At 42.5% G+C, this 112,768-nt stretch carries 134 protein-coding genes, 1 tRNA gene, 1 pseudogene and 1 riboswitch (2 of these 137 running past the window's edge); of the genes and pseudogenes, 107 read left to right on the top strand and 29 right to left on the bottom strand.

Annotated elements, in window-relative coordinates:
• On the top strand, positions 1–841 hold the 3' portion of the coding sequence (locus tag ACF3OH_RS12280; RefSeq protein ID WP_392454878.1) for a BCCT family transporter. Its footprint begins 638 nt before the window's first position; the window shows 841 of its 1,479 coding nt (coding positions 639–1,479); its start codon lies off the left edge, out of view; its stop codon occupies positions 839–841.
• A gap of 479 nt (positions 842–1,320) precedes the next feature.
• On the opposite strand, the gene ACF3OH_RS12275 is transcribed toward ACF3OH_RS12280, so the two are convergent.
• A complete protein-coding gene (locus tag ACF3OH_RS12275) occupies positions 1,321–1,764 on the bottom strand; it encodes a GNAT family N-acetyltransferase (protein ID WP_204589478.1) in 444 nt (147 codons plus the stop codon).
• Positions 1,765–1,962: 198 nt separating this feature from the next.
• Here ACF3OH_RS12275 and ACF3OH_RS12270 point away from each other — a divergent pair, with 198 nt between their 5' ends.
• Complete coding sequence (locus ACF3OH_RS12270; RefSeq protein ID WP_392454876.1) at positions 1,963–2,610, top strand: EAL and HDOD domain-containing protein; 648 nt, start codon at positions 1,963–1,965, stop codon at positions 2,608–2,610.
• A gap of 131 nt (positions 2,611–2,741) precedes the next feature.
• Here the strand turns inward: ACF3OH_RS12270 and ACF3OH_RS12265 are convergent, their stop codons facing one another.
• Positions 2,742–3,404 (bottom strand): type 1 glutamine amidotransferase domain-containing protein, encoded by a 663-nt coding sequence (locus ACF3OH_RS12265; RefSeq protein ID WP_204589480.1) that lies wholly within the window; start codon positions 3,402–3,404, stop codon positions 2,742–2,744.
• A 54-nt stretch (positions 3,405–3,458) separates the two neighbouring features.
• Positions 3,459–4,376: a cysteine synthase A gene (gene cysK, locus ACF3OH_RS12260; RefSeq protein WP_392454874.1), complete on the bottom strand. Its 918-nt coding sequence runs from the start codon at positions 4,374–4,376 to the stop codon at positions 3,459–3,461.
• 165 nt (positions 4,377–4,541) lie between these two features.
• On the opposite strand from cysK, the pseudogene ACF3OH_RS12255 reads away from it, so the two are divergent.
• Positions 4,542–5,367: pseudogene (locus ACF3OH_RS12255) on the top strand (patatin family protein).
• Positions 5,368–5,377: 10 nt separating this feature from the next.
• On the opposite strand, the gene ACF3OH_RS12250 reads toward ACF3OH_RS12255, so the two are convergent.
• The gene (locus tag ACF3OH_RS12250) at positions 5,378–5,929 is read right to left on the bottom strand and encodes an NADPH-dependent FMN reductase (RefSeq protein ID WP_204589483.1); all 552 of its coding nucleotides are present in this window, start codon (positions 5,927–5,929) and stop codon (positions 5,378–5,380) included.
• 12 nt (positions 5,930–5,941) lie between these two features.
• Positions 5,942–6,310, bottom strand: coding sequence for a DUF2188 domain-containing protein (locus tag ACF3OH_RS12245; RefSeq protein WP_392454873.1), 369 nt, complete (start codon positions 6,308–6,310; stop codon positions 5,942–5,944).
• A 102-nt stretch (positions 6,311–6,412) separates the two neighbouring features.
• Between ACF3OH_RS12245 and ACF3OH_RS12240 the strand changes: the two genes are divergently transcribed.
• From ACF3OH_RS12240 to ACF3OH_RS12225, 4 genes are all read left to right on the top strand, one after another.
• A complete protein-coding gene (locus ACF3OH_RS12240; protein WP_204589485.1) occupies positions 6,413–6,610 on the top strand; it encodes a hypothetical protein in 198 nt (65 codons plus the stop codon).
• A gap of 56 nt (positions 6,611–6,666) precedes the next feature.
• Positions 6,667–6,768: riboswitch (SAM riboswitch) on the top strand.
• 76 nt (positions 6,769–6,844) lie between these two features.
• Positions 6,845–7,126 (top strand): hypothetical protein, encoded by a 282-nt coding sequence (locus ACF3OH_RS12235; protein WP_204589486.1) that lies wholly within the window; start codon positions 6,845–6,847, stop codon positions 7,124–7,126.
• Between the two features lie 11 nt (positions 7,127–7,137).
• The gene (locus tag ACF3OH_RS12230; RefSeq protein ID WP_392454871.1) at positions 7,138–8,274 is read left to right on the top strand and encodes a glycerate kinase; all 1,137 of its coding nucleotides are present in this window, start codon (positions 7,138–7,140) and stop codon (positions 8,272–8,274) included.
• Positions 8,275–8,342: 68 nt separating this feature from the next.
• A complete protein-coding gene (locus tag ACF3OH_RS12225) occupies positions 8,343–9,464 on the top strand; it encodes a glycerate kinase (protein ID WP_392454869.1) in 1,122 nt (373 codons plus the stop codon).
• Between the two features lie 57 nt (positions 9,465–9,521).
• On the opposite strand, the gene ACF3OH_RS12220 is transcribed toward ACF3OH_RS12225, so the two are convergent.
• Both ACF3OH_RS12220 and ACF3OH_RS12215 read right to left on the bottom strand, forming a co-directional pair.
• Positions 9,522–10,748, bottom strand: a complete 1,227-nt coding sequence (locus tag ACF3OH_RS12220; protein ID WP_392454868.1) for an MFS transporter — start codon at positions 10,746–10,748, stop codon at positions 9,522–9,524.
• A gap of 106 nt (positions 10,749–10,854) precedes the next feature.
• The gene (locus ACF3OH_RS12215; RefSeq protein WP_392454867.1) at positions 10,855–12,015 is read right to left on the bottom strand and encodes a YbfB/YjiJ family MFS transporter; all 1,161 of its coding nucleotides are present in this window, start codon (positions 12,013–12,015) and stop codon (positions 10,855–10,857) included.
• Positions 12,016–12,107: 92 nt separating this feature from the next.
• On the opposite strand from ACF3OH_RS12215, the gene ACF3OH_RS12210 reads away from it, so the two are divergent.
• From ACF3OH_RS12210 to ACF3OH_RS12195, 4 genes are read left to right on the top strand one after another with little or no spacing between them, the layout of a single operon-like run.
• On the top strand, positions 12,108–12,527 hold the full coding sequence (locus ACF3OH_RS12210) for a DUF1801 domain-containing protein (RefSeq protein WP_392456775.1): 420 nt from the start codon (positions 12,108–12,110) through the stop codon (positions 12,525–12,527).
• A complete protein-coding gene (locus ACF3OH_RS12205) occupies positions 12,524–12,994 on the top strand; it encodes an SRPBCC family protein (protein WP_204589490.1) in 471 nt (156 codons plus the stop codon). The genes ACF3OH_RS12210 and ACF3OH_RS12205 overlap by 4 nt, the downstream gene beginning before the upstream one ends.
• 29 nt (positions 12,995–13,023) lie before the next feature.
• On the top strand, positions 13,024–13,218 hold the full coding sequence (locus ACF3OH_RS12200) for a hypothetical protein (protein ID WP_392454866.1): 195 nt from the start codon (positions 13,024–13,026) through the stop codon (positions 13,216–13,218).
• Positions 13,219–13,239: 21 nt separating this feature from the next.
• Complete coding sequence (locus ACF3OH_RS12195) at positions 13,240–13,905, top strand: RNase H family protein (protein WP_392454865.1); 666 nt, start codon at positions 13,240–13,242, stop codon at positions 13,903–13,905.
• A 46-nt stretch (positions 13,906–13,951) separates the two neighbouring features.
• Here ACF3OH_RS12195 and ACF3OH_RS12190 read toward each other — a convergent pair whose 3' ends face one another.
• Positions 13,952–14,353: a hypothetical protein gene (locus tag ACF3OH_RS12190; RefSeq protein ID WP_204589492.1), complete on the bottom strand. Its 402-nt coding sequence runs from the start codon at positions 14,351–14,353 to the stop codon at positions 13,952–13,954.
• A gap of 170 nt (positions 14,354–14,523) precedes the next feature.
• Here ACF3OH_RS12190 and ACF3OH_RS12185 point away from each other — a divergent pair, with 170 nt between their 5' ends.
• The 4 genes from ACF3OH_RS12185 (at position 14,524) to ACF3OH_RS12170 (ending at position 18,661) form a co-directional block, all read left to right on the top strand.
• Positions 14,524–16,533, top strand: coding sequence for a penicillin-binding transpeptidase domain-containing protein (locus ACF3OH_RS12185; RefSeq protein WP_392454864.1), 2,010 nt, complete (start codon positions 14,524–14,526; stop codon positions 16,531–16,533).
• 48 nt (positions 16,534–16,581) lie between these two features.
• Entirely contained in the window at positions 16,582–17,502 is a 921-nt protein-coding gene (locus ACF3OH_RS12180; RefSeq protein ID WP_392454863.1) for a 1,4-dihydroxy-2-naphthoate polyprenyltransferase, read from the top strand.
• Positions 17,503–17,601: 99 nt separating this feature from the next.
• Positions 17,602–17,823, top strand: coding sequence for a transcriptional regulator (locus tag ACF3OH_RS12175; RefSeq protein WP_392454862.1), 222 nt, complete (start codon positions 17,602–17,604; stop codon positions 17,821–17,823).
• Between the two features lie 112 nt (positions 17,824–17,935).
• A complete protein-coding gene (locus ACF3OH_RS12170) occupies positions 17,936–18,661 on the top strand; it encodes a hypothetical protein (RefSeq protein WP_392454861.1) in 726 nt (241 codons plus the stop codon).
• A gap of 262 nt (positions 18,662–18,923) precedes the next feature.
• On the opposite strand, the gene ACF3OH_RS12165 is transcribed toward ACF3OH_RS12170, so the two are convergent.
• From ACF3OH_RS12165 to ACF3OH_RS12150, 4 genes are all read right to left on the bottom strand, one after another.
• Positions 18,924–20,063 (bottom strand): tyrosine-type recombinase/integrase, encoded by a 1,140-nt coding sequence (locus ACF3OH_RS12165; protein WP_392454860.1) that lies wholly within the window; start codon positions 20,061–20,063, stop codon positions 18,924–18,926.
• Positions 20,064–20,424: 361 nt separating this feature from the next.
• The gene (locus ACF3OH_RS12160; RefSeq protein WP_392454859.1) at positions 20,425–20,919 is read right to left on the bottom strand and encodes an ImmA/IrrE family metallo-endopeptidase; all 495 of its coding nucleotides are present in this window, start codon (positions 20,917–20,919) and stop codon (positions 20,425–20,427) included.
• A gap of 91 nt (positions 20,920–21,010) precedes the next feature.
• A complete protein-coding gene (locus tag ACF3OH_RS12155; RefSeq protein WP_392454858.1) occupies positions 21,011–22,426 on the bottom strand; it encodes a DUF4041 domain-containing protein in 1,416 nt (471 codons plus the stop codon).
• Between the two features lie 13 nt (positions 22,427–22,439).
• Positions 22,440–22,811, bottom strand: a complete 372-nt coding sequence (locus ACF3OH_RS12150) for a helix-turn-helix domain-containing protein (RefSeq protein ID WP_392454857.1) — start codon at positions 22,809–22,811, stop codon at positions 22,440–22,442.
• Positions 22,812–22,974: 163 nt separating this feature from the next.
• Here ACF3OH_RS12150 and ACF3OH_RS12145 point away from each other — a divergent pair, with 163 nt between their 5' ends.
• The 34 genes from ACF3OH_RS12145 (at position 22,975) to ACF3OH_RS11980 (ending at position 38,944) form a co-directional block, all read left to right on the top strand.
• Positions 22,975–23,196: a helix-turn-helix transcriptional regulator gene (locus tag ACF3OH_RS12145; RefSeq protein ID WP_392454856.1), complete on the top strand. Its 222-nt coding sequence runs from the start codon at positions 22,975–22,977 to the stop codon at positions 23,194–23,196.
• Between the two features lie 10 nt (positions 23,197–23,206).
• Positions 23,207–23,422, top strand: coding sequence for a hypothetical protein (locus ACF3OH_RS12140; RefSeq protein WP_392454855.1), 216 nt, complete (start codon positions 23,207–23,209; stop codon positions 23,420–23,422).
• On the top strand, positions 23,407–24,087 hold the full coding sequence (locus ACF3OH_RS12135) for an ORF6N domain-containing protein (RefSeq protein WP_392454854.1): 681 nt from the start codon (positions 23,407–23,409) through the stop codon (positions 24,085–24,087). The genes ACF3OH_RS12140 and ACF3OH_RS12135 overlap by 16 nt, the downstream gene beginning before the upstream one ends.
• A gap of 41 nt (positions 24,088–24,128) precedes the next feature.
• Positions 24,129–24,398: a group-specific protein gene (locus ACF3OH_RS12130; protein ID WP_392454853.1), complete on the top strand. Its 270-nt coding sequence runs from the start codon at positions 24,129–24,131 to the stop codon at positions 24,396–24,398.
• A gap of 82 nt (positions 24,399–24,480) precedes the next feature.
• The gene (locus tag ACF3OH_RS12125; protein WP_392454852.1) at positions 24,481–25,011 is read left to right on the top strand and encodes an XRE family transcriptional regulator; all 531 of its coding nucleotides are present in this window, start codon (positions 24,481–24,483) and stop codon (positions 25,009–25,011) included.
• Positions 25,008–25,289 carry a hypothetical protein gene (locus tag ACF3OH_RS12120; RefSeq protein ID WP_392454850.1) on the top strand — a complete coding sequence of 94 codons (282 nt, stop codon included), beginning with the start codon at positions 25,008–25,010 and terminating at the stop codon, positions 25,287–25,289. Before ACF3OH_RS12125 ends, ACF3OH_RS12120 begins: the two co-directional genes overlap by 4 nt.
• A 246-nt stretch (positions 25,290–25,535) precedes the next feature.
• On the top strand, positions 25,536–25,745 hold the full coding sequence (locus ACF3OH_RS12115; protein WP_392454848.1) for a hypothetical protein: 210 nt from the start codon (positions 25,536–25,538) through the stop codon (positions 25,743–25,745).
• Complete coding sequence (locus ACF3OH_RS12110; RefSeq protein ID WP_392454847.1) at positions 25,742–25,933, top strand: hypothetical protein; 192 nt, start codon at positions 25,742–25,744, stop codon at positions 25,931–25,933. Before ACF3OH_RS12115 ends, ACF3OH_RS12110 begins: the two co-directional genes overlap by 4 nt.
• A 74-nt stretch (positions 25,934–26,007) precedes the next feature.
• On the top strand, positions 26,008–26,946 hold the full coding sequence (locus ACF3OH_RS12105; RefSeq protein ID WP_392454846.1) for a YqaJ viral recombinase family protein: 939 nt from the start codon (positions 26,008–26,010) through the stop codon (positions 26,944–26,946).
• A gap of 14 nt (positions 26,947–26,960) precedes the next feature.
• The gene (locus ACF3OH_RS12100; protein WP_392454845.1) at positions 26,961–27,815 is read left to right on the top strand and encodes a recombinase RecT; all 855 of its coding nucleotides are present in this window, start codon (positions 26,961–26,963) and stop codon (positions 27,813–27,815) included.
• 49 nt (positions 27,816–27,864) lie between these two features.
• On the top strand, positions 27,865–28,545 hold the full coding sequence (locus ACF3OH_RS12095; RefSeq protein WP_392454844.1) for a DnaD domain-containing protein: 681 nt from the start codon (positions 27,865–27,867) through the stop codon (positions 28,543–28,545).
• A complete protein-coding gene (locus tag ACF3OH_RS12090) occupies positions 28,487–29,308 on the top strand; it encodes an ATP-binding protein (RefSeq protein WP_392454843.1) in 822 nt (273 codons plus the stop codon). The genes ACF3OH_RS12095 and ACF3OH_RS12090 overlap by 59 nt, the downstream gene beginning before the upstream one ends.
• Positions 29,309–29,317: 9 nt before the next feature.
• Positions 29,318–29,533 (top strand): hypothetical protein, encoded by a 216-nt coding sequence (locus ACF3OH_RS12085; protein WP_392454842.1) that lies wholly within the window; start codon positions 29,318–29,320, stop codon positions 29,531–29,533.
• A gap of 27 nt (positions 29,534–29,560) precedes the next feature.
• The gene (locus ACF3OH_RS12080; protein WP_392454841.1) at positions 29,561–29,698 is read left to right on the top strand and encodes a hypothetical protein; all 138 of its coding nucleotides are present in this window, start codon (positions 29,561–29,563) and stop codon (positions 29,696–29,698) included.
• A 25-nt stretch (positions 29,699–29,723) separates the two neighbouring features.
• Positions 29,724–29,909 (top strand): hypothetical protein, encoded by a 186-nt coding sequence (locus tag ACF3OH_RS12075; protein WP_392454840.1) that lies wholly within the window; start codon positions 29,724–29,726, stop codon positions 29,907–29,909.
• 28 nt (positions 29,910–29,937) lie between these two features.
• Entirely contained in the window at positions 29,938–30,102 is a 165-nt protein-coding gene (locus tag ACF3OH_RS12070) for a hypothetical protein (RefSeq protein ID WP_392454839.1), read from the top strand.
• Between the two features lie 22 nt (positions 30,103–30,124).
• Positions 30,125–31,054 carry a hypothetical protein gene (locus ACF3OH_RS12065; protein WP_392454838.1) on the top strand — a complete coding sequence of 310 codons (930 nt, stop codon included), beginning with the start codon at positions 30,125–30,127 and terminating at the stop codon, positions 31,052–31,054.
• Positions 31,032–31,589 carry a dUTP diphosphatase gene (locus ACF3OH_RS12060; protein ID WP_392454837.1) on the top strand — a complete coding sequence of 186 codons (558 nt, stop codon included), beginning with the start codon at positions 31,032–31,034 and terminating at the stop codon, positions 31,587–31,589. The genes ACF3OH_RS12065 and ACF3OH_RS12060 overlap by 23 nt, the downstream gene beginning before the upstream one ends.
• Before the next feature lie 338 nt (positions 31,590–31,927).
• On the top strand, positions 31,928–32,398 hold the full coding sequence (locus ACF3OH_RS12055; protein ID WP_392454836.1) for a DUF1064 domain-containing protein: 471 nt from the start codon (positions 31,928–31,930) through the stop codon (positions 32,396–32,398).
• Between the two features lie 404 nt (positions 32,399–32,802).
• Entirely contained in the window at positions 32,803–33,189 is a 387-nt protein-coding gene (locus tag ACF3OH_RS12050) for a YopX family protein (protein WP_392454835.1), read from the top strand.
• Positions 33,186–33,398 carry a hypothetical protein gene (locus ACF3OH_RS12045; protein WP_392454834.1) on the top strand — a complete coding sequence of 71 codons (213 nt, stop codon included), beginning with the start codon at positions 33,186–33,188 and terminating at the stop codon, positions 33,396–33,398. The genes ACF3OH_RS12050 and ACF3OH_RS12045 overlap by 4 nt, the downstream gene beginning before the upstream one ends.
• Entirely contained in the window at positions 33,395–33,565 is a 171-nt protein-coding gene (locus tag ACF3OH_RS12040) for a hypothetical protein (protein ID WP_392454833.1), read from the top strand. Before ACF3OH_RS12045 ends, ACF3OH_RS12040 begins: the two co-directional genes overlap by 4 nt.
• Before the next feature lie 32 nt (positions 33,566–33,597).
• Positions 33,598–33,981: a hypothetical protein gene (locus ACF3OH_RS12035; protein WP_392454832.1), complete on the top strand. Its 384-nt coding sequence runs from the start codon at positions 33,598–33,600 to the stop codon at positions 33,979–33,981.
• A 50-nt stretch (positions 33,982–34,031) separates the two neighbouring features.
• Positions 34,032–34,439, top strand: a complete 408-nt coding sequence (locus ACF3OH_RS12030) for a hypothetical protein (RefSeq protein WP_392454831.1) — start codon at positions 34,032–34,034, stop codon at positions 34,437–34,439.
• A complete protein-coding gene (locus tag ACF3OH_RS12025; RefSeq protein ID WP_392454830.1) occupies positions 34,439–34,852 on the top strand; it encodes a hypothetical protein in 414 nt (137 codons plus the stop codon). The genes ACF3OH_RS12030 and ACF3OH_RS12025 overlap by 1 nt, the downstream gene beginning before the upstream one ends.
• Before the next feature lie 19 nt (positions 34,853–34,871).
• A complete protein-coding gene (locus tag ACF3OH_RS12020) occupies positions 34,872–35,036 on the top strand; it encodes a hypothetical protein (protein WP_392454829.1) in 165 nt (54 codons plus the stop codon).
• On the top strand, positions 35,036–35,266 hold the full coding sequence (locus ACF3OH_RS12015) for a hypothetical protein (RefSeq protein WP_392454828.1): 231 nt from the start codon (positions 35,036–35,038) through the stop codon (positions 35,264–35,266). Before ACF3OH_RS12020 ends, ACF3OH_RS12015 begins: the two co-directional genes overlap by 1 nt.
• Before the next feature lie 45 nt (positions 35,267–35,311).
• Positions 35,312–35,476: an XtrA/YqaO family protein gene (locus ACF3OH_RS12010; protein WP_392456772.1), complete on the top strand. Its 165-nt coding sequence runs from the start codon at positions 35,312–35,314 to the stop codon at positions 35,474–35,476.
• On the top strand, positions 35,473–36,291 hold the full coding sequence (locus tag ACF3OH_RS12005; protein ID WP_392454827.1) for a DUF5677 domain-containing protein: 819 nt from the start codon (positions 35,473–35,475) through the stop codon (positions 36,289–36,291). Before ACF3OH_RS12010 ends, ACF3OH_RS12005 begins: the two co-directional genes overlap by 4 nt.
• An 84-nt stretch (positions 36,292–36,375) precedes the next feature.
• Complete coding sequence (locus ACF3OH_RS12000) at positions 36,376–37,272, top strand: hypothetical protein (protein WP_392454826.1); 897 nt, start codon at positions 36,376–36,378, stop codon at positions 37,270–37,272.
• A gap of 93 nt (positions 37,273–37,365) precedes the next feature.
• Positions 37,366–37,548, top strand: coding sequence for a hypothetical protein (locus ACF3OH_RS11995; RefSeq protein ID WP_392454825.1), 183 nt, complete (start codon positions 37,366–37,368; stop codon positions 37,546–37,548).
• Positions 37,549–37,559: 11 nt separating this feature from the next.
• Positions 37,560–38,051: a sigma-70 family RNA polymerase sigma factor gene (locus ACF3OH_RS11990; RefSeq protein ID WP_392454824.1), complete on the top strand. Its 492-nt coding sequence runs from the start codon at positions 37,560–37,562 to the stop codon at positions 38,049–38,051.
• A gap of 145 nt (positions 38,052–38,196) precedes the next feature.
• Positions 38,197–38,631 carry a HEAT repeat domain-containing protein gene (locus ACF3OH_RS11985; RefSeq protein ID WP_392454823.1) on the top strand — a complete coding sequence of 145 codons (435 nt, stop codon included), beginning with the start codon at positions 38,197–38,199 and terminating at the stop codon, positions 38,629–38,631.
• A 55-nt stretch (positions 38,632–38,686) separates the two neighbouring features.
• Positions 38,687–38,944: an ImmA/IrrE family metallo-endopeptidase gene (locus ACF3OH_RS11980; RefSeq protein ID WP_392454822.1), complete on the top strand. Its 258-nt coding sequence runs from the start codon at positions 38,687–38,689 to the stop codon at positions 38,942–38,944.
• A gap of 64 nt (positions 38,945–39,008) precedes the next feature.
• Here the strand turns inward: ACF3OH_RS11980 and ACF3OH_RS11975 are convergent, their stop codons facing one another.
• Positions 39,009–39,236, bottom strand: coding sequence for a hypothetical protein (locus tag ACF3OH_RS11975; RefSeq protein WP_392454821.1), 228 nt, complete (start codon positions 39,234–39,236; stop codon positions 39,009–39,011).
• A gap of 100 nt (positions 39,237–39,336) precedes the next feature.
• Here ACF3OH_RS11975 and terS point away from each other — a divergent pair, with 100 nt between their 5' ends.
• From terS to ACF3OH_RS11885, 18 genes are all read left to right on the top strand, one after another.
• Positions 39,337–40,119: a phage terminase small subunit gene (gene terS / locus ACF3OH_RS11970; protein WP_392454820.1), complete on the top strand. Its 783-nt coding sequence runs from the start codon at positions 39,337–39,339 to the stop codon at positions 40,117–40,119.
• Entirely contained in the window at positions 40,109–41,527 is a 1,419-nt protein-coding gene (locus ACF3OH_RS11965; RefSeq protein ID WP_392454819.1) for a DEAD/DEAH box helicase family protein, read from the top strand. Before terS ends, ACF3OH_RS11965 begins: the two co-directional genes overlap by 11 nt.
• A 27-nt stretch (positions 41,528–41,554) precedes the next feature.
• Positions 41,555–43,066, top strand: a complete 1,512-nt coding sequence (locus tag ACF3OH_RS11960) for a hypothetical protein (RefSeq protein ID WP_392454818.1) — start codon at positions 41,555–41,557, stop codon at positions 43,064–43,066.
• A gap of 2 nt (positions 43,067–43,068) precedes the next feature.
• Positions 43,069–44,097, top strand: a complete 1,029-nt coding sequence (locus ACF3OH_RS11955) for a phage minor capsid protein (protein WP_392454817.1) — start codon at positions 43,069–43,071, stop codon at positions 44,095–44,097.
• Positions 44,098–44,295: 198 nt separating this feature from the next.
• Positions 44,296–45,030 (top strand): scaffolding protein, encoded by a 735-nt coding sequence (locus ACF3OH_RS11950; protein ID WP_392454816.1) that lies wholly within the window; start codon positions 44,296–44,298, stop codon positions 45,028–45,030.
• A 13-nt stretch (positions 45,031–45,043) separates the two neighbouring features.
• Entirely contained in the window at positions 45,044–45,412 is a 369-nt protein-coding gene (locus tag ACF3OH_RS11945) for a head decoration protein (RefSeq protein ID WP_392454815.1), read from the top strand.
• A 33-nt stretch (positions 45,413–45,445) separates the two neighbouring features.
• Positions 45,446–46,504 carry a major capsid protein gene (locus ACF3OH_RS11940; protein ID WP_392454814.1) on the top strand — a complete coding sequence of 353 codons (1,059 nt, stop codon included), beginning with the start codon at positions 45,446–45,448 and terminating at the stop codon, positions 46,502–46,504.
• Positions 46,505–46,567: 63 nt separating this feature from the next.
• Entirely contained in the window at positions 46,568–46,834 is a 267-nt protein-coding gene (locus ACF3OH_RS11935) for a hypothetical protein (protein ID WP_392454813.1), read from the top strand.
• Between the two features lie 17 nt (positions 46,835–46,851).
• Positions 46,852–47,223 carry a hypothetical protein gene (locus tag ACF3OH_RS11930; RefSeq protein ID WP_392454812.1) on the top strand — a complete coding sequence of 124 codons (372 nt, stop codon included), beginning with the start codon at positions 46,852–46,854 and terminating at the stop codon, positions 47,221–47,223.
• A complete protein-coding gene (locus tag ACF3OH_RS11925) occupies positions 47,220–47,537 on the top strand; it encodes a hypothetical protein (protein ID WP_392454811.1) in 318 nt (105 codons plus the stop codon). The genes ACF3OH_RS11930 and ACF3OH_RS11925 overlap by 4 nt, the downstream gene beginning before the upstream one ends.
• Entirely contained in the window at positions 47,530–47,979 is a 450-nt protein-coding gene (locus ACF3OH_RS11920) for a hypothetical protein (protein WP_392454810.1), read from the top strand. Before ACF3OH_RS11925 ends, ACF3OH_RS11920 begins: the two co-directional genes overlap by 8 nt.
• 2 nt (positions 47,980–47,981) lie before the next feature.
• On the top strand, positions 47,982–48,401 hold the full coding sequence (locus ACF3OH_RS11915) for a minor capsid protein (protein WP_392454809.1): 420 nt from the start codon (positions 47,982–47,984) through the stop codon (positions 48,399–48,401).
• Positions 48,402–48,403: 2 nt separating this feature from the next.
• A complete protein-coding gene (locus ACF3OH_RS11910) occupies positions 48,404–48,952 on the top strand; it encodes a hypothetical protein (protein WP_392454808.1) in 549 nt (182 codons plus the stop codon).
• A gap of 56 nt (positions 48,953–49,008) precedes the next feature.
• Positions 49,009–49,377, top strand: coding sequence for a hypothetical protein (locus ACF3OH_RS11905; protein ID WP_392454807.1), 369 nt, complete (start codon positions 49,009–49,011; stop codon positions 49,375–49,377).
• 92 nt (positions 49,378–49,469) lie between these two features.
• A complete protein-coding gene (locus ACF3OH_RS11900) occupies positions 49,470–49,685 on the top strand; it encodes a hypothetical protein (protein ID WP_392454806.1) in 216 nt (71 codons plus the stop codon).
• Between the two features lie 4 nt (positions 49,686–49,689).
• The gene (locus ACF3OH_RS11895) at positions 49,690–52,461 is read left to right on the top strand and encodes a phage tail tape measure protein (protein ID WP_392454805.1); all 2,772 of its coding nucleotides are present in this window, start codon (positions 49,690–49,692) and stop codon (positions 52,459–52,461) included.
• Complete coding sequence (locus tag ACF3OH_RS11890) at positions 52,461–53,282, top strand: phage tail domain-containing protein (RefSeq protein WP_392454804.1); 822 nt, start codon at positions 52,461–52,463, stop codon at positions 53,280–53,282. Before ACF3OH_RS11895 ends, ACF3OH_RS11890 begins: the two co-directional genes overlap by 1 nt.
• Before the next feature lie 12 nt (positions 53,283–53,294).
• Positions 53,295–55,598 carry an SGNH/GDSL hydrolase family protein gene (locus ACF3OH_RS11885; RefSeq protein WP_392454803.1) on the top strand — a complete coding sequence of 768 codons (2,304 nt, stop codon included), beginning with the start codon at positions 53,295–53,297 and terminating at the stop codon, positions 55,596–55,598.
• 97 nt (positions 55,599–55,695) lie between these two features.
• Here ACF3OH_RS11885 and ACF3OH_RS11880 read toward each other — a convergent pair whose 3' ends face one another.
• The gene (locus tag ACF3OH_RS11880) at positions 55,696–55,854 is read right to left on the bottom strand and encodes a hypothetical protein (protein ID WP_392454802.1); all 159 of its coding nucleotides are present in this window, start codon (positions 55,852–55,854) and stop codon (positions 55,696–55,698) included.
• 116 nt (positions 55,855–55,970) lie between these two features.
• Between ACF3OH_RS11880 and xerA the strand changes: the two genes are divergently transcribed.
• From xerA to ACF3OH_RS11835, 9 genes are all read left to right on the top strand, one after another.
• Complete coding sequence (xerA, locus tag ACF3OH_RS11875; protein ID WP_392454801.1) at positions 55,971–56,960, top strand: site-specific tyrosine recombinase/integron integrase; 990 nt, start codon at positions 55,971–55,973, stop codon at positions 56,958–56,960.
• 51 nt (positions 56,961–57,011) lie between these two features.
• Positions 57,012–58,919 (top strand): phage tail spike protein, encoded by a 1,908-nt coding sequence (locus tag ACF3OH_RS11870; protein ID WP_392454800.1) that lies wholly within the window; start codon positions 57,012–57,014, stop codon positions 58,917–58,919.
• A 59-nt stretch (positions 58,920–58,978) separates the two neighbouring features.
• The gene (locus tag ACF3OH_RS11865) at positions 58,979–59,506 is read left to right on the top strand and encodes a hypothetical protein (RefSeq protein ID WP_392454799.1); all 528 of its coding nucleotides are present in this window, start codon (positions 58,979–58,981) and stop codon (positions 59,504–59,506) included.
• A 74-nt stretch (positions 59,507–59,580) separates the two neighbouring features.
• Entirely contained in the window at positions 59,581–59,811 is a 231-nt protein-coding gene (locus ACF3OH_RS11860) for a hypothetical protein (protein WP_392454798.1), read from the top strand.
• Positions 59,812–59,813: 2 nt separating this feature from the next.
• Complete coding sequence (locus ACF3OH_RS11855; protein ID WP_392454797.1) at positions 59,814–60,368, top strand: DUF2441 domain-containing protein; 555 nt, start codon at positions 59,814–59,816, stop codon at positions 60,366–60,368.
• Between the two features lie 59 nt (positions 60,369–60,427).
• Positions 60,428–60,742, top strand: coding sequence for a hypothetical protein (locus ACF3OH_RS11850; RefSeq protein WP_392454796.1), 315 nt, complete (start codon positions 60,428–60,430; stop codon positions 60,740–60,742).
• 13 nt (positions 60,743–60,755) lie between these two features.
• Positions 60,756–61,049 carry a phage holin gene (locus tag ACF3OH_RS11845; protein ID WP_392454795.1) on the top strand — a complete coding sequence of 98 codons (294 nt, stop codon included), beginning with the start codon at positions 60,756–60,758 and terminating at the stop codon, positions 61,047–61,049.
• Between the two features lies 1 nt (position 61,050).
• Positions 61,051–62,058, top strand: coding sequence for an N-acetylmuramoyl-L-alanine amidase (locus tag ACF3OH_RS11840; RefSeq protein WP_392454794.1), 1,008 nt, complete (start codon positions 61,051–61,053; stop codon positions 62,056–62,058).
• A gap of 819 nt (positions 62,059–62,877) precedes the next feature.
• Positions 62,878–63,132 carry a hypothetical protein gene (locus ACF3OH_RS11835; protein WP_392454793.1) on the top strand — a complete coding sequence of 85 codons (255 nt, stop codon included), beginning with the start codon at positions 62,878–62,880 and terminating at the stop codon, positions 63,130–63,132.
• A 136-nt stretch (positions 63,133–63,268) separates the two neighbouring features.
• On the opposite strand, the gene ACF3OH_RS11830 is transcribed toward ACF3OH_RS11835, so the two are convergent.
• Positions 63,269–63,341, bottom strand: a tRNA-Val gene (locus ACF3OH_RS11830).
• Between the two features lie 141 nt (positions 63,342–63,482).
• On the opposite strand from ACF3OH_RS11830, the gene glsA reads away from it, so the two are divergent.
• The 4 genes from glsA (at position 63,483) to ACF3OH_RS11810 (ending at position 67,563) form a co-directional block, all read left to right on the top strand.
• Entirely contained in the window at positions 63,483–64,415 is a 933-nt protein-coding gene (gene glsA, locus ACF3OH_RS11825) for a glutaminase A (RefSeq protein WP_392454792.1), read from the top strand.
• A gap of 167 nt (positions 64,416–64,582) precedes the next feature.
• A complete protein-coding gene (locus tag ACF3OH_RS11820) occupies positions 64,583–66,319 on the top strand; it encodes a carbon starvation protein A (protein WP_392454791.1) in 1,737 nt (578 codons plus the stop codon).
• Between the two features lie 48 nt (positions 66,320–66,367).
• A complete protein-coding gene (locus tag ACF3OH_RS11815) occupies positions 66,368–66,631 on the top strand; it encodes a cory-CC-star protein (RefSeq protein WP_392454790.1) in 264 nt (87 codons plus the stop codon).
• Between the two features lie 11 nt (positions 66,632–66,642).
• Entirely contained in the window at positions 66,643–67,563 is a 921-nt protein-coding gene (locus ACF3OH_RS11810) for an ArsA family ATPase (RefSeq protein ID WP_392454789.1), read from the top strand.
• A gap of 49 nt (positions 67,564–67,612) precedes the next feature.
• Here the strand turns inward: ACF3OH_RS11810 and ACF3OH_RS11805 are convergent, their stop codons facing one another.
• Positions 67,613–68,407, bottom strand: coding sequence for an alpha/beta fold hydrolase (locus ACF3OH_RS11805; protein ID WP_204589502.1), 795 nt, complete (start codon positions 68,405–68,407; stop codon positions 67,613–67,615).
• 113 nt (positions 68,408–68,520) lie between these two features.
• Between ACF3OH_RS11805 and ACF3OH_RS11800 the strand changes: the two genes are divergently transcribed.
• The 5 genes from ACF3OH_RS11800 to ACF3OH_RS11780 all read left to right on the top strand — a co-directional run bounded on the left by ACF3OH_RS11800 (position 68,521) and on the right by ACF3OH_RS11780 (position 73,166).
• Entirely contained in the window at positions 68,521–69,387 is an 867-nt protein-coding gene (locus ACF3OH_RS11800) for an SDR family oxidoreductase (protein ID WP_392454788.1), read from the top strand.
• A gap of 87 nt (positions 69,388–69,474) precedes the next feature.
• Complete coding sequence (gene yfkAB / locus ACF3OH_RS11795) at positions 69,475–70,593, top strand: radical SAM/CxCxxxxC motif protein YfkAB (RefSeq protein ID WP_392454787.1); 1,119 nt, start codon at positions 69,475–69,477, stop codon at positions 70,591–70,593.
• 240 nt (positions 70,594–70,833) lie between these two features.
• Positions 70,834–71,634 (top strand): DUF4397 domain-containing protein, encoded by an 801-nt coding sequence (locus ACF3OH_RS11790; RefSeq protein ID WP_392454786.1) that lies wholly within the window; start codon positions 70,834–70,836, stop codon positions 71,632–71,634.
• 58 nt (positions 71,635–71,692) lie between these two features.
• Positions 71,693–72,247 carry a class F sortase gene (locus ACF3OH_RS11785; RefSeq protein WP_392454785.1) on the top strand — a complete coding sequence of 185 codons (555 nt, stop codon included), beginning with the start codon at positions 71,693–71,695 and terminating at the stop codon, positions 72,245–72,247.
• A gap of 109 nt (positions 72,248–72,356) precedes the next feature.
• Positions 72,357–73,166 (top strand): DUF368 domain-containing protein, encoded by an 810-nt coding sequence (locus ACF3OH_RS11780; RefSeq protein WP_392454784.1) that lies wholly within the window; start codon positions 72,357–72,359, stop codon positions 73,164–73,166.
• A gap of 58 nt (positions 73,167–73,224) precedes the next feature.
• On the opposite strand, the gene ACF3OH_RS11775 is transcribed toward ACF3OH_RS11780, so the two are convergent.
• Together ACF3OH_RS11775 and ACF3OH_RS11770 are read right to left on the bottom strand one after the other, a co-directional pair.
• Positions 73,225–74,970: a helix-turn-helix domain-containing protein gene (locus ACF3OH_RS11775; protein ID WP_392454783.1), complete on the bottom strand. Its 1,746-nt coding sequence runs from the start codon at positions 74,968–74,970 to the stop codon at positions 73,225–73,227.
• A gap of 4 nt (positions 74,971–74,974) precedes the next feature.
• A complete protein-coding gene (locus tag ACF3OH_RS11770; RefSeq protein WP_392454782.1) occupies positions 74,975–76,156 on the bottom strand; it encodes a M20 family metallopeptidase in 1,182 nt (393 codons plus the stop codon).
• Positions 76,157–76,360: 204 nt separating this feature from the next.
• Here ACF3OH_RS11770 and ACF3OH_RS11765 point away from each other — a divergent pair, with 204 nt between their 5' ends.
• The 6 genes from ACF3OH_RS11765 to ptsP all read left to right on the top strand — a co-directional run bounded on the left by ACF3OH_RS11765 (position 76,361) and on the right by ptsP (position 82,866).
• Positions 76,361–77,887 carry an AbgT family transporter gene (locus ACF3OH_RS11765; protein ID WP_392454781.1) on the top strand — a complete coding sequence of 509 codons (1,527 nt, stop codon included), beginning with the start codon at positions 76,361–76,363 and terminating at the stop codon, positions 77,885–77,887.
• A complete protein-coding gene (locus tag ACF3OH_RS11760; RefSeq protein WP_392454780.1) occupies positions 77,887–79,173 on the top strand; it encodes a Zn-dependent hydrolase in 1,287 nt (428 codons plus the stop codon). Before ACF3OH_RS11765 ends, ACF3OH_RS11760 begins: the two co-directional genes overlap by 1 nt.
• Before the next feature lie 171 nt (positions 79,174–79,344).
• Positions 79,345–79,812, top strand: coding sequence for an IS200/IS605 family transposase (tnpA, locus tag ACF3OH_RS11755; RefSeq protein ID WP_378142905.1), 468 nt, complete (start codon positions 79,345–79,347; stop codon positions 79,810–79,812).
• Between the two features lie 260 nt (positions 79,813–80,072).
• On the top strand, positions 80,073–80,540 hold the full coding sequence (tnpA, locus tag ACF3OH_RS11750) for an IS200/IS605 family transposase (RefSeq protein WP_378142905.1): 468 nt from the start codon (positions 80,073–80,075) through the stop codon (positions 80,538–80,540).
• A 341-nt stretch (positions 80,541–80,881) separates the two neighbouring features.
• Entirely contained in the window at positions 80,882–81,151 is a 270-nt protein-coding gene (locus ACF3OH_RS11745; protein WP_204589512.1) for an HPr family phosphocarrier protein, read from the top strand.
• Positions 81,148–82,866 carry a phosphoenolpyruvate--protein phosphotransferase gene (gene ptsP, locus ACF3OH_RS11740; RefSeq protein WP_392454779.1) on the top strand — a complete coding sequence of 573 codons (1,719 nt, stop codon included), beginning with the start codon at positions 81,148–81,150 and terminating at the stop codon, positions 82,864–82,866. The genes ACF3OH_RS11745 and ptsP overlap by 4 nt, the downstream gene beginning before the upstream one ends.
• Before the next feature lie 85 nt (positions 82,867–82,951).
• Here the strand turns inward: ptsP and ACF3OH_RS11735 are convergent, their stop codons facing one another.
• The 5 genes from ACF3OH_RS11735 to ACF3OH_RS11715 all read right to left on the bottom strand — a co-directional run bounded on the left by ACF3OH_RS11735 (position 82,952) and on the right by ACF3OH_RS11715 (position 89,131).
• Positions 82,952–84,571, bottom strand: a complete 1,620-nt coding sequence (locus tag ACF3OH_RS11735; protein ID WP_392456771.1) for a glycerol-3-phosphate dehydrogenase/oxidase — start codon at positions 84,569–84,571, stop codon at positions 82,952–82,954.
• A gap of 218 nt (positions 84,572–84,789) precedes the next feature.
• Positions 84,790–86,280 carry a glycerol kinase GlpK gene (gene glpK, locus ACF3OH_RS11730; RefSeq protein ID WP_392454778.1) on the bottom strand — a complete coding sequence of 497 codons (1,491 nt, stop codon included), beginning with the start codon at positions 86,278–86,280 and terminating at the stop codon, positions 84,790–84,792.
• 13 nt (positions 86,281–86,293) lie between these two features.
• A complete protein-coding gene (locus ACF3OH_RS11725) occupies positions 86,294–87,118 on the bottom strand; it encodes an MIP/aquaporin family protein (RefSeq protein WP_392454777.1) in 825 nt (274 codons plus the stop codon).
• Between the two features lie 187 nt (positions 87,119–87,305).
• Positions 87,306–87,860, bottom strand: coding sequence for a glycerol-3-phosphate responsive antiterminator (locus tag ACF3OH_RS11720; protein WP_204589516.1), 555 nt, complete (start codon positions 87,858–87,860; stop codon positions 87,306–87,308).
• 89 nt (positions 87,861–87,949) lie between these two features.
• A complete protein-coding gene (locus ACF3OH_RS11715) occupies positions 87,950–89,131 on the bottom strand; it encodes an MFS transporter (RefSeq protein WP_204589517.1) in 1,182 nt (393 codons plus the stop codon).
• 147 nt (positions 89,132–89,278) lie between these two features.
• Between ACF3OH_RS11715 and ACF3OH_RS11710 the strand changes: the two genes are divergently transcribed.
• From ACF3OH_RS11710 to ACF3OH_RS11675, 8 genes are all read left to right on the top strand, one after another.
• Positions 89,279–90,208 carry an AEC family transporter gene (locus tag ACF3OH_RS11710; protein WP_392454776.1) on the top strand — a complete coding sequence of 310 codons (930 nt, stop codon included), beginning with the start codon at positions 89,279–89,281 and terminating at the stop codon, positions 90,206–90,208.
• 12 nt (positions 90,209–90,220) lie between these two features.
• The gene (locus tag ACF3OH_RS11705) at positions 90,221–91,114 is read left to right on the top strand and encodes a DMT family transporter (protein WP_239584817.1); all 894 of its coding nucleotides are present in this window, start codon (positions 90,221–90,223) and stop codon (positions 91,112–91,114) included.
• Between the two features lie 104 nt (positions 91,115–91,218).
• Positions 91,219–92,229, top strand: a complete 1,011-nt coding sequence (locus tag ACF3OH_RS11700; RefSeq protein WP_392454775.1) for a LacI family DNA-binding transcriptional regulator — start codon at positions 91,219–91,221, stop codon at positions 92,227–92,229.
• 155 nt (positions 92,230–92,384) lie between these two features.
• Positions 92,385–93,194 carry an N-acyl homoserine lactonase family protein gene (locus tag ACF3OH_RS11695; protein ID WP_392456769.1) on the top strand — a complete coding sequence of 270 codons (810 nt, stop codon included), beginning with the start codon at positions 92,385–92,387 and terminating at the stop codon, positions 93,192–93,194.
• Between the two features lie 11 nt (positions 93,195–93,205).
• Positions 93,206–94,387, top strand: coding sequence for an iron-containing alcohol dehydrogenase (locus ACF3OH_RS11690; RefSeq protein WP_392454774.1), 1,182 nt, complete (start codon positions 93,206–93,208; stop codon positions 94,385–94,387).
• A 15-nt stretch (positions 94,388–94,402) separates the two neighbouring features.
• A complete protein-coding gene (locus ACF3OH_RS11685; protein WP_392454773.1) occupies positions 94,403–95,824 on the top strand; it encodes an NAD-dependent succinate-semialdehyde dehydrogenase in 1,422 nt (473 codons plus the stop codon).
• A gap of 62 nt (positions 95,825–95,886) precedes the next feature.
• The gene (locus ACF3OH_RS11680) at positions 95,887–96,066 is read left to right on the top strand and encodes a hypothetical protein (RefSeq protein ID WP_392454772.1); all 180 of its coding nucleotides are present in this window, start codon (positions 95,887–95,889) and stop codon (positions 96,064–96,066) included.
• A 318-nt stretch (positions 96,067–96,384) separates the two neighbouring features.
• Positions 96,385–96,831: a DUF4385 domain-containing protein gene (locus ACF3OH_RS11675; protein ID WP_392454771.1), complete on the top strand. Its 447-nt coding sequence runs from the start codon at positions 96,385–96,387 to the stop codon at positions 96,829–96,831.
• Between the two features lie 766 nt (positions 96,832–97,597).
• On the opposite strand, the gene ACF3OH_RS11670 is transcribed toward ACF3OH_RS11675, so the two are convergent.
• Entirely contained in the window at positions 97,598–98,638 is a 1,041-nt protein-coding gene (locus ACF3OH_RS11670) for an NAD(P)/FAD-dependent oxidoreductase (RefSeq protein ID WP_392454770.1), read from the bottom strand.
• Between the two features lie 119 nt (positions 98,639–98,757).
• Here ACF3OH_RS11670 and ACF3OH_RS11665 point away from each other — a divergent pair, with 119 nt between their 5' ends.
• The 5 genes from ACF3OH_RS11665 to ACF3OH_RS11645 all read left to right on the top strand — a co-directional run bounded on the left by ACF3OH_RS11665 (position 98,758) and on the right by ACF3OH_RS11645 (position 103,921).
• On the top strand, positions 98,758–99,552 hold the full coding sequence (locus ACF3OH_RS11665) for an ABC transporter ATP-binding protein (RefSeq protein WP_204589527.1): 795 nt from the start codon (positions 98,758–98,760) through the stop codon (positions 99,550–99,552).
• Position 99,553: 1 nt separating this feature from the next.
• Positions 99,554–100,474 (top strand): ABC transporter substrate-binding protein, encoded by a 921-nt coding sequence (locus ACF3OH_RS11660; RefSeq protein WP_392454769.1) that lies wholly within the window; start codon positions 99,554–99,556, stop codon positions 100,472–100,474.
• 1 nt (position 100,475) lies between these two features.
• Complete coding sequence (locus tag ACF3OH_RS11655) at positions 100,476–101,486, top strand: iron ABC transporter permease (RefSeq protein ID WP_204589529.1); 1,011 nt, start codon at positions 100,476–100,478, stop codon at positions 101,484–101,486.
• Positions 101,483–102,493 carry an iron ABC transporter permease gene (locus ACF3OH_RS11650; protein ID WP_204589530.1) on the top strand — a complete coding sequence of 337 codons (1,011 nt, stop codon included), beginning with the start codon at positions 101,483–101,485 and terminating at the stop codon, positions 102,491–102,493. The genes ACF3OH_RS11655 and ACF3OH_RS11650 overlap by 4 nt, the downstream gene beginning before the upstream one ends.
• A 180-nt stretch (positions 102,494–102,673) precedes the next feature.
• Complete coding sequence (locus ACF3OH_RS11645) at positions 102,674–103,921, top strand: NupC/NupG family nucleoside CNT transporter (protein ID WP_392456767.1); 1,248 nt, start codon at positions 102,674–102,676, stop codon at positions 103,919–103,921.
• A gap of 899 nt (positions 103,922–104,820) precedes the next feature.
• Here ACF3OH_RS11645 and ACF3OH_RS11640 read toward each other — a convergent pair.
• Genes ACF3OH_RS11640 through ACF3OH_RS11630 form a run of 3 tightly spaced genes read right to left on the bottom strand, consistent with a single transcriptional unit; the run spans position 104,821 to position 107,370 of the window.
• Complete coding sequence (locus tag ACF3OH_RS11640) at positions 104,821–105,741, bottom strand: glycine betaine ABC transporter substrate-binding protein (protein WP_392454768.1); 921 nt, start codon at positions 105,739–105,741, stop codon at positions 104,821–104,823.
• A 16-nt stretch (positions 105,742–105,757) separates the two neighbouring features.
• Positions 105,758–106,405 (bottom strand): ABC transporter permease, encoded by a 648-nt coding sequence (locus ACF3OH_RS11635; protein ID WP_204589532.1) that lies wholly within the window; start codon positions 106,403–106,405, stop codon positions 105,758–105,760.
• Positions 106,402–107,370: an ABC transporter ATP-binding protein gene (locus tag ACF3OH_RS11630; protein ID WP_204589533.1), complete on the bottom strand. Its 969-nt coding sequence runs from the start codon at positions 107,368–107,370 to the stop codon at positions 106,402–106,404. The genes ACF3OH_RS11635 and ACF3OH_RS11630 overlap by 4 nt, the downstream gene beginning before the upstream one ends.
• 88 nt (positions 107,371–107,458) lie before the next feature.
• Here ACF3OH_RS11630 and ACF3OH_RS11625 point away from each other — a divergent pair, with 88 nt between their 5' ends.
• The gene (locus tag ACF3OH_RS11625; RefSeq protein ID WP_392454767.1) at positions 107,459–108,016 is read left to right on the top strand and encodes a hypothetical protein; all 558 of its coding nucleotides are present in this window, start codon (positions 107,459–107,461) and stop codon (positions 108,014–108,016) included.
• Between the two features lie 26 nt (positions 108,017–108,042).
• On the top strand, positions 108,043–108,942 hold the full coding sequence (locus ACF3OH_RS11620; RefSeq protein ID WP_392454766.1) for an acetamidase/formamidase family protein: 900 nt from the start codon (positions 108,043–108,045) through the stop codon (positions 108,940–108,942).
• Positions 108,943–109,256: 314 nt separating this feature from the next.
• Here ACF3OH_RS11620 and ACF3OH_RS11615 read toward each other — a convergent pair whose 3' ends face one another.
• Together ACF3OH_RS11615 and pepF are read right to left on the bottom strand one after the other, a co-directional pair.
• Entirely contained in the window at positions 109,257–110,231 is a 975-nt protein-coding gene (locus ACF3OH_RS11615; RefSeq protein ID WP_204589536.1) for a class I SAM-dependent methyltransferase, read from the bottom strand.
• Positions 110,232–110,306: 75 nt separating this feature from the next.
• The gene (gene pepF / locus ACF3OH_RS11610; protein ID WP_204589537.1) at positions 110,307–112,115 is read right to left on the bottom strand and encodes an oligoendopeptidase F; all 1,809 of its coding nucleotides are present in this window, start codon (positions 112,113–112,115) and stop codon (positions 110,307–110,309) included.
• Positions 112,116–112,251: 136 nt separating this feature from the next.
• Here pepF and ACF3OH_RS11605 point away from each other — a divergent pair, with 136 nt between their 5' ends.
• Positions 112,252–112,768, top strand: partial view of an NAD(P)/FAD-dependent oxidoreductase gene (locus tag ACF3OH_RS11605; RefSeq protein WP_204589538.1) — the beginning only. Its footprint extends 965 nt past the window's final position; only the first 517 of its 1,482 coding nucleotides appear in the window; it begins with the start codon at positions 112,252–112,254; its stop codon lies beyond the right edge, outside the window.

Here is a 112,768-nt window from a genome sequence, read left to right as displayed (position 1 = left end):
ATACCTCTTAGGAATTGAAGTTTCTTATCCGCTGCAGGTTATTATTATCGCAGTAGTTACCGTTCTGTTCATTGCATCGGCATGGACTGGGCTAAGTAAAGGGATTAAATATTTATCGAATACGAACATGGTATTAGCGATTGCATTATTAATTGGTGTTGTCGTTCTTGGACCGACATTATTGATTTTCAATATGTTTACAGACAGCCTAGGGGCGTATTTGCAGAACATCGTTCGAATGTCGTTCCGCGCTGCACCGCTCGACGGAGAAAGTCGCGACTGGATCAATGGTTGGACGATCTTCTACTGGGCTTGGTGGATTTCATGGGCACCATTTGTTGGGATCTTCATTGCTCGTGTTTCCAAAGGACGTACGATTCGTGAATTCTTAACAGGTGTATTGTTACTGCCATCCTTAGTGAGCTTCTTCTGGTTCTCAGCGTTTGGTTCTACGGCAATCAACGTACAGAAGTCTGGAATCAACTTGTCAGGGCTTGCGACAGAGGAAGTTTTGTTTGCAACATTTAACGAACTTCCATTCGCAACTATTCTGTCAATCATTGCGATCGTTCTCATCAGCACGTTCTTTATCACAAGTGCCGATTCGGCGACGTTTGTTCTAGGTATGCAAACAACGGGTGGATCGATGAATCCAGACAACTCTGTCAAGATCATCTGGGGAGTAGCACAGTCATTGATTGCGGTTATTCTACTGGCAGCTAACGGGCTAACAGCTTTGCAAAATGCCTTGATCATAGCCGCGCTTCCGTTCTCGTTCATCATGGTGTTGATGATGATTTCTACAGTCAAAGCGTTACAGTTAGAGCGTAAACGACTATAACTTTAGATGTGGAGAACGCCACTCTAGAAACTCCGAGGAAATCAGACGTGCCCATGAAGGCTTACTTCAGCTTTTGTGGGTGTGGCTGATTCCGGAGCGTGTTTCTGGCGTTCGGAACTCGATTCCAGTTAGATGTGAAGCCGACTGTTCAGAAATTGTGCGAGAAGACAGCGTGGACTGTGAAGCGCTTTTTGCTTCATAGGCCGCGATGGCTTCTTGCGGGATTTCTAGGAGGCGGAACTCGATTTCGTTCGAAGTCGAAACCCTTTTGATACGTTGAGCTCCGATACGGGGTTGCTTTCCGAGGGCGCTGCGTGAGCTTCCTCGTCGCAGGCTCCTGCGGGATCTCACGGCAGACTGGAATCCCACTGGAGTCAACCCCTCCACTGCACTCAACTTAAATCTTAGACTTGTAATACGTCATTTTAAAGCAAATAAAAGACTCTTTTCGCGAGGTGCGAAAAGAGTCTTTTGTCTGTTTAGAAGGTGATTCTGTGAGTTGTATCAGGTGAATGATGAACAGGGACGAAACCATTTTGACGATAGAAGGCATCTGCTTTCGCAGAATCTGTGCGACACGTGACACTTTTGAATGTTTCTTTTGCTTTTTCAAGACAAGCATCTAGCAACATTGTCCCAACACCGTTTCGACGTTCGTCAGCTGTCACATAAAATCTGCGAAGTCGTCCAGTAGCAGGGTCATCTGCATAGGAGTTTTGTAAAATGCCTCCGATTCCTACAAGATGTCCGTCTCTCCATACCCCATATAAAGCTTCTCCTGGCTTTTTAAATAGTTCCGATCCATCTGCATATTGTTTAACCAGTCTTGTCAAAAATCGATACCCTTCATTTTCGCTTTCTTCAACAAGGTGTTGTACTGAAACTTCATTTAAATCGGTTATTTGTTTCACTTCGTATGACATGATGTGGCCTCCCCTTTTCTTTTCTATTCGACATATCCGTTTTCAATCCCTCTCTATCCATAGGTTTATTTAAAATGATTTGAAACCGAGACTATTTTACTTTTAATTTTACAAACAAAAGTCATTTATTGTTTGATTATTCAGAAAATAAAAGGTAGAATAGTACTAATCAAATTAAATAATATGGAGGTGAAAAGGTTGAATCACTACCTTGCAAGGCAACCTATAGTGGATCGAAACGGACATGTCATTGCTTATGAATTATTGTATAGGAATAGTGAAGAAAACGTCTACACTGCGCAAGACCCAAATAACGCTACACGACAAGTACTCGAAACTGCCTATCATGTTATGGGATTAGATGTAGTTAGTCAAAATCTCCCCGTCTTTGTAAACTTTACTCGTGATTTGCTTATTCAACATCAACAATGGAACATCGCACCTGGCCAGTTGATTATTGAAGTGGTAGAGACGATTGAGTTTGATCAAGAACTGTTAAAAGCGTTGAAACACTTGAAAAAGGCGGGTTATCAAATTGGATTGGATGATTTTAATTGCAATCTTTCTGTTGCAGGTATTCCTGAAATCATTCGCGTGGCAGATTTCATTAAAATTGACTTTCAAGCACCATTTGATCGACAAAAATGTACAGAACAATTAGCAAAACGATCTGGAAAGCGGATGATTGCTGAAAAAATTGAAACACTTGAGGAGTATAAGCGAGCTTTAGACTCAGGGTACGCTTATTTTCAAGGGTATTTTTTTGGAAAGCCAGAAGTATTATCCGCTAGTTCCACCCCCATGCTAATTGACGATCAAATCCTCGTGCATGTTCCTCGATCTTAAAGCATAGTCACTGCATTCTTCTTTATGAGAGTTTTCCGGTGAGAAAAGGGGATACTTGTATCAGTTTAATCAGATTCGCCAAGCACTGGATTTAAAAGGGCGCTGGACATAAGAAAAGAGTAGGCAATCGCCTACTCTTTTAATGTGTCGATAAATGCATGGGCAACAGCTTCCGTTGACTGTGGATTTTGTCCAGTAACTAAGAAACCGTCACGTACTACCTTTTCGCTCCAGTTATCTGCAGCTTCGTGGTGTGCGCCCAATTCTTCAAGCTTTGAAGCTAGTAAGAATGGCATGTCATCTTGAAGGCCTGTATCTTTCTCTTCAGCATCTGTGAACGCACTTACTTTTTTTCCTTTGACGAGTGGATCGCCGTTTGAAAGTGTGACACCGACTAAACCAGCTGGACCATGACATACAGCAGCGACAGGTTTATCAGCTTCATAGATAGAGCGAATCAGCTCTTGTAGTTTTGTATTATCCGGAAGGTCAAACATCGTGCCATGACCTCCTGGTAAAAAGATGCCGTCGAACTGGCTAGCATCTTGATGATCTAGGTGTTCGGTGTTTTCAATAAATTGTTTAGTAGCGAGCATTTCATCGGATACTTCGCCTTCCAAACTCGTAGGGTCAATCGGAATCTCGCCGCCTTTCGGACTCGCGACTGTTACATCATATCCTTCTTTTTGAAAGGCGAGGTAAGCTTCTCCAAATTCAGATAGCCAGACACCAGTTTTTTTTCCGTTCGGTAGTTCGGAGTGATTGGTTAATACCATTAGAATACGTTTTGACATACTTTTGGTCTCCTTTCAATATGAACATACCTCTTTTATATACCCGCTTTTTCTTTATTCAATCAGTCCCATTGATAAGTAGCGTTCACCTGTATCCGGAGCAATGCAAAGAACCTTTTTTCCAGGACCTAAGCGTTTTGCAATTTCAATGGCTGCATAAACAGCGGCCCCGGCAGAAGGCCCAACAAATATACCTTCCTCACGCGCAAGGCGACGGAAGAGGTCAATGGCTTGGTCATCTTCAATTTGGAAAATTTCATCGTAAATTGATGTATTCAAAATTGGCGGAATAAATCCAGGGCTCGTTCCGACAAGCTTGTGGCGACCAGGCTTTCCTCCAGATAATACAGGTGAGCCTTTTGGTTCTACAACGCCGATATACAGATTTGGAAGGTGAGCTTTTAGGGTCTCGCCAGTTCCTGTGATCGTACCACCCGTTCCAGCAGTCGCTACAAACGCATCCAACTCACCATCCATTTGTTCTAGGATTTCAAGAGCCGTAGTGCCACGATGTGCATCAGCATTTGCGGAGTTTTCAAATTGCTGTGGAATGAATGCATTGGGAATCGATTCTTTCAATTCCAGTGCTTTTCCGATCGCCCCCGGCATTTTTTCGTCTTGCGGTGTGAGAACCACTTCAGCACCAAAGGCTTTCAAGAGATTGATTCGTTCCTGTGTACTATTATCAGGAAGAACTAAAATTGCACGGTACCCACGTGCTGCTGCAACCATGGCAAGACCTATACCTGTATTCCCACTTGTTGGTTCAATAATTGTGTCACCTGGACGAATCAGACCTTGTTCTTCCGCTGCTTTGATCATATTATTCGCTGCGCGGTCTTTCACGCTTTTTGAAGGATTGTACATTTCAAGTTTCACATAAACATCCGCTGCACCTTCTGGGACAACGCGGTTTAATTTGACGGCAGGAGTATCGCCTATCAATTCAGTTATACTTTGGTAAATCGTCATTTTTTTCCCTACTTTCATGTTGTTTCTTGTTCAAACAGTATACCAAGTCAGGTATTTAAATTCCAATTCAAAGTGCTTTGATAGGATTTAATTTCGAGATTCCAGTTGCTTCCTGATTGCTTTTGCGAAATACTAGAATGAGAGAAGTAAAAAGGAGAGGTCGCGATGAACGGAGCTGGATTAATTTTAGAAGGCGGAGGCATGCGAGGCGTTTTTACTGGAGGTATTTTAGAATCATTTATGGAGCAGGACTATTATTTTCCATATGTCATAGGGGTTTCGGCAGGGGCATGTCACGGGTCTTCCTATGCAGCTAGACAACGAGATAGAAATCGGAAAGTATCCATTGACTATGTGACGCATCCGGATTATATTTCTTTAAAAAATTTAGTGACAAAACGAGAATTGTTTGGGATGGACTTGCTCTTTGATAAGTTGCCGAATGAACTTGTCCCATTCGATTACGAAACGTTTTCTGCATCTCCGGAACGTTTTGTCATTGGAACGACTGATTGCTATAGTGGAAAACCAATCTATTTTGAAAAAGGAGCACCTCGGGATGAGATTTTGAAGGTGGTTCGGGCCTCTAGTTCTTTACCCTTTATGGCTGCACCAGTTGAGTATAAGGGGCTAAAGTTAATGGACGGTGGCATTGCCGATCCAATCCCATTAAAGAAAGCACTTGAGGATGGAGTAGAGCGCCCCGTTGTCGTTTTGACACGTCCAAAGGGGTATCGCAAAGCAGCTTCCCGGTTTTCAGGCGTCAGTAAGTTCATGTATCAACAATACCCTGGATTGGCTGGATGAATTAGAAACGCAAGGCGATGCATTTGTTATTCATCCACAAGAAACGTTTAAAATCAGTCGAGCAGAACGCAATCCACAGCGGTTGTCTGCGTTATATGAATTCGGCTTAAAAAGTGGGCGAGATGGGTTTGACGAATTAATGGACTGGCTAGGGGAACCATATTCCATCATGCCAAAAGCCTGAGGAAGTCTCCTCAGGCTTTGTTTGTACGTAGTGGTTTCAATGCCCCGCCCCATGCGAGTACTTGGTCAAACATGTCGTTGACGTTTTTGTCGTGAAGGTCACGAGGTGTAAATGTTTGTCCTTTTTCAAAATCTAAGAATAAGGATAAGACAGGATGTACACGTACATCTGCAATCATAAGCTCAGCGCATACTTGTCGAACATGCTCAGCTGCACGTGTACCTCCTGCAGATCCGTAACTGACAATTCCAGCTGCTTTGTTGTGCCAAGACTCTTTCGCACTATCAAATGCGTTTTTTAAAGCTCCCGTCATGCTGTGATTGTATTCTGCGACAACAAATACAAAGGCATCGAGGGAGTCGAGCTTTTCATTCCATCGTTTTACACCTTCTGATTCAGCTGTCCCAAGCAGTGGAAGGTCAAAATCCTTGATATCTACCAGTTCATAATTGGCGTCTTCACGACCTTTCGCTTTTTCGACGAGCCATTCTCCAACTTGTGGACTGACCCGACCATCACGCGTACTCCCTAAAATAATGCCTACCTTTAATTTTTCGCTCATCACCATTCCTCCTCATTCATAATAGGTATCTTCAACGGATCCATCTTGTTTAAACACTTTTAAAATGCCATCTTTATCATTGACATATGTTTTTGCTTCTTCAAGAAGCGATTCTTTTGTAGTAGCCGTCTTAATGGCCCTTTCTCCGTCCTGTTTCATAAGTATCCAGTCGTCTTCATGTGCTTTCACTACATAATGAGGGCGTGAAGAATTGTCACTCCCGCTAACATAGTCACGTGCTTTCGCCGTTGCAATAGAAATGGCGCGGCCTTCTTCCATACCGTCATCCACCATCGCATTTGCCATCTCAATCGCTTTATTCCGTACACTAGCGTCTAAATTTTTCATGGAATCGGGATAGTCCGTTTTTGTCCATGGCATTTCAAATCGCCTCCTTGAATTCCTATTTCCCTGCTCGAGTCGTTTTAAACAGGTGGTTGGAGGGAATACTTTACTAATTCAGAATAAGTGGAGGGATGCACAATGTTTGAAAAAGACAAAGATAAAGAGAAAGTAAATAGTGGGAAGATTCCAATGCCAAGCGATGAAAAATCATTGACTGAAGAAGAAAAAATCGATAGTGATCCGTTCTTTTATCGGGAAGACCCTGCGGATAAAGATGGCGAGAACGAACTGTATAACCATAAAAATGCTGATGAAGATGATATCCGATCGAAATGAGGCTGGGAAATTCCCCCTCTTTCTGCTATACTTGACCTAACTGAACATGAACTCTTTTCTTATCAAGAGAGATGGAGGGAATTGGCCCTACGAAGTCTCAGCAACCTGCCCGCGCGGTAAGGTGCTCCATCCAACAGGGGATACCTGAACGATGAGGAGAAATTGTGCACTTGCAACTCTTCTCTCTCGTGGGGAAGAGTTTTTTGTTTGGCACAATTTTAGGAGGCGATTCACATGGGAAAAGAAGCACTTGAAAAGCAGTTGTATGAATTAAAGACGAAAGAAGTCAAAAGCTATGCGGGGGCTATGCAGCGTCATCAACAGGTCAAAGCACTAGAAGCGCAGTTGCACTACTTGGAGCTTGGGGAAGAGATATCTCGCCAGCGAGTCGATGAGGCGATCGAAGAAATTACAGCACTTGAGCAGGAGATTGCGCGACTATCACGAAGTATAGAAGAAAAGAAACAGGATTTACATTTCTACTTATTCGGTCCATCCGTCAAACGACTATTTTAGGGGGAACAGCCATGAAATTCATCATCAGCTCAGATGCTTGGAAAACAACGTTAACATCTAAACAAGCAACCCGTGCTATTGCACAAGGCTTGCAGTCTGTCGATCCAACGCTTGAAATTGTAGAGTTCCCGATTGCAGATGGAGGGGAAGGAACTTTGGATGCGCTTATGAATGCAACGAGAGGAACATACAAAACGGCCACTGTTCATGACCCGCTTGGCCGTCCGGTTGAGGCGAAGTATGGTGTCACAGGGCTTTCGCGTCATACATGTGTGATTGAGATGGCGCAAGCTTCCGGTTTCTCCTATGTCAAAAAGCATGAACAGAACCCACGACTCGCGTCTACGTTTGGCACCGGTGAACTGATTCGTGCAGCACTTGATGAAGGGCATCGCAATTTTGTTTTGGCAATTGGGAGCAGTGCAACAAATGACGGAGGAGCAGGTATGTTACGGGCTCTTGGATTGAAGTTTTTAGACAAAGAGGGTCAGGAAATGTCAGGAGATTTGGTACAACTTAAACATCTTGATCGGTTAGATGATGCAGAGTTTGATAAACGTCTTCAAGAATGTACATTCGCAGTAGTGAGTGATGTACAGATTCCATATATAGGGCCTCAAGGTGCAACGCGTCTATATGGGGAGACGAAAGGCCTGCAAGCAGAAGAGTCGGAAGAAGTGGAAGCAGCACTCCAACAGCTAGCAGATGTCATCGAGGCACATACCGGGGTTCGTCTGCATGACCGAGCAGGAGCGGGTTCTGGAGGAGGCTTAGGCGGAGCCGTCCAAGCATTTTTCCCGACCAAGTGGTATCACGGAATCGATTTTGTGCTGAAGCGATCAGGATGGGAAAATGCATTGTCTGGTGTTACACACGTAATTACTGGAGAAGGACGCCTTGATGCGCATACGTTCTTAGAAGGAAAAGGACCGCATGGCGTGGCGAAGTTTGCAGGGGACAAAGGCTTGCCGGTGACATTGTTTGCTGGAAGTGGCGATATCGATGTGGCTGAAGAAGCTAACGATGTTTTCAATGAAGTCGTGGTACTTGCCACTTCAGAGAAAGAAGTAGAGCAAGCGCTTGAAAAGCCTGAAGAGGTGTTACGACAAGCGGCAGCGCGCTGGTACGCTTCAAAGCGCGGAGAATAAACGAAAGCCTAGCGGGTGAGAGTACCTGCTAGGCTTTTTGTAAGCGTTTATGAAATGGGGTGAGGAACATGAACATCATCATCAGTCCAGATTCGTTTAAAGGAACTCTTAGCGCGAAAGAAGCAGGAATGGCTATTCGAGAAGGGATTCAATCTGTTCGTCCAGACATCAATTGTACGGTTGTTCCGATTGCCGACGGAGGAGAAGGTACACTTGAAGCTTTAGTGGATGCCACAGCTGGTCGGCTGATTGATGTACCTGTCTTAGATCCTTTAGGTCGAGAAATCGTAGCTCACTATGGCATTCTTGGAGACGGCGTAACAGCTGTCATTGAAATGGCAGAAGCCTCTGGGATTACGCACATAGCTCCAACTGACCGCAATCCGCTTCGGGCATCGACATTCGGTACGGGTCAACTCATTCGGCATGCACTGGATGAGGGATGCCGCAAGTTCATCGTGGCAATTGGGGGAAGTGCGACAAATGATGGTGGGATTGGGGCACTCCGAGCACTGGGGATACGTTTTTATGATACTTCTGGAATGGAACTCAGAACGCACTTGCCGGACTATCTACAGTTAGGAGAAATTGACCTTTCAGATTTTGATTCACGTATCGCTTCTTGTGATTTTTCAATCGCTTGCGATGTGGACAATCCACTACTAGGCGAACGTGGAGCGACGGCTGTTTTCGGGCCACAAAAGGGTGTCACCCCTGAACTTGCGTCTATTCTTGAAAATGTGCTCCAGAGGTATGCAGACGTTGTGTACAAATTGACGGGACAAGCGCATCACTTGAGAGCAGGGGCAGGAGCAGCAGGTGGTTTAGGGATGGCCTTGCTTGCCTTCTTTCCGGCGCATCTCGAACGAGGAATTGATTCAGTTTTGGATGCTATCGAGTATGACCAGTATTTGCGAGAAGCGGACTTGGTGATTACGGGAGAAGGGAAGTCGGATGTTCAGACTCTATCCGGTAAAGCACCTCTTGGGGTGGCAGAACGTGCGCGACGAGTTGGGGTAAAAGTCGCGTTGTTGTCTGGTATGATTCCGTCTCAGGAGAAGAGTTTGCTCGTTCCTCATTTTTCGTACGTAGAAGCCATTGTGTCAAGGGAATGTACGGTGGAACAAGCATTGTCCAAGCCGTATGAGGCGCTTGCTCAAGCAGCGGCGCGATTGGGGAGAAAACTATAATCTCTAAAGAAAAAGGTAGAGATTCGCGTTTATACGAATCTCCACCTTTTTTGATCGTTATACTGCAACTTCAGGCCGCTTTTTATGACGCGAATAGAACCAAAACATGGCGAAGAACACAAGACTGCTTGAAAGTCGTAAGAACGCATTGATGTGCATAGCTTCAACAATGCCAAACAGTTCAAGAAACAAAATCCCGATCTGCGGTGCAATAAATGCCATGAGAGAAAGTAAGACGTTATATGTCGTGATACAATACGTACGTTTATCCGCTGGACTATGTTCGAGTAGCATATTGAAGAGGACTAAGATAACCCCGGACAGGAAGAAACCAGAAGTCGTTTGAACTAAGAACAGTAAAAAGAAGTTTGTCGTCAATACGGTAAAGAATGGCGCGGAAGCCATCCCGATTGCTAAGACAATAAACACGAGCGTGTTGGAATACTTCTCGGACCACTTTTTCCACAGGGGATAGGTAAAGAACTGCATCAACATGTTTCCTGCAGAGAACATACTAAACCAAAAAATTGTCGCTTCGGCAATTCGCACGTGATAGATGTTAAAAAGTCCCCAAGCCATTTGCCACGTAAAATTGAAGAAGAGGGCGGCCACTAAGAACCATCTATAGCCCTGGTCTTTGAAGATGGACCAGTCCATTAATTTTGGTTTCGTATCTGTCACGACGGGATCGTTTTCCTTATGGCGAAATACTAAAAACCCTTCAAGTAAACCAAAACAAAGTGCGACTGCGAATAAAATCTGATACGACATCACACTCTCCGTCGCGTCTCGCAATACGATTCCAACGAAGAGAGTCGTGAATAAACCGACGACTGTTACCATTCGGTTCCGGTCACTGAAAAACTGTGCACGACGATGTTCATCCACTAACCCACTGATAAGCGTCTGCCAGCCGATTGTTGCCAGAGCAGTTGGGACATGCATCATTCCGATGATGACAAGAAATGCCCAGGCCTGCCACTCCAACGGGAGATAGACGACAAAGACGATGGCAAGAAAAAACAGCCTCGCTGTGATAATGGCTGTACCGACGATTCGTTTATGCGTACTACTTTTGTTCAACAAGATAGCTGCTGGAATGGTCATGAGTAAAGCAATCAAAGGAGGGAGCGAGCTCAATAGTCCTACTTGGTAGTTGCTCGCACCTAAAATCGTAATCATAAAGAGCGGGAAAAAGGTGTTGGTAATATTAACGGCCATAGTAGAGGCCATTCCGTTATAAATACTAATGCGTTCATTATAGGGGCGATCCATTTTTAGCATAGTTGTTCTCCATCCATCATTCGTTACCTGAATTATACTCCGGAAACCGAAATTTACAAGAGACTTCCGGAATATTTTTCGATTGACGAAGAAAAAGACATCCGATTCAGGATGTCTTTTGTCGTTCTAGATAGATAATAGGGAGCGTACACAATGCGCCGAGGGCAATGACAGCGGCTGCTCCTACAAGAGCCAGTGAATACGAACCGGTCTGATCCGCAAGAGCTGAAGCCAAAATAGGACCCATCATCTGACCAAGTGCATAGGTAACTGTTAAAACAGACAAAATCCGAGCGCTCGCATGTGGGAACTTTTCCCGTGCATACGAAGCGACGAGGACCGTCACGCCCATAAACGTAGCGCCAAACAAAATTGCACTTAAATAAAAACTGACGGGACTCTGCGATATAGCTGGCAATACAACGCCTGTTGCTTGAATAGTCAGGAGTGCAGCGAACGATTTCATCCAGCCGAATCGATTTCCGACGAATGCCCAAATCATCGTGGAAGGTACTGCTGCCAGACCGACAATCGCCCAGACATTCGTCCCGCTCCCGGCAAATACACTGGACTGCTCGGCAATCGCTACGATGAATGTGCCCGTGATGATGTAGCCAAGCCCTTCCAACCCGTATGCAACTAACAACCAAATCAGCCAAGGTTCAAATCGGCGTTTGGATGAGGGGGGTGCTTGAGAGGGAGGTGAACTCTCGGGTTCTTTCACGACAGCCACTACATACATAGCTAGAAGAAGTGCAATAAAACCAAGACCGATCCAAGCGCCGTCACTAGAATAGCGTTCGACAAGTGGAGCAACTACTAGACCCGACACGAAAATGCCAAGACCTACCCCAGCATACATCACACCGGATAAGCCAATCCTTCCAATAGCTGCGAGGCGGTCCAAAATAATACTTGATGTCAACACGAAAACAAATGCACTCGTCACTCCGGACACAAAACGGAACAAAATCCATACGGTAGGTGATTCTACAAGTCCCATCGCGAATGTCAATGAGATACTAATGGCTAAACTTAGGAGCAACAGTTTCCGACGATAAGTTTGAATGGGTAATATACTTCCGGCTATCGCTCCGGCCAAGTACCCTGCATAATTGGCGGATGCAAGGGTGCCTGCAAAAACAGTTGAAAATCCCTTTTCTAGCTGCATAAATGGTAAGATAGGAGTATACGCAAAACGTCCGATACTCATTGCGATAAACAGTGCAAATACGCCACCCATCACTAGGTAGAGTGGGTGCTTCATAGTTTTCACCTCAGTTAATTCAATTCACTTCATTCAGTATACGTGAAAAATTCGCTTTGCGAAATAGTTAGAGAAGGGACTGGGAAACGATGGTGTATGAACAAAAAACAAAGCCGACAGATGCTAGTGTCAATGAATTTATCGAACAAATCGAGAAACCTTCCAAAAAACAGGACGCGTATCGTTTACTGGACATATTCTATGAAGAAACAGGGTATGAGCCTGTACTCTGGGGCCCGAGCATTATTGGATACGGCGCGTATCATTATAAATACGCAACAGGTCACGAGGGGGACGCAGCGATTACAGGTTTCTCGCCTCGTAAGACCGCTCACGCTCTTTACTTAGATCCAGGAGACGATCGCAGAGAAGAATTGCTTTCAAAACTTGGGAAACACAAATCTGGAAAGAGTTGTGTATACATCAATAAAATCGCTGATATCGATGAAGCCGTTTTACGTGAAATGATTCGTCGGACCGTCACAGCAGTTAAAGAGAGGTATCCAGAATGAAGTGGGATCAACGAATTGAGATAGAAGCCCCGATTGAAACAGTATGGGCGCTTTTTGATGAAGCAAATCCGCAGCGTATTATGCCGAAAGTAGAGAGCAATGAATGGATTGTGCAAAACGACCCGTTACCAGGCTCATCGTACAAACAAACCTACCGAGAAGGCACGCGTACAGAGAGTTATCATGTTACGATTACAGAGTTTGTGGATGAACCAGCGTTTAAGAAGAAAGCTATACAATTTATTTTAGCTAAGTTATTTGAGACGACTTTAACATTCGAACTACACAAACTTGCAGAAGACCGAACAGAATTCCGATATATCGGTTCAAATATAGGCATCAATTTTGTAGCTAAGACGATGCTGAAGTTAGGCAAGAAGCAGGAGAATGGTGGTCCGGTCGTCGAAGAATTCGTTAAGCGTGTGAAGCGTGAAGCAGAACAAGATGCGAACCTATCCGAGAACTAGTTCTATAGAAAAGAAAGGAGACAGATGAGATGAAGTATTTACAAGCACAAATGAGTCAATTAGTGAAATCAGACCGTGAGTTGCAGAAAAAGTTAAAAGGTCTAATGAAAGAACATGATTTAGGGAAATCGCATGCTTTAAAGGCGCTGTATCATTCTGAAGTCGCGGATAGCGGCAAATATATGAATGCCTACAAGGAACTGGACGGGCATCACTCGAATTAATCCTTGTCTTAGGGGGTCTTGATGATGAATGTATCGATTCGTTGGCTTTATAAAACACCTAGAAATCAAGAAGCATGCTTTGAATCGGGGGAAATGCCACTCGAAAGAGCCCTATTGTTTATTGAGGATATGGAGCGTACAGGACGTGTGAAACAAGTCGATTTGATCGACAGCCGTGGTACGTTATGGACAGTCAAAGAAGCAAAGCGCTATATGAAAGAAGTGGAAGTGGAACCACACACTATCCGTGTCTATTTTGATGGCGGCTATAAACGCGAGACTGCGGAAGCAGGCCTTGGTTGCGTCATTTATTATGAACAAAATGGAAAGTCCTACAGACTGCGTCAAAATGCATTTGTCGAAGGCTTTACATCAAATAATGAAGCGGAATTCGCAGCACTTCATTTGGCTCTTCAGGAGCTAGAGTTTTTGGGAGCGAAAGGTGTGCCGGTTGAGATTCGCGGAGATTCCCAAGTGGTGTTGCAGCATATGATTGAAGACTGGGAGATTATGGACCCGACCCTTGCTTCTTGGGGGCGGCGTGTTGATCAAAAGCTTGATAAGATGAAGTTACAGCCAGAGTATCATCAGATACCACGTCATAAAAATAACGAAGCCAATCGTTTGGCAACTCAGGCCTTAAAAGGAATTCCTGTAGCTGCGGAGATTGAACTTGTATCAAAATAAAATCAGCACCTTCTCTTAGATGAAAGCTAGAGAAGGTGCTGATTTTTTATTTACGTGAAGTAGATGGGACTGTGAAGAACGTAATGACAGCAAACAAGAAGAACGCAATCAATAAAATCGTCCCGCCGACAATAAAGAACACCAGGATAAATGTCTCGTTCAAGTTAAACGGATTTAAATTGTACATCCACATACCTGCAGTCAATCCGATAGCGCCAATAATTGCTGTGATGCCATGGATTGTGACCAATTTTTTATACTTGATTTCGAACAGCTGATAAAAAATTCCCCATGCAAATACGGATAACCAACCAACTAACAAGATGTGTGCGTGTACAGGGCTCAGTGCGTAATCCATAGCACCTGCCATATGTGAGCCTAAATACGTGCCGATAAAGCCAAAAATTGCTGAGATTTGTATTAAACGAATACTCCATTTCTTTTCCATAAGAACCTCCTAGTTTCCTGTGCAGAAGTGGTCTGTCATCTTCCACTGCGAATATACCAATTCCGAGAGCTGTAGTAAAGGGAAGTGGTAACATTTTGAATGATACAACCTGTATATAAACGCTTTATAAACTGATATGGTACGATTAGGAAAAGATAGGAGTGGGCGAGATGAAAAAGTGGGGATTTGGCGTTGTGGCGATGAGCGGTCTGGTACTCGTCGGCTGTACGGATGAAGTGACGCCACAAGAACGGTTAGAAGCGTATATAGCCGCGTGGGACGAAGGAGATTATGAAACACTTTATAAAGAATTTTTATCCGATGAAACGAAACAGCAGTTTGATGAAGCAGCATTTATTGAACGTCAAGTGGCTTTAGACGAAGCGCTGGAGATTACAGAAAGAGACATCACATTTACAGCTCCACCGGAAGATACAGAGTGGGAGTCGACTGAACCAGCAACTTTCCCGGTGCAAATTCAAGTCGAGACGAGTGCAGGTCCGATTGAGTGGGAACAAGAGATGACGTGGCAGCCTGTTGAAGAAGAGGAACTGACATGGATGGCGGAATGGGATACGGGATTTATTTTGCCAGGGCTAGAGCCAGAGGACCAAGTACGTGTGACGACGCAGAATTTTGCACGTGGAGAAATTTATGACCGGAACGGAAATGCATTAGCCATCAATGGGACCGGTTTTGAAGTAGGACTTGTACCTGGTAAGTTTACAGATGACACCTTAAAGCCCCGTCTTGCAGAACTACTTGGAATTTCTGTCGATTACATCGATCAACAACTAGGACAGAGCTGGGTAACAGATGATGTCTTTGTCCCACTTGATAAAATTTCACAAGTGGATGATAGCCGTGCAGCTCTACTTGAAATTCCAGGTGTGTTGCTCCAAGAGACGGGAATGCGCGAGTATCCATACGGAGCCGCGACTTCTCATCTAGTGGGTTATATTGGACCTATCACAGCGGAACAATTGGCAGAGCGTGAAGAAGACGGTTACACAGAGTTTGATCAGATTGGGCGTCAAGGACTTGAGCGTTTCTTAGAAGAGCGGTTGCGTGGGGAAAGTGGCAAACGTATTTTTATCGATAAAGCAGCGGAGGGTGCGGAAGATGTGACACTCGCGGAAATTGCGCCAGTGGACGGGGAGCGTATCGATTTGACCCTCGACGCAGAATTACAACGCGTAACGTACGACGCAATGGACGGGGAGCCTGGAACTGCCGCAACAGTTGACCCGAAAACAGGAGAAGTGTTAACACTTCTTAGTTCTCCAGGATTTGAGCCATCTGAGTTCATGCTCGGTATGACGCAGAGTCGTTATCAAGAGTTGAGTGAAGACCCGCTCCAACCTCTGTTTAACCGGTTTGCTGCATCCTACGCTCCAGGTTCAACATTGAAGCCGATTACAGCGGCGATTGGTATGGAAGCAGGCACTTTAAATCCAAACGAAGGCATTGTGATTGAGGGGGCGACTTGGCAAAAAGATGCGTCGTGGGGAGACTATCGTGTGACGCGCCTTCACCCGGAAGCGCCGAACCCAATCGACCTAGAAAAGTCACTGGTCTACTCAGACAATATCTACTACGCGCAGCAAGCACTTGCAATGGGGCGCGAGACGTTCATCACAGGACTTGAGGCATTCGGATTTGGTAAAGACATTCCATTCTTTTTAAATTTGCAATCGTCTCAAGTATCAAATGACGGTACGATTTCATCTGAAGGGCAACTGGCGGATACATCGTTTGGACAAGGACAAATGCTCGCAAATATTTTACACCTCGCAACAACGTACCAACCGTTTTTGACGGGCGGTACGATGTGGCAACCGACCCTTCTTTTAGAAGAGGAAGATCAAGTGGTATGGAAAGAAGGACTCGCATCTCCTGAAACGATTACGGAGTTACAAGCGGGTATGCGCAGTATGGTCGTCGATGGATTCGCGCAAGCTGTCAACCTTCCAGGGATACCGGTAGCTGGCAAGACGGGGACAGCTGAACTGAAGGTAAGTCTAGATGCTGAAGGACAAGAAAACGGCTTCTTTGTCAGCTATCCTGTAGAGACAGAAGCATTTATCATAGCCATGATGATTGAAGATGTTGAAGATAATGGAGGGAGTGGGTATGTCGCGGAGAAAGTGGCGACTGTCTACAAACTTTTGTATGAATAATGCTATAATAAAGTGCTATGTAGTTTAGGAATAAAGGAGATTTTCATCATGACAGCACTTGATTCGACTGCGCCGATTTCGCGCGGTAAATTGATGTGGCAGATGACGCGCCCGCATACATTGACGGCAACGTTTGTACCGGTCATTTTAGGGACCGTGATGGCGCTTTTTGAAACATCGATTCACTGGGGACTGTTCCTTGCGATGATGGCAGCGGGACTTTGTTTACAGATTGCTACAAATTTATTTAATGAATACTATGATTTTAAAAAAGGTCTTGATACGGCAGAGTCTGTTGGGATCGGTGGCGGAATTGTTCGTCACGGCTTACAGCCAAGCATGGTTCTTTCGGTCGCTCTGATTTTATACGTAATCGCTGGGTTTATTGGGATTTATATCGCGGCGTCAACAAGCTTCTGGTTGATTGCGATTGGCGTTGTGGGAATGGCTGTGGGCTATTTCTATACAGGAGGACCTCTTCCGATTGCCTACACACCATTTGGTGAATTATTCGCTGGCGTGTTCATGGGGATTGGATTTATCTTGATTGCGTATTACCTTCAAACGCTCGAAGTGACGATGTGGGCATTTTTGTTGTCCTTCCCATTTGGGATCTTAGTTGGGGCAATCAATATGTCGAACAACATTCGGGATATCCAAGAAGATACGATTGGTGGGCGTAAGACATTGCCGATTTTACTAGGACGCGAACGAGCAATTACTGGTCTTGCTATCGCATTTATCGTGTCGTATGTGTGGATTGTTGCGCTAGTCGTTTTACAGATTGTTACGCCATGGGCACTACTAGTTTTACTCGCAGTGCCAAAATCCATCACAGCGATTAAGAGCTTCCGTTTGGGAAAAACGAAGCCGATGATGATGGGACCCGCGATGAAATCAACGGCTCTTACGAATACGTTTGTTGGAATTTTACTGACGATCGGTCTGTTTATTGAGTGGCTTTTATAAAGAGTTTTCTCGGCATTTCGAAACTAGGGATGCCGAGTCTTTTTTGTTGTAAAAAGAACAAGTGTTCGTTTATAATGAGAACAAAGGAGGTCGGAAAAGATGCGTGAGCAGTTTGTAAAAGCAATGAAATACAATCAGTTGATGGATGTAGTCTACATGGACAAAGCTGGGAAATTAACGAAAAGAAGAATCAAAGTGTTGAAGTTGAACGGTGAAAAAATGTGGATCTGGGATACTGCGAAACAAGCGAAACGAACTTTTTTAGTCCATCATGTGCTCGCATGTCAGCCCGTCCTCCATAAAGAGCGTGCTATTTTATAAAAAGCATTTTCAATTTTAGCGCGACGGGCATACTGCAGTATGCTCGTTTTTTGTTTGGGAAGCGGTTCAAATCAAATAGGAAAAGGGAATAGTAGGACAGGAGGTGAAAACTATGGGCTTTGTTGCGAGTGTACTTTGTATGATTGGTTTTGTACTTATCCATTTATTCGCGCGTCATTTAAAGTTTTTACGAAAACGACCACGCAGTCATTTTTTATCGATAGCAGGAGGAATCTCTGTTGCTTACGTATTTCTTCATTTACTTCCTGAATTAGCAGACTTCCAAGAGAGCTTGAAGGGTGAGGGGATCTTAGGGTTTATTGAACATCATATTTATTTACTTGCTCTACTGGGGCTCGTGCTTTTTTATGGCTTAGAGAAATATGTAAAGTCTTCGCATAAAGGACGGCGTGAGGATTCTTCCCTTACACACAATCCAGGTGTATTCTGGGTACATATTGGAATTTTCACTTTGTATAACTTCAGTATTGGTTATTTACTTGTTCGCGAGGAATTTACCGAGTCCTTAGGTCCACTTGCGTTCTTTGTGGCACTTGGTGTTCATTTCATTACGATTGATATCAGTTTAGATGAACAACATGACCGTGATTATGCACGCTACGGAAGATGGCTTCTTGCTACTGCAATTGCCGTAGGGTGGGCAGCCGCCACATTTACAGATTTGCATCCATTTATTCTGTCTTATTTAGTCGCTTTATTGGCAGGTGGAATTATTTTGAATGTTATGAAGGAAGAATTGCCAGAAGAAAGTGAAAGTAGTTTTCGTGCGTTCTTTTTAGGGGCAGTAGTGTACAGTTTGATTTTTATTTTTATATAAAAAAAGAGCCCCTAGACATACGGTCTACTAGGACTCTTTCATGTGAAAGCCGTGTTCCGACAGCTTCCACGTGGGTTTGGCACCCAATGATCCCGACTGGGTTCGAACCAGCGACCTCCACCCTGTCAAGCTTTACCCACCCCATAATAGAGAAAAATAGAGCAAAGCAAAACCTTGGTAATACTGAGTGCGAATGGTTTATCAACATCTTTTCCACAAGTAGTTTGAAATGCATTGGGAACATTTCGGGAACATGTTCCCTCTATGAGGACCAGATGCCATCAAACATCTGCGCCACCAACTTGTCATCATTATCTTCTTCGTGTACATAGAGGTTCATTGTGGTCTTGATGTTCTTGTGTCTTAATCGATTTTGTAATGATTTACTTCGTACACCTTTTCTGTTCAATATGGATGCAGACGAGTGTCGTAAATCATGAAAAGAAATAGGGCGTAGACTTTTACGTTCTATAAAGCGTCCCCAGAATCGTGTTACGGCATTTGGTTGATGTGGCACCCCGAACTCATCTGCAAACAGCAACAGTACGTCAATGCCTTCTCTATCTCTAAAGCCTAACCAATTAGTAGAGTTCTTAATTCGATTCTTTTTGGCCACCAATAGCTGTTTCTTCAATTCATCCATCAACTGTTGGCTGACATGTAGATAGGTCTCATCCTCAGTCTTAGTACACTTCAAGTAAAGTCCATTCTCTTTTGTATAGCCCAAACTCCGTCTGATCAGTATTCGATTGTTCTCGAAGTCCAGTACATCCTCAGCTATCCCCAGCACTTCTCCACGTCTCAATGCACACTCGACTGTAATTTTAATCAATCGTTGATGATAAGGAGAGAGGTCAGCCATGTGCCTAGAAAGCTCTTGAACTTCTTCCCATGTATACGGTTGTTTCTTCTTCGGCTTCGTCTTTGGTTTTTTAACTCCCTGCATAGGATTGCTCTCAATCACTCCCCAATCAAACGCCTTAGAGAAAAGCGATAGCAGCACATTGTATTTCTTTTCAAGTGACCGACGCTCATTTTCTTTTTCAGATGTGAAATAGTTTACGATATCTATAGTCTTTATCTGGTCCATATCCATTTCATTAAAAAATGGCGTGATAAATTTTAGAAGCCCATTATACGTCTGCTGTGTGGATAACTCTAATTCAGTTTGCATATAATTCTTTTTCCACATAGTAACGAACTCTTCAAAAGAAATTCTTCGTGTATCGTCCTCTTTATGATTCTCCACCTCGTTCTCAAACTGTCTAAGCAAATATTTCAACTCTCGAACACCTGAAGCATGGACAATCTTCGTCTTCCTCTTTCTTTTGCCTTTTCGGTCTTTTCCGTTGTCTACAAAGAGCCTATATCTACCTTCACCCAATTCTTGATAATGTCCCATACGGCGCACCTCCTTCAATCAATTAGAAGCCTTATTTACGTAGCAGTGCAATAGAAGATAGCTACAAAAGCAATAAAAACAATTGAAAAAACGTAAATCATTAAAGAAAACCATGTCGATTTAAAATAGGCTGTATCAATTTATACGTCGTTGCTCGTTCCTTTTGGATTTCTTTATTTCCCTCTCGTATATAGAAGCAATGTAGTCATAGATATCATCTGGGAGGACAGTGTCTGGATACAATAAGAAGTCTTCAATGTCAAAGTATTGAACGTCATTCAAAACAGTGGTGTGCTTAACTACCGGTAGGTATTGTTTACCGGGATAAGCTAGTTGTATAGCCCGGTTGACATCCTCGATTTCAACTTTGATTAATCGTTTTTTCTTCATACTGAACGAGCTCCTTTATACGCTTCTTATAGTTCCGGTACCTTCTTTTTGAAAAATCCTCTTTCACTTTAAAAGTTTCTTGGATCAGACGTACATTTTCTGAATCGTATTTGTTGAGTGGAATCTTTTGCAGCATGAATGTAGGAATGCAGAGATGTTGAGCAAATAGGTCAGCGCGCCATTCTTGATATTGCCGAAAGGGGAGAGGGAGTCGCAGCTGGTTTCCGGTGTGCCAGAGGGCATGACATAGCTCATGGCCGAACTCTTGCCACTGTTCGGTATCTGTCAATCGCTCGTCAATGATAATAGTGCTCTCTACCGTCCCTGAAGGTACTTGCGCATAGGTGATACTAAGTCCTAACCTACTAGCGATTGTCTCACTGTCTAATTGCCGTGGGTGATAGATATCGATGGATTCATAAAGAGCTTGAACATAGTCTTCAATGTGTGTGTACGTATATTTCACAAGAACAACCCCTTTAACCAAACATATGTTCTTTTTATTGTATAGGAATACCCTCCCATATGGAAGGGTATTATGAATTAAGTAATTTAAATTATGTAGTTACCAATTGTTTTTTTCTTAATGACTCACTTTCTCTATAATGCTCTGCCAGTGCAGTCATCTGGAATTCAACAGTTTTATCATGATTCTTTTCAACAATTTCTTTAATTTCTTCTATTGTTACATTGAAGAATTCTTTTCTTTCATTTACTAAATTTAGTCGTTTATGAGCGAAAGTCTGGTGTAATACATTCTCTAATTTTGGTGCGTCTTCACTAAAAATTAACGCATGCACATCAAATAAAAATGGAACAGATGCATCTCCCAATTCCCTTACACGATCCATAGGCTCCAATCTTCGTGTCATTCCAATCTTATAGATATCCTCTCCAAACGAACCAATATTTGAAATGATATATACGTATCCTGCTCTTGTATTTCTTTCTCGATTTAAAACATCTTCTTTTACTTTTTCTACTTCAAGAAGCTTTTCTTGTAACTCTTTGATCTTTAATTCAAGTTCAATCAGCTGCTGATCAGTTGCATCTTTCTTTTGGAACTCTAATTTAGATAATGCATTCAAGAAGTGTGTTTCCTCTTTCATTACTTTGTCTTTCAGTCGTTCTATTTCTCTACGAACTTTCTCTTCTTCACGCATTTGTTCTCTGATTTGACGTTGTTCTTCTTTTTCCTCTTCGACTTTCTGTGCGTACTCCAAAGCTAAATAAAGTTCTGCGAGTTTCAACTTTAGATATTCTTGATGTATTCCAATTCCTGTAGTGGCAAACAATTTACAAATTGACTCATAGGATTTGATTATACGTTTTTCGCTACTAGAAATATTTGCAACCGTTACCTTAGATATTATAACTTCAGACTCGTTATTAAAAGCCCTCAGAGCTAATTTAACGCTGTCTTTATTCATTTTTCGACCTTTAGCTTTACTACCATCCACAGTCCAATTTGGGTTGAAGTAGGCGGCCTTTTCATTCTTAATCATAGATTTTTGAATATCTCTTATTTCTTCAAGTCGAATTTTGTATTTCTCTGAATTTATCAAATCATATTTTGGTTCATACAAACCAAAATCCTGCATCATTACCAACTCATCTAGTTCAATGTATTGCTCTTTTAAAGATTTAATCTTTACATCTAGATCTGCTATTTCCTTGTTAGCTGTTATTTTTTTTGCGTTTAATTCTTGTTCTGATAGAGTAATCTCACTGTTTAATTTCTCTAATGCAGTTTTTTGTTTCTCTATAATCGTAGCAGTTTCATCATTTTCACTTAGGCCATTATCAAGAAGTGTTTGATACTTGGAAGCCAGTAAAATGATTTTCTTTTCTTTTAAGAAGTGAAATATAGATAAAGTGATAGGGATTACAATTACATAAGGAGCAAAAATCGAAATTATCGAAAACATGAGAATAAAATAGATGTTTAGATACCACGGCATTTTCACCTTCATAAATCATATCCCCTTACTTATTTTTATTTTGTTGTTGTTTCTTCCAAATCTCATAATAGATTTCAAATTGCTCAAGAGCGTCCATGATATCTCCTGGGTGATCATGAAAGAATAAATCTTCTCGTGAATTAAAGAAATCTATTACTTCTTTCTGATATGGAGTGAGAGAGTCAGTATTTTTGGAACCACTAACATCATGATCAAGTAAGTAGTCTGTAGAAACTTCAAAGTAGTCGGCTATTTTTGTTAATGTTTCAAAGTCAGGTTGTCGCAAATCTAATTCATATTTTGACAATGCTGCATAAGTAATTCCGATTTTTTTAGCAAACTCATCTCGGGAGAGATTCTCACGTTCTCTTAACTTTTTTAGTTTTGCGCCAAACATAGTCTCACCACCTTAATAACGTGTTTTATTATTCACTTTATACTATTTGTCCATATATAAAATAAAATTGGACAAAACGGAAAATTATTAGTTGACTTTGGACAAAATGTCTATTAATATTGGTTTATAGACAAAATGTCTAAATGGAAGGGAGGTTAATCTTATGCGTGAAAAACTTAAAGAAATTCGTTTAAGCAGAAATCTTTCCGTTCAAGAAGTGGCCGATAGATTAGGAATATCAGCATCTCACTACTATAAAATTGAGGCTGGAATAAGAAGTCCAAATTTTAAATTAGCAGGGGAGTTTGCTAAATTTTTCGACTCTAAAGTAGATGAGCTTTTTTTTGAAAACGAATTAGACGATTCGTCTAAAAATGTTGGATAGGAGAGACATAATGGCAAAAATAACATTCACTCCACTTCGGTATACCGAGAATGGGAGGATTCAAGTCCACATCCAGCGCTCTACTACTGAGCAGACCAAGACTTTAACTCCTGACGAACTGGAAAAGGAGATGCAAGAGTCGCGCCTCTATTGTCGGTTCAAGGGATATCAATTCGCATTTGATAACACGAAATGGGAGGTAGATGAAACATGCAACTATCAGTAATCGAGCAGAACGGCATCCGTGTTCTGACTACTAATCAATTGGCAGAGGCATACGGTACTGACACGAAGATGATCAATCGCAACTTTCAACGAAACTCAGAACGCTACGAGCAAGGAAAGCATTTTTTCGCACTATCTGGTGAAGAACTTCGTGAGTTTAAAGGGTCACGTCAAATTGACCCCAACCTAAAATTCGCATCAATCCTTTATCTCTGGACTGAGAAGGGAGCATGGTTGCATGCCAAATCATTGAGTACGGATAAGGCATGGGATGCCTACGAGATGCTCGTTGATGATTACTACCGTTTGCAACAGCAGATCAAGCCTCTATCTGAAAAAGAGCAGTTGATGGCTGCTATGAAATTGACGCTTGATGCCAATAAAGAGATTGGTGAAATCAAATCGGAGATTGTAGAGCTTCGAGATAAAGTGGAGAACCAGATCACACTGGACCACGGACAACAGAGACGCATCCAGCGCTTGATTGGTTCGAAAGTGTATGAGGTCGCGAGTAACGAAGAACACAAACGCTTGTTGTTTGCGGAACTACATCGTGAAATCAAAGACCGGTTCGGAGTTGCGAGTTATAAAGACTTGAAACGCCAAGAGATGTTGAAGGCCATTGCCTATATCGAATCATGGGTGCCACGGAAAGCGGTTGGATGAATGAGGAGGGCGCCTAGACGCCCAGATGGGAGGTTGGACATATGATCTCAGTAAATGTTGAGACGGACGCTGTAGATGAAATCATCCGAACTGAGATAGCGAGGAAGTTGAACGAGCTGACACATCGTCACACGTTCTGGGATTTGAAAGAGCTTTGCAGACAGACGAACATGAGCGAGCCGTTTATTAAAGAACATTTCTTCTATCATCCAAAATTTCCGAAATACAAGGTCGGGAAGAAGTGGTTGATGCCTGCTAGAGAGACAGAAGAATTTCTAGTCCAGTGGTTAAAAGAACAAAAGCGACATTAGTCTCAACGACTTAACTTCATTATAAGACAGGTGCCTGTAGCAGTGTGGGTGTCGAATATCCAAAAAAGAGGAGTGGATCATCATGGAAATCAAGAAGTCGGCGAAAGTCGGCCAAGCAATCGAACGGCTCATGAAGAGTGAGGAATTGAACGGTAGTCAACTGGCAATGGACTTGAATGTCAGTCGTCAACATGGAAGCCATATGAAGACCGGACGCAGGAACATGCCACAAGACATCGCACAAGAAAGCATTAGAACGTACGACAATCCAGAGTACATCACAGACATCATGTTCGAGTTTTCAAGTGGCTATACTCCGCCAGTATTTCGCGGGAAAAACTTAGAACGCCATCGACTGGCAATTGAACAGATGACCATTTGTGAGATGGAGGAAGCGATTCGGACGATGCGAGCTGTGTGTCTGGTCAAACCACCGCAACAACTGGATAAGACCGAGCGTGAGAACGTCGGCAATCTGATAGACGAGATTTTGGATGCTCGGACGTTCATCGACAATCTGTTGATCCAATTACAGAGCGAATACAAAATCTCAATTAAAAAACGCATTGCTGCATGTATACCACGTTGGAAGGCGAGAGGATGGCTTGGATGAAAACAAATGATTATCTGATGCAACATTACCCAACAGCAGTAAAGGAACATCATTGCATCGTCGATTGCGCATACGAGGCTTTGGTTCAAATTAGAGACGGTGAGTTAGATGCAGCAGAGTCACTTCTACGAGATGCACAGAAATCAATCGCAACTCTTCGTAAGCTCAAGAAAGAAAAGCAGACTAGCGACGCAATGAAAGAACTCGTTAGCAATCTCCAAACACTTGGTTTTGACGCTGAAATCATGACTCGAAAGTTCGGAGGGATGGACACATGACAGACCTAGGACAAATTTGGACGCTCGTGATCATGGGTATCATCATCACGCTCTTGGCAAGTGCTATATGGAGAGATGTGGGCAATAAAAAAAGCTGAACGACTGGGCAAAGTCATTCAGCAGGTGTTACCGTATGTACCTTTTATTATGACGGAGCTACTGGCTCTCGTCAAGGAGCCTATAAATTCACCCCTGGGTTTGTAGGTTCCTTGATGGGATTCACCCACAGAGAGGATGTGAACAGATATGGAGGTTGAAAACACAATGGTCACTGGTTATGGACTACCTAGCGATCACTTTATCCAGTCGACAGAGTGCGGAAACCCAAAATGTTGTTTGGAAATTGCAAGGGGCGCTTATGCAGTGGTGTTCGAAGACGAGGTGTATTGCTCACCTGGATGTCTAGCAGACCATTTGATACTCCAAGGCATTGCAATCGAAGAAGAAAGTTGGTGACCAACTTGTTAGTTCTACCAATCATCATCAAGAATGACAAACTACAAAGAATCATTGATGCACGTAAACCATTAGGTCGTTTTATCAGCTACCAGAAAGATATCTGGATAGCAGTAGACAATCGGAGAGGCTATGTACACAAAAAACAGTTTGAAACTTTGCATGAAGCACTGACATGGCTCAAATAAAAAACGACTGCAGCAACAGTCGCTTAGAAAAAATATCTTTGACAACAGTATATCACGAAAGCGAGGAAATCACTATGACAGCAGCACAGGTACTTCTAGCCACAAAAGACCTCTCACGAGAGGAATGGCTACGAGCACGAATGGCAGGCATCGGTGGAAGTGACGTCTCAGCAATCGCCGGGCTAAACAAATACAAGTCGCCGATGGGTGTCTACTTAGACAAGATTGGAGAATCTCCTATTGAAGACATCACAAGTGAGGCGGCCTACTTCGGCACACTCTTAGAGGATGTCGTTGCACAAGAGTTCACGAAACGCACTGGCATGAAGGTCCGTAACCGCTTTGCAATCCTGCAGCACCCGAAACACCCTTACATGCTAGCAAACGTGGACCGAATGATCGTCGGGAAGAAAGAAGGTCTTGAATGTAAGACGGCAAGCGAATATCTGAAAGGTGAGTGGGAGGGAGACGAGGTCCCTACACCGTATCTTCTCCAGATTCAACATTACATGGCCGTAACCGGCTATGACGCATGGTGGATTGCAGTTCTCCTGGGAGGGAACAAGTTCATCTTCAAACGCATCGAGCGTGACGAGGAGATCATCGAATACCTCATCAAACTAGAAGGTGATTTCTGGGCAAACCATGTTATCAAGAAAAACCCACCCGAGTTTGACGGTTCAGAGGCTTCTACTAGACTACTGCAAGCCTTATATCCGCAGGCAGAGCCAAAGAGTGAGATTCAGTTAGACAAGACAGTCGAGACGCTCATTGAAGCACGTGACGCCTATATCGAGGACATCACAGCGCTTGAGACCAAGAAGAAAGAGATTGAGAACCAGATCAAGGCGCAGATGGGCGAGAACGAAATAGGGCACGTCGGTAGCCGTACAGTCAAATGGTCGAATGTCACCAGCAACCGTATCGATACGAAGACATTGAAAGCTGAGAAACCGGAAATCTACCAACAATACACGAAGCCGTCAGTATCACGACGATTCGCTATCCAATAAGGAGGAAAACACTAATGGCAACAAACGAAAAGGTAAAACAACAACTTGCACAACAATCTAATGGGGTCGCAAAGAAACAACCGACACCGGAACAGACATTGAACGCCATGTTGAAACGCATGGGCCCAGAGATCCAACGTGCACTACCGAAACATATGGACGCTGACCGAATCGCACGTATCGCACTTACAGCCGTCCGTACTACCCCAAAACTTCTAGAATGCGACCAAATGTCGTTCATGGCAGCAGTCATGCAATCCGCACAACTAGGAGTCGAGCCGAACACTGGACTTGGACAGGCGTATCTCATCCCTTATGGGAAACAGGTACAGTTCCAGCTCTCGTATAAAGGACTCATCGACCTAGCGACTCGTAGCGGTCAATACAAAGCTATTTACGCCCACGAGGTCTACGCAAACGACGAGTTCCGTTTTAGCTATGGACTCAATAAAGACCTAGTTCACGTTCCATCTCAAGAGCCGAACGGAGAACCAATCGGCTACTATGCAGTCTATCACCTGAAAAATGGCGGTTATGACTTTGTCTACTGGACAAAGGAACGTGTTGACCAACATGCCCAAAAGTTCTCACAAGCGGTGCAGAAAGGCTGGACGAGCCCATGGAAGACGAACTACGACGCCATGGCCAAGAAGACAGTATTGAAAGAGGTCCTCAAATACGCTCCAAAATCAATCGAACTACAAAAGACTGTCGAAGCTGACAGCACGATCAAGACGGAAATCAACGAAGACATGAGCCAGGTCATCGACGTGACAGACTTCAGTGTCGTTGACGACCCGCAGAATGAACCACAACAAGAAACCAAAGCACCAGAACGACCAGAAGAACCGCAAGGCAAGTTGTTATAGATTAGGGGCGCTCTAGCCCCTTTATTTTTGAAAGTTTGGTGGTGAACATATGAATTACCTGAAAGAGCTGAACGCTTTTCATGAATGGCTGGACACGAATCCTTTAGACAGTGGGGCAATTGTTCTCTGGTACACATTGATGGCCGTTAACAATAAAACTAACTGGAAAGATGAGTTTACAGTCGCTAATTTAGCGCTTCAAGCCAAAACAGGTTTATCCAGACAGCAGTTGGATCGTGCAAGGAGCAACTTGATAAACTCCGAAAGAATTCTTTATAAGAAATCGGGTCGAGTGAATAAAGCAGGAAGTTACTCGATGGTTAGTTTTGATACACAAGACGGTCACAGAACGATACACGAACCGGACACGAACCGGGCACAAAGCGGTCACGCAGTAACCACATTAGTTAAACATAAACATAAACAAAACGAAACTAAAGAAGATGATAAAGCGCGCGAATCAAATCCATTTCAGTTTTTCGAGGAAGAAGGATTCGGCACATTATCCGCAACAATCGGTGAAAAGCTAGGTAAACTCATTGACGAGTTTGGAGAGACCAGAGTGATTGCTGCCATGAAAGAGGCTGTCATCTATGGAGGTCGTAACCTTGCCTACGTCACTAGGATTCTAACTAACCCAAATAGCACGAAACCGAAAGGAGCGAGTACGCATGGAAAGTCTGGGGGAACTCCTCAAAAGTCGAATGACGATTCTGGAGTCGACTGGTAAGACCTGCACAAAGCACGGAAAGAAAGTGGTCCAGTTCATCATGGTGCAAGGTGAAGAAGTATGCCCACTATGCGAACGAGACGCTCAGAATGAACTACTGGCTAAAGAGCAGCTTGAACAATACGAGAGAGCCATGAGCAGACGTGATTACCGGACGCTTGCTACTAAGAGCATCTTGAAAGACACGAAGTTATTTGACGCAAAATTCGGCAATTACGAGACAGCTGATCCCGAAGAGACCGCCAACAAGCAAAAGGCCATCAATGTCTTCCAGAAATACCGCAAAGGTGAAGTGTTCAACACATGGTTCACTGGAATGCCAGGAGTCGGGAAAAGCCATCTGGCCATGAGTATCTTGCAGAACCTGAACGAATGGGGAGAGCAGGACAAGAGCTGTCTGTTTGTTAGTGTGGACGAGATGTTGCTACTCATCCGAAATAGTTTTGACAACAAAGAAAGTCAGTATTCGGAATACTATTTTGTGGACTTGCTATCAAAGGTCGACTATCTGGTACTGGACGATCTAGGAGCTGAGACAGGTGGAACCGGTACACAAAAGACCGCATCTGATTTTACTCTCAGAATCCTATACGCCATCTCCAATGCAAGACAGGGGAAATCGACCATTGTTACTACAAATCTCAGCAAAAGAGAGCTCACGAAGATGTATGACGCCAAGCTCGTCAGTCGCTTGCAAGGCTCTATCGCTCTAATCAATTTCAAGGAAACATCGGATAAACGCATTAAACAAATCGAGGTATAGGAGGCCGCTATGAAAAACATTGAACCCATCATGAAACGACTCATGCTGATTGCCAACGACCACAAGAATACAGGGAACATTGACGCTGACACGAAACGCCATTTTTATATGGCTATGGGCGAGCTCATGGCGAAGACCGGCTGCAACTATCAGCAGGCTGAGGACATGATCGTCTGCTGGATTGAGGACCCGGAGAAAGTACACCTGCTGCAAGAGGTAGGGTGAGTAAACGGACAAAGGAGGAAAAATAGAATGGATAGAAACATAAGTGCCCGAATTATTGATGAATTAAACGAACGTTTAGAACATGCAATTGATAACGAAGAATCAGAAAAATATGAGGCATTAAACAGTTTTTATGATTGGTTTGTAGAAAATTATATTTTGTAAAGTGTGGAGAATAGGAGTGGAATTCATGGAATGTCCATATTGCGAAAAAGAATTACATTGTCATGACTATTACGGATTAGGCAATCCAATGCGTGAAGGGTTTGAGAAGTTGGGTGACATATACAAATGCGACAACGAAGAGTGTGCAATGTATCAAGAAAACTTTTACACGGATAAGCAAGATGAGTTACATGAGGGCTATCCGTGTTAATTTCATGGGACAAAAAGGAGAAAAGCGAATGGGCGAACTTAGACCAGGTACACCAGTTGAGCAATCAAAGTCCAAAAATACGAAGTCAGTGGTCTTGAAGAACAACGGAAGAGTGTTGCACTCTGGATCACTCGAATCCTGCCAATTCTTCGTAGACATGTTGGAGCTTAAAGAACAAGTAGATATCAAATAATCAAGCCAGAGGAGGCGCTCGAATGATCTTATTATCTCAAGGGGACAGAGTTCGAATTGTGGAGCCAGAAAACATTAAAGCATGTGAGGCATATAAAGGTTTTGAAACCGTAGTAACAAAGATATTTAGTCTTGGTGTATATGTAACAGACTATGACGGAGATGAATTATTTATCAAAAACGAGGAACTAAAGTACCTCGAGAAAATAGAACCAAAGAAGACAAAAAACCAACGCATCAGCGCACTCGAAAAAGAAGTGGCGGAGCTGAAGAAGGTTGTGGAAGTGCTTAGTCAACCAGTAAAGAATATGACAATTGAAGTAGATGTGAAGAAGTTGACTGAATCGATTGCTAAAGCAACACCAAAACATTCCAATCTTCCACAATCAAACAACCAGAAACGCGCCGCGATCATCGAGAAGGCGAAACTATTTGTGGAGGCACGGCAAGCGGTACGAAAAGGTGATGAACATAATCAAGATAGAGTGCATGGCAACTCAACAGCAAAACATCATTGGTACGAAACTGAATTTGCTATTAAGAACGAAAAAGTAACAGCGGTCATCTATTGGCTCGAATTTGGGAAAAAGAGAGCGAAAAAACCTACTCACATCGGGCGCGCCAAATGCCATCCACACGATGTATTCAACGAGCATATCGGAAAAGCTATCGCACTTGGTCGAGCATTAGGCTTGGATGTATCGGAGTTCGAACAAGCGGTACAACCGGATGATGTAGTGGTGGGGATGATTGTAGCAGGTTCATATGAAAGTAAACGAGCATGTTACTCGACCAATAAACGTTTCACAATAAAAGAAAAATCCCATAATCATTACTACTACCAAGAAAAAAGTGATGATTGGTTAACAACTTCGGATATCGGACGAATCACCAACGACACTAACGCCCAATACGAGGAGGCAAAAGTGCATGAATCTAACAAAGCTTTTTGAAGCACAGCGTGTACTGGACGAACGGATTGAGCAAGAGCATCCACGTACAGAAGGTGAGAACCGATTGCCACAAAAGATATTGGCGCTACAAGTTGAGTTAGGTGAGATGGCAAACGAATGGAGAGGCTTTAAGTTTTGGAGTCAAAATAGAAATCCTGTCACGAAATCAATAAGACCTATTTTCGGTACAAATGTAGACGGTACTCAGTTTCAGGATTTCAAAGAATGCAACCCACTACTTGAAGAAACTGTTGATGTGCTGCATTTTATTCTATCGATTGGGAATGAAACGGGCTTTACCGATTTAAGTCAGATGGAGGAAATATGGACGGATGGCGATACCCTTCGACGATTCAGTGACTTATATTACCGAATCGCACTTTTTGAATCAAATGAGTTAGAAGATTATTATCGCGAAATGTTTAGGCACTTCTTGCTACTAACACATTCTCTAGGTTTTTCTTGGGAAGAAATCGAAACCGCTTATTACGAAAAGAACAAGATCAACCACGAACGACAGGACGGTGGTTATTAAATGACCGACAACGAGCGACTACAGAAAGAAATCAAATCACTCATAAAGCGTGTAGCGCACCTAGTACGCGTCACTAAACGCCAAAGACGGCAGATTGAAGCGCTTCGCAGGCAATTGAATCCAGACCAACAGTATTACATCAACGTGCAACGAGGGAAGGCAAGCAACAGACGAAACCGGAGAGGATGAATTAATTTGGCTTTTAAACGTCGGAAAATTCTAACGTCACCAACTGTATGTGTCGAATGCAAGAATCCACGGAGGCCGTTGCGCAATCAAGGGAGCAACATCTGTCAAGAATGCTTCCAGAGACTCCTTGCACTGAAGATGGATGCCTAATGACTACAAGACGGCAGGTAAAGCGAAAAGGTAGACCGAGCATCGTATCGAAAAAAGCGAAGTTCAAGGGTATCACGTTCGACAGTGGCACAGAGGCACGCTATTACAAAGTGTTGCTGGGCGACCCGAATGTAAAACATATCGAACTGCAACCAGTCTACCGAATCATCGAACCATTTGAAGTGGAATGCAAGCGTTGTAGAGGAGCTGGAAAGGTCGTCAACGAGGCTACTGGACGATTGAACAAATGTAGCCTCTGCAACGGAAACGGCAAGAGAATGAAACAGGGAGCCATCTACACGGCTGATTTCAAAGTGACCTATCAAGACGACTATCAAGAGGTCATTGACGTGAAGGGCTATGCAGATGCGAAGTTCCCGATACGCAAGAAACTGTTTGAATCCACTACTGGCATCGAGCTAATAGTCGTGGAATTTGATGCAAAGAATCGACAATGGGTGCGCAAATGACTCTAAGGTGAGGGATGTGTATGCAGGTCCATTATTTCTACCGGTTTGAAGGCAAAGAAAAGCTCATGCGTTGTGGTCATTTCACGAAAGACGAGATGCTACAACTCTATCTAGAGGGTTATAAGGAGTCGAAGCCACGGAGAACAACCGCTGCGAGTGACAGCAACAAGAATGGGATCCCCGTACAGCAGGGCAAGCGGAGAAAAGGGAGCTGAGTGTATGGAGAAGCAAAAGCGAGTGGACCTAGTATTTTTCTGTGAGCACTGCTATTTTCCAAACGTTTTGAGTGTTGAAGTTGAATCAATCTTGCCTAACCTTGCTTTCTACCAATGCCACAAGTGCAAACACCACCATTACGAGCTACAGGATCTAATCAATTATTCAAAAGGGACGAGGGGATATTATTGAGGGAGATTAAGTTCAGAGCTTGGGATGAAGTTCATAAACAAATGCTTTATATCGGCCTAAAGTTAGATACTCACATTGGCGGACCGCAAGAAGATTTAATGCAGTATATAGGATTGAAGGATAAGAACGGAAAAGAGATTTATGAGGGAGACATTGTCAGAGGTACCTATGAAGAGTTTTCAGACTACGACCACGAAGAGTACACAATCGAGTTCGTTAGCCAAGTTACATTTGAAAATGGAGCATTTTGTATCAAAAGGGACTATGTAAATTTTGAAGGACGAATGAGAGGCCCATCCCTTAATAAACACTGGGATTCTGAGAAAGTTGCTGTTATCGGAAATGCACTTGAAAATCCTGAGTTATTGGAGGACGCCAAATGACATACAAATCAGTTGTCGACATCAAAATCACATCGATTCATAGCGAAGAACAAAAGCTCACGATGAATGAAATTGTAAAAAGTGAAGTCTTGAGCACTCAGTTAAAAGACTATGCCAAACATCGTTATTTAGAGGCCTTGAAAGAATTGCTTCAAGAGGAAAGTGTTCATATAGACGTACAAGTAAATTTCGTGGAGGACACCCGATGATGTGGACGATCGCATTAGTAATAGCTGCCTATTTCATCGGCTGGATAGCCAACAGCCTCTACTCTGAGAAATCCTATTACCACGGTTATAACAAGGGCTATAGTGATTGCACGCTTGATTTAGCGGAGGAATTGCGGAAGAACGAGGACGAGTTACCGGACAAATGACACATTATGTTGAATAAAAAGGAGAATGAATAATGAAAACACTAGACTTTATTATTGAAAACCATAAATCAGATTGCATTGATGGTCGAGATATACACCGATTAGTTCAATTTGTTGAAGAGCAAGACTTAGAGAAAATTGGTATCACTTTGAAACCTGAATATGTAGGTAAACACGAAGCAATTCCTTTCACTAGAGAAAACGTTTTAAATCAATTGAAAAAGGATGTTTTATTCGGTTGGGAGAAAGCTGAAAATGAGCGAGGAATTTCAACAGGAATTATGTTTGAAGTGGTTAAGTTTTGGAATTGGGTCTTAGAAGAAGGGTTAGAGGATTTCGATAATTATGGGTGGTATGGAAAGCCTTTATTTATTGAAACAGCTAAAAAATACGGTTGGCAGGATGAATTATATTAACATGCAGTACGAAGATTAAGCCCAGTAGTGAAAATGAGGAGGTAGATCAAATGGAATCAGCGTGGGTTTTAAGGTTGAAAGATGAATTCAAAGAGGAGTATATGGATAACGAAAACTATTACTTGAACGATTCGGAAGATGATGAGTTCATAACGGTTGATTTGCAAGAAGCAACAATCATTAAGGATAAACAAGCTCAAATCGATTATATGACTAATTACGAAAAGAAAATGAAAGAGCTTTATGGGGATGATTGTATCTGTAATTTTGGAATCACGCATATTACGAAGCATTTTGAATTTGTAGAGGTAGAGCTTAGGGATGCCGACGTGAACTATTGTGTGGCGTGCGATGCTGAAATCGATGCTGAAAAAGAGAAGACTTTCAATGATGCAGAGGGTGGATTATGGTGTCAGGCATGCGGAAAGTTAGAACTCAACAAGAACCAGGTGATCTAATGCTGCTAGAAAAAAAGCACTTTGACCCTAACCATACACATGTCTATTTTGTTCATTATTTAGAGCAAAAGTGTTTGAAAACAGGTGACAATCTAGACATAGATAAGTACAACGAAGATGTTAAAGGAAACCGAATCTACATCATCTTAGAAGAACATCATTTTGACGAGGAGCAAGTTAATCCTTACTTCGTGTATTACATCAAATCACTGGGGCTGAAACCGAACGACGGTGTAGTAGTTTATGAGTTTAATTTGTGGGCTCAAGGTAAGGCAAGCGAATACATCAGCCAGTTTCCTCACGATGCATTCACAACGATTGGTAATCTCCCCGGAGGTCATAAGGCCTTTGGAGAATACCTAAGGTCATTTGCAGAACATTCAGCAGAACCCGAACAACTATCACTCTTTTAAATGAATGGGAGGTCATGAGTTGAAAAGAGAACGCATTAAATCAGAACGCTATCGCCCAATCGTCACGGTCATGAAAGCCAAGAAGGGAGTGCCTACTGTCGTGATGATCAGTGGGCAACGATACACACTCACACATGATTCACATATGCGCGGCCATCAAGAAATCAAGAGGAAGGCTAAGTAATGACAATGCAGATGAAATACATCGCGTTTGACTCAGATAGCATCGACGTCGACTTTTCTTTTACCACTGGACAGGTTGAGAAGGTCGAGCAACTTTGGGAACAAGGGGAGTCTCTCAAAGAGATATCTAAACAGATACGTCGCAAGCCACTAGAGGTTGCACTGCTCATCATGGACCGAGCAGAACTCAAAAAGATAAAGCCGCGGAAGAATGGGATATTCGGGGGCTAGGAGGTTGGTTGTGTGATTGAAAAAGATTTGCAGATAGATGAGCGAATGTGCCTAAATATTGATATAATGGAAATACCAGAAAGTTGTGTCGTGGTCATCAGTGACGGCAAGGCGAAACTGAGAGAACTACCACCTCATGGCGAGTACAAGATCGTCACGCACCAGGGGAAAGTTAAGCGCATGCGGAGGGAAACGGGGGAAGAGTTTTGAGCTTCGAAGAGTTTTGCCTGAAAAGATATAAGGTTGTTACCGAGCAATTTGAATCCTCTATTGAATATGCTTTTAAAAAGACATATATGGACGTCACACCTAAGCCTCAAATGACAGAGGTAGAGGCTGTGATTATGGGATTAGCTCAAAATATTAATGGATTAAACTACTCTATAATTAAACTTATTGAAACAGATAATCATTATGCACTCGATTCTGCTTTAAGGTCTCTATTTGAGAATTACGTTTCTCTTCGATTTATTCTAGAGGATCAAACCGTTTTCAGAGCTAAAAGGTATCTTTATTCAAAAAAGAATTCTGAATATGAGATTGGAGAAAAGCTTCTTCAAACAAACCGAAGAGGTAGGGAGTTGCGTAAATTTATTGGTATGTCAGAAGAACAAGTTAACGAGAAATTGATTTCTAAACTTAAAGTTTATGACATTGATCATATAAGACAAATGATGTTAGGTGAACTTGAGTTCAAGAGACTTTCAGAAAAGTGGTACAACGTTCTTAGCAACAAAAAGCTAAAAACCTTTTATGCTTTATGTGAGTATATGAAGTTTCAAGATGAATATGAGTTAATATATAACATTCTTTCAAAAGAAGCTCATGCAATGGATGCTTTTAAATCTTTTGAGATTGAAGATAGCCTTCTATCATTTCATAAATTAAAAAAACCTCATATCATGCACACGAACTTTGGGACACGTATGAATATTGAGGTGTTGAAAGATTTGATGAAATATTTTAAATGTAAAGAAAAAGAGCGTGAAGTTTTAGCCTTCTTAAATTTGAAAAAGTTATTATAACCTCTAGTATCAATTTTAAGTATATCTTGAACGGGCAAGTATAGCGTTTATTCTGTATCTTTATTATAAAGTTATCTTTAGTAGGTGATTAAAATATTTTCAATAGGACTGGGTATATCCCTGATTATCAATATCATTTTATTATATTATATGACTGTTTTTACAATTACAGATAATAAGTATTTTCGTCAAAAAATTGCGTCATCTGATTATAAAAAATTATTAGTGTTCTTAATCATTTCCATTTTATTTTCTTCGATTTTAATATCAATTTCTTTATTATCAAAAAAAATCGAACCTGATTTAATGGCAGCTTTAGTCTCCCTTTTAGCAGTCATCGTTGCAATCGTTGCTATTTATTATCAGCATAAACAATTTAAAATTAATAGGAAGCCTTATATTACCCCAGTAAGGAAATCTTTCGCTATTGATCTTCCGAGCATTTTAACAGATTGGTTTACAGGTGAAAAAATCGATAAAAGGTTTTCAAATCTTACAATTCCTATATATAATTTGGGGAGTACTACTGCAATAGATATTAGTTATTGGTACTCACTGAAGAATATAGAAGAGCTAAGTGAATATTGGAATAATAAAGTTTATTTCGACTCAACTAGTTACTCTATTAAAGTCTTAGATCAAGATTACCCTTACTCGATTGGTATTAAGGATAGACTTGCTTCTCGAGAAGCCAATCTTACTTGTAAAAACTTTGTAAACTATGCGGACAAAATTGATCCAGGATTATTTTTGGAAGTAAAAACCCCCACTTATTTTATGATATTTATAAGTGGAATTTACAAGGAACAATCTCCCTTATTACCTAATGCGCCAACTCCAATTTTTTCTCTTTTTATTGAATATACAGATTTAGATAGAGTAAGGCATAGAGTTGAATTTGAAATGAAGTCGGATGTCAATAATGCGCATATTAACAAAGATAAATTGAATTCAAGTATAGTATTTAAATCTATAACATAACCATGTCCCACCAGCCATCTGGAGGACACTTTGACCGGCGCAATTTAGCGCTCGTTGAGGTGTCCTCTTTTTTATTGAAAAGGAGTGATTGTCATGAGAACGCTTCAAGAACAACTGATTGAAAAAGGTTTGGTCACAAAAAAATTGAAAGAGATTGTTGCTGATAAAGTCGTGAGGCCAAAAGAAAGCCTGACTAAGCGAGATATCGAAGAACTGATGGGATGTCATCGTCCTACATATCGAAAAGTGAACGGTGTCACGAAGCGAAAACGATAGGGGGGATAGCATTGGCTTGCCGAGAATTAGATCAGCGTAATCAGATGATGGACATGGCGAATCAAATGATAAAGGACTATGGCTGGATGCAATCTGAAATATTTAGACTTCAGAATCGAATTTATGGTGGTTCTCTCCCCATGTCTACCTGGGGAGTTGCTCAATATGGCATTGAAGCTGTAATGCCAAAAGGTTCTAAGGGTAAGAGTATAGATGAATTGAAAAATCTGGACTCACTTGAAAATAAAAGACTAGCTAGGCTAAACAGGTATGAAGCTGAGGTTTATATTTTAGAGTCACTGGCTGACAGCTTTCAGTCTGAATTCCAAAACATCGTCTATGATTGTCTATTGGACCGTCAAACTCACCGACAGATTGCTGCACAATTAATGACGTCTAAGGCGCAGGTGCAGAAATGCAAAAAAGAAATACTAGAGCAGATGATACAAAGTGAGTTAATTGAAACATTTCTTCTATTCGGTGAGTTAGATAAATTCAAATAGTACAAAGTGTACAAAATATACTTATTTGCAACCTAAAAAAATCTGACGCTAAAATGGGAGGGAGGTCGGCGCGGTTTTAGTAGCTGACAAAAAGAGGAATTAAACTCCTTTGTGTCGAATCTTACGATTCAAAGGGGGAAATAATATGCAATATCATGAAGGCATTCCTGAAAATATTGATGAGTTGAAACGAAATGCAAAGAGACAAGATGATTGGAGAACAAGATTAAATGCCGTGGAGGAGTTAGGTAATTGGAAGTGTAGACAATCAATTGATATCTTATGGGACAGAATGATGAGAGACAAAGTTTATAAAGTCCAACACGCTGCATTTATAAAACTCCAATCGTTTGACGAAAAAGTTAAATTACCAAAAAAGAAAAAGGGTAACTTGATTAAAGATATAGATAAAAAATTGAGTCCAGTAAAAAACGCATTACCTGAAAATCATACATTCGATGATTTCAAAGCGGCCCTAAGGCAAAAGAAACCAGAAATTTATGATACTTATGAAGGTGACAAAGAGAACAAGTTTGAACAGTGGCTTAAAAATAAATGGCAGTCATTGCCTAAAAAGTAAAGCATCCTTCGGGATGTTTTTTATTGCATTTCAAATTGGAGAGGGGATGATTAACATGCTGCCTAAAAGTGTTCGAGTGGCCGGTATCGATTATAAGGTGGAAGAAGTGGCGGAATTCATTGGAGAACCTGAAATGTTAGGGTGTGTCATCTATCCGTTCGCACAGATCCGTGTGAAAGAGAGCCTGCCAGCAGACAAGAAGTGGCAAGTATTCATTCATGAGTTACTTCATGCAATCTTTGTGGAAGCCGGATTTGAAGAACATGATGAAGAGATGGTGAATCGATTAGGCATCGTCTTGCATCAGGTTTAAAAGATAACGAAATTGATTGTAAATTAGAAAAAACAGCAAGGCATAAACCTTGCTGAAATCATTACTATTCAAAATGTTTTTTTAGATCTTCGCTTAAGAAATTCACAAGATTATCACTACGTCGATGAGCTTCAAGCTTGGTTGCAAGCGAGTAATACTTTGCAAAAGCTTTTTCAATATCGACATGGTTTTCAAATCCAAACACTGTACCTTCTAAAGCTGTTAATTCTACAGCGACGTCGAATTTATTTCTTTGAATTGGTGTAGGACTTACAGAAACATCATTAGCCAATAATTTTCACCTCCTTTAATATGTAAATTCGACATAAAATTATAAATTCCTTTTAAAAAAGCCACATCCTAAAAGATTGGAGATGAGGACGTGAAGTAGTATGCCAAGAGCCAGAGACCCGAATCGTGATAAAGCGTTCGAGTTGTGGAAGAACAGTCAAGGCAAGATAACCAACCGTGCTTTAGCCACTATGCTAGACGTACCTGAGAAGACCATCAGTGCTTGGAAGAGTCGTGATAAATGGAATGCAGTACTGCAAACAGATGAATGTAGTACTACAAAACAGAAGAGTAAGCCACAGAAAAAGAAGCGTAGTGGTAATCCTAGTCCTGTTAAGAAGTTTACAGAACGAAACACTGCAGCATTGAAGCATGGCTTGTTCTCAAGGTACATGCCACAAGAAACCTTAGAAATAATGAGCATGGTTGCCGGCTCTGAACCCGTTGATTTGTTGTGGATGCAAATAGAGTTGCAGTTCGCTGCTATCGTCAGAGCCCAGCAAATCATGTTCGTTGAAGACAAGGATGAAATCACGAAAGAGATCAAGAAGGTCGAGAGACGAGAAGATGATTTCGGAGTCACCGAGAAGCAGGAGTGGGAGATTCAGTTTGCTTGGGACAAGCAGGCCACTTTCATCAATGCACAATCGAGGGCCATGGGTGAGCTTCGGTCACTCATAAAACAATTTCTTGAGATGGCAACAGATGATGACGAACGTCGTTTGAAACTGGAAGCAATGTCCGTCGGTATTGAAAAGACACGTGCTGAGATTGCACGTATCAACTCAGGCGCTTCAAACTCGGATGCGGATGATTGGGTGTCAGCACTCAAAGAAGTGGCAGAAAAACGGAAGAGTCAGCGGGTGAGTGGAGATGTCGAGTAAACCTTATAACGTGTTGCTCAACCTGATTGATGTCTACTGGGATGACCCAGTGGCTTTTGCTGAGGATATTCTGAATTTCACACCTGACAAGTGGCAGCGAGAAGTACTCACCGATCTAGCGAATCATCCGTATGTCTCTGTTCGTTCAGGACAAGGGGTAGGTAAGACCGGTGTGGAAGCCATCTCAGCCATCTGGTATCTCTGCTGCAGGCCGAATCCTAAAGTCGTTTGCACTGCACCGACACGTCAGCAATTGAATGATGTCTTATGGGCCGAGATTGCCAAGTGGCTCGAATCATCTTTGGTGAAGAACTTCTTGAAGTGGACCAAGACGAAGGTCTATATGGTCGGCAACGAGGAACGTTGGTTTGCGACCGCACGAACGGCTACAAAGCCAGAGAACATGCAGGGGTTTCACGAGGACTACATGCTGTTCATAGTGGATGAGGCATCTGGTGTTGCTGATAGCATCATGGAGGCAATCCTTGGAACACTCTCAGGACCTGAAAATAAATTGCTGATGTGCGGAAACCCTACTCGAACGAGTGGGGCTTTTTACGATTCACATCACAAGGACCGTCAGGATTACAAAACCCACAAGGTGAGCAGCTATGACAGTTCACGAGCGAGTAAAGAGAACATTGAACGTCTCATCCGGAAGTATGGCAAAGATTCGGATGCCGTCCGCATTCGTGTGTTCGGTGAGTTTCCGAAGTCGGAGCCGGACATGTTCATCTCTCTTGAGCTAGCGGAGACTGCAACAGAGAGAGCAGTTGAACCATACGGTCGAACATTACACATCGGAGCGGATATTGCCCGTTATGGTGATGATGAGACGGTACTCGCTCCATTCTATGGTGGAAAGGTGTTCGAGCTTGAGTGCTATCACAAACAGAGCACAACAGCTACTGCAGGCCGAATCATTCAAATGGCACGACAGTTTCACTCAAGATTCCAATACATCACTGAAGTACTCATCAAGATTGATGATGACGGAGTTGGCGGTGGTGTCACGGATCAATTGGAGGAAATTATCCGTGATGAGCTGTTCCCGTTTGCTATTCGAATCATCCCCATTGGTAACGGTCGTAAAGCAATCGACTATGACCATTACGAGAATCGAGGTACTGAGATTTGGGCGGCAATACGGGACAGGTTGCAAGAGAACCTGAGTCACTATATGCAGGGAACAGAGCCGACATTGGAACTACCCAAAGATGACAAGCTCATCAGCCAGTTGACGACTCGGAAGTACAAGATGTCGAGTAAGGGACGAATCGTCTTGGAACGTAAAGAAGATATGAAGAAGCGTGGTGTGGAATCTCCTGACCGCGCTGATGCAGTCGCACTTGCAATGGCAACGGAGGAAGAATTGGTTTATACACATGAACGGCCGCTTGGTTGGTAAGTGGCGTATGAGAAGGGGTGAGATGACATGACAATCGATTATCTGAAACAATCGTTTCCACCAAAGCCATTTGACCAAGATTACGAGCACATGATGTTCTTTCGTGATCTCTATGATGGCAACCACAGGGAGATCTTTCCCCGAGCAAACGAGATTGGCAAGCAGACATTGCGCTCGCAATATAAGATGAGTCGCTACAATTATCGATATTTTAAAAACTTGAAGGCCAAGCTAGCACGACAGAATTCAGAGACGCACTATGTGATCATCAACATCTCATCATCTATTGTCGAATTGCCTGCTGATCTAATCAATCGGTCAATCGGTAATATTTCTGCTGATACCGAACAATCTGAAGAGCTTCTCGCCTTTGTTGAGTCGGTAAGCAACCTATCAAAGACCAAGAACAAATTATGGCCAGCAGTCGTACAACATCAGATTGACGGTGGCGTGGCATATCGGGTGCGCTCAGACAAAGACAAAGGGACTTGGTTCGAATGGAAAGAAGCTGACCTTTTCTATGAGCATGAAGATGAACTAGGAGCAGACTTTGCTTGGACCGAGGAACATGGAGAAGACAAGTACTTGAGAGTCGAGAGACAAAGATTGACTTCCCAAGGGCTTGAACTCACGCAATTGGTGTTCCGAATGCAAGGCGATACGGTTGATGAGCAGAAAGATTTCGCGGAGTATAGTCAAATATATGATTTGAATACAGAAGAATATGTGTTGTTCCCAGGTATTCGAGAGCTCATGTGTGGATATGTGCCGAATGACGAGACATTAACTCAGCCACGTGGACGTTCGGCGCTACGCAACATTCCGGAGATTCAGGAAGAAATCAACTGGACAGTCACCCGAGATTCTATTGTATTTGAAAAACACGGCAAGCCTAAACTGGCTATCCCAAGAAAGCTATGGGATTCGGTGGCGTCTCAGAACGACAAGAACTATGGTAGTCGTTTTGTGCGTGGAGCAGACCTAGAAGTAGTCAGCTATGACGAAAACAACGGTGCGGTACCCATGTATATCACATGGAACTCACAGACAGAACAGAGTTTTGCACATGTCGCTCGTTTGATTGACTACATGATGTCCGTCTCCAAGACTGCTGCCACTGCCATCGGATTAGGCAAAGTCGGAGGCACGATGTCGGCTAAGGCAATCCTCTATGAATGGATTCAGTCGGTTATAAAAGCAGAGGCGATCCGTGACAAGTTCGACCATGCGCTAAAAGACGCGTATCGAAAATGTAGCCTGCTTTCAAACGAGCTATATGGAACGACCTATACAGTCACTTCTCCTGTCATAGAGTGGATGGACATGCTACCTAAGGCTGATTCTGAAAATGATGAGCAAGAAGCATCCAAGTATGAAAAAGGAGTCCAGTCATTAGAGACGACCGTTCGAAACCTTCACCCGGATTGGTCAGAGACTGCCATCCAGCAAGAGATTGAAAAGATTTTAAACGAACAGATGGTGGATTCAATGAATCCAAGTTTCGTTCAACCGCCTCGAACTGAGATTGGAAGTGGATAATCATGGACGATCAGGAGAAGCTGATTCAACTCTTTGAACAGGCAAGTCTTAGTCTGTTGCAGATGATTCGGAGCTCTGTGGGACTTACTCAAAGAAGGTATCTGCGGGTATTACAAGAAGTGCTGACGATAACAGCCTCCATGCAAGAGGGGGCAACATCCTTGTTGCTCAAAATTATTGAGAAATCGTATAAAGAAGGTTCTGACGAGACAATAAATGAGTTGACGATTAAAGGATTTGAAAACATTCAAGCCACTTTCTCAACAGGAATCGACAGGAGAGCCGTGCAGCAGATTGTGGATGATGCATTTTACACAATCTTAGAAGCCACTGACTTCATGGCGGAAGACGTTAAACAACGCCTAGAATCAATTGTACAGGCCGCTAACAGTGCGTCCCTTATTGAGGGGCAGAGTAGAAGAGAAGTTACCAAAAGAGCCATTGCGGAGGCTTCTGAAACAGGCATCACCGGTATCATTGCTAAGAATGGTGCGAGAATTCCGGTTGAGAAGTATCTGACAGGAACTATTCAGTACTATCAGCGCAAAGCTCACGTGGACGGAGCCATTAATCGCATGGTCCAGAACAATCTTGACTTGATCTATGTCAATTCAGTTGGTATTACCTGTTCAGTTTGTGCTCAGTATCAAGGGCGGGTGTACTCGCTAAGTGGAAGAGATGAAAGATTTCCTCCTCTACTCGAGAAGCCACCATACCATGCACATTGTGTGCATAGTGCTTACCCTTGGATAGAGCGCTACGAAGACCAAGAAGAGATTGAAAGAATGTTGGTCGAATCAAACAGGCCATTTGAGGACAATCGTGCTGAACGTAATATCAAGAGATACAACGAACTTCAGCGAGAGAAATCAAAGAAGAACGATACCAGAAAGCAATGGATCCGTTATAAGTCTCGTATGCCTGACCTTCCCGACCTCAAGACCTTTGCAAGCCACAAAGCACGAAACACGAAGAAGTATCAAGAATGGATGGCTGATTATCGAGAAATTGGCAACATATTGATTGACTGAGTCCTCACGTTGAGGGCTTTTTATTATGCCTTAAAGGTGGTGGTGGATTTGATTATCGCGATGTCGAAATCATGAACAGGAGGCGATCCATCATCTCGTCTGTCCGAACGTTAGAGGACTGCCCAGAACTTGCTGATGGCATTAAAAGCTGTGAAGGAATCTATGGTCATACTGACGACCTTAAACAGGAGGATACACATGAAGTTATTTAATCGGTTCTACGTCTTATATGCACTTGTTTTCTCATTCTTTACCAAACCCGAAGCAACCAAGTCTTTTGAATACACGCCGCTAAAACTAGACCTGCAGTTCTTTGCCGGCGACCCTGACCCAGATGATGATCCTGATGGTGGTACAGGTAAAGGGGAAGACAAGCCTTTTGCTGTCTTTAACAACAAAGAGGACTTGGACAAACGTATCTCTCGTGCTGAGAAGGCAGGTCAGAAAGCATTGGCCAAGCAACTTGGATTCGAGACCGTCGAGGAGATGCAGGCGGCTCTTAAGAAAGAGGAGCCAGCTGATCCAAAGGGCAAGGACGAGAAGAAAGACAAGGCGCCAGACGTAGACGAAATCATTGATGCAAAACTGAAAGAAGAGCGTGCGAAGACGTTCACTCGTCTTTTGACGTCCGAGGTAAAAGTAGTGGCGAAGGAACTCGGCTTTGCAGATTATGAAGACGCGCTTAAACTTGCTGATCTGAGTGAAGTGAAAGAGAACGAAAAAGGCGAAATCGAAGGAGTCGAAGAAGCCTTGAAAGCTCTCAGCGAAAAGAAACCTCACCTACTAGAGAAGTCTAACAAGGGTGGTTTTGGTTCTGACATTTCTAACAAGAAGAAGCAGTCTGAAAAAGATCGTCTTGAATCAATCAAAAAAATGGCTCAGAACCGTGGCGTACAGGTGCAGGCATCTGTAAATGACCCATGGAAACGATAAGGAGGAAAACCAAATGAATTTACAACCACATGAAACAGAAATTTCAGGTGAAGTAGAAATCCTAGCCTCTTATGAAGCAATTCGTGAGGTGGTTAATGGTATCACAGTTGATTCAGCTGCAGTAGCTGAAGTGGATGGAAAGAAAGTCGTGTTAAAAGGTATGCCGATGGGCAAACTTGCAAACGGAAAGTATGCACCATACAATGCTGCTGGTGTTGACGGAAGTGAAAACCCAACTGTATTGCTGAAACACACTGTAGATGTCACAGACGGCGACGAAGTAGTAGGGGGTTATGAAATGGCAAAAGTCATCTCTGAACGTCTGCCAGTCACAGTAGATGCTACATTACGTGGCAAAATGCCATTTATCCAATTTGCCTAGGACCTATCAAATACAACTTGAGGAGTGAATTCAATGCCCAACGAAATTTTAAATTTAGAACAAGCTTTGTCTCAGACTGAATTACTGACATATGCACGAAACCTAGCACCACAACAAGGCTATTTAGCAGACCTTTTCTTTCCTGCCTATGAAACGGATGAGCTATCAATCGATGTGATCCGTGAATCGTCTCGTCTTCCAGTAATGGCTCAAATCGGAGACCTTGGAACGCAAGCTGAATATGGATCTCGTGAAGGTTCAGTAAAAAGCCGAGTGCAGATTCCAAAGATTCAACGTGCCCGAGCGATGGATGAGAAATTGGTCCGTCTATTACTGCAGGATGGTCTACGATCAAATGAACTTGCTCAGATTCGCCGCACTCAGCTAGATGATGTCTCTTATGCAACTGATGCAATTCGTGCCCGGAAGGAATGGATTGCGATGCAGGCAATCTCTACAGGAGCTGTTGCCTATTCTGAAGGTGATGTAAAACTCTCAGTGGACTTTGGTTATACAAATGACCAGAAACCGGTATTGAGCGGTACAGACCTTTGGTCAGACACTGTAAACTCAACGCCTTTGCAAGATATCCAATTGTGGGTTGAAAGCGCAGCAGATCGTGGCGTTCAACTTACACGTGCACTAGCATCACGTCAGGTAATCTCATACTTGAAGCAGAACATAGGGATTCGCCAAGCTTATCACGGTAGCACAACAGCGCCACAACTAAGTGATGCTGAGCTTAACTCACTATTCGAGGCAAACAATCTTCCATCAGTCGTGGCATACGATACGCAAGCGCGAGTGGAGAACCGTGCAGCCGCTGCTGGGCGTGCTACTTTCACTAGTGTTCGTATGATGCCTCAGAATCGTTTTGTTCTTCTACCAGATGGTCCACTAGGCGATTACCTATGGGCTAAGACAACTGAAGAAATGATGAACGAGATTGAAGCAGAAGCGACTGCCGAGAACGGAATCTTTGTATTCCGCAAAATCAATGAGCATCCAATCCGTGTGGAGACAATCGGTGTCAACCTTGCCTTCCCTGCTTTTGGTCTCAACGATTCTGTTGTAGCTGCCACTGTACTTTAATATGTGACCCTTGGAGTCTTAAATGGCTCTAAGGGATTTTTGGTTAACAAGGAGGCAATTTCAATGAAGATCACAGCAAACTCAAATGTGAAACACAACGGTAAATGGTATAAAGACGGTGAATCCTTAGGGAATGTGAAAAAAGAAGATGCTGAGCGTCTGATTACACTAGGTGTAGCTGTAGAAGCGCCGGTCGAGTCTGACTCTAAGACTGACAGCGGGAAGTCTAAGGGCAAAGATTCTGGTTCTGCTGACACTCAAACAGATGACACAGATACCGCTAAGAACGAAAAAAATACATCATCCAGTAAAAAAACAGAAGACGAATAGAAAGCGGGGTGTGAATCATGCCCACACAAGAATCTGTTGAAACTTGGTTGATAGCCAATCACTTGGAGTCGAATGTTTGGACTGATTTCGAAAGAAAAAGTGTCGCTTTCATCCAAGCTATACGTCACTTGAATTCATGGTACCCAGATGTTGAACTGACAGATGAGATTGTCGGTTATCAAGCCATTTGGGAAATCAAAGGTTTGGATCCAGTCCTTAAATATAGTGGACTTGGCGTGAAGAGTCTGACGGATAACGGGGAGCGAGTGGATTACGGTGATTTTGTACGGGACAAGGTCGCACCTGAAGTTCATGCATTACTCGGTCTACCGATAGATGAACAGGAGCCACCTGAAGAATTTGTTCTTTATGGGGGGCGCTTGATATGAGCTTATTTGGTTATCCAGCTACGATCGTACACGTGCAAGCTAGCAAAGATGATTGGGGACGACCCATCATGTTACCGCCTGTCGTTCGCGACGCCAAGGTGATAGAAGAACAGAAACGAATTCGCACGGCTAACGGTGAAGAGGTAACTATCTCATATGAGGTCCATATTGAAGGGGATGTGGCTGTCAGTCTGAATGATCAAATCAATTACAAGTACCAAACCACCGAACAAATTTCTTTTCGAGTTAGGCACTTTGAAAAGAAAAAGTTCTTAGGTACGGACGATGTGAAGAAGGTCATCGTCTATGGCTGACTCAATCAGATTCTCATGGGAGGGTATCGAAGAGATGCAATCAGAACTCTTGGAATATGAGAGAAGATTGATTGCCCGCTTGACATGGGTGCTACGTGACCTTGCAATAACAGTCATTGGAGATGCACGTAGACTAGCACCTGTCGATGATGGGGATCTAGAAGCAGCGCTAGATGTCGGAGAAGTCATGTTAACCATTCAGTCCATTTACATCGATTTAGGTGTTACAGCCAGTGCAGAAGTTCAGCATTACGCCATGGTGCAACATGAAGGATTTCGTAAGACAAAAGATGGCAGGGTCATCTTTATGTCTCCTGGTGAAAAGACAAGGAGCAAGCCGACTCACAAAGGTTATAGTCCAGGTAAGAAATTTCTTCAACATGCAATCGAGATGAACGAAAAGATGATTCTCGAGACATTGGCAAAAGAATTGGAGGTGTAGTGATGCAAACCGAGGAACTCATAGAGCACCTGATCACGTTAGGGTATTCAGTTTATCCAGAACCTAACTTTATCCCTGATATTGAAGAAGATACGAAATTCCCATGCCTGTTTGTCATTGCAAACGGTGGAGGTGCGACAGACGAATATCTGCCCATCCGTTTTCCTTCATTCCAGATTGTGGTCAAGGGAAAGAATGCAAAGACTACACCTAACCAATTCGTAGATACCGAAGCCTTAGCACAAGGGCTGATTGATTTCTTTGATCAGAAGACCAATTTTATCATTGGCACCAACACCATCTATTATTGTCGAAGCCAGTCTTCTATGCCCATTCCAATCGGTCTTGACCTCAGAGACCGCCCAACTTATTCACTGAATTTTAATTTCAAGTTACAACCCAATCTGAAAGGAGCTAACTAATCATGTCACCAGTTGCATATATCGATGTTCCACTAGGTCCAGCTACCGTGGAATTCGGAGACACAAGCCCGACAATCTTTGACATTACAAAAGGTGGAGTAGTGTTCTCTTCTTCCTCTACCAAACAAGACATCACAGTCGATCAATACGGAGATACTGTGGTCAAATCGGTGTTTAAAGGACGCACATGCCAAGTCACAGTTCCCTTTGCGCTATCAGACCTTCCAAAGCTTGCAAAGGTCATCCCAAACAGTACCTTATACACGGATGCAACTTTACCAGAAGCACCAAAGTTGCGACTAGATGTTAAGGCGAATGCAGGACTAAATATGGCGTCAACCGCTGAAAAGTTGGTCATCAAACCTACAGACCCTGCTGCAACACCAAACGATTGGATCACGGTACCTCTAGCAACACCAATCACGGATCCAGAGTATACGTATAATGCTGACAATGAACGTATTGCCAATATCACCTTTGTTGGATTCCCTGACCTCACGAAAGAGGGATTGCTTTATATCATGGGTGATGAAACTGTAACAACTGCTTGATTATGAACGGGGCCAATGAGCCCTGTTTTTTATTTGTCTTGAGAGGATGAACATAAATGGATGCATTGAAATCGATCTTTATGAAAAACTACGTGACGCTCGGAAAAAAGAAGGCTGAGATTCGAAAACTCACACCTGCGGATTGGAAGTTGGTATTTGGTAGTTTTGATAAATTACCAAGCCTTATTGTGACAATCATGCAGGCTCCTAAAGAACAGCAAAGTGTATATCTAGTTGAAGGCATTGATTTGGCTTTAGACGAAGTAATCGAGATCACGAGCAAGCTTACCGGTATTGAAGAGGACTACTTAACAAATCAAGTCGGACTTGATGAGTTGGTCGAGTATTTCGCACTTACTATCAAGAAGAATCGATTGGATACACTTCCAAAAAACCTGAAAAGCCTTCTCCAAGGTCAGCTGTAACCAAAGAGAAGGCATTAAGTATCGATGAATTCCTGTTGAGAGCATCATCACTTCTAGGGGTAAGTCAAAAGGACATTGAAGAGAAGTACTATATGGTCGATATTCCACAATTGTTGAAACTTAAAGCAGAAAAGGAAACACAAGAACGTATTTTGCAACTCAAACTGCTCATTGCTTCCAATCAGCGAACGATGGAGGACAAGGAATACAAACAGTTTATCGAAATATTGAATCCAAAGCAGGTAAGCAATCAGTTCAATCGTGACAGGGTAGAGCAATTGCGTGCTATGAGCGGAGGAAGGGGGTAATCGTATGGCGGACAAGTCCATTGGTAATTTAAAAGGTCGAATCACCATGGAAATTGAAGAGATGAAAGGCAAATTGAAAGAAGCGAGAGATGAGCTTGGAAATATGTCCGGGTCCAGTAAGCAAGTGAACGAGGATTTCGGCCGAATCCAAACAGCAGGCGCAACCGTATTTGCCGCAGTATCAGGAGCCATTGCAGTAGCCGCTGTTACTGCTGCCGACTTTGAGAAGCAGATGAGTCGTGTGAAAGCTATCTCTGGTGCAACAGAAACAGAATTTAAGAGTTTGAAAGAAGAAGCCTTGAGACTTGGAGCGACAACTTCTAAATCAGCAAGTGAAGTTGCTAAAGGTATGGAAGATATGGCGGCAATGGGGTTTAGTGTTAACGAGATTATGGCAGCTATGCCAGGTGTGATCTCTGCGGCCGAAGCAGCAGGAAGTGACTTGGCTGTTACTTCAGGAATTGTGGCTGCAGCTCTCAACGCATTTCAACTTGAAGCCTCTGAAGCTTCTCGGGTGGCTGATGTACTAGCTATGACGGCAAATGTATCAGCGGCGGGTGTAGAGGATATGGGATATGCCTTTAAATACGCGGCACCAATCGCCAATTCACTTGGTATCAGCATGGAAGAAGTGGCGGCCGCAATCGGAATCATGACCAACGCTGGTCTTGAAGGTTCTCAAGCAGGTACCTCACTTCGTCAAATATTGATTTCACTCAACAACCCCGCTGAAGCGCAGGCCAAGATTATGGAGAAACTAGGGTTTTCGATGCGTGATGCAAACGGTGAGTCTAAGTCTCTGTCAGAGATTATTGGAGACTTGACCAAAGCGACTGAAGGAATGACCAAGGCTGAGAAACTTGCAACGATTGCAAAACTTGTTGGTTCTGAGGCGGCATCGGGTATGGTCTCCATCCTAGAAGGTGGAGTCGATCAGCTGGACGAGTTTACCGATGCACTTCGTAACTCGGAAGGAGCGGCTAAAGACGCGGCTGATGTGATGATGGATAACTTTGCAGGTTCTTTTGAAGAATTTCAAGGTGCCTTAGAAACATTAGGTATCAAGGTAGGAGATTCATTCTTACCAATCTTCAGAGACGCGGTTGATGCGGCTGGAGAACTAGTGAACAAATTCAATGAAATCGATGGAAAATCAATTATGGTGACAGGTTCATTCATTGCAATCACTGCCGCGGTTGCAACGACACTTGCCACTGTGGGTAAACTAAGTCTCGCATTGTTAGCTTTCACAGCTACTCCCGTTGGTGCAGCCATTGTAGGGGTTTCATTATTAGCGGGTGCTATTGGTGCGGCGGCATTGAGTCAACGTGATGCAACTGAGGTATCACTTGAACATGCAAATGCTCTAATTGAAGAGCAACAGGCATTAGAGACTAGCATTACTCGATACGATCAATTGAACCAAAAAATGAAATTATCATCGGATGAACTTGACCGATTTGTTGATCTTAATTCACTCATGAATCAAACAGCAAATCCAGAAATATTGTCACGATTGAAGGAAGAACAGAATGGTTTACTCGAAAAATCTGGACTCACAAACGACGAATTCAGCGAGTTCCTTCAACTGAACAAAGATTTGATTGAAACAGTCCCAGACACATCTCTGCGGATCACAGAAGAAGGAAACGCCATGGTCAACACGACAGAGGCGGCCAAAGGATTGAATGCAGAAAAAATCCGCATGATTGAACTTGAATTAGAGGCGCAACTCGCTCAAGCGCAAGCAAATGAAGAGGAGAACTTAAGAAAGAAGGAGCAAGTAATCAAAGACATTAATGCCGCCCGTGAAAGAGGGATTGAACTGGCATTTAAACTTAGTGAGGCTGAGGCAGAATCAGCTAGCTTAGAACGTCAATATGAGCAAGCCAAGAAAGACAATGATCTCGCAGAGATTCAAAGACTTGAGTTATTGATGACAGGGCAACAAGAAAAGGTCCGATTTATAAAGGATGAGCAGGCTGAACAGGCCAATCTAATACTTAAAAAAGAAGAAGAAAAAATTAAGATTGAACAGGCTATTGGATTGCTCGACGAAACAAAGCAAAAGATGGTCGAATTGCAGTTGGCTCAAGTCGGAATTAACGCCAAAAAAGGTGAAGAATTGAATGCTATCGATACAGCTATCTCTAAATTGCAGGAAGAAAAACGGAAGATTGACGCCAACTCTTCTGCAGCTGAAAAAAATACCAGTGAGTATCGTGATGCCGTAGGTGCCATCAATGACAAGATAGGTAGTCTTGAGGCCGCTAGACGGAAAGTATTATCAATCAACGGTGCAGCAGTGGAAATGAATCGGTTATTAGGGCAATCCATCACGAAGACGGTGTACGTTCAAAACGGCGGTTCATCCATTAACAGACCGACACTGCAGCGACATTCAGGTGGGCGTGTAGAAGGGCCTTCAGGAAAGTTGCATTCAGGAGGATTTCCTAACAGTCTGCTTCCTGACTTACAGAGAATGCCACAGCATAACGAAGTAGACGTCAGATTGTTAAAGAACGAGTGGGTTCTTACTGAAGCTCAACAAGCCAACCTAATGAGAATGGTAGATGCAGGGTTTACGAATCAAAGAGCTGGCAGTAGTTCAGATGAAGAACTATTGACCATTTTGTCGAGTATCTATCAATCACTATCAAGCGGTCTGAATGCAAAGGTCTATTTAGATACGAAAGAAGTGGCACGGGATATTGAACCCCATATCTCTGCATTCCAATACGATAAAACATTTGAAAGTTCAAGGGGGGATTTTTGATGAATCCTTATGATATCCATTTGGATGGTATCGAAATCGGAGACTTTGGACTAAGTCTAAAAGATGCTGCCGATCATCCGATGGCCGCAGTTACTCGAGACCGATTAACGACTGTCGACGGGAGAAATGGTGTACTCGACTTCGGTATGGATTCAGGCCCCATATTATTTGGTTTACGGCTCCAATCCGTAACGGACGATGAATATGAACTTCAAGAAATCTTACGTAGGTTTACAAATTTTCTTAAAGATGAGTATGGAAACGCAAGAGAAATGCCACTTGTTTTTGGATACGAACCAGACAAATTTTATACAGTGCGATATCAAGGTGGCATTGTTCCGACCAGAGATGTGAGGGTGATAGGATATTTTGTCTTAAACCTTCTCTGCGCTGAAGGGTATGCAAAAGCCATTGTATCAAGTCAAGATGTGACTTGGGGGAACGAAGAGTTAACATTTGCCTCAACCACTTACACATATGGCCATGAGGCATCGAGTTTAAGCCAAAATTTCACTAGTCCCGGAAGTATGAATATAGAAGTGATGGGACATGCCTTGCAACCTATACTTCATGTAATGGGTTCTGGAACAAATGTTGTGATTGTAATAGGCGGAAAACAATTGAATCTAGGGACTTTTAGTAATACCACGTGGCTTATTGATTTCAAAGAAAAAGTGATTTTAAAGAATGGTGTTAATGCGATCTATTCAGGTGATTGGATGTACTCATATCTATTGCCAGGAGACAACATAACCACAGTTAATGGGACCGGCCTTAATTTAGTGGTCTCTTTTGATTATAAAGATATTTGGAATGGATAAGGAGTGAGGTAGATGCCCGCAGAAAAGATTAAATATAGCGATAATCTAAAGCAAGGAACGGACAAGTTAAACAGTGCGATTGAAGCCGCTAATACTGCTGAAACACTATCGACTAATGCCGACACGAAAGCAACTCAAGCTTTAAGTAATTCAGTCAACACGCAAGAACAATTGGACACTATCGTGATTGAAGGTGATTCATCAGTTGAAGCCGCGCAAGCTCGTGTACCTGTGGAGGGGACAGCATATCCAACATTGAAAGCACGATTGGATGCGGAGAATCAGAATCTTACCGCACAGTTGGACGATAAGCTTGATAAAGATACAACAAATTTGTCTCTTAATAACTTCAATGAAACAGATAGATCAGTCATTCAAGGACTAGCACCCGGACAAATCAACGCTGTGTTAGGATATAAAAACGTAAAGCCAGAGAATGCTTCTTTTTTCAAAACAGGAAAGAATCTTTTTGATAAAAGTAAAGCGGTTATTGATAAATTCGTGAATAGTGTGACAGGGGCTCTTGATACAAGTACTAGTTATTATGCGAGTGATTTTATGCCAGTAGAAAGCGGTGCTGAGTATGTCCAAAAATACTCTTATCATTTAGCTTATTACGATGTGAATAAAAATTATGTCAGTGGAATGGAAGCTTCAGCAACTCCTGAATCTCCGAGGGTTATTACTATCCCTGCAAACGTTCGTTATACAAGGATGACTGTGCTAAAAGCGCATATAAATATTTTTCAATTTGAAAAAGGTAATGTATCTAGTGATTTTGAAGCATTCTATGAGGTGATTCCAAAAGAAGTGACGGAAAAACACCCCTTTACTTCTACTGATATTCCTAATGGATCATTAAAAGCTAATCAGACGGAATATCTTCAATTGGGTAAAAATTTATTTGATAAAAGTGTAGCAACTAGTGGTTATTATGTAAACCAAGCAGATGGAACATTGGCAGCATCAGCCTTGCACACTGTTTCGGATTTCATTTCAGTATTTCCTGACAGTCAATATAGGTTCGATAACGATGCTAACAGTCGAATTGCTTTCTATAACGAAAACCAAGTTTTCATTAGTGGTATTTTGAATCCCACCATGCCAATTACCACACCTTCTAACACGGTGTTTATTCGTTTCTCTTTCACCACTTCTCCAGAGACACAACAGTTTGAAGCTGGCTCAATTAAGACTTCTTATGAATCTTTTGGGATAAAATTCCCTAAACTTATCACAAGCGATATAGGAGAAGATGTTGTTTTAAACTTACCTAGCAAACTATACGGATTAGTCGGAAAAGAAGTAAACATCTACTTTGACAATATCATTAGCGGAAAAGATACAGATTATGATTTCGAGGTGGTGAGCAGTAAAGGGATGCAACTGGGGCATGTGTGGCGTTTTGTGCCGGACGTTGCGGAAAGCAGACCTGTCACGATCAACGTTTACAAAAACGGAAAGCTTGTGGCATCTGCCGATACTACGGTCATTGTTTCCGCAACGAGTGTAGGCTCTGGAATCACGAAACGAATGTTGACGATTGGCGATAGTACGGTAAATTCGCAGGGGTTAAATGAAAGTGGTGTATCCGTGAATAACTTGGTTTCACGCAAACTGCTCGAAAACTTCTCGTCCGATGTAATGGGCGTTGAATCGTTGGGTACGCTCGGAGCATCGCCAAACAATCACGAAGGGCGCAGCGGTTGGACAGCGAAGAATTATTTGGAAAACGCCTCAATCGGTGCGACAGTGAACGCCTTCTTAAATCCAGCGACTTCAACGTTCGATTTCAGTTATTACATGAGCAACAGCAGTATAGCGGTTCCTGACTACGTGGTGATCAATCTAGGCATTAACGACGTGTTCAGCCTTACTACCGACGAAGCGGTTAATGCGGAAATCGAACTGATTAAATCACGCTATGACACGATGATTGCCAGTATTAAAGCATATAGCTCAACAATCAAAATCGGTATCGCTGTTACCATCCCACCTAACTACAGTCAAGATGCGTTTGGCAAGGCGTATAACAGCGGGCAAACTCGCACACGGTACAAGCGCAATAACATGCTATGGGTCAGAAAACTGATCGCTTCATTCAAGGGCAGAGAAGCAGAATTGATTTACTTGATTCCGCTTAACGTAAACATTGATACCCGTTACAATTACGGCATCGAGCAAACAGCCGTTAACGCACGTAACAGCGAAACCTATGCAAGTCCAGTCGCTAACGGCGGTGTGCATCCTGTGTTAAGCGGATATTGGCAGGTTGCTGATACGTATTGGTACTGGTTGAAATCGTTTGAGCTATAAGGCATAGGGTCATTAAGCCCGGCAATGAAAATTTGATAGAATCATATCTTACTGTCCACATCGAGTGGACGCTAAGATATAAAAAAGAGCAACAGGTTTAACCCTGCTGCTCTTTTTCTAATGCTATATCTATTAAATTTCGAATTGCTTCTGTTCTGCTTTTAAAACCTTTTTCGTGCCAATAATTTTCAATTCGTTTGACAGTCTCTGGATCTAGAAGTAAAAGTATCTTTTCCTTCTCTACTTTTTCGTTCATCACTTCACCTCCTATATACATTATATAAATAGTATAAATTATATAGCTATGAATTGACAGAGAACGAATGTTCCTTTATTATATAATTTATATAAAATATATAAAGGGGTGTAAGTATGAATGATTCGAAAAAGTTATTTCACGAACTGAATGTACATGTTTTGACATTAGCTCCTGGAATTGATGAGCAAAAACTTGCTCGTCGATTAGAAGATGTTTTAGCAAATTATTCAATTGAAATCAAAAGCCAGATTGACATGGAAACGGACATTGAAGAGAAGGTAATGATGTTCTTGTCAGCTAAAGAACTAGAAGGAGCATCACAGGATACTTTATCGTCTTATTACTACATCTTGCGTCAATTCTGGAACTTCACAAAAAAGGCTGCAACTCAAGTGACAACTCAAGATATTAGAGCCTTTTTAGCGAGTTTTAATCAAAACAAAAGAAGTACGATCAGTACCAAGCTCACAACCTTGAATAGTTTCTTTGAGTGGCTAGTGAGGGAGGATATGCTATTGCGATCACCAACCTTGAAGATAAAATCTCCTAAGGTAGAAAAGAGAAATCCGAAGGGCCTAAACATAGCAGAGTTAGAGAAGGTCAGAGAATCATGCAATACTTTAAGACAGAGGGCTATGATAGAGGTCTTTTATTCTACAGGTTGTCGACTGAGTGAGTTGAGGAGCTTGGATAGAGCAGACATCAATCACCAGTCGATGAGCGCGAAAGTTATTGGAAAGGGAAACAAGGAAAGGGTTGTATATCTCTCATTTAAAGCCCTCTACCATTTGAATAAATACCTTAATAGTCGTACCGATGAATGTGATGCCCTTTTTGTGACGCAAAGGCGACCATTTAGAAGGATAGCGAATTCATCTATACAAGACGAAATCGATAAGGTGGAGAAAGCATCTGGAATCGACAAGAAGTTGACTCCTCATGTATTGCGCCATACATTCGCTAATCTGTCCATGGACTCTGGTATAGAACTTGCAGATCTACAACATCTACTCGGGCACAGCAACCCTGCAACTACGCTCGTCTATACCACCGTTTCAGAGGAGAGGAAGAAACAAGCATTTAAAAAATTTCATGTGCAATAGACTGGCACCCATAGAGGGTGCTTTTATTTTTTGTGAGAAAGTTGGTGTGATATGAAACTGAAAAGAGTTCCAGAACTAATTGATCTACAAGGCAACCTTATAGCTGTTTTAAATAATGCCAGTTCCATAGGATATAAGAAAAAAAAGAATGGATTATGGACCTGTCGATTCACTTTGCCTTTGAAAGACTCAAAAGCGTCTCTGGTTTTACCCAAATATCATATAGTTCTCTATGATCATGGTGAGAGAATCGGACGTTTCGTAGTGAATCCCAAAAGAACGACTAAAAATTTAAATACTCGTCAAATTTCATTTGAATGCGAGCATGTATTGAGTTTATTGCATAACGATATTTTGTATCAGTACCATCAAATAAGTAACTTCGATACTGCAACTGTGTTGTCTTTCTTATTAGAACAACAGGAAACTAATCATTGGGAAGTCGGCACCGTTTCTATAAATCGATTCTTTCATTATGCCTGGGAGAATGAGGACAGCTTGTTGAATGCTATCATGAGTGTTCCAAAACCTTTTGACGTCCCGTATCAATGGACATGGGATGATTCGGTTTATCCATTTAAATTGAATCTACTTCAACCTTCCAATGTGGTTAAAGATGTAATTGTAGCAGGTAAGAACTTGAAAGGCATTGAATTGAAGGAAGACCCGAGCAGTCTTTTCACTAGGATATTTCCAATTGGCTCAGGAGAAGGCGTCAATAAAGTCAATATCTCCAAAATAAACAACGGAATTCCTTATCTCAAAAACGCTACAGCTGAAGCAAAGTACGGCATCATCAACAAGATTTTTGTTGATACTCGTTTTGAAGAACCGGAACCACTCAAAGCTACTGCACAATCCTTTTTGGATAAATACAGTGAACCAATCCGCTCCGCGACAATCAATGCTATCGACTATTCGTTAGTAGATCAATATGATCTTGGTCGTTTCTCTGTAGGAGATGTTATAGGAGTGTTCGACTTAGATACTTCAACCGATATTGAGATGAGAGTAGAAGTCTATGAGAAATCTGATGTATATGGTTCTCCTGAACAGTTAAATTTGGAGCTTGGAGATAAGATCAATGCTATAAATATGACAATAGCTGATCTGCAGAAAAAACAGCTAGTTAATGAAGTGTATTCACAGGGGGCTACCAACATTGATAGCAGGGACTTTGTTGGAGAGTGCGATCAAAATTACCCGGCGATTATCCGCTTTCATTTACCAGAAGACGTCGTAAACATAAACTCGATGTTGTTAACGTTTGAGACTCTAAAATACCGTGCCTATTCTAAAGGTATTGAAGGTGGAGGGGCAGCAGTCATTAGCTCTACTAGCTCAAGTGGTGGAGCAGTAGAAAGTAAGTCACAATCCAGTGCAGCGGGTGGTAATAGACCGAGTACTTCAAAAACATCAGCCGCCGGTGGCGATCATAGGCACGCAATGTTTTCTGCTGTAGGTTATGGTGTAGATCCCAACCCGGATTCTAACGTTATATTAGTAGCGCATAACGGTCTTGAAATAAGAGCTGGCAGTGATACGGCCGCAGGACTCACTTATTACACAGAGGGAGCGAGTGGTACACACCAACACTTATTTGAAATACCTGAAGTTCCTGACCATACACATGATTACATTATTCCTGCAATCGAGCCTCACGATCATGAATTTGAAGTGAATGTACCATCTCATAATCATCCGATTCTTCATGGTATTTTCGAATATCCAACCTTGCCAACATCAGTTACTATTAAAGTAGATGGAAACACGGTTCCAATTAGTGCTTTAAGTGCTGAGAATATAGATTTGATACCGTATCTACAAAAAGATGCAGATGGAAAAATTTTAAGAGGTCGTTTTGTTGAAATTGTTATAACTCCGAATGATTTGGCGAGGATGAATGTTACTTTGACATCAAGGTTGTTTATTCAATCACGGATTGGTGGAAAGTATTGAGACCTTTAACGAGCCATTATGTATAGGGTTAAATTAATTCTAGGAGGTGTTGCTGAAAAGTGAAAACGATGCATACTTTAATACAAGAAATTCGAGAAAACTTGGAAGAAGATAAATTACTCTCCGCATTGACATTGGCTTTAACTATTCCCGATATATGCGGAAAAGTCGCATACCCAAAACTTCTTGTCGGTGCAAGATATCGACGCTGGTATAACGAGTACATTTATCCATATGAAGTTCCCAGTGGTGCTAACAATGAACATATTAATTATGCATTAGATGGGTACCTTGTTTATGCGCTGCGTAATTTGGTATTGCACGAGGGATCTTTAGATTTAGAATCTTCTATAAGAAAACATTTGAACTTATCGCCTAATCAAAAAGTTCAGTTTGTCCTCAACGACAAAATCACAAGTTATGGAATGTCATGGGCAGGCGAAGCTGAAAAAGACACTCCGAATTATATTATTAGAATAAATGTTGAGGATCTATGCCGAAAATTATGCTATGTTGCCGAGAGTTTTTGTAAAGACGAAAAAAATGTAAGTGACATTTTTCATGACATCCTTAGAATAGAATTTTAATTTTATGAACTTAAAAAAGATTAAAAGGAATTCCCTTTATACTTGTCGAATTGGCAATGAAAGGGGGAATAATTGTGGATAAAGAGAAAAATGAAATTAACCCAGAAGCCTTGATACACATATTATTGAATGAGAATGAGATATTAAAACTTCAAATGAGGGCACTGGTGGATGTTCTGTTAAAGCACGAAATCATCTCAAATGAAGACTATACAGAAAGTATGAATCAACTTCTTTATAAGGCTGATTTTGGCGCCAACATTCAGAGTATCTTGGACGATACTTCATTGTTTGAGGAGAATTAATCATGGGCTCCACTCAATTAACTTTTGTGGAGGACCATACCTTCTATCACATATGTAGATATAACTCTTTACATTACGAAGCGTTATCTTTAGGAGAAACTGTTCAAACTTCGAACCTGTTTAATCCGATGAGACAATCATGGGAAATCGGTAGAACAAGCATAAGTAACCCGAGAAAGGCTGCAGAGTCATATTGGCGATTTACCAAAGAGCAGATTTTTGAGGAAACTAGAATTTCTGTGGACCCTGAATTGCCATCGAGGTTTCAATCTATTTGGTTGTCGGATAGGGAGAATTTAAAGTATTGGACAGACCTGTTGCTAAATACTACTGAAAAGGATGAATCAAAGAAAGTTACATCAGTATTTAAAGTCGCTGTCACAGGAAAGATATTTGCGGGTGATGCTCATTGGATAGAGACAGGAAATGATACTTTGCCACTAAAAGACATAAGGGAGAAGGCAATGCGCTATTGGTCAGGTGAAATTTTTAGACTTGGACATATGGAATTTTTATTAGAAGGAAAAATGAAGGTAGTAGGAGAATTTAAATTTTGATAAAGAACTAAGGGCATCCATCCGGGTGCTCTTTTTATTATGCACAAGGGAGGGATTGGATGACGAATACCACAGAGACATCAAGGGAAGAGAAGCTGCTTGAAAAAATGACAGAGAGTGTCCATGCACTTAACGTCAACTTTGCTCGTGTGGAGGGGAAAATTGATAGTGCGCTGGAGCTGAAGAATGATGTGGCGTCTCTCAAGAAACAAGTCGACTCTACAGACGACATTGCTAAGTCAGCAAGTCAGCGTGTGGAAAGTTTAGAGGGTCAAGTTAATCGTTTTGAAACATCCGTCAAATGGGGTTTTGGAGTTGTAATTTCAGTAGTATTGCCAATTGCCATGTGGATTTTAAATATGATCGTAAAATGAGGAGGAAAACAATATGAAACACTTTTTGGGAATTAATTGGTCAATTCGTTTTACTCGAGACAACGCTATGTTCTGGATTCGTTTTTTTGGTGCCATTCTGGTGCCAGTACTAGCTTATCTAGGTGTGAACTTTGAAGACGTCACATCGTGGCTATTTTTATGGACCTTAGTGGTTGCTTTCTTCAGTAACCCGTATCTGGTATTTCTTACAATCATCAATATTATCATCATGATTCCCGACCCCACAACTAAAGGCTTTAGCGATAGTATCCGAGCGCAACATTATGTAAAACCGGGAGGTAAATAATATGCCGACAGTTGTCATATTTGCTGGTCATGATCATGATACATGGGAAGAGATGGGAGCTAAAGGGGTCCGCACAGATTTAGAGAAAGATGGCGTATTTGAAGAATTTGATAGCAATTACGCAATTGCAGAAAGTGTTGTTGGATTGCTTCGAAAACTTTCAAAACTAAAGGTTCTCTTCCCGCAAGAAAGCAAGAAGAAGATGACTCTTGCCCAACGAACAAAGTTTGCAAATGACCATAACGCTGATCTCGTCATAGATATTCACAGCAATGCCGCATCGACACGAACCGCAACAGGTGCAGCGGCTTTCTATTGGCATAACAGCTCGAATGGAAAACGTGCAGCCCTTTTATATGCTTCACTATTGAAAAAGCATGGACTTCCTGTCTGGCAAGGTGGAACTTATCCATCGGGCCCTTCAGGTTGGCATGCTTTTTATATGCTCAAAAATACAAAGATGCCTGCTATCTTGCTCGAGAACTTCTTTTTTACAACACGAAGTGATTTGGAGAATTATCTATTGAATCCGGCAGTGATAAAAACATTAGTTGAAATTGTAGCAAACACGGCATTGACCTATTTCAATATGCCAAACGTTTCAAGTGCCACTACAGTCCAAACCCCACTTCCAGACGGACATCAGGTATTACGTTTAGGTAGCAGCGGTTCAAGTGTCCAATATGCTCAATCACGACTTAATAAGAGAGGGTTTGCCCTTACAATTGATGGTCACTTTGGTTCTTTAACTGAAAATGCAGTGAAAAAATTTCAAAAAGATAGCGGTTTAGTTGTCGATGGGATAATCGGAGCTGCCACATGGAAAGAACTAGACCGTGATGCGATTGCAGTAAAACCAAAACCTACTCCTAACAAAAACGAGAGTATATTCCGAGTCATTGTGGAAGGGAAGCAAGTTGGTGCTTACGGTGATCACACCAATATTGAATTTCAAGTTGCATCTGCACTCAAGTCAGGTAAGAAGAAAATTGTAATCGAAAAAGTATAAATTTGATGCCTTTATTCCTGTTCTGGAATAGGGGCTTTTTTTGTTTATTTAAGATGGAATTTGATGCTGAAAAGTAATGAAAATACCCTCACTGGAACCAATAAAAAATGGGGTAAACATACGGAGGGTATAAATGTTCTAGTACCAAGGGTTTAAGAGGTCCGAAAATGCCGACTAATGGGGGTTTTCTAAATTTGTAAAAAGTGCTTTTTCGAGCTGTTTTTTTGCAACTTAAAATCAGCTGTTTTTGTGGTCGTTTTTACAGAATATCGGGCAAATTTTACCGGTTATATTTCCCCTGAAAACACTGGTTTTATATAAACCTGTATATATACAATAACAGCAATAGTTTAAGTCTTGTCCAAAAGTCGACTAAAATAACATGAGCGTTTTCCAAAATCCTGTAATTGGGTCGACCAAAATTGATGTGAGTTATAACCACTAATAAACACCAATAAATAGGACCAGATCATAGAGCTCTCATAATTTATTAGACTTCATAAAAATTAGTAGGTTAAAAAATTAAACTCATAAAATAGTGTCTAGTATAAATTTGCTTATCTTTAACTAAAAATATGTAATATCTCCCTGACAATTTCACAAAATATTATGTTAACCTTATATCCAAGAACTTCTTTTTTTGCCGACCTTCGGGTCAGGCGGGCGAAACAACTATTAGCCTACGGGTGAATTGGAACACGCTACCGGTGTGTAAAAATCCAATTGATCCGTGGGTTTTTTTGTTTTCTTAAAAAGAACATTGGATCAAGAGGAGAACGACTGACAAATTATATTCTACGAAATGAAAGGGGAATGATTATGAAAAACGAACAAGCAATTGAAATGCTATTAATAACTTATCTACATACATTTAAAGTTGTTAATAAAGAATCTGTTGTTAAAATTGTCTCTTGGTACTATGATGGTACAAATCCTGATTTGCTAAATGCTATGGAAGAGATTATCGATGATTTTAGTAGGAGTGGTATTTTAATTGCCGAGCAAGAAAATTATTTTCTTACTGTAGCAGGAATTAAGTTTACTAAGGAAGTTTTGAATGGCTTTTTAGTATAAGAAATAGCTTTTTCGTATTTTGGGAACATTTTGGGAACACGACCATAAAAAATAGGACTCCTAGACATACGGTCTAATAGAGTCCTATCGTGTAAAAACCGCGTTCCGACGGTGTTTACAAGGGTTTGGCACCCAATGATCCCGACTGGGTTCGAACCAGCGACCTCCACCCTGTCAAGGTGGCGCTCTCCCGGCTGAGCTACAGGATCTATTTTTTACTGACAAAGATTATTATACCTCTTTCAAACAAGAGTGCAAGAACTATTTTGTATGCATATAAAAACTTGTTTTGTCCCCCTTGGATACCTGGTAAACTAAAACCAGAATCTTAAAGGAAAAGAGGAGACTCGATGACACTCAAAGAATATGAAAAACAACTAGAAGAACTCTTCATTGACTGTGAGAGAAACTGTGAAAACAATGGAAAGGTTGCTTCTTATATACCTGCCCTCGAACGCGTAAATCCTGATATCTTTGCCGTCAGCATTATGGACACACAAGGACGTTCCATTTCGAGTGGAGACATCGACTTCAAATTTACGATGCAGAGTATTTCAAAAGTCGTGATTTTCTTATATGCCTTAGAAAATTACGGAGAGGAAGCCGTCTTTGAACGAATCACTCTAGATCCGACAGGTGACCCCTTCAACACCATCATGGGGATTCAAAGTACATCAGAGGGGAACGTGCACAATCCGATGATTAATTCTGGTGCCATCGTGCTCAGTTCGATGATTGCAGAAAAAGAAGGTCCGGAAGCTTTGCAAAATATGCTGGAGTTCACTCGGACACTTACAGGAGATGATGGCATCTACGTCGATGTCGAAGTCTTTGACTCTGAAAAGTCCACAGCCCTTCGGAATAAAGCGATTGCTTACTTCTTGCAGGCATCGGGATCTATCCATGATACAGAAGACTCGCTCGACTTATACTTCCAAATGTGTTCCATCGCTGTAACTGTCGAAGACATTGCCCGAATGGGTGCGCTTCTTGCCAATAAAGGAATTGATCCTTTTTCAAACGAACGAATTTTGCAAGATGCCAATGTGAAAACAGCAAATGCCTACATGCTGCTTAGTGGAATGTATGATGCGTCTTCACGCTTCACCATCAAAGTTGGATTTCCTGCAAAAAGTGGTGTTTCCGGAAGTATTTTAGCTGTTGTCAGTGACCGGATGGGGATTGGCATTTTATCTCCACCACTTGATTCTAGAGGGAATAGCGTGAAGGGAATCCAATTGTTAAAAAAGCTCTCAGAACAATGGGACCTCTCTGTATTTTGATACTACTAAGGCCTCTCGCAAAATGCGACAGGCCTTTTTTCTTACGTTAAGTAAAAGAAGTTCCAAATACCCCTTAATAATTAGTGTATTTCTAATATTGAAATAATTATTGCCTTATATTATGATGAGGTAGTAATCACTACTGGAAAATGGGAGGGGATTTGGAAATGAATGCGATTGCACTTGCCTCGATAGGGTTATTTGTTTTTATTTTAGGTTACCGGTTTTATTCTAAGTTTCTAGCAGAGAAAATCTTCAAGCTTGACCCGAATTACGTGACACCTGCTCATCGTTTTGAAGATGGGGTAGACTTCGTGCCGACAAACAAATGGGTTCTATGGGGTCATCACTTTACATCTGTAGCAGGAGCTGCACCAATCTTAGGTCCTGCAATTGCTGTTTACTGGGGATGGCTACCAGCCTTCTTATGGGTTGTTTTAGGTACAGTTTTTGCAGCAGGGTTCCATGATTTCGGAACACTTGTATTGTCCGTTCGAAATAAAGGACAATCTGTCGGTACACTTGCTCACCGTCTAATTGGCCAGCGCGGAAAGATTTTGTTCTTATTCATTATTTTAATTTTAGTATTAATGGTAAACGCAGTGTTTGCTTGGGTAATCGCAAATCTCTTTATTTCATTCCCAGCGGCTGTCTTACCAGTCATGATTCAAATTCCGCTCGCGATTTGGATCGGGTATTCGGTGTATAAGAAACAGGGGAAGATGTTGGTACCAAGTCTTATTGCTTTGGTTATCATGTATGCGACAGCTGTCGCTGCAAGTAGCGTAGAATGGATGCAAATTGACCTTGTTCGATACATGGGAGGCGCTGAAGGGGCTGGATTATTTGGCTTAGGGGCGGTCTCGACGGCATTCTTCATCTGGATTCTATTCTTGATGGTCTATGTCTATATCGCATCTACATTGCCGGTGTGGAAGCTTTTACAACCACGTGACTTTATTAACTCACATCAATTAGTAGTAGGTTTGTTTATTCTTTATGCAGGGTTGTTATTCTCAAACCCGCAGATTACAGCACCAATGACGAATGAAACAAACGATGTTTCTTGGTTGCCATTACTCTTCATCACAATCGCATGTGGAGCGATTTCTGGATTCCACGGACTGGTTTCTTCCGGGACATCGTCTAAGCAACTTTATAAAGAGACAGATGCGCGCTTTGTAGGGTATGCCGGAGCGGTTGGAGAAGGTGTGCTAGCACTTGTATCCATCATTGCCGTCATTACATTCTTCCCGACTGCAGATGCGTTCCGCGAGAGTTATTCAAGCTTTGCCGCTGCAAGTGGTGGTGGATTAGGAAACTTCGTACAAGGGGCTGCCCAACTCGCAGAAGGTCTTTTCATTCCAGCAAACATTGCGACGACCATTGTGTCCATCATTGTTATTAGTTTCGCAGCTACAACGCTCGATACTTCTGTACGTCTTATGCGCTATATCATTGCGGAGCTTGGACAAGAGTACAATCTTCCAGTCTTAACAAAAACACATGTAGCGACGACGATTGCAGTAGCGTCTTCAGCAGCACTTGTATTGATTCCAGAAGGACCAAACGGATTTGGTTCGGGTGGTTACTTGCTATGGCCGTTATTCGGAACGTCGAATCAATTGTTAGCAGGAATTTCACTATTGCTTCTAACAATTTGGTTGAAGTGGTTAGGCAGAAACTATTGGGTTGCACTCATCCCGATGATCTTCCTGATTTTCATGACGATGTATGCGATGGCGCAACAAGTCTTCTTCCAATGGGCGATGTGGGGAAGTAACCCGAATACCCTATTGTTCGTATTCGGAGCTATCATTTTCGGATTCACACTGTGGATCTTGTTGACAGCTGCATCTGCTCTCCGTAAAGGAATCGATCCGAATTACAATTTCGACGAGTAAAACTAGGGCCGCTGCAAGGCGGCTCTTTTCTATGAAGGAGGAAGAGACATGTCACTCTTTGAGAAGATGAAGGCATTGGTGGCATTTTATGAAGAGGTCTTATCGATGCCACACCGATCTGAAATCGCACGGGAACTCAGAGACCAAGACGATATGTTTTTATTCATGTTGTACTCCGAGATGCTGGGAATTCCAAATCCGGCCTACTACTACACATTGGAATTATATCCATATATGATGGAACAATTTCATGACTGGCATCTCCGGATGGGGATGGATAAATCACCAATGACGGGATTCCGTTGTTGCTAGGGGGATACACCATGACGACACAGCAGATTGTATTTGTAGGAGGAAAAGGCGGGGTTGGAAAGTCGACATCAGCGGCTGCGATTGCATGGAAGTTTGCAGCTGATGGGTTGAAAACGTTACTTGTCTCTACAGACCCCGCGCACAATGTAGGAGATATCTTTGACACCCAGATCGGCGGGGAAGGGAAAGAGGTCGCGCCGAACTTGTTTGCGCTAGAAATTGACCCAGAGACCGAAACGACGAAATATATTGACCAAGTGAAGGTGAATGTAAAAGGAACTGTCAATCCGACCATGATGCAAGAAGTATACAGACAGCTTGATACAGCTAAAGCTTCTCCAGGAGCAGATGAAGCCGCGCTGTTCGATAAGATTGTATCGATTGTGTTGGATGAGCGCGCGACCTATGACAAGATTGTCTTTGATACGGCTCCGACAGGTCATACGATCCGCTTGCTGACGTTACCGGAGCTGATGGGTGTATGGATTGAAGGGTTGTTGCAGAAGCGCGAAAAGACGAATGAGAATTATGCACAACTTTTAAATGACGGAAAACCGAGAGAAGACCCGATTTATGATGTGTTGCGAGAACGGCAACGTCGATTTAAAGCGGTACGGGAGATTTTATTAGATGAGACGATGACAGGATACATCTTTGTTTTGAATCCTGAGCGATTGCCCATTTTAGAGACTCAGAAAGCCGTCGATCTTCTTCACAATTATGGCATCCATGTTCGCACATTGATTGTAAATAAAGTGTTACCTGATGAAGTGGAGGGTGCGTTTATGATTGAGCGTAAAGAAGCAGAAGCACCATATCTAGCGACGATTGACAAGCGCTTTCCGAAGCAGAGGAAAATCAGAATTCCATTTTTTGCTCGAGATATTTCAACGAAAGAGCAATTTGAAAAATACGCAGCGCATTTGGAGTAGTAAAAAAAGCACTTTCTTTAGGTATGAATCTAAAGAAGGTGCTTTTTGATTAAGGAGTTTGTCTACGCTCGATTTCTAAAAACTCGAGAATAAAGTCCAAATACAAGAGCCGCTGCTCGACATTTGGTGCATGTCCAGACTCATTGAATTCGGCAAACGTTGCATGTGGGATGAGTCGAGCGGTCTCTCGTCCTTCTTCTGCCGGATTTAATTGGTCATGGTCCCCACTGATGACGAGAGTTTTTGCTGAAATTCTCTGTAGTTCATCTTTGAAATCAAATCCAAGAAGTGCATCGTTTGCAGCTTGAATCTGGTCAGCTGTCATGGAATCTGACTTTTTCGCTGCTTCTTTGCTCCATTGTCCAACAGCCTGCAAATCATGGTACATGTATTTGGACGCTTTTAAGATTTTCGCGTTGTGGGTTAACCCCTCAAGTTCCTCACTGTGAGACTCAAATAGAGCTTGCATGGAAGAGGTTTTTCCAGAAGATTTTGTTGCAACCAATACAAGTTTCTCTACTCTTTCACCTAATCGAATAGCAAGAGCTTGTGCGATATAACTGCCCATTGAAACGCCGATGATAGAGAGGCGAGATAAACCGAGTTCCTCGATCAGTGCCACGCAATCCTCTATCATTGAATCAAGAGTATAAGTCGCGGGGCGTGTTGAATCGCCGTGTCCACGAAGGTCAGGTGCGATGACACGTACATATTTTTGTAAGACTTTTACTTCCTCATCAAACATATGCCGATTTCCTGTTAGTCCGTGAAGTAGCAACACAGCGGGTCCGGAACCTTTTTCTGTGAAAGTGAGTTGAATATCATTTACTGTAGTTGTCAACATTCTGGTGCCTCCTTCTCGTTACTTGTTTTATGCCCAATTACTAGAAAATTAAACGTTTTAAATGCCGATGCTAGGGAAAACAAGTAAAAGAGCAAACATGGAGGAGGAATTCGATGAATATTCATGAACGTCAACAAGATGGTCAACCACCTCAGACGCAAAGTACACAACCAGGGGTAGAGTCAAAAATGGATCCGGCACCTGTCCATCCGACGGACTATATCGGGGCTGGAAAACTCAAAGGCAAAGTCGCGCTTATTACAGGGGGCGACAGTGGGATTGGAAAAGCCGTCGCCATAGCTTTCGCGGCAGAGGGTGCGCATATTATTATCAATTATTTAGATGAGGATGAAGATGCAGAAGAGACAAAAGCACTTGTAGAAGAACGGGGAGGAAAAGCGCTCCTTATGAAAGGTGACGTTTCAAGCGAAGACTTCTGTAAGACGCTCGTTCAGAAAGCTGTCGATGAGTTTGGACAGCTCGATATTCTTGTGAATAATGCGGCAAAACAATTCCCGCAGAAGTCGCTAGAAGATATAACAGCTGAGCAATGGGATCTTACGTATAAGACAAATATCTATCCGATTTTTTATCTATCGAAATTCGCACTCCCTCATTTGAAACAGGGCAGCTCAATTATAAACACAACATCTGTGACAACGTATATGGGGAACGAAGAGTTGATTGATTATGCTTCAACAAAAGGGGCAATCGTCGGCTTTACGCGTAGCCTGGCTCAAAATGTGGCACCAAAAGGCATACGGGTGAACATGGTAGCTCCTGGGCCGATTTGGACACCACTGATTCCTGCAACATTTGATAAAGAGCATGTGGAGGAGTTTGGAGTAGGGACACCTTTAGGCCGACCTGGACAACCGCGTGATTTGGTCGGCGCATATGTGTTATTTGCTTCTGAAGACGGCGCGTATATGACAGGTCAATGTATCCATGTTAACGGTGGAATGTTGATGAGTTCGTAAAGAGTAGCGAAGGCTGCTCTTTTTTCTTTGGCCTAAAGCATGTACAATAGAACATGGAAATTTACTAGAGAGAGGGCAGTACACCTAATGGTTTTACATACAACACCGCATCAAACACCCACTCAAGACGATTGGGAAGCCTATTTTGATATCAGCCGCCACGGGAAACTTACACTATCAAGTATTGAACTGACTACAACCTACTTATGCAACATGCGTTGCGAACATTGCGCGGTAGGAGATATTCTTGAACTTAAAGACCCAAATCCGATTGCGATGGATAAACTCTTCGCTAAGTTGGATGAGATTCCTCACTTGCGAACACTCAGTTTAACAGGTGGAGAACCTTTGTTCTCGAAGAAGTCTCTCGATCAAGTGATTCTACCCCTTTTAAAATATGCCAAAGCACGAGACGTTCGCACCCAAATCAACTCCAACCTTACGATGCCGTTTGAACGCTATGAGGCAATTGCCCCCTACTTAGATGTTCTTCACATCTCTCACAATTGGGGAACGCCGGAAGACTTTATCGAAGGTGGATTTGCGAACATGCCAACACCGCCCCCTGTTTCTGTTCGTCGTAAACAGTACGATGTAATGATTGAAAACAGCCGTCGACTTTCCGAAATGGGCGTGTTTGTATCGGCAGAAACAATGCTGAATAAACGTACGTTTCCTTATATAGAAGAAATTCATCGACAAGTTGTAGAAGAAATGAAGTGTAGCCGTCATGAAGTTCATCCAATGTATCCGGTTAGTTTTGCTTCCAACTTGGATGTTCTATCATTAGAAGAAACCCGACAAGCGATTTCACGATTACTTGATGTGCGAGACCCATCTGTTTGGATGTTGTTTGGAACACTTCCGTTTTATGCTTGCAGTTCCGTACAAGAAGATATTGATCTGCTAAAAGAACTTCGCAAACAACCGAACGTCACCATGCGAAATGACCCGGATGGACGATCACGGCTCAATATCAATATCTTTACGGGAGAAGTAGCGGTTACAGACTTTGGAGAGGCGGCGAAAGTTGGAAACCTACTAGAATCCTCCTTACCTGCAATTTATAATTCTTGGTTAGAAACACAAACAGCGCAATCTATGAATTGCCATTGTCCAGCGGTTTCTTGCCTCGGGCCAAATCTTCTGGTCAAAGATGCTTATTACCCAACAGTTAATTTTCAAAATCGTAAAGCAAGCGTTTGATGAAGACCTTATACAAGACGATGCAAATCAACTTGTATAAGGTTTTCTTTTTTTTGTATAGCAATTGTCAAACATATAGTGAAAAAATGATGTAATTATGATTTAAATAGTAGATTATATTTATTTTCACTTGTTGGAGACATTTTGGTAGCCTTTTCACTTGTACAATCTTTGTATATGCGGTATAACTAAGTTGTACAAAAGGTGTACAAACATTAAACAAGCAGAGGAGAGAAGAAGATGAAAAAAATCTTGGTAACACTTGCAGTCGTCTTGTCCATGGTATTTTCACTAGGAGCAACTGCTTTCGCTGATAGCCATGAAGGCGCGAAAGTACGAGTTGTCCACGCATCCCCAGATGCTCCAAATGTTGATGTTTATGTAAACGGTGAATTGACACTTGAAGATGTACCATTCAAAGCAGACTCTGGCTATTTAGATGTACCTGCTGGGACACACAATGTGGAAGTATTTGCTGCTGGTAGTGAATACATGGAAGGTGACGCAGTATTACAAGCTGACCTAACAGTTGAAGCTGGTAAAGCTTACACTGTAGCTGCTGCTAACCTAGTTGAATCTCTTGAATTCGTTGTAGCTGAAGATTCTATGGAAGTATCTGAAGGTATGACAAAAATCCGCGTAGGACACTTATCACCAGATGCACCAACTGTTGATGTCGGTCTAATCGGTGGAGACGCAGTATTTGCTGGCGCTACTTTCCCTGGAATCACAGATTACATGGAATTAGAAGCGGGTACGTATGATCTTGAAATCCGCACTCCAGATGGCACTCAAGTTCTTCCTTTAGAAGGAACTGAATTAGCTGCTAACACAGTATATAGTGTGTTTGCAATCAACACTGCAGACTCTTTAGAAGTACTTGCTTTAGTAGACTACCAAGGTGCTGGATCTCCTGAAGAAATGCCAGCTACAGGTCTTGGAACTCCTGAGCAAAACACAATGATGTACTTATTACTTGCTGGTGGATTAGTGCTAGTAGTGGGTGGAGCATTTGCATTCCGCAGTCGTTTTCAAAACTAGTGTTTTTCTTCTCTCACTGCTCCTCTTTGCAGGCTGCGCGCCTGTAGATGAGGTGGCAGTGAAAACAGAGACTATTGGATTTGAAGTAGAAGCTCCAAGTGAGCGTGTGGCACCAGCTGTTAAATCAGCAGTGCAACCTACTGAAAATCCTATAAATGCTGCTTTATCTAAAGGTATCTCGCCACAAACTATACGCATCCCTTCTATTGGAGTGGAAGCGCCTGTTCAACACTTAGGTGTGAATGAGAAGGGTGAAATGGCAGTGCCGGATGAAATCAATGAAGTGAGCTGGTTTGAACCTGGATATAATCCAGGGCAAAATGGACGTGCTGTCATCGCGGGTCACGTAGATGGAGTAGAAGGTCCGGCCATCTTTTGGGATCTTGCAGATGTACAAGCAGGTGACATCATTGAAGTCGCAGGGGAAGATGAGACACTGACATTTGAGATTTATAAGCTAGAGTCAATACCCCTTGCCCTAGCAGATGTTTCTGAAGTGTTCGGGTATACCTCTTCACCTGAACTCGTGTTGATTACTTGTTCCGGTACCTACAACCGAGAATGGGGGACGCGCGAGGAACGACTAGTCGTCTATGCCAAACTTATCAATTAGTCTAGAAAAGGCAATGTCTCAAAAGGCATTGCCTTTTTGCATTGTGCAAGTTCGATGAGTTCCGCTATACTAGAACAATGTGAGTTGTAAAAAAGGAGCGGTACGTTTCATGGAATGGAAAAATATTTTACGTGGTTTTGCAATGGGGATTGCCGATTTAATTCCGGGTGTCAGTGGTGGGACGATTGCTGTTATTTTAGGCATTTATGATCGCCTCATTGCAGCGATTAGCGGATTTTTTAGTAAGGAATGGAAGCGTCATGCACTATTCTTGATTCCGCTTGGTCTTGGTATGGTCATCACCATCTTATCGTTAAGTCGAGTGATTGACTTTTTGTTAGAAAATTACTTTGCACCTACACAATTTTTCTTTTTAGGACTAATCATTGGGATAATTCCGATGTTATTTAAAGAATTAGATTCTAGAGCAAGCTTCAAGTCTTCGTACTGGATTGCCATTGTTATTGGAACAATTTTGGTGGCAAGTATGGCGTTTATTCGCCCGGCTGAAGCAGATATCATCACAAATTTATCGCCAGCGACAATGGCCTTGCTGTTCTTTTCAGGTTGGTTAGCGAGTATGGCGATGTTGTTACCTGGAATCAGTGGTTCATTCATCTTATTGTTAATCGGCGTTTATCCGACTGCAATTCGTGCACTATCCGAGTTGAACATTCCGCTTATTCTCATCATTGGAGCCGGAGTGGGTGTAGGATTTATTGTAAGTAGTAAAATTATTCGTTATTTGCTCACGCATAAACCGGGAGTTACGTTTGCTGTGATCATCGGTTTGGTTTTAGGTTCTCTTGCTGTGGTATTTCCTGGGTTACCGGAAAGCGGCTTGCAATGGATGCTAAGTTTAGTGATGTTTGCGGCGGGCTGGATTATAGTCCATCTGCTAAATCGTGTCTCTGTATAAAAAAGAAGAAAAGCATGCGTGCCCGAGGGCATGCATGCTTTTTGGTATATAATCAAGTTTACATTCGTGCCTCTATAGAGTCTTGAAAGAATTCAAGAGCTGTATGGAGGGCTAATAGATCTTCCACTTTTGTCAGGGAACGACCCGTAATGTCTTCAATCCGCTTCAACCGATAAATTAAAGTGTTGGCGTGTATATGAAGTATTTCTGACGTAGCTTTCATTTGTTGGTTGGAGTGGAAATACACGCCAAGGGTTGCGATTAATTCTCCGTTTTTTTCACGATCATAGCGGATGAGCGGCCCTAATGTTTCTTCGATATAGCCTTCAATTTCAGCCTTTGGTGCTTGTAGTAATAACCTGTGTAGACCTAAATCATCGAAACGGATAGAGGTGTCTCGGAGGTCTCGTTTTTCTAGATACCTTAACGATTGATAAGCTTCTTGTGATGAATAGTATGCGCGTCTTAGATGAGCATGTGTTTTTCCAATTCCAACAACAACAGAACGATTTGTCAATGTCTTCAGCTCTCGTAACCACTGGCTCCAAATTAATTGAATCTCCTGAGAATCTTGTTCGCTTGTTAAATGAATAAGAACTTTCAACTCTCTACTATCCAGTGAGGTAAAGTGTGTAAAGCCTTGTAAGTATTTTGTTGCCTGTTGAATAACTTTTGGGTACATGATCACCCTCTCGATTGGCGCATCAAAACGAGCAATCGTAACAACAAATTCCCCCTCTACGGGTAGGTGGAGTCTTTTGGCAAGTAAAGGTAGATCCTCTTTTAAAACACCAGAGAACAACTGTTCAGCAAATTCCCCACGCATCTGGAGTTGCGCATCTTCTATAGCTCTGCGTTTGATCAGTTCCATCGCAAGAATACTACTCGCGTGCTCAAGTGTGTTACTGTCGATTGCATCAAACGGTTCATTTTTTGCACAAATTAACCAACCAACAGATTCAAGTCGCGAACCTAAACGAAATGATGCAAGATGGTAATTTGTTTCCGCCACTTGAATTTGTTGGCATAGATCCTGAGAGTATGCTTTTAAAATCGGCTCAAATTCAAGGGTGGATGGTGTAACAGAATACTCACCCTCTTCATTCACCACTGCACATACGATTCTTAACTTGTCCTCAATATAGTAGGTGATTTCTTCTAGTGACTTCCCGTTCAACACGAGCTCTGTTAACTCTCTATGAATAGTTGAAGCTCGTTGTAATGCATGATTTACGCGTTTTACATCTTTCATAGCTTGCTCTTGTTTTTGGTAGAGACGAGCATTCTCAAGAGTCAATGCGGCCTGTTGCGAAATAGCTTTTACTAGCTTTAAATCTTCGTCCGTGATTTCAACAGGTTGAAATGCATCTAATGTGATAACACCCAAACACTGACCTTTCACAAGTAGTGGAGCACAAATTGTGGAGTACGGCATTGTCGGCACGGATAGATGAAGATACTCTTTATTTTCAGGTGTCAATGTATTGGTCAGAGAAGTCACAGAGTCACGTCCCTGGTAGAGAACGATTTCTTTCCGAATGAAACATTGACCAGTCATAGATTCACCCGGTTTTAATGCTACTTTATCGATGATGGTTTTATCTAGAACGGTGGTCTTTTTAGCAATCAGCCGTTGTCGCTCTTCGTCAAATAAAAACAAGACGCCCCCATCAATCGCTTCCACTTGCGATACACATACTTGCAACAGAGACTCAATAATCGTATCGATATCTAGTGAACTGTTCATCACATTCGAAGCATAGAGAAGGGATTCGAGTTGGCGCTTTGATAAAGACTCGTTCATGATATTAACCTTCCAAGTAATCAAACGTCACTTGGATCAGAAGATTTGCAGCGTCAACCATTGCACGCTCGTCAAAGTCAAATTTTGGATGGTGATGTGGGTAGGTTGCGCCTACATCAGGGTTTCCTGCTCCTGTGAAGAAGAATGCGCCTGGACGTTCTAATAAAAAGTAAGAGAAATCTTCTCCTCCCATGATAGGTTGCATCTGGACGACGTGCTCTGCTCCGACAACCTTAGTCGCTGCGTTGGCAACTAGATGTGCTTCCTTCTCATGGTTTACAACAGCTGGATACCCTTTAAAGAAATCAAATGAATAAGTGGCACCGCTTCCTTCACAGACACCTTTTATCACACGGTCCATCTCTTCGATGATCTGATCTTGAACTGCCGTATCGAATGTGCGAACTGTTCCACCAATCTCTGCGCTATCTGGAATGACATTAAATGCGGACCCAGAATTGAAAGTTGCTACAGTCAATACAGCTGGTTGCAACGGGTCGAGGCGGCGACTAACGATTGACTGGAACTGGCTAACGACTTGAGTAGCCAAATAGAGACTATCGATTGTTTCGTGAGGGGAAGCGCCGTGACCGCCGCGTCCATTGATTTTGATTGCAAATCGGTCCGCTGCAGCCATAGACGGACCAGGAGCCCATCCGATATTACCGTGAGGAACCATTGACCAAAGGTGCGTGCCGAATACTGCGTCAACCCCGTCGAGACATCCGGCTTCTATCATCGGTTTCGCCCCACCCGGTGCCAATTCTTCAGCGAATTGATGAATAAGTACAACATTTCCTGTCAAAAGTTCACGATTTGTTTGTAACACTTTTGCTACTGCCAATAAAGTTGCCGTGTGCCCGTCGTGTCCACAAGCATGCATCTTTCCGGCGACCTTTGAGCGGTAAGGAACATCTTTCTCATCTTGAATAGCTAACGCATCGAAATCAGCCCGCAGTGCTACAGTCTTGCCGGGCTTTCCGCCATAAATTCTTCCAATGACACCACGCCCGCCAACACCGGTTTCCACTTCAACTCCCAGTTCAGTTAGATAGTTTGCAATGAATTTTGGGGTCTCTACTTCTTCAAAAGATAGTTCAGGGTTTTCATGAAGATGACGACGTATGGCCACCATCTCATCATATAAACCTTCGATTTGTGCAAATAGTTCGGATGTTGTAGACATTTTCTAACCTCCATGAATTTTACTACTTTTCATTATACACTGACAAATTCCAATATCTATAGATAGTTACACAAAGTAAGTGAAGTTTAGTTGTTCATTTATACAATGAATAGAATTTCATTTTGGATAAACACACATAGCTTTATCTGGATAAAGCGTTATAATGAAAACTATTAATTTTCTGAAAAGTTGGAGGAGAGTCTTATGGAAGTTACGAAGAAGCGCGGATTGTTTTCGAGATTTTTAGATATCGTTGAAAAGGTTGGAAACAAACTGCCGGATCCAGTCACCCTGTTTATATTATTTGCTTTAGCTATTTTAGTAGTCTCTCATTTTGCAGCGATGGCCGGCTTGTCTGTGGTAAACCCAGGAACAAACGAGGAAGTAAAAGCAATCAGCCTATTAACGAAAACCGGCTTTCAAGAGATTATGACGAAAATGGTATCAAACTTTGCGAGTTTCCCACCACTGGGTCTTGTGCTCGTAACCATGATTGGGGTCGGACTTGCCGAAGGTGTGGGTCTAATTTCTGCTCTTCTTCGTAAGGTCGTTCAAGCGGCACCTAAGAAGATGATTACGTTTGCCATTGTATTTGCAGGTGTACTTGCTAACATGGCCGGAGATGCTGGTTTTATCGTCTTACCGCCAATTGCAGCACTAGTATTCATGAGTGTGGGGCGTCACCCGATTGCTGGGATGGCTGCTGCCTATGCAGCGGTTGCAGGTGGTTTCAGTGCCAATTTGATTGTCAATATGTTGGATGCCTTACTTGCAGGGTTTACACAATCAGCTGCTGAGATTGTGAATCCGGATATTGTCGTCAATCCGGCAATGAACTTTTACTTCTTGCTCGGATCTTGTTTCATCATCGTGCCACTCGCGATCTGGGTGACAGAAAAAATCGTCGAGCCACGTCTTCCGGAATACACAGGTCCGAAGCTTTCAATGGAGCCTTTGCAAGCTGTTGAAGTAAAAGGGCTAAAGCTTGCAGGTGTTGCAACACTTGTGTTCCTTTCGTTAATTGCACTTACAATCGTTCCGGAAAATGGCTGGTTGCGTGGAGAAGACGGAGGCATTGTCATTTCTCCGTTTATGAGTTCTTTAGTGCCTGTCATTATGGGGCTCTTCCTATTCCCGGCACTTGCTTACGGTTTCACTACAAAAGCTTTACGTAACGATAAAGATGTAGCGAACGAGATGGGGAAAGCGATGAGTTCGATGGGACTTTATATCATCATCGCGTTCTTTGCAGCACAGTTCATTGCTTATTTTAATTGGAGTAATCTCGGCATCATTATGGCAGTGAACGGAGCAGAACTTTTACAAGGGATTGGCTTTAAGGGGTTGCCATTATTGATCGGTTTCATCTTGTTCTCCGCCTTCTTGAATCTTTTCATTGCATCGGCTTCAGCTAAATGGGCGATTGTGGGACCTGTCTTTGTCCCGATGTTTATGCTACTCGGCTATAGCCCGGCATTCACTCAACTTGCATATCGTATTGGTGATTCGATCACAAATCCGATTACGCCGATGTTTGCTTACTTTGCTATCTTGCTTGCACTCGCTAAACGCTATGATAAAAACTTGGGACTTGGTTCACTCATTTCCATCATGCTCCCGTACTCGATTGTCTTTGGGATTGCGTGGATCGTATTCTTTGCGATTTGGTACTTCTTAGGACTACCATTAGGACCAGGAGCAGTTATTGAGTATCCGTTAGGAGGAGAATGATGTTTACATACGAACGTTTAGTGCAAAACTTGCAAGATGTGCCGACTTTCCCTGGGATTGATGCGCAAGAAATCGCTGACAAATTAAATGAACTCATGCAAATCGGCAAGACACCTGAAGGGGGAATGCACCGTTTTCCCTATACTGAAACGGAGACACAAGCGAAAGCTGTTTTTGTACGCTGGATGCAAGAGTTGAAGTTGCAAGTTCGCGAAGACGCAATCGGCAATCTTTATGGTCTGTATAAAGGGCAAGATTCAACGCTGCCTGTTGTCATGACGGGATCGCATTTAGACAGCGTACCTAACGGAGGAGCATTTGATGGTCCTCTTGGTTGTATCAGCAGTCTGCTTGCAATCAAAGCGATGCAGGAGCGAGGGATTCAGCCGAAGCGTGGAATTGAAGTCGTTGTCTTTGTGGATGAGGAAGGCGCGCGTTTCCGTAACGGAATTTTCGGGAGCCGTGTGTTGATGGGAGAAGTGACGTACCAAGACTTGCTACGTTTTTCCGATGATGAGGGAGTTGCGCTTGTCGATGCAATGCAAGAAAGTGGTTTTACTGCCGAAGATGTACAAAAGCATAAACGTCACCCTGAAGAAATCCATGCCTTTCTTGAACTCCATATCGAGCAGGGCGTGAAACTCGAAGCAACAGGTACAGATATAGGGGTCGTTGAAGGAATTGCTGGTCCTGCCTGGCTGACAGCAACATACAAAGGCAATACCGACCATGCTGGTAACACACCCATGGATGCAAGGAAAGATACGGTGCCTGCTGCAGCAGAACTTATTTTAGCTGTTGAAAAGTTCCCTCGTGAAATCAACGAAACAGCTGTAGCAACTGTGGGGAAACTGCATGTTCATCCGAACGGGTCGAACGTGATTGCAGGCGAGACGCAAGTAACGGTAGATGTGCGTGATATTTATGAGGATACACGTGCGGAGCTACTTTCTCGGATCCAACAAGCTGCATATGAAATTGCAGAACGACGTGGTTTAGAAGTTGTGGTGGAACAAGATGTGCAAATTCCTCCTGTGTTAGTGCCAGATCAAGTTCAACAAGTGATTCGAGAAGCCGCCGAAAAGTGCGGCCTTTCTACCATGCCGCTTGTCAGTGGTGCCGGTCATGATGCCATGATTATGGGGAAGTATGTTCCGTCTGGCATGGTATTTGTGCCGAGTCACAATGGGAAAAGTCATTCACCAGATGAGTGGACGGAGTTATCGGATTGCGTGAAAGGTGTCGCCGTCATGACGGAGGCTCTGCTTGCTCTAGCTGAGAACTAAAACAAACCTGCTTTTCTCAAACAATGAGAAAGGCAGGTTTTGTTGTAATCTGAATACCCCCTGCAATGCAGGGGGTTCCTGAGAGCTTTCAGCTATGGACAAAAAAATCCCCTCATCATACGATATTTTCAGGTCTAGCCAACCGAAAATAGTATGAGAGGGGAACCATCGATGGATAACCAAAGTCTAGCACATACAAAATGGAATTGTAAGTATCATATCGTATTTGCGCCGAAGTACCGGAGGCAGGTCATCTATGGAAAGATCCGTGCAGATATAGGCAGGATACTTCGTCAACTCTGTGAGCGAAAAGGTGTAGAAATCATCGAGGCTGAGGCATGTAAGGATCACATCCACATGCTCGTCAGTATACCGCCCAAGCTGAGTGTCTCATCTTTCATGGGATATCTCAAAGGAAAGAGCAGTCTCATGATCTTCGATAGGCACGCGAATCTGAAGTACAGATATGGGAATCGACAGTTCTGGTGCAGAGGATACTATGTCACCACGGTCGGGCGAAACAAGAAAGTAATCGAGGAGTATATAAAGAATCAGCTCCAAGAGGATGTCATCCATGACCAGATGACAATGAAAGAGTTCATCGACCCATTCACGGGCGAGGAGATAAAGAAAAAATAGCCCCTTAAGGGGCCTGAACGGGAAAGTAGTGCGGTTGGCTGGTCCACCCGTTCAGTATGTCTTTCAGACATGGCCAGTAAAAGCGCCTTATAGGCGCAGAGCAAACCACCAGTTCTACTGGTGGTTATGATTTGTAATCTGAATACCCCCTGCAATGCAGGGGGTTCCTGAGAGCTTTCAGCTATGGACAAAAAAATCCCCTCATCATACGATATTTTCAGGTCTAGCCAACCGAAAATAGTATGAGAGGGGAACCATCGATGGATAACCAAAGTCTAGCACATACAAAATGGAATTGTAAGTATCATATCGTATTTGCGCCGAAGTACCGGAGGCAGGTCATCTATGGAAAGATCCGTGCAGATATAGGCAGGATACTTCGTCAACTCTGTGAGCGAAAAGGTGTAGAAATCATCGAGGCTGAGGCATGTAAGGATCACATCCACATGCTCGTCAGTATACCGCCCAAGCTGAGTGTCTCATCTTTCATGGGATATCTCAAAGGAAAGAGCAGTCTCATGATCTTCGATAGGCACGCGAATCTGAAGTACAGATATGGGAATCGACAGTTCTGGTGCAGAGGATACTATGTCACCACGGTCGGGCGAAACAAGAAAGTAATCGAGGAGTATATAAAGAATCAGCTCCAAGAGGATGTCATCCATGACCAGATGACAATGAAAGAGTTCATCGACCCATTCACGGGCGAGGAGATAAAGAAAAAATAGCCCCTTAAGGGGCCTGAACGGGAAAGTAGTGCGGTTGGCTGGTCCACCCGTTCAGTATGTCTTTCAGACATGGCCAGTAAAAGCGCCTTATAGGCGCAGAGCAAACCACCAGTTCTACTGGTGGTTATGATTGTTTCGTCTTGTTCAAACGATCATTCCGGATGTTCATGGAAATATCTAAATAAAGTAACCATTTGTTCATATAAAATAATGAATTTGTCATGATACTACCGTCATACTAGTCATTACCCTATGGTAAGTTTAAAATCTTAAGTAAGGTGAAGAAGGAGTTATGTTTCATTTCCTTTAATAATTCCAGTGAAACTAGAAAGGAGAATAAGATGATTGAACGAAGTTATAAAATTACAAGTGTAGAAGGCCTTCATGCACGACCCGCTGCCACCTTGGTAGCAGCAGTGACACCATTTACCTCTGAAGTAAAGCTTGAATATCAAGAAAGACAAGTAAATATGAAATCGATTATGGGTCTTATGTCGTTAGGCATTTCAAAAGATAGCACGATCAAAATTATTGCCGACGGTTCTGACGAAGAAGATTTAATGGCTGTTGTAGATGCGTTAATGAAAACTGAAGGATTGGCTACAGGATGAAGTCTATTGCGGGCTTAGCAGCATCAAATGGAATTGCTATTGCCAAAGCACTTCGTATAGAAGACACTGCTTTACCTATCGAAAAAAAAGCTGTTACCAATACGGATAAAGAAATTAAGCGTTTCGAATCGGCTATTTTTGCTGCTGAAGACGAATTGAAAGAAATAAAAAAGCAGACGCAACTTAAATTGGGGTCAGATACATCAGCAATTTTTACTGCGCATCTTTTAGTCTTGAAAGACCCTGAATTCATAGGTCCGATTAAAGAAAAAATTGGTAGGGGCTTAAATGCAGAATTTGCACTTCAAGAAACGACAAATAGGTTCATTGCCATGTTCGATGCTTTGGACAATGAGTACATAAGAGCAAGAACGGCAGATATTCGCGATGTCGCAAAACGAGTACTAACTCATCTAGTAGGTCTAACACCTCCTGATCTATCGCTCATTTCTGAAGAAGTGATTGTTATAGCGAACGATTTGTCTCCTTCTGAAACAGCACTACTAAATCTTGATTTCGTTAAAGGTTTTGTTACCAATAGAGGCAGTCGGACTTCACATACTGCAATACTTGCTCGCACCCTTGAAATTCCAGCAGTAATTGGAACGAACACAGCAACTTCGACTATAGAGAACGGCCAAGTGGTTATTGTGGATGGAATAGAAGGAAAAGTTTATGTTAACCCCAGTGAAGAAATTATTTCTGCATATCGAGCTAAAAGTGCCGATCTAGAAGCCAATAAAGTAGAGATGACAAAGTATTTAAACAAACCTACTGTTACATTGGATGGACATCGAGTAGAGCTCGCTGCCAATATTGGAACCCCCGAAGATGTTAAAGGAGCAATTGAAAACGGTAGTGAAGGCATCGGTTTATACCGAACGGAATTTTTGTACATGGGACGAGATTCTTTTCCCAGTGAAGAAGAGCAATACGAAGCATATAAATCTGTGCTGGATTGTATGAAAAACAGACCTACAGTCATCCGTACTTTAGATTGTGGTGGAGATAAAGAACTTCCCTATTTTAAGCTTCCTGATGAAATGAATCCGTATTTAGGTCTTCGAGCAATACGACTTTCTTTAGAAATGCAAGATATGTTCCGAACACAACTCCGAGCACTTCTGCGGGCAAGTGTGCACGGTAATTTGAAAATAATGTTCCCCATGATTGCCACTCTTGACGAGTTTAGGAAGGCTAAAGCAATACTCATTCAAGAAAAAGAACAGCTTATTTCAAAAGGAATCGCGGTAAGTGAATCGATAGAAATAGGTATGATGGTGGAAGTGCCTTCAGCGGCTGTAATTGCAGATCATTTCGCTAAAGAGGCGGATTTCTTATCTATCGGTACAAATGATTTGATCCAGTATACACTTGCAGCGGATCGCATGAACGAAAGAGTCTCTTATTTATACCAACCTTATCATCCGGCAATTCTACGCTTAGTGAAAAATGTAATTGATGCTGCTCATCAGCAAGGTAAATGGGTAGGCATGTGTGGTCAAATGGCAGAAGATGACATAGCTATACCCATACTTCTAGCTCTCGGGCTCGATGAATTCTCAATGAGTGCTTCCTCAATTTTAAAAGCTCGTTCCCGGATTTCACAACTCTCAAAATCTAAGTGGGAAGGTCATTTGAGTCATATCATGTCTCTATCTACAGCTGAAGAAGTAGAACATTTTATGAAAGAGATTATAGGTAAGAGGAATTAAAAACTCAGTTCCAAGAGAAAGGAACTGAGTTTACTATAGTGCTAGTCACTATATATCTTTTTATTTTTTTTAAGCCAAGGAGAAATTAACGAACGGCAATTATGGCATCGTGAATTTCTTTTTCTAATTCCTCTTGGTATGTTTTATAGGTTGCTTCATCCCAGCCTAACAGATTTTTCATAAGCTCTAGAATGGATGCTTTGTGAAGTTGGACCCAATTGATATCGAAAAACAATCTTCCCGTGCGGCGAATAAAGAAATCTACAGGTTTCACGATCATTTCATTTTGCACGGCATAGACGACTTCGGAATAAACAGCGAGTGTCAAAGAACCGTCCATTTTCATCCCAGTTGCAGCATGTGCTATTTTGAAAATTTGATCTGCATTCGAGCCATAAAATGAGGCGAAATGACGGCCTTCATCCGGAGTTAACCCGAACTTAACTGCTTCAAGAGCCTTCTTTTCAACGAAGGAATGATAATTTTGAGAGCCCCCAAAATCCGCTCCAGAGATAGGTAAATGAATTGTTTTAGATTTTTTAAAGGTTTGTTTCGTTTCTGATTTTAAACGCTTAGAGACAAGGTCAACTACGTGCTCTGACATTTTTCTGTATCCTGTTAACTTGCCCCCAGCTATTGTGATTAGTCCACTTTCTTGCTCCCAAATTTCATCTTTACGCGATATTTCAGAGGGGTCTTTGCCTTCTTCAAATATAAGTGGACGAACGCCAGCCCAGCTCGATTCAACGTCATCAACCGTTACGTGAACTGTTGGGAACATATAATGAATGGCATCTAAAATATACTGACGGTCTTCAACAGTCATCTTAGGATTCGCAATATCATTATCTTTATCAAAAAGTGTATCTGTGGTGCCTACATAGGCTTTGCCGTCACGCGGTATGGCAAACATCATTCTACCATCTTGCGTATCAAAATAAATAGCTTGCTTTAAAGGGAAGACGGATTGGTCTACTACCAAGTGAACACCTTTAGTTAATCTCAATTGTTTTGAGTTTTTGGAGTAATCCAGGCTTCGGACTTCATCGACCCATGGGCCCGCTGCATTTACAACTCTTTTTCCTGAGAGGATATAGGGTGTACCAGATAATTGGTCCATCACTTCAATTCCAGTAATCTTTTTTTGATCATAGATAAAGCGTTGTGCTTTCACGTAATTGACTATGTCTGCTCCGTATTCCACAGCTTTTTTTATGACTTCAAGGGTCAATCGTGCATCATCGGTACGATATTCTACATAATACCCAGCTCCGCGTAATCCATCTTTTTTTACTAAAGGTTCATGAGCTAGCGTTTCCTGAGCAGAAAGCATCTTGCGTCGCTCCTTCTTTTTGACGCCAGCTAAATAGTCATAAACACGCAAACCAAAGGATGTGCTTACCTTTCCGAATGTTCCACCTTTATGGATAGGTAAAAGCATCCATTCTGGTGTCGTAACATGAGGTCCGTTTTCGTAGACGATTTCCCGTTCTTTCCCGACCTCAGCCACCATTTTCACTTCGAATTGTTTTAAATAACGCAGTCCACCATGGACAAGTTTGGTAGATCGACTAGATGTTCCACCTGCAAAATCTTGCATCTCAACAACAGCAACTTTCATTCCTCTTGTTACAGCGTCAAGAGCAATACCGGCCCCAGTAATCCCTCCGCCAATGACAATTAAATCGTATTCCTGTTGGCTCATCTTGTTTACTTGCGCGTCTCTATTTAGACTCGAAAAATTTTGTATCACTTTACTTCCGCCTTTCAGTTTTAGTGTATGTGGTTCTCTAAATAAACGAATTTTTTAGATAAAAAAAAGAGAGGCTGAATCACATTATGATGCATGCATCATAATGAATTCAGGCCTCTCTCATTCTGTACCCATTTATTAACTTAAGTAAATTCTATCATAAATTCGTATTATTTAAAAGCCATAGCTGCTGTCACAGCTTTTTTCCAACCCGAGTAGAGGTCTGTGCGAAGCTCTTCAGACATTTTGGCCTCGAAATTGTTATCCACTTTCCACATGTCTGCAATTTCATCACGGCTCTTCCAAAAACCAACAGCAAGTCCTGCTAAATAGGCTGCGCCTAAAGCAGTAGTTTCCCCAATTACTGGACGCTCAACAGTTACGTCTAGGAGATCACTTTGGAATTGCATGAGAAAATCATTGTGAATAGCTCCACCATCGACGCGTAACTTTTTAAGCTGGATACCTGAATCTTTCTCCATTGCATTCAGTACATCTTTTGTTTGATAGGCTATGGATTCAAGTGTCGCCCGAATAAAATGTTCTTTTGTTGTACCTCTTGTTAATCCAAACACTGCACCTCGGACTTCACTATCCCAATACGGTGTTCCAAGACCTACAAAAGCAGGTACAACGTAAACTCCGTCAGTTGAATCAACACGTTTTGCATAGTCTTCAGTAGATTGAGCATCTTTGATCATTCTCATTCCATCTCGAAGCCATTGAACGGCACTTCCCGCAATGAAAATACTGCCTTCTAATGCATATTCTACTTTTCCATCAATGCCCCATGCGAGAGTAGTTAACAAGCCATGAGATGAAGAAACGGCTTTTTCACCAGTGTTCATTAACATAAAGCATCCTGTACCGTAGGTGTTTTTACCCATACCTTCTGAATAACAAGCCTGTCCAAATAATGAAGCTTGCTGATCACCCGCAGCACCTGCAATTGGAATTTCATGTCCAAAGAAGTGATAATCTACTGTTTTCGCATAAATTTCAGATGAGGATTTCACTTCAGGTAACATCGAATTTGGTACTCCTAAAATATCAAGCAGCTCTTGATCCCATTCTAAATCATGAATATTGTACATCAGTGTTCGGGACGCATTCGAGTAATCTGTAATATGCGCTTTTCCTCCTGAGAGCTTCCAAATCAACCAAGAATCAATGGTACCAAAAAGTAATTTACCTTCGTCTGCTTTTTCTCTTGCCCCTTCAACGTTATCTAGAATCCATTTTACTTTTGTACCTGAAAAGTAAGCGTCAATTAGCAAACCTGTTTTGCGACGAAACAAATCATTATGACCTTGTGCTTTTAACTCTTCACAAATATCAGCAGTTTGTCGAGATTGCCATACGATAGCATTATAGACGGGTAAGCCAGTTTCTTTATCCCATATTACGGTTGTCTCTCGTTGATTTGTAATACCTATTCCTGCGATTTGGTCCGGTTTCACTCCAGATTCAGATAAAACAGTGGCAATTACAGCCAAAATAGATCCCCAAATTTCGCTTGCATTATGCTCGACCCAACCTGGCTTGGGGAAAATCTGTGTAAATTCTCTTTGGCTGATTTTTACGATTTCACCTTTTATATTAAATAAGACTGCTCTTGAACTCGTCGTACCTTGATCTAGTGATAAGATATATTTTTCCATTTTATACGCTCCTTTAAGCAACTGCTTTTTTGGTATTTTCATTTTGAGATTCTCGCTTGCCTAGTAGTAATAGAGCTAGTAAGCAAAGGACTGTTGTACCTAAAACAATCCAGAACCAAATTGTGACGTCATTTGTAAAGAACGCCTTGTAAAATACTCCTGCCAATGACCCTCCGAGGACTGGACCTAGTACAGGAACCCAAGCGTATCCCCAATTTGATTTTCCTTTGCCTGCAATCGGTAAGAGAAAGTGAGCAATTCTTGGTCCAAGGTCACGAGCTGGATTGATGGCATACCCAGTCGTTCCACCTAAAGAAAGTCCTAATGCTACTATGAGCATCCCCACAATAAATGGATTCAAGCCTTCTGTAAATTCATTTGCCCCAATTGCTAAAATGCTAAGAACTAACACAAAAGTACCAATGAGTTCACTTAATACATTGGAGAAATAGTGAGGGATGGCAGGGCTAGTCGAGAATACTCCCAACTTGGTTGCCGGATCTTCTGTCGCTTTCCAATGCGGTAAAAAGTGTAGCCATACAATTGTTGCACCTATGAAAGCACCAATCATTTGAGCAGAGATATATAGTGGGATTTTTGCCCAAGCGAAATCTCCGTTAAAGGCTAATCCAAGTGTTACTGCAGGATTTAAATGAGCTCCACTAAATTGTCCGACTGCATAAATTGCCATAGCGACTCCAAGACCCCATCCAAACGAAATGACGATCCATCCACTATTCCGTGCAAACGATCTGTTTAAATTTACATTTGCACAAACCCCTGCTCCAAAGATAATCAAAATAGCTGTACCGATTAATTCTGCCAAAAATTCACTCATTTACAGTACTTCCTCTCTTAGTAAATGTTGTTTTTTATAAAAATAAAAAGACCCATAGATAGGTTCCACAATTCATGAATTGTGGAAGCACCAGTGGGTCTCTTGATTCTCTACACTGAATATTAACTTGTGACTAACATATCAAACAATGAAAGCGGTGTCAACGTGTAGCCATACTATTCTGTTTTCAAGAGAAGGCCGTCCATAAAGCAATAGAAGAGGTCGTGATCGCAATGGCGCCAGCTCGGAGTGCTTCTTCAACTTCTTGCTCTGTTTCGATTAAGCCACCTGCGATTATAGGTTTACCAGTTGTAATCCCTACACGTTCAATTACTTTAGGAACAACACCTGGTAAAAGTTCAATATAATCAGGATCTGATTTATTAATCAATTGAACGCTTCGATCTAAAGCATTTGAGTCAATAACAAAGGTACGATGGATAGCCTTGACATTCAGTTGCCTAGCTTTTTTGATAACACTACTTTTTGTTGAGATAATTCCGTATGGTTTGATCACTTGACACACATACTCAGTCGCAAATTCATCGTTTGACAAGCCCTGAATCAAATCCATATGAAGAAACATTTTTTTGTTTTTAGACCTTGCATAATCGAAAGCGCTTTTTAACATCCCTACATGTAAATTCAAAAACACACCGTAACGAAAAGAATAGGTCAGCATTTTGTCAAAGTCTTTCATAGATTGGATAGCAGGTAAAATTTTTTGTCCTTCAAACGGCATATCGCGACACCAGCCCTTTCGTATGAGAAAACTACTATCTTTGGATTGATTATACACCGAATCAATGAATCTACGGTTGAATGAAACGATTAAGAGGATGCAGTTGGTAGGGAAGCCTTGCGCTTCCAACTAATCGATAACATCAACGTTGCAAGCAACACGACCAAACCGAGCATGAAGGGATACTTCATGTCAATATCATACACAGCGCCTGCAAGTAGCGGTCCTAAAATATTCCCGATACTCATATACGAGTTGTTCAGACCCATCGCAAGGCCTTGCTCTTTTCCAGCCATCTTAGAAATCATCGTCGTCAAGACTGGACGAAGTAGAGACGTTGCTAGGAATACAAGTAACGTAATTCCGAAGAACATCGCAAAACTCGTCGCGATAAGGGATAGGAAGAAACCAAGAGCCGCGATTGCTAAGAAGACGATCAATAGCACAGGCTCTCCGAAACGTCGTACCAAATAGTCGACAACAAATAATTGAATGACAACACTGACAGCTCCTGTGGCTGTAATCATCCAAGCAATTTGTTGGGCAGTCGCACCAAACGCCGCATCGACATACAAACCTAAGACCGTTTCATACGCAATCAGACCGAAGCTCATCACCATAATAATAATCAGTGGAATGAAGTACGGCTTTTTAGGAGATTGCAGCACGTCATCCAGTAAAGAAGACTGTGGACGCGTCATCACGTCGCCTTCTGGTTGACTTTCTTGCAAAGTGAAGTAGGAAATTACAACCGCCAGTAGTCCGACGATTGCAGAAACTAATAGCGGTGTCTTTGTTCCATATTCCGCTAAAAATCCACCAATACCAGGACCTACAACGATACCTAAAGACATCGAGGCAGAGATAAAGCTGTTGCCTTTTGCACGTTGATCCATCGTTGTGATATCCGCTACGTACGCGAAAATTGCAGGGATACAGAACGCGGCTCCTACCCCACCAATGAAGCGGGATATGTACACAAATAGAATACTTGGTGCGAGGTAGAACAATAACATAGAGAATCCTAAACCAAAGAGGCCGAGAATAATCATTTTGCGACGACCATATTGGTCCGTCCAACGTCCGCCGATTGGCGAGAAAATCAATTGAGCACCTGCAAACAAGGCGATAATCATCCCGGCTGCAGTGCCTCCTTCACCTAGTTCACGAAGGTATTCAGGTAAAATCGGAAGGATCAATCCAAAGCTTCCGACGGCAATGAACATGTTGAGCATCAAAATTGCTAATTTTTTCTTTTGATCTTTTGTCATCTTTTTTTCTCACTTTCTTTTCAGTACTCACCTATTATACGGACTCAAAAATAAAATAGCGAACTGAAACGCTTCGTTTTACGAAAAAAGAATGTTGGCAGAATTCAAAAAGAGGTCTAGTATGAAAGCAGAGGGGGGGAGCGAGTTATGGCGTATTTTACATTGCTATTCTTTCAAATCATCGTCCCAATCCTTATCTTGCTTGGATTAGGTGCACTCTTACAAGTGAAATTTAAATTCCGTTTAAAAGCTTTGTCGCATCTTGTGACCTATTGTTTTATGCCGGCAGCTGTATTCATTAATTTATATGAAACAGTGATTTCACTTTCTGTTTTGTCGCAAGTTATCGTTTTTATCGTACTTTTTATTTTGTCTCAAATGGCTCTTGGGTCGCTTGGGGCCAAATTGCTGGAATTGCCACGGGAAGAAAGTGCAGTATTTAAAAATAGTATTGTACTGATTAACTCTGGAAATTACGGATTACCGGTTGCGCAACTTTTGTTTGTGGCCAATCCTGTAGGTGTAGCTATTCAAGTTATTATGGTTATTTTGCAAAATATCACTACTTATACATATGGACTCTATAATTTGATTTCTACTACAAAATCCGGTGCTGCCATTGTAAAAGAAGTGCTAAAGATGCCGATTGTGTTAGCACTTGTTTTAGGTGCACTTTTAAATATTTTCGCACTCCCCATACCTGCACCCATTCGAATTCCAATTGATTATGTAGCAGATGGGTTTGTTGCGGTTGCTTTGATTACACTCGGTGCTCAATTATCGACCATCGAAGTGAAGTCGATCATCAATAAGACAGTCTTTCTCAGCAGCTTTTTCCGGTTATTCATGAGACCAGTCATTGCCTTCTGTTTGATTCTTGCTCTAGGGCTAGACGGTGTAATTGCGCAGTCGTTACTGATTGCAAGTGCGTTTCCGACATCTCGTAATAGCGCTAGCCTGGCATTAGAATATGATGTGGATGCGGATACAGCAGCACAGACGGTATTATTTTCAACAATTGTGAGCGCGTTGACGGTCACGGTTGTCATTTATGTATCTACTATTTTATTTGGTTAGGACGTGTACGAGTTGGCACAAGAATCTTCACCTAAGATTATTTTTCCTCTGTTTATTTCAATCGTGGCGATTTCATTCGCTGCCATTTTCGTAAAATGGTCGGATGCACCTGCAACGATTTTGAGTATGTACCGAATGTTGCTTGCGACTTTGTTTTTGCTTCCGGTTGTTTGGGTGCGACGTGCTGAATTCAAACACGTAACAGCTAGAGAATGGCGACTTCTCGCGTTTTCTGGCGTGTTTCTCGCCCTTCATTTTGCGTTATGGTTCGGTTCGTTGAAACTGACTACCGTGGCAAGTTCGACTATCATTCTTGCTCTACAACCGATTGTGTCATTGATTGGTGGATTTATTGTGTTCCGTGAACGGACGACGCGAGCAGCCTTGGTCACGATGGGAGTTGCAGTCGTGGGAGCCGTAATGATTGGATGGGGAGATTTCGGACTCAGTTCTGCTGCGATTTTAGGAGATATTCTTTCCTTCTTAAGTGTCATCGCAGTCGTTGGATATTTGCTGATTGGGCAGAGTGCAGTAAAAAAAGTCTCACACTGGATTTATAGTTTTTCCGTTTTTGGGTTTGCAGGGATTGCACTGGTTTTGTATAACTTGATTGCCGGTGTACAGTTTACGGGATATTCTGGTCAAGAGTGGGGAATTTTTGTTCTGCTGGCGGTTGTACCGACAATTTCGCATATGATCAACAACTGGTTATTGAACTATGTCAACGCTACAACGATTTCGATGAGTATCCTCGGAGAACCGGTTGGGGCTACATTACTTGCTGTTTGGCTTCTAGGAGAACGTTTAACAGGTTGGCAACTGGTTGGTGGAGTCCTTGTTCTCGCTGGAGTATTTTTGTTCTTATTGCAGCAGATGCGGCGAAAACCGAAAGTTATAAAGCAATGAGTTTCAAGGGCATACTTATGTATGCTCTTTTTATTATCTGAAAATTCTTGACAATGAAAGCGTGAATAGATTATGATGGCGGTAATTTGATGGGGGAGAAAAACATGGTTTCTTCAAAAGATGTGGCGAAGTTTGCTGGTGTTTCTCAAACGACCGTTTCACGTGTTTTAAATACACCGGAATCAGTGAAAGAAAAGACTCGTAAAAAAGTAATTGAGGCAATTGAAGCACTGAATTATCATCCGAATTCAATCGCACGATCCCTTGTCAGCAATTCTACAAAATCTATTGCTCTTGTATCTGGCCCTCTACATAATCCATTTTTCGCGGATTCTGTCACAGCCATTATCCGATTTGCGAGACAGCGTGGGTATCAAGTAGCTGTTCACTTTGAAGACTTTGGAAGCAATGAAAGAGTATTTGAGAGTCTCGCCCAATCCAAAGTGGATGGCATGATCTTATCGTCTATTTATTTGGATGATCCGATACATTCGAGATTATCTCGATTCAATGTACCATTTGTCTATTTTAATCGGAAACCGCATGAAGAGAGTCATTATATTGAAATTGACAATGAACAGGCGGGTAGGCTTGGCGCCGAACATTTGCTAGCACTCGGACATACAAACATTGCCTGGATAGGGGGACCGCTCACAATGAGCACGTTTGCCGGCCGATTAAAAGGGTTCCAACAAATGATGATAGAGAATGGATATGTCCTCAACGAAAAATGGATAGTGGAGACGGATACGAGCGCGGAAGCAATTCGTGAACGGATATTGCAACTGCTTGAGCAATCGGAGAGACCGAGTGCACTATTTGCTGCGACAGATTCCATTGCGATTTATGCGTTGGATGTGTTGCAAGAGCTTGGCTACCGAATTCCAGAAGATATTAGTGTGATGGGTATCGACAATGTGACATGGAGCCGACATGCATCTTTCAATTTAACGACAGTCTCTGCGCAGTCCACCAGCAATCTAGGAGAGCTTGGCATTGAAGCGTTGTTTCAATTAATGGAAAAAACACAAACAAGGTGGATTCAAAAAACATTGCCAGTTCAATTGATTGAGCGTGGAACGACAACAACTTACAACAAAAGCGATACCACATAATGAAATCGCTTTCAGTAAAATGAATACGTAACCATTTTAAGGGGGTGGGGCTATCGAGCACTATCAATTAGAACCGTTTGTTGCTTCTTTCACGGGATAAAAAGGAGGAAATCAGAGTGGCACATATTATTCAACCGCAAAAAAAGTTATATGTAATGGACAATGGCCGGATGCGCATGGACAAGAACTGGATGATTGCGATGCACAACCCGGCAACGATTACGAATCCTACTGCACCCACTGAGTTTGTTGAATTCCCTGTCTACACCGTACTGATTGATCACCCCGAAGGAAAAATACTATTTGATACCGCTTGTAACCCAAACTCGATGGGACCTGAAGGACGCTGGGGTCAAGCGACGCAACAAATGTTTCCAATTGATATGCCGGAAGCCTGCTATTTACACAACCGTTTAGGAGAACTTGGTGTTCATCCAAAAGATATTAAATACGTGGTCGCATCCCATCTTCATTTGGACCACGCTGGGTGTCTAGAACTGTTTACAAATGCACAAATTATCGTGCATGAAGACGAGTTTAACGGCACACTTCAAACATACGCGCGCAATCAAAAAGAAGGTGCCTATGTGTGGGGGGATATCGATGCGTGGATTAAAAACAATCTTCAATGGAACACGATCAAACGTTCAGAAGACCGTATGCAATTACTTCCGGGAGTAGAAGTGCTGAACTTCGGAAGCGGTCATGCTTGGGGAATGTTAGGTCTCCGCATTGATATGCCTGAGACAGGGGGCATCATTTTGGCGTCAGATGCCATTTACACCGCAGAGAGCTTTGGCCCACCTGTCAAACCACCGGGTATACTCTATGATTCGGTTGGCTACAATGCGACTGTTGAACGGATTCGCAAGTTAGCAAAAGAAACCAATTCACAAGTGTGGTTCGGCCATGATGCCAATCAATTTGCTAATTTTAGAAAATCCACAGAAGGTTACTACGAGTAAGGAGAGATTGGATGAGTTATTCGCAGTTGGTATTTGCACCACTTAGTTTCACAGGTTGGGGATCACTTGAAGAACTTGTTCCACAGGTCGAGAAATTCAATCCAAAACGAATTTTGGTCATCACAGACCCTATGCTCGAAAAACTCGGATTGACAGCACGTGCAACAGAACCACTTCGTGAAAAAGGTTGGGAAGTCGAAGTTTCTACTGATGTTGAACCTGAACCACCTCTTGCTCTTGGAGAACGACTCGTGAAGTTCACTCGAGAAGGAAACTTCGACCTAGTCGTAGGTTTTGGTGGAGGCAGTGCACTGGACTTAGCGAAGCTCGCTGCAGTCCTTGCGAAGAATGAAGGTGACGTTGCAGATTACTTAAATCTGACAGCGACTCGTTCCATCACCGAAAAAGGACTACCGAAAATTTTAATTCCAACAACGGCTGGCACAGGTTCAGAGGTCACTAATATTTCAGTATTGTCTCTTGATTCTTCAAAAGACGTAATTGCACATGAAGCGTTGATTGCCGACGTCGCCATAGTCGATCCAGCACTAACTGTCACGGTACCGCCTCGCGTCACTGCGGCTACAGGTGTCGATGCTTTAACGCACGCTATTGAAGCCTATGTATCTGTCAACGCTTCTCCTACGTCCGATGCACTAGCTCTACACGCGATCCGGTTGATGAGCCGCTCAATTCGTACAGCGGTGCATGATGGAGAAAACAAAGAGGCGCGCACCGCAATGAGTCATGGCAGTTACATTGCAGGGCTTGCATTCTTCAATGCAGGGGTCGCGGGTGTCCACGCACTTGCGTATCCACTTGGTGGTCAATTCCACATTCCACACGGAGAATCGAATGCGGTCTTGCTTCCATACGTTATGAACTATATCCGGAAGTCGTCAGAGAAGCGGATGCGTGATATTTTCGAAGCGTTAGGCGGCAATGCCGCGCTAATGAGTGATGAAGAAGCCTCGTATGCTTGTGTGGACGAACTCGTACGACTCGTAAACGACGTTGGTATTCCGCATACATTACAAGAGTTTGATATTCCAGAATCCGCCATTGAGTCTTTGACGAAAGATGGGGTCAAACAAAAACGGATTCTCGCGAGAAGTCCACTTCCACTTCTTGAAGAGGATATCCGTAACGTTTACCGAGCTGCTTACAGTGGTAAACTTACAGAACCAACATAAAAAAGGAGTGGAACGATGAACTACTCACTAATTATAGATGGAAAAGAGACAGGCCAAGACTTAGAACAACAAGAGGTTACCAACCCAGCAACAGGTGAGGTCGTCGGAACAGTCCCTAAAGGTGGAAAGACGGAAGCACGTCAAGCAACAGACGCGGCTTTTGAAGCATTTAAAACGTGGTCGAAGCTATCCGCCTACGAACGTACTGAAAAGTTAGCAGAATGGGCACGTCTGATGGATGAACATACAGACGAACTTGGCGAACTGATGACACGTGAGCAAGGGAAGCCTTTAGAAGAAGCAAAAGGTGAAGTGAAATACGCTAATGGATTCTTTAAATGGTATGCAGAGGAAGGAAAGCGTATTTACGGTGAAACCATCCCTGCCACAACTGCGAACAAACGTATCTTTGTACACAAACAACCAGTAGGTGTCGTAGCGGTGATCACACCTTGGAACTTCCCAGCAGCCATGATCACACGTAAAGTGGGTCCAGCCATCGCAAGTGGTTGTACAGTCGTTATCAAACCAGCAAACTTAACACCGCTCACTGCGATTCGCATGGTCCAACTGGCGAAAGAAGCAGGAATTCCAGATGGAGTCGTTAACGTAGTGACTGGAGACTCGAAAGCCATCGGAGAAGAGTGGATGCAAGATATGCGCGTGCGTAAATTGACGTTCACGGGTTCTACTGAAGTGGGGAAAGAGCTCATGAAAGGTGCTGCAGAGACGGTCAAAAAAGTATCACTAGAACTTGGAGGCCACGCACCGTCTATCGTCATGGATGATGCGAACTTTGACAAAGCCGTTGAACATGTCATGGCAGCAAAGTATCGTAATGCCGGACAGACATGTGTCTGTATCAACCGTGTGTATGTACACGAGAAGATTGCCGATAAATTTGCAGAAGCTTTAGCAGAGAAATCTAAACAATTGAAAGTCGGGAATGGTTTAGAAGAAGGCGTCAAAGTGGGTCCACTCATCAATGAAGACGCTATTGAAAAAGTGGAGAAGCATGTTCAAGATGCTAAAGACAAAGGTGCAAAAGTATTAACGGGTGGAGAAACTAAAGAAGGTTTGTTCTTTGAACCTACCGTACTTATGAATGCAACAGACGATATGCTATGTATGAACGAAGAGACATTTGGACCTCTTCTTCCGATTACTACATTTAAAGATGTGGACGAAGCAATTGAGCGTGCGAACGATACAGATTTCGGTTTAGCTGCCTATGTCTATACATCATCAATCAACACAGGCATCTATATCGCTGAAAACTTGGAATATGGCATCGTTGGCTTAAATGATGGCATTCCATCTTCTCCACAAGCTCCATTTGGCGGATTCAAGCAAAGTGGAATTGGTCGTGAAGGTGGTCATTATGGAATGGACGAGTTCTTGGAAATCAAATATATTTCTCTTGATCTTGCCGAATAACTTTGACAGCACCCTGGCTCCCGTGATACGTTCAGACTACATGAACGGAAGGGGATGACAGGATGTCAGAGCAACCGAAAAAAATGTCTTTGAAAGAAGCTGTCGCAGCACAACTTGAAGCGAAGAAGAAAAAACAACAACAAGGCCAAGCGAATCACGCTGGAGATGCTGGCGGTAAAAAAATGCAATCGCAACAAGCGGGTAAAAAAGTGAGCACGACGCGTCGCAAAATGGGTAGCTAATTACTCTTGACCACAACCTATTCGTAGGTTGTGGTTTTTTTGTTTTGTCTGGGTTGAGCGTGGTCGGCGAGGGAGAATTAGTTTCCATATTATGAGGAGTGTAAGAGTGGCACCCACTAACGTCACAATGGACCACGCTAACGTCATAATGGAAGCACGTAATGTAATAATCACTGGGCTAAAGTGTTTTTAGAAAGTTCTTTTGATGCGCAAGATCTTGCTAGTAAGGGCTTCAACACTTTAGAGTACACATTTGTTTTCATGCATCTTTTTTTAGGGTAGTGACTACTAAAGAAAAGAGAAAAGGAGCGAATTGCAATGCCCTTTGATTATGACTTAGACTTTGAAGAAATTGATTTCCGGAAGCAACCAGAACTGTACCGGGTAGGAAGAGGAGAACAAGGCGTCTTACTAGTGGAACCATACAAATCCGAGATATTGCCACACTGGCGCTTTAAAACACCAGATATCGCCAAAAAGTCTGCTGAAGAAATTATGGAGCTATTTGAAGACTATAGAAAAAAAGATGACTTTGTTGGGATGGACATGGCGCGCAAGTTTATTCAGATGGGGTACACACGAGCGAGGCGCTATGCGAATTATAAAGGTGGAAGGAAATACAATGAAGACGGGTCTATCAAAGAGCGTCAAATCAACGATGAAAAAGCAGAATCTGCTGCAATTTTTAAAGAGTATTGGGACAAATTGCGGGAAGATGAGGATTATTTGAAGCGGAAGAAGAAGCATCAAAAAGAGTTTGGGTGATTCCTTTAGATGTGGAGAACGCCGTTCAAGAAACTCCGAGGAAATCAGCCGTGCCCGTGAAGGCGCACTTCAGCCTTTGTGGGTTCGGCTGATTCCGGAGCGTGTTTCTGGCGTTCGGAACTCGATTCCACTTAGATGTGGAGAACGCCGCTCTAGAAACGTTGAGTTCCGCTACGGGGCTGCTTTCCGAGGGCGCTGCGTGAGCCTCCTCGTCGCAGGCTCCTGCGGGATCTCACGGCAGACTGGAATCCCACTGGAGTCAGCCCCTCCACTACACTAAACTTTAGTTTCGATAAGTGCGATGATGCGTCTTCAAAATCTAGATGTCCAGCAGCAAATCACAAAAGTGCATCAGCAATATCTAAAAGTTGCACATAAAAAGTAGAAAGTTGCTCATAAAAAACAAATGTTAGCAACAAATTACAAAAGTACATCAGTAATATCTAAAAGTTGCTCATAAAAAGTAGAAAGTTGCTCATAAAAAACAAATGCTAGTAGCAAATCACAAAGATTGCACATGGTCAGGAACTCACTACCTCCTCTTGTCGATTGTAAGAGTCATAAGATCTTACTAGTAAGGTCCTTAGGAAATCAGGTCTGAGTTTTGTGTTAGTTTCCATAATATGACTTCGGTAGAAGAAATCACGCGTAGTGTAGAAGAAAAATCAATTTCAGTAGAAGAAATCCTGATTAGTGCAGAATAAATTACGTATTAAGGGTGACAGGCACCAAATGGAAGTGGTTCCCAAATAGTGACAGGCACCAATTAACTAGAATACTGAAGCTCCTTATTTCGCTCCTTGAACACATCATTGTGTGAAGAAACCATCGCAACTTTCTCCGCAGTGGGTTCAATGTAGAGCTTCGCGCGATTTACTGCATTTGCCGCATCGTGGAAGCACCCTGCAATTAAATTCACTTTACTGCTATGGATCAAGATATCACCGGCTGCAAAAATTCCTGGAACCGACGTTTCGCTTGAATCAGAACCAATGACCCGTGAATACTCGTCCAGTTCGAAATCAAATGTGCTGTTCTTCAAAAGTTCTGCATCAATCTCATAGCCGTGATTGATAATCACTTCATCGACCGGAAGCTTAGAGATTTCGCCGGTCACTTCATCTTTCACTTCCACGCACTCAATAGCATGACCTTCCTGATCCGCTACTAGCTTACAAATCGTTGTATTAAACAAACAGTTCGCACCGCTTCTCATCAATTGATCAATCTGTGCTTCGTGTGCACCTGTGAATGCTTCTTTTCGGTAGACGACGGTCACAGAAGCAGCAAGAGGAGCCAGTTCGTTTGCCCAATCGATGGCTGCATTCCCGCCCCCCGAAATGACGACATGCCGGTCTTTGAATTGACCAAGAGACTTCACGACGTAATGGAGGTTCGCCACTTCGAACCGGTCTGCACCTTCGATTGCTAACTTTTGAGGCTTTAAAATACCACTTCCGAGAGCGAGTACAACAGTTTTAGAATAATGCTTCTCTCCAGTATCCGTATGTACAACAAAGCTCTCATCCTCTAAGCGCTCCAAGTGCGTTACTTTGATACCCAAGGAAATTGTCGGATCGAAGGTTTTTGCTTGCGTCACTAACTGCTCAATTAATTTCGCAGCAGGGAGTGGAGGCTGACCCCCAACATCCCACACCATCTTCTCCATATATACGTTCAACTTTCCGCCAAGAACGTCCTGTGCATCTATCAGTTTTGTTTTCATACCGCGCAAACCACTATAAAAAGTAGAATACAAGCCGGCTGGACCTGCTCCAATAATCGTTATATCAAATAGCTCTCTCATTTCATCCGCCCCATTCTTATTGAGAAAAGTTATCATTTATTAGTTGACATCTCGATTGTAGCGTATTAAAGTAGGTTTGTAAATGAAATTGAGAATCCTTATCAACGGGAGTGTGGCCAGTGGTGCGATTGCATGCACAAGACTTACAAATTAAATATGGGGACCGAACCATTGTCGAAAAACTCTCTGTAGAGATTCCAGATGAGAAAGTTACCGTTATCATTGGCTCAAATGGCTGCGGGAAGTCTACAGTACTGAAAGCGATGACTCGTATCATTCCGCATCAGCAAGGAGCAGTCGTTCTTGATGGCGAGCTGATTGCAAAAGAAGACACCAAGTCTCTTGCTCGAAAGATTGCGGTGCTTCCTCAAACGCCGGACAGTGCTGGGGCATTAACCGTCAAAGAACTCGTCTCCTATGGCCGTTTCCCACACCAATCACGCTTTGGGAAACTGACGAAACGAGATTTTGAAATCATTGATTGGGCACTTGAAGTGACAGGGACCAAGTTTTTTGAAACACACCCCGTTGATTCTTTATCAGGTGGACAGCGGCAACGCGTTTGGATTGCGATGGCGCTCGCACAAGAGACGGACATGATTTTTCTTGATGAGCCGACGACCTATCTCGACATGGCTCACCAATTAGAAATTCTTGAACTGCTGCAAAAGCTAAATCAAGAAGAAAAGCGCACGATCGTCATGGTTCTCCATGACCTCAATCACGCAGCTCGTTTTGCAGACTACATCATCGGAATGAAATTTGGCCAGATCAAGACGGCTGGAACTTCTGAAGAGGTCATTCGCAAAGACGTGTTACGGGAGTTATTCAATATCGATGCGGAAATCGGTACAGATCCACGCACACAAAAACCCATTTGTATCACCTACAACTTAATCAGAGGAGAAAATTAATATGAAAAAAATCTATGCATTTTTACTTATACTAGCATCTGTTCTCGTTCTTGCTGCATGTGGCGATCCCACTACTGAATCAGGGGCAGGAGAAGAAACAGAAGAAGCGGGCACCATCACATATGAATCTGAAAACGGACCAGTTGAAGTACCAGCAAATCCACAACGCGTTATCTCTCTAGCATCCTTTGCAGGGAACGTGATGGCACTGGATGTCCCACTTGTTGGTGTTGACTCATGGGCGAAAGACAACCCGAACTTCCAAGAAGAGCTTGCAGATGTGGAAGTTGTAACAGATGAGGACTTAGAAAAAATTATTGAGCTTGACCCAGATTTAATCATTGGTCTATCGGATATGAAAAATGTAGATAAGTTGAGTGAAATTGCACCAGTCGTCACGTATACATACGGCCAGGTGGACTACTTAACACAACACGTTGAAATTGGTAAATTGTTAAACAAAGAAGAAGAAGCACAAGCATGGGTAGATGACTTCAATGCACGCGCAAAAGAAATTGGAGAACAGATCAAAACTGAAATCGGAGAAGATACAACCGTTTCAGTTATCGAAAGCTTTGATAAACAGTTGTACGTATTCGGCGATAACTGGGGCCGTGGAACAGAAATCTTATATCAAGCAATGGGGCTTGGTATGACAGAAAAAGTGCAAGAAATGGCCCTTAGCGATGGCTACTATGCGTTATCAACAGAAGTACTCCCAGAATACGCAGCAGACTACATTGTTTGGAGTCGCAGTGCAGAAGCGGACAACTCGTTTGCAGAAACAGAAACATTTAAAAACATTCCAGCTGTGAAAGAGGGACGTGTAATCGAAGTAGACTCAAAAGCATTCTACTTCAATGACCCGATTACATTAGATTTCCAATTGGATACATTTGAAGACGGATTTTTAGGAGAATAATATGTGGAAGTGGAAGCTACAAAACTACCCGTTTCGTTATAAACTGTCAATCAGTATTGTCGTTCTGATTGCTGCATTTGTACTCGCCATCGTGGTAGGTGCAGCGAACACTTCATTCAAAGACGTCTTAGCGGCTTTTGGTATCGGTGAATTGACCAGTGCTGCTGTGATCCTTCAAGAAATTCGTATTCCACGTGAAGTAGCCGCTGCCCTCGTTGGCGCGGCTCTTGGCGTTTCCGGGGCAATTATTCAAGGGATGACACGTAATCCGCTCGCTGATCCAGGCCTATTAGGTCTCACAGCGGGAGCTAATGCGGCACTTGCTGTAGGACTAGCGCTGTTTCCATCATTGCCTTATATCGGAGTAATGATTGCTTGTTTCATAGGAGCCGCTGTTGGAGCTGCTCTCGTCTTTGGATTGAGTTCGTTTCACCCAGAAGGATTTTCGACAATTCGCATTGTACTTGCAGGTGCTGCGATTTCCGCTTTCCTTTATGCGATTGCTGAAGGGGTCGGAATCTATTTCAAACTTTCACAACAGGTTTCGATGTGGACAGCAGGAGGCATGATTGGTACAACATGGACACAAGTAGGCATCATGGTGCCGTTCGTGGTAGTAGGAGGGCTTGTGGCTATCCTGTACTCACGTCATTTGACAATTCTAAGTCTAAGTGAGGAAGTGGCAGTAGGTCTTGGGCAAAAGACGCTGCGTGTGAAAATCATCATGTTTTTACTTGTTGTGATGTTAACAGGTTCAGCTGTAGCGCTTGTGGGGAATTTAGCGTTCTTTGGTTTGATGGTGCCACACTTAGTACGCCCAATTGTAGGTACAGATTATCGGTTTGTGTTGCCGATGTCATTGGTCGTCGGAGCTCTCTTCATGCTTTTTGCAGACACGGTTGCCCGAACCATCAATGCACCCTATGAAACACCTGTTGCATCGGTCGTAGCTATTTTAGGCTTGCCTTTCTTCCTGTTCTTAGTTCGTAAAGGAGGAGGTGCTTTCCGATGATTGATGCAAAGGCTAGAAAACGACAAAAGTATTACCTTGGTGGATTTGCCTTAGCTATTCTCACGACAATCTTTGTAAGTTTAGGTCTTGGTGATGCGGCAGTATCGTATGACCGAATCGGTGCCATCTTGTCAGGGAATGGTTCCTTTAAAGAAGAGTTTGTGTTCTTTGATATTCGCTTGCCACGTATTTTAGTCACACTCCTTGCGGGAATGGCATTGGCATTATCAGGTGCATTATTGCAGGGAATCACGCGAAATGACTTGGCGGACCCAGGAATTATCGGGATCAACTCTGGAGCTGGGGTTGCCGTAGCTATATACTTCTTATTTTTCCCGCTTGAAGTGGGCGTATTTGTTTACGCATTGCCCGTCATCGCATTTTTAGGAGCCTTTTTAACAGCTGCTGCGATTTACTTCTTTTCATACGACCGTATACTCGGCGTTCAACCCGTGCGTCTCGTGTTAGTAGGTGTTGGATTCTCGATGGCGCTGTCGGGTTTGATGGTGTTATTGATATCTTCAGCAGACCGGGAAAAAGTTGATTTTATTGCCCGCTGGTTGGCAGGAGATATATGGGGAACAGATTGGCCATTCGTTGTATCGCTTCTTCCATGGATGATTGTGCTCATCCCGATTGCCCTTATTAAAGCTTACCGTTTAAATATTTTAGGTTTAGGTGAACAAGTGGCGATAGGGCTTGGACTGCCAATTGAACGTGAACGTATGACCTTGAGTGTCATTGCCGTTGCTCTTGCTGCGTCAGCGGTCTCGGTGACTGGTGGAATCTCATTCGTAGGACTGATGGCTCCTCATATTGCTCGTCAACTTGTAGGTCCACGGCATCAATTATTTTTGCCGATTAGTCTATTAATCGGAGGTCTATTTTTATTAGTCGCTGATACTATTGGACGCACAGTACTCGATAGCGGGAATATCCCAGCAGGTGTAATCGTTGCACTCATTGGTGCACCGTACTTTGTGTACTTATTAATGGCAAAAAGATAGGGAACATGTGAAAATAAGACAATAGATAGAATTCGGCGAGTGAGAGAGCTTTTCATTTACTTTTGTTGAAAATTTTGATAAGATGCCGATAGTTGTCTGTCGTCAGACATCTTCAAGGGGTGAATCATGTAAGAAAGCGTTTTCCTTTCTTACACACTAAACGAAAAGAAGGTGCACATGTTGAATATTCTCTGGGGTCTTGCAGGTATTGTTGTCGTCCTTGGAATTGCATTTTTACTGTCTTCAGCAAAGAAATCCATTAAACCACGTACAATTTTAGGTGGTTTAGCGATTCAAATTCTCTTTGCATTCATCGTATTAGAATGGGAATTTGGTCGTAAAGCGTTATTAGGTTTAACGAATGCTGTTCAAAATATGATTAGCTACGCAAATGAAGGGATTGCCTTTGTATTTGGTCCTCTTGGAGATCCAGTAGACGGCGTAGGTTTCGTCTTTGCTTTCCAAGTTCTTGTGATCATTATTTTCTTCTCTTCTTTAATCTCTGTTCTTTACTACCTTGGCATCATGCAAATCATCATTAAATTTATTGGTGGCGCATTATCTAAACTATTAGGTACTAGTAAAGCGGAATCGGTTTCTGCAGCAGCGAACATTTTCGTTGGGCAGACAGAAGCACCGCTTGTCGTTCGACCATTCTTATCGAAAATGACGAATTCTGAGTTGTTTGCGGTAATGACTGGGGGACTTGCATCCGTTGCAGGTTCTGTACTTGTCGGGTATGCATTACTTGGTGTTCCTTTAGAATACCTTCTAGCAGCGAGTTTCATGGCTGCACCAGCAGGTCTGATCATGGCCAAAATGATGATTCCTGAAACAGAAGAAGTTGACGATACAAACTTTGAAATGGAAAAAGACACAAATTCAGTTAACGTCATTGACGCTGCGGCAAACGGAGCAAGTGATGGACTTCGTTTAGCTCTTAATGTTGGGGCAATGTTGATTGCGTTCATCGCATTGATTGCATTGATCAATGGTTTGTTAGGTGGCGCAACAGGCGGTATGAACTGGCTATTAAACTTTGTGAATTTGGATTTCCAACTTCCAGTTCTTACACTTGAAAAAATCTTAGGTTGGATTTTTGCTCCACTTGCGTTTGTTATCGGTGTTCCGTGGGCTGAGGCTGTACAAGCGGGTTCATTCATTGGGCAAAAGCTAGTTCTAAATGAATTCGTAGCCTATTCTGCATTCGCACTAGAAATTCCAAACTTGTCTCCTAAGACAGTTCTTGTAGTCAGCTTTGCACTTTGTGGATTTGCAAACTTGAGCTCGATGGCAATCTTACTCGGTGGTCTTGGAGAACTTGCACCAAACCGTCGTCCGGATATCGCTCGTCTAGGAATTCGCGCAGTAGCAGCAGGTACGCTTGCTTCACTACTAAGCGCTTCTGTGGCAGGAATGTTCTTCTAACGTTTAGATGTGGAGAACGCAACTCCAGAAACTCTAAGTAAATCAGTCGTGTCACTAAAGTCGAAGTATACTTGAAAAATCTAGATTCATCTTCCGATGCTTGCTTTTAAGATCAAATTAAGAACGAAAAGGACTGTGGCCGCTCGATTCGAGCGGCCACAGCGCGAGTCTTCTTAGTTTGCTCTGGCGCAATCATCTCCAGCTGAATCTGGCAAGTTCAAGTGCTTCTTTCCAGGAAGTTGTTCCTTTCAACATTTTCGATTCGGCTTCGCCTCTATAATTCACTCACAGTAGACTATCGTGATGCAAGTAACAAGTTTACTGCCAGACTGTGCTAACGCAAGGCCTGATTCAATTCCCTAAAATTCATAGTAGAGGACAGCGGGCGTGTGCACACTGACTAAGCTAAGTGCAAGCAGTGCTAAATTATCCTTATAGTGGATGGTGAATTTATTCAACTGCAAAACAGATTAGAATTTACAACGGGTGACTGTTCAGTGGCAACAAATACCGGAAGCCAGGTCGTCATTTCCCGGGCCATCAGGGTTTTCCCGAGACCCGGCAACGAAGATGAAAGTGCGCTTCTTTCATCTTACGTGGGGAGGCTCGGGGAAATCCTCCCAGGAAATGGAGGCCTGGGTGGAGGGATTTACTGGTATGAAGTTGAAAACGGTGACAGCCACCTATATTAGATCTTACTAGTAAGGACCGGGACACAAAGGTTTGTTCCCCGAGCGAGCATTTCTGTGCCATCGAAACTCATTTCTGTGCCCTCAGTCATGTTATGGAAACTAATTTTAAATCTGAAGCGGCAACTCGATTCCATTCGAAGCCGAAACTTCATACAATAGAAAAAGGCAGTAGGGACGCATATCCCTACTGCCTTTTCTTTATCAAACTTATTCTTCTATTAAACCTTTTTCAATCAAGAAGTCACGTGCTACATCTTCTGCGCGATCGCCATCAATATCTACGCGAGCATTCATAGCAATCATTTCCTCTTCAGAAATGCTACCTGCTAACGCATTCATCAACTCTTCAAGATCAGGGAATTGTTCAAGTGTTTCCATACGAACAAGTGGAGCTGCATCGTATTTCGGGAAGAAGCCCATATCATCTTCCGTCATTTGAAGGTTAAAACGCTCGATACGGCCATCTGTTGTGAAGGCAGGAATGACATCCACGTCGCCATTACGCAATGCTTCATACATAATGTTGGCATCTAAACTTTCAGTGCCTGAGAATTCAAAACCATATGTCGACGTTAAATCATCATAGCCGTCACCTTGACGCTCATAGAACGAGTGCGGTGCTCCAAATACTAAATCTTGTGATTTGGACAATTCAGCTAAATCGCTATACGTCATCGCCGAAATGCCGCTGTCCTCTGTGTAAGCCAGTGTATATGTGTTTTCGAAGCCGAGTGGTTGCAACCATGTTACATTGAACTCTTCTTCATAGCCTTCTTTTACACGATTGAAAACATCTTCTGCGCTTTCTCCAACCTCAGAATCAAGTCCTAATACATCCTTTAAACCTGTTCCTGTATACTCGACATAAATATCGATATCTCCATTATCAATTGCTGGTGTTAGGATCGATACTTCCCCAAGTCCTTCTTGATATTTAATATCATAATCAGAATTGGCTTCTAAGTATTGACCAATAATTTGAGGTAAGATGAACTGCTCTGTCCAAGGTTTCCCTCCGACAACGATTTCATTATCGCCGTCTCCACCTGATGAATCGCCACCACATCCCGCTAATACTAGTGCAGCCGTGCTGGTTACTGCAACCATTCCTTTTTTCCATGTCTTCATTTTCATTTCCTCCTCGTTATCGTTTCATCCCTTTTGGTGTACTGCGTTTTTCTACCCACTTCAATGTGAAGTCAAAAAATAATGCTATAAATGCAACAGGAAGAGCTCCTGCAAGTACCAATGAATTGTTATACGATTGAAGTCCTCGGTAGATTACATCTCCAAGTCCACCGGCTCCAACAAACGTACCTAGTGTCGCAATCCCGACCGTTAACACTGTGGCTGTCCGAATTCCCGCCATAATGAAAGGAAGGGCAAGTGGTAATTGAATCCGCCAAAGGATGTCTCCTTTTGTCATTCCCATCCCGGTTCCGGCTTCAATGATTGAAGAATCAATGCCGGTAATACCAGTGTAAGTGTTCCGAACGATTGGTAAGAGGGCGTAAATCGTTAAAGCGATTAAAGCCGTGTTGGAACCAATGCCGATTAGAGGTACTAAAAATCCGAAAAGCGCTAGACTCGGAATCGTCTGGAAAACTGCCGTTACGCCAATGATAGGTTCAGCCAAACGTTGATAGCGGGCAACTAAAATCCCGAGCGGTAAAGCAATCAGTAATCCTATAAACAAAGCAACAAATGATAAATACATGTGTTGTACAAATGAATCCCATATTAAATCACTTCGCGAATCGATGGTCTGCCAAAACTCTGTGAGTGTATTCATGCGCCCACCTCCTGATTTGTAGCAGACTGTAGAAGTGCAAAGTGGTCGATAAATCCAACAAGTTCATTTCCGTTGGCTACCATAAGATGACTCACCTGATGTTTTTCAAATTGAGAAATAGCTTCTCGAACTGTCGCCTTATTGCTAATACGGAAAGAACGAATCGATGGATCAAGTTCTTTCTGATAAGTTAACTCTAAAGCATGGAGTGGTACGTCCAACCAAGAACGATTTTTTTGCAAACGTTCTAGACCAATGAACTGCGTTACGAATTCATTCGCAGGGGCTTGAATAATTTCATCCGGTGATCCCATTTGCTCGATTTTCCCATTTCGCATCAAGATGATATGGTCGGCCACTTTCAACGCTTCATCCATATCATGGGTCACAAACACGATGGTTTTTTGGATTTTCTTCTGAAGAGAAATCAACTCATCTTGCAGCTGTTCGCGACTGATCGGGTCAAGTGCACTAAAAGGTTCATCCATTAAAAGAATAGAAGGGTCAGCCGCCAATGCGCGTACAAAACCAATTCGTTGTTGTTGTCCACCTGAAAGCTCAAGCGGATAGCGTTTTAAATATGTATCTGGGTTCAAGCCAACAAGATTCATTAGCTCTCGAACACGTTCCTGTGCTTTCTCTTTTGGCCATTTTTTTAGTTGAGGGACTAAACTCGCATTTTTCTCAATCGTCATGTGGGGGAAGAGGCCAATCCGCTGAATGACATATCCGATATCGCGTCTAAGTTCAACCTCAGGTATACTAGAGATAGGTTTATTATGTATAGATATGGTTCCTGATGAGGGTTTTTCCAATTGATTAATGCATTTCATCAGCGTAGTTTTCCCGCATCCACTTGGCCCGATAATGACAGTTAAGCTACCTTCGGGGATTGTCACAGTAATCGTGTCTAATGCCTTTGTCCCATCCGGGAACGTTTTTGTGACATCTTTTAATTCAATCATAGTGTTGTCTCCTTTCATTTTTTGAACAGGAAATAGTACTTTTATACCCTACTAACTTTTATTCTAAACGGGAAAACAGGAGGATTTTATGAAAAATTATAGTGCTCGACATGTCTTTATGGCGATTGCCATTAGTATGCTACTTTTTTCTCCTATTATTTGGTTGATTGCGCCAGTGGTCGTTACAGAAACTGCTTATTATGTGCGTAATGGAGTGTTTACCTATGTGTATCCATCAAGTTATCTACTATATGGAGTTGCCGTTGGATTACTAGTAGCCGCGCCACTACTCTTGTGGATTTTAGATGTGAAGAAGTGGACGGTGCTGACGTCAATTCTACTACTCAGCGCATCACTTTATTGTTTTTATGGAGCTGCATTAGGGTATTTTCAAGTCACAGAGGAAGAAATTGTGTACCGGGCCCCTTTCCAACAAGAGCTTCAAGTATATGGGTGGCAGGATGTTGAAGAAGTCATCTACCATGTTCGTCCGCCCGAATCAGAGGATCCATCTTGGTACACATTCCGCTTCAACGATGGAGCATCAACAGAGGTCAATGAAACGCGTTTTGTGACGCAAGCACAAGGGAAACTAAATTCTCTCATTCGTAGCCAAGATATTCCGCTCACGTATGATGAGTTATAAAAGACAACTTGGAGGCGATTCGATTCATGAAAGTGATTGCAAAGACGGAAGGGAACATTTATTCGTTTTCTAAAAATCATACTCCGATTTATACGGCACAAGATGGAGAGAGCTTGACGATTGAAACATTTGATTGCTTTACAGATCAAATCAAATCGGAGAAACAGCCTCTTGCAGAACTGGACTGGGATCAAATCAATCCCGCAACAGGTCCCATTTATGTAGAAGGTGCTCAGCCTGGAGATGCTTTAAAGGTTACTATCTTGGCCATTGAAACAGATGTGAAGGGTGTCATGATGGTAGGGCCTGGTCTAGGTGCGCTTGGTGAACAGGTGGAAGAAATGAAAGCAAAAGTGATGCATGTGCGGTATGGGCGTGTATTGTTCAATCAGTTGAGCTTGCCGGTGCGAAAAATGATTGGTGTTATTGGGGTCGCACCAGCAGGGGAAGATGTAAACTGTGGGACACCTGGAGCACATGGTGGGAACATGGATAACAAGATGGTCACTGAGGGAGCAACACTTTACTTCCCAGTGAACACACCCGGTGCTTTGTTCGCTTTAGGAGACTTGCATGCAGCTATGGGGGACGGTGAAGTTTCTGTATCGGGTGTGGAAGTCGCTGGATCTGTAACAGTAAAGTTAGAAGTTATAAAAGGCATGACAATCGAACAACCGATTTTAGAAAATGGGCGCTATTTCACGCAAATCGCTTCAGCTGAGACACTGGATGAAGCGGCAAAGCTGGCGACTGACTTATTGGTGAATCGTTTGGTTGCGTATTCAAACTTGTCATTTGAGGATGCTTTGATGTTGATGAGTGCGGTTGGGAATGTGGAAGTGTGCCAAATGGTCGATCCGTTGATGACGGTCCGTGCTGTGTTCCCAAAATCGATTTTAGATCAACTTGAGACAAAACTTTTATAAGTGTGGTCACTAAAAAACAGAAGCAGCATGCCTCTCAAGTAGAAGAAGCATGCTGCTTTTTAGTAGTGCTATTTAACAATTCAATTCTACTTCCAACGATTGCTTTCAAGACCAAATTAAAAATGAAAAGGACAGGGGCCGCTCAATTCGAGCGGCCCCTGCGCGATTCTTCTTAGTTTGTTCTTACGCAATCATTTCCAGCAGAATTTGAATGATTAAAGTGCTTCTCCTTAGGCTCACGCCGCGCCCTCGGAAAGCAGCCCCGCAACGGAACTCAACATAATAAGTGATGAAAACGTTCTCCTCATCTATGACTATTTGATTACGATCGAGTACCATCCGCCTTCTTTCACAATCGGCTTCAAGCTCGTGACTTTGCGACCAATAGCAGCAGCTAAAACTTCTACATCTTCAGCAGTTGGCAGACGATGCAGATTTTTATGGACGGATAAGAAATTATTAAACGCTGCCGAAAACTCCTGGCCATGATCGGATAAATAAAGTGGAGTAATCAAAGAGATGCCGCCATCTTTGTCTAGAAGACCTTCAATATTTTTCATCAATTCCATACGCTCTACTGGAGAGAAATAGTGAAGGAGATTGTGCATCATGATGCAACTAAACGTTTTGCCTTCATTGTCCCATTCACGAAGGTCTTGCTGTTCGATACGTACGTTTGTCAGGCTTTGTGTGTTCTTTTTAGCATCTTCTACAACTGCTTTATTTAAATCGATGCCTACAAACTCTTTATGTGGAAATTCTTCTGCGAGACGTCGGATGTATCCTGCATTTCCACAGCCGATATCTAAAATGGTTTCGCAACCAATTTCAGAAACAACTTTTTTTACAGCACGGTAACTGATTTGTTCAATGAAGGAAGATGTGGTTGCCACAGCTGTGCCGTGCTCATCTCCATCAAACGTGCGGCGAGGTGTCTCTCCTTTTAGCACAGGTGCATAATCCATTAACGAAGGAATATGTAACTCCATCATTTCAACGAGTAAGTCACCGATTGCTACATCACTTGATTTTGTGAAATAATTCTTCATTTGCGTGCTTGGATAGATCTTGTCGCCTTTTTTCTTCAAGTGACCAAGAATCAAGCCCGTTTGCACCCAGTTTTCTAGAAGTTCACGGTCTTTGACTTGTGCACCGACAGCACCATTCTGCTGGAGTTCATCAAAGAAATTTAGACGGTACCCCAAATAAGCATGCCAAGTTGGCAAAAATCCTTCATTTTGTTTCATCCATTTACGTGCTTCCCAAACGCGTTTCCATTGTCTAACCATACCGTCCACTCCTCACTTTATTAGAAAACGACCTAGAGCCTAGGTCGTTTCAGAAAGACAGAAGCAGACAGCAGTTTAGCTCTGTGCTTCTATCTCATTTGTTAGATTTTCAAGTTCATCAATCAATTCACCAATATACGCTATTGTGTCGCGAAGAGGTTGCTCTGTTGTGATGTCCACACCAGCCATTTTCGCAAGTTCAGCAGGTTTTTTCGTACCGCCCGCTTGAAGAACTTTCAACCATTCTTCAACAGCTGGTTGGCCTTCATCTAAGATGCGTTTGGAAACTTGAGTCGAGATTGTGAGACCTGCACTATATGTGTATGGATAAAGTCCCATGTAATAGTGTGGCTGGCGCATCCAAGTCAGTTCTGCGCCTTCTGTCACTTCGACAGCATCACCCCAGAATTGCTCAAGTGTTTCACGTTTCAGTTTATTTAATGTGCCTGCATTTACATTGTTCCCTGAATCGACTAGTTCATAAACCTTTCTCTGGTAATCTGCTTCTAATAAATGTGTGACAAAATTGTGATAGTATGTGCGCGCTACAATCGACGAGATCACCCAGCGCTTGAATTTCGGGTCATTCGAAGTGCTCAGTAGGTGATTCGCCATTAACATCTCATTCATAGTCGATGGAGCTTCGATGAAGTAAAGAGACGGACGTGAGTTGAATACGTTCTGATGCTTGTGCGCGTTGTAGAAATGACCTGCGTGTCCTAATTCATGTGCTAAAACGAATACTTCATTCATTTTGCTAGACCATGAGATCAAGATGTATGGGTGGAAACCATAAGGGCTTGAGCAGAATGCGCCAGTTGATTTTCCTTTATTGTTAGCAAAGTCTGTCCAGCGCTCATCGAATGAACGGTTGACCATATCGATATAATCTTCGCCCATAATTCCAAGTGCGTCTTGCATGTACTTGCGCGATTCTTCAATCGTCACCTCTGGCTCGTAGCTAGGATCTAATGAGATTTTCAAGTCTGCAAAAGTCATTTTATCTAAACCATGCGCATGCTGAAGTAATTTGGCGTACTTGCGCATATGCGGAGCTAATTCATTCATGATCAAATCAATTTGACGGTCGTACAATGTGCGATCTACTTCTTGGTTGAACAGCAAGTAATCAAATACACTGTCATAGCCGCGAAGGTCTGCAATCGTTTTTTCACGTTGGATGTGCATGTCATACGTCTTTGCAGTCGTGTGCTGGTATTGACGCAGCTTTTCCGAGAAAGCAGCAAATGCTGTACGACGAACCTCTGAATCGTTTTCTGTTTCTAACTCATTTTCAAATGCAACATAGCTCAAGCCATGTGTTTTACCGCTTGCTTCAAAATCTGGGAAGTTCATGTCGACCATTTTAGTTGTGTTGTACAACTCATAAGGCGCATCGAATGCTGTAGAAAGAGCAGCTAATGTCTTCTCTACTTCTGGATGCAATTGATACGGCTTTGCACGAAGGAGTTCTTCTAAATAATTGCTGTATTCTGCAGATTGATTTTTCGCTTCCGTTAATACGTCTTCAGATAGCGCTAAAAGCTCGCTTTCTAAGAATGCCATTTGGCTTCCTAATTGTGCAGATACAGAACCAAATTTACTCGCGCGCATCTGTGCTTCTTCATTTGTTTGGTCTACACTCATTGCTAAACTTGCATATGTACCGATTGGAATCAATTGCTTGTAGATGGCTTCATAAGCAGCTACAGCTTTCAGCACATCCTCAGCAGTTGAAATGTTGCCATGGTAGGTTGTTTCAAAAGATGTGACACTTTCTTTTAATTCTTTAATAGCAGCTTCATAGTCAGTTTCTGATGCAAACAGGTGGGTTAAATCCCATGTTTCTTGTGTTGGTACTTCTGTACGGTTTGGTAAACTCATAATTTCTCTCCTAACTATTACGGTTTTCGAATCAATTACAAGTATACCGACTAATCAGAAAAATAGAAAGTGTCAGGCAGGGAAATTGCGTTCTTCTTCTACTTTTTTTACTGTAGAACTAAAAGGGGGCGGGGTTATGAAAAAGGTGATAGTCGTTGGGTCAGGGATTGGAGGATTGACTGCCGGTGCATTACTGGCAAAAGACGGTGCGCAGGTCACTGTTTTGGAAGCGATGACAGAGCTGTCTGGGTGTGCCGGGAAATATAGACGTCACCCCTATACATTCGCTGCTGGTGCAACGCTTGGTATGGCATTAGAACCTGGCGGCATTCACGAACGGATTTTTCGGTATTTGAACGTGGAAGTGGAAGCACAACAGCTAGACCACGTTATGGATCTTCATCATCCGCACCGAACAATTTCTTTTTCAAAGGACCGGCAAAAGCATGTAAAGGAGATGCAACGCGCCTTTCCTGGAAATGAGGAGAAAATTGAAGGTTTCTACCAAGAAGTTTTCGATTTAGCGAACCGGATTCGAACATTGATGAAGCCTCTGCCTGTGATGCCACCTGACCAACTTCAAGATGTGACGGCAGTAGCAAAAGTTCTTCGCCCCACCCATTTGAAGCTAGTACCTATTTTACTCCAGCCAC

The sequence above is a fragment of the Chryseomicrobium aureum genome (assembly GCF_043182735.1).
Taxonomy (GTDB): domain Bacteria; phylum Bacillota; class Bacilli; order Bacillales_A; family Planococcaceae; genus Chryseomicrobium; species Chryseomicrobium aureum.
This window is presented reverse-complemented; position numbering and strand designations above follow the sequence as displayed.

Coding starts and splice junctions, on each gene's coding strand:
- ACF3OH_RS12275 (WP_204589478.1), bottom strand. CDS start 1,764: ATGTCATACGAAGTGAAACAAATAACCGATTTAAATGAAGTTTCAGTA.
- ACF3OH_RS12265 (WP_204589480.1), bottom strand. CDS start 3,404: ATGTCAAAACGTATTCTAATGGTATTAACCAATCACTCCGAACTACCG.
- cysK (WP_392454874.1), bottom strand. CDS start 4,376: ATGACGATTTACCAAAGTATAACTGAATTGATAGGCGATACTCCTGCC.
- ACF3OH_RS12250 (WP_204589483.1), bottom strand. CDS start 5,929: ATGAGCGAAAAATTAAAGGTAGGCATTATTTTAGGGAGTACGCGTGAT.
- ACF3OH_RS12245 (WP_392454873.1), bottom strand. CDS start 6,310: ATGCCATGGACAAAAACGGACTATCCCGATTCCATGAAAAATTTAGAC.
- ACF3OH_RS12240 (WP_204589485.1), top strand. CDS start 6,413: ATGTTTGAAAAAGACAAAGATAAAGAGAAAGTAAATAGTGGGAAGATT.
- ACF3OH_RS12235 (WP_204589486.1), top strand. CDS start 6,845: ATGGGAAAAGAAGCACTTGAAAAGCAGTTGTATGAATTAAAGACGAAA.
- ACF3OH_RS12230 (WP_392454871.1), top strand. CDS start 7,138: ATGAAATTCATCATCAGCTCAGATGCTTGGAAAACAACGTTAACATCT.
- ACF3OH_RS12225 (WP_392454869.1), top strand. CDS start 8,343: ATGAACATCATCATCAGTCCAGATTCGTTTAAAGGAACTCTTAGCGCG.
- ACF3OH_RS12220 (WP_392454868.1), bottom strand. CDS start 10,748: ATGCTAAAAATGGATCGCCCCTATAATGAACGCATTAGTATTTATAAC.
- ACF3OH_RS12215 (WP_392454867.1), bottom strand. CDS start 12,015: ATGAAGCACCCACTCTACCTAGTGATGGGTGGCGTATTTGCACTGTTT.
- ACF3OH_RS12205 (WP_204589490.1), top strand. CDS start 12,524: ATGAAGTGGGATCAACGAATTGAGATAGAAGCCCCGATTGAAACAGTA.
- ACF3OH_RS12200 (WP_392454866.1), top strand. CDS start 13,024: ATGAAGTATTTACAAGCACAAATGAGTCAATTAGTGAAATCAGACCGT.
- ACF3OH_RS12195 (WP_392454865.1), top strand. CDS start 13,240: ATGATGAATGTATCGATTCGTTGGCTTTATAAAACACCTAGAAATCAA.
- ACF3OH_RS12190 (WP_204589492.1), bottom strand. CDS start 14,353: ATGGAAAAGAAATGGAGTATTCGTTTAATACAAATCTCAGCAATTTTT.
- ACF3OH_RS12185 (WP_392454864.1), top strand. CDS start 14,524: ATGAAAAAGTGGGGATTTGGCGTTGTGGCGATGAGCGGTCTGGTACTC.
- ACF3OH_RS12180 (WP_392454863.1), top strand. CDS start 16,582: ATGACAGCACTTGATTCGACTGCGCCGATTTCGCGCGGTAAATTGATG.
- ACF3OH_RS12175 (WP_392454862.1), top strand. CDS start 17,602: ATGCGTGAGCAGTTTGTAAAAGCAATGAAATACAATCAGTTGATGGAT.
- ACF3OH_RS12170 (WP_392454861.1), top strand. CDS start 17,936: ATGGGCTTTGTTGCGAGTGTACTTTGTATGATTGGTTTTGTACTTATC.
- ACF3OH_RS12165 (WP_392454860.1), bottom strand. CDS start 20,063: ATGGGACATTATCAAGAATTGGGTGAAGGTAGATATAGGCTCTTTGTA.
- ACF3OH_RS12155 (WP_392454858.1), bottom strand. CDS start 22,426: ATGAAGGTGAAAATGCCGTGGTATCTAAACATCTATTTTATTCTCATG.
- ACF3OH_RS12150 (WP_392454857.1), bottom strand. CDS start 22,811: ATGTTTGGCGCAAAACTAAAAAAGTTAAGAGAACGTGAGAATCTCTCC.
- ACF3OH_RS12145 (WP_392454856.1), top strand. CDS start 22,975: ATGCGTGAAAAACTTAAAGAAATTCGTTTAAGCAGAAATCTTTCCGTT.
- ACF3OH_RS12140 (WP_392454855.1), top strand. CDS start 23,207: ATGGCAAAAATAACATTCACTCCACTTCGGTATACCGAGAATGGGAGG.
- ACF3OH_RS12135 (WP_392454854.1), top strand. CDS start 23,407: ATGCAACTATCAGTAATCGAGCAGAACGGCATCCGTGTTCTGACTACT.
- ACF3OH_RS12130 (WP_392454853.1), top strand. CDS start 24,129: ATGATCTCAGTAAATGTTGAGACGGACGCTGTAGATGAAATCATCCGA.
- ACF3OH_RS12125 (WP_392454852.1), top strand. CDS start 24,481: ATGGAAATCAAGAAGTCGGCGAAAGTCGGCCAAGCAATCGAACGGCTC.
- ACF3OH_RS12120 (WP_392454850.1), top strand. CDS start 25,008: ATGAAAACAAATGATTATCTGATGCAACATTACCCAACAGCAGTAAAG.
- ACF3OH_RS12115 (WP_392454848.1), top strand. CDS start 25,536: ATGGAGGTTGAAAACACAATGGTCACTGGTTATGGACTACCTAGCGAT.
- ACF3OH_RS12105 (WP_392454846.1), top strand. CDS start 26,008: ATGACAGCAGCACAGGTACTTCTAGCCACAAAAGACCTCTCACGAGAG.
- ACF3OH_RS12100 (WP_392454845.1), top strand. CDS start 26,961: ATGGCAACAAACGAAAAGGTAAAACAACAACTTGCACAACAATCTAAT.
- ACF3OH_RS12095 (WP_392454844.1), top strand. CDS start 27,865: ATGAATTACCTGAAAGAGCTGAACGCTTTTCATGAATGGCTGGACACG.
- ACF3OH_RS12090 (WP_392454843.1), top strand. CDS start 28,487: ATGGAAAGTCTGGGGGAACTCCTCAAAAGTCGAATGACGATTCTGGAG.
- ACF3OH_RS12085 (WP_392454842.1), top strand. CDS start 29,318: ATGAAAAACATTGAACCCATCATGAAACGACTCATGCTGATTGCCAAC.
- ACF3OH_RS12080 (WP_392454841.1), top strand. CDS start 29,561: ATGGATAGAAACATAAGTGCCCGAATTATTGATGAATTAAACGAACGT.
- ACF3OH_RS12075 (WP_392454840.1), top strand. CDS start 29,724: ATGGAATGTCCATATTGCGAAAAAGAATTACATTGTCATGACTATTAC.
- ACF3OH_RS12070 (WP_392454839.1), top strand. CDS start 29,938: ATGGGCGAACTTAGACCAGGTACACCAGTTGAGCAATCAAAGTCCAAA.
- ACF3OH_RS12065 (WP_392454838.1), top strand. CDS start 30,125: ATGATCTTATTATCTCAAGGGGACAGAGTTCGAATTGTGGAGCCAGAA.
- ACF3OH_RS12060 (WP_392454837.1), top strand. CDS start 31,032: ATGAATCTAACAAAGCTTTTTGAAGCACAGCGTGTACTGGACGAACGG.
- ACF3OH_RS12055 (WP_392454836.1), top strand. CDS start 31,928: ATGACTACAAGACGGCAGGTAAAGCGAAAAGGTAGACCGAGCATCGTA.
- ACF3OH_RS12045 (WP_392454834.1), top strand. CDS start 33,186: ATGACATACAAATCAGTTGTCGACATCAAAATCACATCGATTCATAGC.
- ACF3OH_RS12040 (WP_392454833.1), top strand. CDS start 33,395: ATGATGTGGACGATCGCATTAGTAATAGCTGCCTATTTCATCGGCTGG.
- ACF3OH_RS12035 (WP_392454832.1), top strand. CDS start 33,598: ATGAAAACACTAGACTTTATTATTGAAAACCATAAATCAGATTGCATT.
- ACF3OH_RS12030 (WP_392454831.1), top strand. CDS start 34,032: ATGGAATCAGCGTGGGTTTTAAGGTTGAAAGATGAATTCAAAGAGGAG.
- ACF3OH_RS12025 (WP_392454830.1), top strand. CDS start 34,439: ATGCTGCTAGAAAAAAAGCACTTTGACCCTAACCATACACATGTCTAT.
- ACF3OH_RS12015 (WP_392454828.1), top strand. CDS start 35,036: ATGACAATGCAGATGAAATACATCGCGTTTGACTCAGATAGCATCGAC.
- ACF3OH_RS12010 (WP_392456772.1), top strand. CDS start 35,312: ATGTGCCTAAATATTGATATAATGGAAATACCAGAAAGTTGTGTCGTG.
- ACF3OH_RS11995 (WP_392454825.1), top strand. CDS start 37,366: ATGAGAACGCTTCAAGAACAACTGATTGAAAAAGGTTTGGTCACAAAA.
- ACF3OH_RS11985 (WP_392454823.1), top strand. CDS start 38,197: ATGCAATATCATGAAGGCATTCCTGAAAATATTGATGAGTTGAAACGA.
- ACF3OH_RS11980 (WP_392454822.1), top strand. CDS start 38,687: ATGCTGCCTAAAAGTGTTCGAGTGGCCGGTATCGATTATAAGGTGGAA.
- terS (WP_392454820.1), top strand. CDS start 39,337: ATGCCAAGAGCCAGAGACCCGAATCGTGATAAAGCGTTCGAGTTGTGG.
- ACF3OH_RS11965 (WP_392454819.1), top strand. CDS start 40,109: ATGTCGAGTAAACCTTATAACGTGTTGCTCAACCTGATTGATGTCTAC.
- ACF3OH_RS11960 (WP_392454818.1), top strand. CDS start 41,555: ATGACAATCGATTATCTGAAACAATCGTTTCCACCAAAGCCATTTGAC.
- ACF3OH_RS11955 (WP_392454817.1), top strand. CDS start 43,069: ATGGACGATCAGGAGAAGCTGATTCAACTCTTTGAACAGGCAAGTCTT.
- ACF3OH_RS11950 (WP_392454816.1), top strand. CDS start 44,296: ATGAAGTTATTTAATCGGTTCTACGTCTTATATGCACTTGTTTTCTCA.
- ACF3OH_RS11945 (WP_392454815.1), top strand. CDS start 45,044: ATGAATTTACAACCACATGAAACAGAAATTTCAGGTGAAGTAGAAATC.
- ACF3OH_RS11940 (WP_392454814.1), top strand. CDS start 45,446: ATGCCCAACGAAATTTTAAATTTAGAACAAGCTTTGTCTCAGACTGAA.
- ACF3OH_RS11935 (WP_392454813.1), top strand. CDS start 46,568: ATGAAGATCACAGCAAACTCAAATGTGAAACACAACGGTAAATGGTAT.
- ACF3OH_RS11930 (WP_392454812.1), top strand. CDS start 46,852: ATGCCCACACAAGAATCTGTTGAAACTTGGTTGATAGCCAATCACTTG.
- ACF3OH_RS11925 (WP_392454811.1), top strand. CDS start 47,220: ATGAGCTTATTTGGTTATCCAGCTACGATCGTACACGTGCAAGCTAGC.
- ACF3OH_RS11920 (WP_392454810.1), top strand. CDS start 47,530: ATGGCTGACTCAATCAGATTCTCATGGGAGGGTATCGAAGAGATGCAA.
- ACF3OH_RS11915 (WP_392454809.1), top strand. CDS start 47,982: ATGCAAACCGAGGAACTCATAGAGCACCTGATCACGTTAGGGTATTCA.
- ACF3OH_RS11910 (WP_392454808.1), top strand. CDS start 48,404: ATGTCACCAGTTGCATATATCGATGTTCCACTAGGTCCAGCTACCGTG.
- ACF3OH_RS11905 (WP_392454807.1), top strand. CDS start 49,009: ATGGATGCATTGAAATCGATCTTTATGAAAAACTACGTGACGCTCGGA.
- ACF3OH_RS11900 (WP_392454806.1), top strand. CDS start 49,470: ATGGTCGATATTCCACAATTGTTGAAACTTAAAGCAGAAAAGGAAACA.
- ACF3OH_RS11895 (WP_392454805.1), top strand. CDS start 49,690: ATGGCGGACAAGTCCATTGGTAATTTAAAAGGTCGAATCACCATGGAA.
- ACF3OH_RS11890 (WP_392454804.1), top strand. CDS start 52,461: ATGAATCCTTATGATATCCATTTGGATGGTATCGAAATCGGAGACTTT.
- ACF3OH_RS11885 (WP_392454803.1), top strand. CDS start 53,295: ATGCCCGCAGAAAAGATTAAATATAGCGATAATCTAAAGCAAGGAACG.
- ACF3OH_RS11880 (WP_392454802.1), bottom strand. CDS start 55,854: ATGAACGAAAAAGTAGAGAAGGAAAAGATACTTTTACTTCTAGATCCA.
- xerA (WP_392454801.1), top strand. CDS start 55,971: ATGAATGATTCGAAAAAGTTATTTCACGAACTGAATGTACATGTTTTG.
- ACF3OH_RS11870 (WP_392454800.1), top strand. CDS start 57,012: ATGAAACTGAAAAGAGTTCCAGAACTAATTGATCTACAAGGCAACCTT.
- ACF3OH_RS11855 (WP_392454797.1), top strand. CDS start 59,814: ATGGGCTCCACTCAATTAACTTTTGTGGAGGACCATACCTTCTATCAC.
- ACF3OH_RS11850 (WP_392454796.1), top strand. CDS start 60,428: ATGACGAATACCACAGAGACATCAAGGGAAGAGAAGCTGCTTGAAAAA.
- ACF3OH_RS11845 (WP_392454795.1), top strand. CDS start 60,756: ATGAAACACTTTTTGGGAATTAATTGGTCAATTCGTTTTACTCGAGAC.
- ACF3OH_RS11840 (WP_392454794.1), top strand. CDS start 61,051: ATGCCGACAGTTGTCATATTTGCTGGTCATGATCATGATACATGGGAA.
- ACF3OH_RS11835 (WP_392454793.1), top strand. CDS start 62,878: ATGAAAAACGAACAAGCAATTGAAATGCTATTAATAACTTATCTACAT.
- glsA (WP_392454792.1), top strand. CDS start 63,483: ATGACACTCAAAGAATATGAAAAACAACTAGAAGAACTCTTCATTGAC.
- ACF3OH_RS11820 (WP_392454791.1), top strand. CDS start 64,583: ATGAATGCGATTGCACTTGCCTCGATAGGGTTATTTGTTTTTATTTTA.
- ACF3OH_RS11815 (WP_392454790.1), top strand. CDS start 66,368: ATGTCACTCTTTGAGAAGATGAAGGCATTGGTGGCATTTTATGAAGAG.
- ACF3OH_RS11810 (WP_392454789.1), top strand. CDS start 66,643: ATGACGACACAGCAGATTGTATTTGTAGGAGGAAAAGGCGGGGTTGGA.
- ACF3OH_RS11805 (WP_204589502.1), bottom strand. CDS start 68,407: ATGTTGACAACTACAGTAAATGATATTCAACTCACTTTCACAGAAAAA.
- ACF3OH_RS11800 (WP_392454788.1), top strand. CDS start 68,521: ATGAATATTCATGAACGTCAACAAGATGGTCAACCACCTCAGACGCAA.
- yfkAB (WP_392454787.1), top strand. CDS start 69,475: ATGGTTTTACATACAACACCGCATCAAACACCCACTCAAGACGATTGG.
- ACF3OH_RS11790 (WP_392454786.1), top strand. CDS start 70,834: ATGAAAAAAATCTTGGTAACACTTGCAGTCGTCTTGTCCATGGTATTT.
- ACF3OH_RS11780 (WP_392454784.1), top strand. CDS start 72,357: ATGGAATGGAAAAATATTTTACGTGGTTTTGCAATGGGGATTGCCGAT.
- ACF3OH_RS11775 (WP_392454783.1), bottom strand. CDS start 74,970: ATGAACGAGTCTTTATCAAAGCGCCAACTCGAATCCCTTCTCTATGCT.
- ACF3OH_RS11770 (WP_392454782.1), bottom strand. CDS start 76,156: ATGTCTACAACATCCGAACTATTTGCACAAATCGAAGGTTTATATGAT.
- ACF3OH_RS11765 (WP_392454781.1), top strand. CDS start 76,361: ATGGAAGTTACGAAGAAGCGCGGATTGTTTTCGAGATTTTTAGATATC.
- ACF3OH_RS11760 (WP_392454780.1), top strand. CDS start 77,887: ATGTTTACATACGAACGTTTAGTGCAAAACTTGCAAGATGTGCCGACT.
- tnpA (WP_378142905.1), top strand. CDS start 79,345: ATGGATAACCAAAGTCTAGCACATACAAAATGGAATTGTAAGTATCAT.
- tnpA (WP_378142905.1), top strand. CDS start 80,073: ATGGATAACCAAAGTCTAGCACATACAAAATGGAATTGTAAGTATCAT.
- ACF3OH_RS11745 (WP_204589512.1), top strand. CDS start 80,882: ATGATTGAACGAAGTTATAAAATTACAAGTGTAGAAGGCCTTCATGCA.
- ptsP (WP_392454779.1), top strand. CDS start 81,148: ATGAAGTCTATTGCGGGCTTAGCAGCATCAAATGGAATTGCTATTGCC.
- ACF3OH_RS11735 (WP_392456771.1), bottom strand. CDS start 84,571: ATGAGCCAACAGGAATACGATTTAATTGTCATTGGCGGAGGGATTACT.
- glpK (WP_392454778.1), bottom strand. CDS start 86,280: ATGGAAAAATATATCTTATCACTAGATCAAGGTACGACGAGTTCAAGA.
- ACF3OH_RS11725 (WP_392454777.1), bottom strand. CDS start 87,118: ATGAGTGAATTTTTGGCAGAATTAATCGGTACAGCTATTTTGATTATC.
- ACF3OH_RS11720 (WP_204589516.1), bottom strand. CDS start 87,860: ATGCCGTTTGAAGGACAAAAAATTTTACCTGCTATCCAATCTATGAAA.
- ACF3OH_RS11715 (WP_204589517.1), bottom strand. CDS start 89,131: ATGACAAAAGATCAAAAGAAAAAATTAGCAATTTTGATGCTCAACATG.
- ACF3OH_RS11710 (WP_392454776.1), top strand. CDS start 89,279: ATGGCGTATTTTACATTGCTATTCTTTCAAATCATCGTCCCAATCCTT.
- ACF3OH_RS11700 (WP_392454775.1), top strand. CDS start 91,219: ATGGTTTCTTCAAAAGATGTGGCGAAGTTTGCTGGTGTTTCTCAAACG.
- ACF3OH_RS11695 (WP_392456769.1), top strand. CDS start 92,385: ATGGACAATGGCCGGATGCGCATGGACAAGAACTGGATGATTGCGATG.
- ACF3OH_RS11690 (WP_392454774.1), top strand. CDS start 93,206: ATGAGTTATTCGCAGTTGGTATTTGCACCACTTAGTTTCACAGGTTGG.
- ACF3OH_RS11685 (WP_392454773.1), top strand. CDS start 94,403: ATGAACTACTCACTAATTATAGATGGAAAAGAGACAGGCCAAGACTTA.
- ACF3OH_RS11680 (WP_392454772.1), top strand. CDS start 95,887: ATGTCAGAGCAACCGAAAAAAATGTCTTTGAAAGAAGCTGTCGCAGCA.
- ACF3OH_RS11675 (WP_392454771.1), top strand. CDS start 96,385: ATGCCCTTTGATTATGACTTAGACTTTGAAGAAATTGATTTCCGGAAG.
- ACF3OH_RS11670 (WP_392454770.1), bottom strand. CDS start 98,638: ATGAGAGAGCTATTTGATATAACGATTATTGGAGCAGGTCCAGCCGGC.
- ACF3OH_RS11660 (WP_392454769.1), top strand. CDS start 99,554: ATGAAAAAAATCTATGCATTTTTACTTATACTAGCATCTGTTCTCGTT.
- ACF3OH_RS11655 (WP_204589529.1), top strand. CDS start 100,476: ATGTGGAAGTGGAAGCTACAAAACTACCCGTTTCGTTATAAACTGTCA.
- ACF3OH_RS11650 (WP_204589530.1), top strand. CDS start 101,483: ATGATTGATGCAAAGGCTAGAAAACGACAAAAGTATTACCTTGGTGGA.
- ACF3OH_RS11640 (WP_392454768.1), bottom strand. CDS start 105,741: ATGAAGACATGGAAAAAAGGAATGGTTGCAGTAACCAGCACGGCTGCA.
- ACF3OH_RS11635 (WP_204589532.1), bottom strand. CDS start 106,405: ATGAATACACTCACAGAGTTTTGGCAGACCATCGATTCGCGAAGTGAT.
- ACF3OH_RS11630 (WP_204589533.1), bottom strand. CDS start 107,370: ATGATTGAATTAAAAGATGTCACAAAAACGTTCCCGGATGGGACAAAG.
- ACF3OH_RS11625 (WP_392454767.1), top strand. CDS start 107,459: ATGAAAAATTATAGTGCTCGACATGTCTTTATGGCGATTGCCATTAGT.
- ACF3OH_RS11620 (WP_392454766.1), top strand. CDS start 108,043: ATGAAAGTGATTGCAAAGACGGAAGGGAACATTTATTCGTTTTCTAAA.
- ACF3OH_RS11615 (WP_204589536.1), bottom strand. CDS start 110,231: ATGGTTAGACAATGGAAACGCGTTTGGGAAGCACGTAAATGGATGAAA.
- pepF (WP_204589537.1), bottom strand. CDS start 112,115: ATGAGTTTACCAAACCGTACAGAAGTACCAACACAAGAAACATGGGAT.